Here is a 114,925-nt window from a genome sequence, read left to right as displayed (position 1 = left end):
GAGCGCCTACAAGCGGGCCCGCCGGGAACTCGACGGCCTCATCTCGCTGTCGGACGAGGCGATCGTCGTGCTCGAGACCAAGATCGCGGCGGAGCTTCCCGCCCCCGACGCACCGCGAGCCGACACGTAACCACCGAGCCGACACGATCCTCGCGTGAGAATCGTGTCGGCTCGCGCGGAACGTGCCGGCTCGGCGGAGACGGATGCCGGTCAGGCGGTGAGCGAGTCGACCCACTCCTGGTTCTCGGTCATCCACTGGCGGACGATCTCGGTGTAGTCGGTGACGTCCTCACCCGTGTTGTACATGACGTTCTCCAGCGAGAACAGCGCCTCGCTGTCCATGCGGAACTCCGACAGCCACTCGTTCACCTCGGGGTGATCGGTCTCGAAGTCGCTCCGCGTGAACGTGTGGATCGACTCCGCGGCACCGAGGGTGCCCTCCGGGTCGGCGAGGTCCTTGATGTCGTACGCGTCGTACGCCCAGTGCGGACGCCACAGCGTCACCGCGACGTTCTCGCCGGCGTCGAGCTTGCTGTCGAGCTCCGCGAGCATCGCGGGAGTGGACGAGGTGATGAAGTCCATGCCGTCGAGGCCGTACGTGGGAATGACCTCGTTCTGCGTGGCGGCGGTGAGTCCGGCGCCCGGCTCGATGCCGATGAGGCGGTTGTCGAACTGGTCGGCGGCTCCCGCGAGCTCCTCGAGCGAGTCGATCGGCGCGTCGGCGTTCACCGCGACCGTGAGCTTCGCGTCGTCGTTCCACGAGCCCAGGTCGACGATGTCGCCGCCGGCCTGCTCGAAGTACGCCGCGTGGGTGAGGGGCAGCCAGCCGTCGAGCGCGAAGTCGTAGTCGCCGCCGGCGACGCCCTGGAACACCGGACCGGCATCCGCGTATTCGAGGTCGACCGTGTAGCCCTTGTCCTCGAGGATGAGCTTCCACAGGTACGACACGGCCTCACCCTCGGGCCAGCCGTTGAAGACGCCGATGGTGACCTCCTTCGAGGCCGCCTCGCCGTCGCCGTCGGAGCCCGTGCCGGCGCAGCCGGCGAGAGCGAGTGCCGCCGCGGAGCCGAGTGCAAGGGTGCTCAGGAGGTGACGCTTCTTCATGTTCTTCCTTTCTTCCCGTGTGCTGTGGCAGGACTGCCGTCACGGGGTGTGGGGATGCCCGAGGGATGCCACGGGCAGGCGGCGCGGATGGCGCACCGCCGGTCGGGGGGGCTGTCAGGCGTTCGCGGGAACGCGCGTGTCGGCACCGGCATCCGCGGGGGATGCCGAGGGCGACGGCGTGGCCGAACGGCGACGCGGTCGCTGACGCGTGCCGAGTGCGCCGGTGAGACGGTCGAGGATCATCGCGATCATCACGACGGCGAGGCCGGCCTCGAAGCCCAGCGGGACGTTGACGGAGCTCAGCGCCTGCACGATCGGACGGCCGAGACCCGGGGCGCCCACCATGGAGGCGATGACCGACATCGACAGCGAGAGCATGATGATCTGGTTGATCCCCGCCATGATCGACGGGAGTGCGAGCGGGAGCTGGATCTGGCGGAGCACGCGACCCGGCGTGGCGCCGAACGCCTGACCGGCCTCGACGACCTCCGGGTCGACGCCTCGGATGCCGAGCTCAGTGAGCCGCACGCCGGGAGCGATCGCGAACATGATCGTCGCGACGATGCCGGGCACGACGCCGACGCTGAAGAGGAAGATCGCGGGCAGCAGGTAGACGAAGGCGGGCATCGTCTGCAGGAAGTCGAGGATCGGTCGCACGACGTTCGAGACGGTCTGCGAGCGCGCGGCCCAGATGCCGAGCGGGATCGCGATGGCGGTGGCGATGAGCACGGCGACGATCGTGAGGGCCAGGGTGAGCATCGCGTTCTCCCACTGGTCCACGGCGAGGATCACGACGAAGCCGAGCACCGTGCCGACCGCCAGCTTCCACCCCTTCACGAGCCAGGCGGCCGCGGCGAAGACGACGATGACGGCCCAGAACGGCGGGGTCGTGAACACCCAGGAGGCCACGTCGTAGATGGCGGAGAAGACCGTGGCGATGGCGTCGAAGAAGCCGCCGAGGTACTCCTTGAGGAAGTCGATGATGTCGCGCACGGCCTGGCCGAGCGGGATCCGGATGAACGATTCGAAATGATCCATCAGCGGGCACCTCCGTCCATCGCGGGCTCCGCCGGCACGGCGGGGGCGCTTCCGGCGGCGGCGTCGACGAGCGGTGTGAACTCGGCGACGAGGTCGATCGGGGTCTGGATGATCGGCATCTCGCGGGTCGTGGCGGGCACGTTCCCGAGGGCGGCGAGCAGCGTGACGCGCGGGATGACGCCGAGCAGGCGGCGTTCGGCATCCACCACGGCGAGGGGCACCGTCGCTTCGACGGCCGTCTCGACGATGTCGGTGAGAAGGTCGTCGGGACCGACGGTGGGCACCGACGCGTCGACGATCTCGCGGAGGTCGGTCTGCCCGGCCTTGACCGCTCGGATGACGGCGCGGTCGGTGACGACGCCGACGAGCCGGCGGTTCTCGGTCGCGAACACGGCGCCCGCCTGCTGCGCGCGCAGCGTGCGCAGGGCGCCGCGGACGCCGGCGGTGAGCGGCGTCGTCAGGTGCGGGGGCTCCATGACGGAGCCGGCGGTGAGCACGCGGGCGCGGTCGACATCCTGCACGAACTGCGCGACGTAGTCGTTGGCGGGGTCGGTGAGGATCTCCTCGGGGGTGCCGTTCTGCACGATGCGACCGTCGCGCATGACGGCGATCCGGTCGCCGAGGAACATCGCCTCGTTGAGGTCGTGGGTGATGAACACGATCGTGCGGCCGAGCTCGCGCTGCAGCTCGACGAGCTGCTCCTGCATCTCGCGGCGGATGAGCGGGTCGAGGGCCGAGAAGGCCTCGTCCATCAGGAGGATGTCGGTGCCGGCCGTGAGGGCGCGCGCGATGCCGACGCGCTGGCGCATGCCGCCCGAGAGTTCGTCGGGCATGGCATCCGCTCGGTCGCCGAGACCGACCCGGTCGAGGATCTCCTGCGCACGGCGGCGACGCTCGCTGCGTCCGACGCCCTGGATCTCGAGCGCGTAGGCGGCGTTGTCGAGCACCGTGAGGTGCGGCAGCAGCGCGAAGTGCTGGAACACCATCGACACCGACGAGCGACGGATGCCGCGGAGCTCGCCCGGCGCGGCGGTCGTGACGTTGCGGCCGCCGATGAGCACCTGGCCGGCGGTCGGCTGCAGCAGCCCGTTGAGCATGCGGATGATGGTCGACTTGCCGGAGCCGGACAGGCCCATGATGACGAAGATCTCGCCGGGGTTCACCGTGAAGCTCGCGTCGATGACGGCGGCGGTGCCGACGTCGGCGATGCCGGCGCGGGTCTGGCCGGCTTCGAGCCGGCGGACGCCTTCGCGGGGATTGCGGCCGAAGACCTTGTACAGGCCCTGGGCTTCGAGGGCGGGAGCGCCTTCGGGGGACGGGGGAACGGTCACGTGCTTCACCTCGGCGGCCGCGCGCGCGGCAGCATCGGTTACGCCCGGGTGGCGATCATCGGCGCGACCCGCCGCACGCGTCGATGCTCGGACGCGGGGGGACGTCACGCTCCGGCGACACACATCGGGTCTGTCGCCCAGACCGCCGACCATACGCCCACCCGGATGGTGTCGGAGACACGACATCGAGCGGTCGCGGACTGGTCGTCGGGGCCGACGAGCATGCTCACGGCCCTCTTTCCAACGTAACGAGGTTCCCCGAAGGCCGCAAACCGAGACATCCCTCACGCACCGCTTGACATCGCCGCGGGTTCGTTGCATGGTTAGTTAGTCAAGTAACTAACCCAAGAGGTGACGGATGATCGACGAAGGACGCGCGCTCTTCCTGCAGATCGCGGAGAGCGTGGAGGACTCGATCATCGATGGAGCCCTCGCCGAAGAGGCGCAGGCACCGTCGACGAACGAACTCGCGGCCTTCTATCGCATCAACCCGGCCACCGCGGCGAAGGGGATCGCGATGCTCACCGACAAGGGCGTGCTCTACAAGCGCCGCGGCATCGGCATGTTCGTCTCGCCGGGGGCCCGCGCGCTGCTCCTCGCCGAGCGCCGTGCCGCCTTCGTCGAGCGCTTCCTCGATCCCCTGCTCGCGGAAGCACGCACCCTGGGCCTCGCCGCCGACGATCTCGCCCGCCTCCTCGCGGAGCGGGCGCAGCAGCGGCCCGCCGACACGACAGCAACGGAAGGAACCGCACGATGACCAGCGTGATCGAGGTGAAGCACCTCACCAAGCGCTACCGCGACACCGTCGCAGCCGACGACGTGAGCTTCACGATCGAGAAGGACACGATCTACGGCCTCCTGGGTCGGAACGGAGCCGGCAAGACCACGGTCATGTCGATCCTCACGGCGCAGAACTTCGCCACGAGCGGCGACGTCCGCGTCTTCGGCGAGCACCCGTACGAGAACGCCAAGGTGCTGCGCCGCATGTGCTTCGTCCGCGAGAGCCAGAAGTACCCCGACGACGCGAAGCCCGCCCACGCGTTCCAGATGGCGCGGCTCTTCTTCGAGAACTGGGACCAGACCCTCGCCGATCGCCTCATCGCCGACTTCCAGCTGCCGATGAACAAGACGATCAAGAAGCTCTCGCGCGGCCAGCTCAGCGCCGTCGGCGTGATCATCGGCCTGGCATCCCGCGCGGAGATCACCTTCTTCGACGAGCCCTATCTCGGACTAGACGCCGTCGCCCGCCAGCTCTTCTACGACCGCCTGCTCGAGGACTACGCCGAGCACCCGCGCACGATCATCCTGTCGAGCCACCTGATCGACGAGGTGTCGAATCTCCTCGAGCGGGTGATCGTCATCGACGGCGGCCGGATCATCATGGACGAGGAGACGGATGCCGTGCGCGGTCGCGCCGCGACGATCGTCGGTGACGCCGCAGCGGTCGACGCGTTCGTCGCCGGCCGCGAGGTGATCCATCGCGAGAGCCTGGGCCGCGTCGCCTCGGTCACGATCATCGGCGAACTCACCGGGGCGGACCACGCCCGGCTCCGCGAGGAGGGACTGGACGTCGCTCCGGTCTCGCTCCAGCAGCTGATCGTCCGCACCACGCAGCACGCGGCCGGCGCGTCCGCCGACCGCGACGTCAAGGAAGGGAGCCTGTCGTGAACCGCACCTGGAATGTCGTGCGCATGCAGCTGATCAACAAGCAGACCTACGTGTGGGTGCCGCTGATCGTGCTGGCCGGCTCGTTCCTGCTCACCCTGGTGATCTGGTCGATGGTGCCCGCCGAAGGTCAGAAGTACAGCGGCGGCGCACAGGCCGTGTACTGGTACTTCGGTGTCGTCGGCGTGCAGTCGCTGACACTCACCTTCCCGTTCTCGCAGGCGATGAGCGTCACTCGGCGGGAGTACTTCTTCGGAACGACGCTCACGGCGGCGCTCTTCTCGGCGCTGCTGGCGACGCTCTACGTCGGTGGCGCGTTCCTCGAGCGGGCGACCGGAGGGTGGGGACTGCAGGGCTGGTACTTCTCGGTCGACTGGATCTGGGATGCCGGGCCGGCGGCGGCATGGCTGCTGTACTTCGCGGTTCCGATGGTGTTCTTCATGATCGGCTTCGGCTCGGCCACCATCTACAAGCGGTTCGGGAGCGTGTGGCTCACGGTGGTGCTCGTCGGCATCGGGCTCGCGCTCGTCGGGGCGGGCTGGCTCATCGGGCGTCTCGACGGCTGGGGCGCCGTCGGTGAGTGGATCGGAACGCAGGGCACCGCCGGCATCGCCGCCTGGACACTCCTGGTCGCCGTCGTCATCGCGGCGTTCTCGTTCGCACCGCTCCGGCGGGCGACCCCCTGAACGCCGACAGCGGATTCACCGGGGCCGGACGCGTCAGTCGCGTTCGGCCTCGGCCGTGTGGTGGCGGATGACCTCGGCGACGACGAAGTTGAACCACTTCTCGGCGAACTCGGGGTCGAGGTCGGCTTCCGCCGACAGCCGACGCAGGCGCGCGATCTGCTGCTCTTCACGGTTCGGGTCGGATGCCGGCATCCCGTGCTCGGCCTTCAGCACACCGACCTGCTTCGTGCAGCGGAAACGCTCGGCGAGCAGGAAGATGAGCGCCGCGTCGATGTTGTCGATGCTCGCCCGCAGACCGAGCAGCCGCGCGGTCGCGGCGGTTGTGGCATCCGCTGTGTCGTCCGTCATGAGTCCTCCCCGACCCGAGCGTACCGTCTCACCCCGCGGCTCGACCGTCCCGACGAGGTCGCCGACGCCCCTCCGCCCCTAGAGTGTGACGCATGACCGATGCCCCGTCCGAGCCCGGACCCTCCCCGCGTCGCTGGTCGCGCCGCCGACCGAGCGCGTCGCCCGCAGCAGCGGCGGACGCTGCGACTCCGACGGGCGCGTCGCTCGCCCCCGAGCAGCCGCCGCGTCCGGTGGGCGCGCTCATCCAGCGGCCCTTCGTGCTCGGCTTCCTCGTCGTCCTCGGCGGTCTCCTGGCGGTCGGACTCACGTCTGCCATCGCCGACCTCGCCACCATCTGGATCTACATCGCCTTCGCACTGTTCGCCGCCCTGGGCCTCGATCCCCTCGTACGCCGGCTGGAGCGTCGCGGTGTCGGCCGGGCGTGGGGCATCGTCATCGTCTACTTCGTGTTCGCGCTCGTCATGGTCGGCGTGCTGTGGCTCGTCATCCCGACGGTCGTCGGTCAGGTCGCCCAGTTCATCCGCGACCTGCCCTCGACGATCGCCGGCTTCCAGCAGACCGACTTCTACCTGTGGGCGCGCGATCAGTTCGGCGACCAGGTGCCCGCGCTGCTGAACGAGATCCAGCGATTCCTCAGCGATCCGGCGAACCTGGCCGCGATCGGCGGCGGCGTGCTGCAGATCGGCGTCTCGATCGGCACGACGATCTCGGGGCTCATCATCATCATCGTGTTGAGCCTGTACTTCCTCGCCTCCCTCCCGGAGGTCAAGCAGGCGTTCTACCGTCTCGTTCCGGCACGCAACCGTCCCCTCACGGCGGAGCTGACGGAGGAGATCACCGCCTCGGTCGGGGGATACCTCGGGGGCATGGTCATCCTCGCGTTCTTCAACGCCCTCGTGACCTTCCTCCTCTACTCCGTGCTGGGGCTGCCCTTCCCGCTGCTGCTGGCCGTCGTGTCGTTCTGCATCACGATCATCCCGCTGGTCGGAACGGTGCTGTTCTGGGGCATCGGCTCCGTGGTCGCCCTGTTCACGAATCCGCTGTCGGCCCTCGTCTTCGCGGCCGCGTACCTCGTGTACATGCAACTCGAGGCATACGTGCTCACTCCTCGCGTCATGAACAAGACGATCGCGGTGCCCGGGTCGCTCGTGGTGATCGGCGCGCTCGTCGGCGGCACCCTCATGGGCCTTCTCGGCGCGCTCGTTGCCATCCCCGTGACCGCGTCGCTCCTGCTCGTGCTGAAGAAGGTGTGGATCCCCCGCCAGGACGCGAAGGTCTAGCCCGCCGCCCCCGGCCGGTCGGCGAGCAGCTGGCTCGGCGACGGTGTGGACACGCGATGGCGCACGCGCCCCGGGATGCCGGTGCGCAGGTCGAGCGCGAGGGATGCCACGTCGTCCGACCGCTGTCCGGCCACCAGAAGTGTGTCGCGCGCGACGAGGTGGTGCCGGGGCCAGGTCACGCCGCTCTCGACGAGGGCGACGGGCTGCACGGTCGCGCCGGTGCCGCGCACGCGCAGCGTCGCGATCGTGTCGGTGCCCCGCAGCCCGACGTAGGCGAACTCGGCGTCGGCGGACAGCGAGATCTCCGCCGCGGCATCCGCACCGGGGAGCGCCCCGGGCGAGACGGGACCGGCGGCGACGAGCCGCCACCCCTGGCCGTCCGACGGAGGAGCGAGCACGAAGAGCTCGAGCGAGAACTCCGTCACGACGTAGAGGTGACCGCTGGGGTGCCACACGGTGTGCCGCGGTCCGGCGCCCTGCGGGAGCACCACCCGGTCGACCTCGCGCAGTCCGTCCGCAAAGGGATGCCACGCACGCACCTGGTCGAGCCCGAGATCGGTCGTCACGACCGTCCGCGTCCCCACGAAGCGAGCGTGGTGCGCGCGCGACGGGCGATTCATGTCGAGCGCGGCATACGGGTCGGTCGCCGCTGCGGCGACGACACCCGTCCCCACCCGGCCGTCCGGCGCCAGCGGCAGGCGCACGACCCGGCCGTCGCCCCAGCACGACGCGACGAGCCATCGACCACCGGGCTCGACGGCGACGTGGCAGACGAGCTCACCCACGGCCGCGGGCTCGCCGAACAGCGCGAACGAGTCGGGACCGGTGCGGCGGAGCGCCTGCACCGCTCCACCGTGCTCGAGCGCCGCATAGAGCACGTCGAGAGTCGGATGCCAGGCCAGCCACGACGGCGACCCATCGGTGCGTACGGCATCCGCACCGGTCGAGAGCTGTCCACCCGCGAGCGAACCGTCCGGCTCACCCGCGTGGACGACGCCGATCCCGGTGGCATCGCCGTCGCCGTCGGCGGTGTAGGCGCCGACGAAGAACCTCACGGGGAGCTCAGTCGACCAGGTCGTGGCGCACGATCACCGCGTCGCGGGACGCGCCGACGCCGATGACCGAGATGCGGGTACCGCTCATGGCCTCGAGGGCCAGCACGTAGTCCTGCGCTTCGAGGGGGAGGTCCTCGAAGGTGCGGGCCTTCGAGATGTCGTCCTTCCACCCGGGGAAGTACTCGAGGATCGGCGTCGCGTGGTGGAAGTCGCTCTGGTTGACCGGCACTTCCTCGAAGCGTTCGCCGTCGACGTCGTAGGCGACGCACACCGGGATCCGGTCGAGGCCGGTCAGGATGTCGAGCTTCGTCAGCACGAGGTCGGTGATGCCGTTGACGCGCGTCGCATAGCGCGTGATGGGGGCGTCGTACCAGCCCACGCGGCGCGGGCGCCCCGTCGTCGTGCCGAACTCGAAGCCGCGCGTGCGCAGCCACTCGCCCTGCTCGTCGAACAGCTCCGTCGGGAAGGGCCCCGAACCGACGCGCGTCGTGTACGCCTTCACGATGCCGACGATGCGGTCGAGGCGGTTCGGACCGACGCCGGAGCCGGTGGCCGCGCCTCCGGCCGTCGCCGACGACGACGTCACGAACGGGTACGTGCCGTGGTCGACGTCGAGCATCGTGGCCTGGCCACCCTCGAACACGACGACGTCACCGGCATTCAACGCGTCGTTGAGGAGCAGGCCCGTGTCGCAGACCATCGGACGCAGGCGATCGGCGTAGGACAGCAGGTCGTCGACGATCTCGTCGACGGTGATCGCGCGGCGGTTGAAGACCTTTACGAGCAGGTGGTTCTTCTGGTCGAGCGCACCCTCGACCTTCTGGCGCAGGATGTTCTCGTCGAAGAGGTCCTGGATGCGGATACCGACGCGGTTGATCTTGTCGGCGTAGCTCGGACCGATGCCGCGGCCGGTGGTGCCGATCATGCGCTTGCCCAGGAAGCGCTCGGTGACCTTGTCGAGCGTGCGGTGGTACTGCGTGATGACGTGCGCGTTCGCGCTCACCTTCAACCGGGACGTGTCGACCCCGCGGGCGGCGAGCGCGGACAGCTCGGCGAAGAGCACCTCGAGGTCGATGACGACGCCGTTGCCGATGACGGCGTTGACGCCGGGCGAGAGGATGCCGGACGGCAGCAGGTGCAGGGCGTACTTCTCGTCGCCGATGACGACCGTGTGACCGGCGTTGTTGCCGCCGTTGAACTTCACGACCCAGTCGGTGCGCTCACCGAGGAGATCGGTGGCCTTGCCCTTGCCCTCGTCCCCCCACTGGACTCCGACGATGACGATGCCTGGCATGGGTGCTCCCCCGTGGATGGACGGTGAGTCCCCATTCTATCGGGGCCGTCCGTGATTGCTTCCGCCGCCCGGATTGCGCGAACTGTTCCGGATCCGGCCGCGCAACGACCGAATGCGCACTCTCGACCGGCCGCGCGGGCGGACGGTAGCCTGCGGGAATGCGCGTCAGCATTTGGTCCGTTCTGCGGCTCGTGATGGGCCTGCTCATCATCGCGGCCGTCGTCACGCAGCTGGTGGCGTCGATCACCACGACGATCGAGCTGGGCCGCGACCTCGGCACCGTGATCGCCAACTTCTTCAGCTTCTTCACGATCCTCTCCAACGTGCTCGCCGCGACGACGCTCCTGTGGGCGGGGATCGCCGGACTGCGCGCCGGGCGGGATGCCGTCGAGAGCCCGGCCCTCGCGACGACGCTGGCCTGCGCCACCACGGCGATGGTGATCACGGGCATCGTCTACAACGCCCTCCTGCGGGGCATCACCCTGCCGCAGGGGAGCGAGCCGGTGCCCTGGTCGAACGAGGTGCTCCACCTCATCGGCCCGCTGTTCCTGCTCCTCGATCTGCTCTTCGCGCCGCGGCGGCGCGGCCTCCCGTGGCGATCGATCGCGGTGGTGCTCGCCTTCCCCCTCGTCTGGAGCGCCTACACCCTCCTGCGCGGTCCCCTCGTGACCAACCCGGCCAACGGGGAGCCCTGGTGGTACCCGTATCCGTTCCTCAACCCGAACGGTCCGGGCGGCTGGCCCTCGGTGCTCGTCTACATCGTGGTCATCTCGCTCGCCTTCGTCGCGGTGGGGGCATTCACCGTGTGGATCGGCCGTCGCCGCACGACGGCATCCGTCACGTCCTGACGCGCGGCCCTCGCCGGCGTGTGGCCTTCGCCGGCGCCGTCTCGCGGGTGTCACCCGACGCCACCCACGATTCGGCGCGGACGAACCAGCGCGAACCCGCGCGAACCCGGCCAGCGCGGCGGGCGGCGTGTCCAGCGGTGACGACACGGGGCGTAACAGGGATTCGGTCGGCGCGGTGCCGGGCGGCGAGACTCGAAGCACGCGTCGACGAACCACCGGGCGCGACCCCCCGCAGAGAGGCCTGCCCGCGTGATTGCGCTCGAACACGTGTCCAAGCGATACGGCGACGTCCCCGCCGTCGACGACGTCTCGCTGACGATCCCCACGGGCGAGATCTTCGGCATCGTCGGGCAGAGCGGTGCCGGCAAGAGCACGCTCGCCCGCATCGTGAACCTCCTCGAACGACCGGATGCCGGAACCGTCACGGTCGACGGCACCGAACTCACCGCTCTCGGCGACGCCGATCTGCGGGCCGCGCGCCGCCGCATCGGCATGGTCTTCCAGCGGTTCAACCTGCTGGGGAGCCGCACGGTGCGCGCCAACGTGGAGCTGGCGCTCGAGCTCGACGGCACGCCGCGGGAGCAGCGTCGGGCCCGCGCGCTCGAGATGCTCGATCTCGTGGGCCTCAGTCACCGCGCCGAGGCGTCGGTCCACGAGCTGTCGGGCGGTCAGCAGCAGCGCGTCGGCATCGCGCGTGCGCTCGCGGCGCGTCCGAGCGTGCTGCTGTCCGACGAGGCCACGAGCGCCCTCGACCCGGAGACGACCTCCGCGATCCTCGACCTGTATCGCCGCATCAACGCGGAACTCGGGCTCACCGTGCTCCTCATCACCCACGAGATGGACGTCGTGAAGACCGTGTGCGATTCCGCCGCGCTCCTCGAGGCGGGCCGGGTGGTCGAGAGCGGCCGCCTGGTCGACATCATCCGCACGCCCGGCTCCCGCCTCACCGCCCAGCTGTTCCCGCTCGGCGCGATCCCGGCGTCGGTGGCCCCGGATGCCACCGTGATCGACATCACGTTCGCCGGCGGCACCGCCGACCGGCCGGTGATCGCCCAGCTCGCGCGCGACCACGGGCTCGACGTGTCGATCCTCGGGGCGCTGATCGAGCGGATCGGTGGCACGCAGGCGGGGCGCACGCGCCTCGAAGTGCCGGATGCCGCGGCATCCGCCGTGATCGACGACCTCCGCGGCCAGGGGCTCCTCGTCGAGGTGCTCCGGACGGGGGTCGCCGCGTGAACGATCAGCTCTTCACGGTGCTCCTCGTCGCCACGGGGCAGACGCTGTACATGGTCGGGTTCGCGCTGCTGGCGACGGTGATCGTGGGCCTGCCGCTGGGTGTCGTGCTCGTCGGTACCGAGGAGGGACGCTTCCTGGAGGCGCCGTTCGGATCGAGGCGGCTCGGCGTCGTCATCAACCGCACGCTCGACTTCATCGTCAACCTCGGCCGATCGGTGCCGTTCATCATCCTGATGGTCGCCCTCATCCCGTTCACGCGCGTGGTGGTCGGCACCTTCATCGGCCCGACGGCGGCGATCGTCCCGCTGTCGGTCGTCGCGATCCCGTTCTTCGCCCGCATGGTCGAGATCGCGATCAAGGAGGTCGACCCGGGGCTGCTGGAGGTCGCGTCGTCGCTCGGCGCGAGCCGGTGGCAGCTGGTCACCAAGGTGCTCCTGCCCGAGGCCGCGCCGCCCATGCTGCTCGGACTCTCGACCACGGTGACCTCGATCATCAACTTCTCGGCGATGGTCGGCACGGTCGCCGGCGGCGGCCTCGGCGACGTCGCCATCCGCTATGGCTACCAGCAGTACAGCTGGATCCACATCGTGTCGGTGATCGTCATCATCTTCGCGATCGTGATGGTCCTGCAGTCGCTCGCCTCGTGGGGCGCGCGCCGCCTCGCCCGCCGCTCCTCCCGCCCGCCGCGTCGCGCGCGCGGCACGGCCCCCGTCCCGTCGCGCGCGACGACAGCCACCTCGCACCTTGCTCCCTGACCGGCATCCCGAAAGGACCACACCATGACTCGCAAGCTCCCCCTGTTCGCGGCGGCCACCGCTGCCGCCGCCCTCCTGCTCACCGGCTGCGCGGGCGGCACCGCGCCGGCCACCGACGCGTCGGGCGACAGCCTCGGCACGCTGAAGGTGGGCGCGCTCCAGACGCCCGCCGGCGACATCCTGAAGCACGTCGCCGAGAACGGCGCCTCCGAGCTCGGACTCACGATCGAGTTCGTGCCGTTCACCGACTACAACACCCCGAACACGGCGCTGGCCGACGGGTCGATCGACGCGAACCTGTTCCAGAACTCGACGTTCCTCGAGACCTTCAACGCCAACACCGGTGAGGACCTCGTGAGCGTGGGCGAGGCGTACCTGCCGACGGCCGCGTTCTACTCGACGAAGATCTCGAGCCTCGACGAGCTCGCCGACGGCGCCTCCATCGCGATCCCCAACGACCCGACGAACGAGGGGCGCGCGCTCAAGATGCTCGCCGCCGAGGGGCTCATCGAGGCGACCGACGACGTCGTCGACCTCTCGGGCGTGACGGCGAACCCGCGGGGCTTCGAGTTCAAGGAGATCGAGAACGCGACGCTGCCGCAGGCGCTTCCCGACGTCGACACGGCGTTCGTGACGATCAGCTTCGCGCTGCCGGCGGGACTCACCGCCGACCAGGCGATCCTCATCGAGGGCGCCGACAGCCCGTACTACAACGTGCTGGCCACGCGCCCGGAGCTCAAGGACGACCCCCGCATCGTCGCGCTCTACGACCTGCTCACCTCGCAGGACGCCGCCGACTACGAGCAGGAGACCTGGGGCGGCCTCGTCGTCCCCGTGACTAACTGACCCCGGTATCGCCCCTTCGCCGGCGTCGAAGTGCGGGTGCGTCTCCACGGCATCCGCAGTTCGGCGCCGGCGAACGCGTTCGCGCCACGTTCGAGCCACGTCGCACCAGCGTCACGCGGCCGGAGTGGGCGCGGATGCCTCAGTAGACTTGATCGCATGTCGAAGGTCCTCCAGTCCCTGCCCGTCGGCGAGCGCGTCGGCATCGCCTTCTCGGGAGGCCTTGACACCTCCGTCGCCGTCGCGTGGATGCGCGACAAGGGCGCCGTCCCCTTCACCTACACGGGCGACCTCGGTCAGTACGACGAAGACGACATCGCCTCGATCCCGGGCCGCGCCCTGCAGTACGGCGCCGAGGCGTCGCGTCTCATCGACTGCAAGCCGCTCCTCGTCGAAGAAGGCCTCGTGGCGCTGGCGTGCGGCGCGTTCCACATCCGCTCCGGCGGGCGCACGTACTTCAACACGACGCCCATCGGCCGCGCCGTCACGGGCACGCTGCTCGTGCGCGCGATGAAGGAGGACGGCGTCGACATCTGGGGCGACGGCTCCACCTACAAGGGCAACGACATCGAGCGGTTCTACCGTTACGGCCTGCTCGCCAACCCGGCGCTGCGCATCTACAAGCCCTGGCTGGATGCCGACTTCGTGACGGAGCTCGGTGGTCGCAAGGAGATGAGCGAATGGCTGGTCGCCCACGACTTCCCCTACCGCGACTCGGTGGAGAAGGCGTACTCGACCGACGCGAACATCTGGGGTGCCACGCACGAGGCGAAGACCCTCGAGCACCTCGACGTGTCGCTGGAGGTCGTCGAGCCGATCATGGGCGTGCGCTTCTGGGACCCGTCGGTCGAGATCGCCACCGAAGACGTGTCGGTCACCTTCGAGGCGGGACGCCCCGTCGCGATCAACGGCGTGGAGTTCGCGGATGCCGTGGCCCTCGTCCAGGAGGCGAACGCGATCGGCGGTCGCCACGGCCTGGGCATGAGCGACCAGATCGAGAACCGCATCATCGAGGCGAAGAGCCGCGGCATCTACGAGGCCCCCGGCATGGCGCTGCTGTTCATCGCCTACGAGCGCCTGGTCAACGGCATCCTCAACGAGGACACCCTCGCGACCTACCACGAGCAGGGTCGCCGTCTCGGCCGCCTCATGTACGAGGGACGGTGGCTCGAGCCGCAGTCGTTCATGCTGCGGGAGTCGATCCAGCGGTGGGTGGGGTCTGCCGTGACCGGCACCGTCACGCTGCGCCTCCGCCGCGGCGAGGACTACACGATCCTCGACACCACTAGCCCGAACCTGTCGTACTCGCCGGAGAAGCTGTCGATGGAGCGCGTCGGCGACGCGGCCTTCGGCCCGACCGACCGCATCGGGCAGCTGACGATGCGCAACCTCGACATCGCCGACTCCCGCGCCCGTCTCGAGCAGTACGCGGGCCTGGGTCTCATCGGCGGCGCGACGGCGGAGCTCGTCGGCGAGCTCGCGTCGGGTGAAGCGGCGGAGATCACCGGCCACGCGCGGCCGTTCGACGCCGAGCGCGAGGAACTCGCCGAAGCGCTCGACGAGGCATCCGAGTCGGCGTCGTTCGACTTCGGCGCCGACTGACCCTCGGTCGTTGAGCGAGCGCACCCCCGGTCGTTGAGCGAGCGCCCGGTCGTTGAGCGAGCGCAGCGAGACGAAACGCCGCACCCCGCACATCCGTTTCGTCTCGGGCGCTCCGCGCCCTCGCTCAACGACCGGCACCACCGCACCCCGCACCACCGTTTCGTCTCGCGCGCTCCGCGCCCTCGCTCAACGACCGGAAGCCGCCCCGCCACCCCGGTCGTTGAGCGAGCGCAGCGAGACGAAACGCTGCACCACCCCACCGCTCAGTCGTCGGGGGAACGGCGGCGATGTGCGGCGCTCCAGCCGCGCACGGCATCCAGTCCGCCCTCCGCAAAGGCCACGCGCTTGGCGTGACTCCATCCCTGCAGCCGCTTCTCCCACGCGAACGCCTCATCGATGCGCGCACACTCGCTCGACCAGAACAGCTCGACCGGACGTCGACGTCGCGTGTACGCCGCGCCCTCTCCCGCCTGGTGCTGCGCAAACCGCCGCGCGAGGTCGCGCGTGCTGCCGACGTAAAGCGTCCCGTCGGAGCAGCGCAGCATATAGACGTAGGCCATCGGTTGAGCGTACGGATGCCGCGGGGCATCGGTTCCATCCATCCACACCCGTTTCGTCTCGGTCGCTCCGCGCCCTCGCTCAACGACCGAACGTCGCCTGCCCCCCGGTCGTTGAGCGAGCGCAGCGAGACGAAACGCCCCACCCTCCGCCGCACCGCAACCCGGTCGTTGAGCGAGCGCAGCGAGACGAAACGCCCCACCCGCAACGCCCGTTTCGTCTCGGTCGCCCCGCGCCCTCGCTCAACGACCGAACGTCGCCACCGCCCCGGTCGTTGAGCGAGCGCAGCGAGACGAAACGCCCCACACGCCCCGCACGCCGGCATCGCTGGGAGTTCGCCCAGATAACTTGCACATGCATGTGCACGTTCGTACGCTGGAGCCATGAGCACGACCGCGCCGGCCCGTCGCCCGAGAAGGGATGCCGCGGCCAACCGCGCAGGAATCCTCTCGGCGGCAGCCACGACCCTCGCCCACGACCCGCACGCGTCGATCGACACGATCGCCCGGGCCGCTGGCCTGACGCGGCGCGCGCTCTACGGCCACTTCGACGACCGCGACGCACTCCTGCGCGAACTCATCGACGCCGGCGCTCCGCGCTTCAACGCGATCGCCGACGCCGTCGACGCGACCGACCCCGCACCGCTTGCGCTGGCTCGCCTCACCGATCGACTCTGGACGGAGGCGGCCCACGTGCAGGTGGCCGCCGCCCTCGCCCTCGACGAGACGCACGTCGAGTGGACCGCCGCCGCCCTCGCTCCCCTGCGCCGCACGGTGGCCGAGCTCGTCCGGCGCGGGCAGGCCGACGGCACGCTTCGCACCGACGTCGCCACCCCGACGGTCGCGCGACTCATCGAGGAGACGGCGCGCGTCGTCGTCACCCGCCTCGACGCCTCCTCACCCGACGCCCGCCTCCTCGCCGTCCGTGCCGTGCTGTCGATCGCCGGCCTGTCGTGGCGAGAAGCGGATGCCGTTCTCCTCTCTCTCGATACGGAGCCCTGATGCTCGTCGAACTCGCCGACGTCTCGAAGGGTCGGCGCGGTCTCGCGCTGCCCGCCACGACCCTCAGCTACCGCAGCGGCCGCGCCGCGCTGGCCATCGCCGAGACCGAACAGCGCCCCACGGTGCTCGGTCTCGTCGCCACCGGACGCATGCGCCCCGACACGGGCCGCGTCACGATCGACGGTCGCGCCGTGCCACGCGACCTCCGTCGTCGCACCGCCCTGGTGGATGCGCCCGACGTGAGCGAACCCGCGCCCGACGTGGCGCTGGCCGGTGTGGTCGGCGAGGAGCTCATGTTCGCCGGCCTCCCGTCCGACCCGCTCGCGGCCCGGCGGTGGCTCGACGAGCACGGCCTCCGTCACCTCTCGCGGGTGCCGATCGCCGACGTCGCCCCCGTCGACCGACTGCGCGTGCTGCTGGAGCTGGCATCCCGCCGCCCCGGCATCGAGGGTCTCGTGCTCGTCTCCCCCGACCGCCACGGCGCCGAGCCCGCGCAGTGGTGGCCGCTCGTGGAGGAGTTCGCCGACCGCGGCTTCGCGGTGCTCGTCATCGCGGGACGCACGGCGGCAGCCGTCGTCGCCGAGACCACGGGCTCGGCGCGTCGCCGTCGGCCGCGGGCCAGCGGCGTGCGCCTTCGAGGCGTCCGCGGACGGATAGCGGGAGATGCGCGATGAAGATCCCCGCGCTCATCTCGGCGGAGTTCCGTCGCCTCACCGCGACCCGCATGTCGGTCATCGCGCTCATCGCCCTCACGCTCGTGCCGGTGCTCTACGGCGGCCTCTACCTGTGGGCGAATCAAGACCCGTACGGCAAGTTCGAGGACGTGCCGGTGGCGTTGGTCGACCTCGACGCGGGCGTACCGGCATCCGCGAATCAGGATGCCGCGGACTACGGCGCGCAGGTCGCCGACCAGCTGCTCGACGGCGGCGCGTTCGACTGGCAGCTCCTCGGGGCCGACGCCGCCGCCGAAGCCCTGCGCAACGGCGACGTCGACTTCACCGTGACGCTCCCCGCCGACTTCTCCGCCGCGCTCACGAGCGCCGGCGGCGACGATCCCCACCAGGCGACCATCGTCCTGTCGACCAACGACGCCAACAACTACCTCGCGTCGTCGATCGGTTCGCAGGCCGTCGAGAAGATCCGCCGCTCGGTCGCAGAACTCGTCGGTGAAGAAGCAGCCGGACGCCTGCTCGACGGCATCGCCGACATCCGCGCGCAGCTCGTGACGGCCACCGACGGCGCGACGAAGCTCGCCGACGGTGCCGACGACGCGGTCGCCGGCGCGACGACCCTCGCCGACGGCACGGGCGAGCTCTCGAAGGGAGCCGAGACCGCCGCCACCGGGGCGCAGACCCTCGCCGACGGAGCCGGCACGCTCGCGTCGGGTTCGGCGCGCGTCGCCTCGGGCGCGGCCCGCGTCGCCGACGGCGCCCAGCAGGTGGCCGACGGCACGGCGACCCTCGCCGGGTACGCCGACCGCGCCGGCGATGCCGTCGATCGCGCCGTCGGGCTCCTCCCCGACGCGCGGGCCGACATCGAGCGTGCGCTCACCGAACACGGCCTCTCGGCATCCGAGGTCGCCGCGGTGCTCGCCGAGCTCGACCCGCTCGGCGACGCGCTGGCGACCGGCGCCGACCGCGTCGACGCCGCCGTCGGCAAGGTCGACGCCCTCGCCGCCGGTGCCGCCCAGGTGTCCGACGGCGCCGATCAGGTCGCGTCGGGTTCGGCGCAGGTGTCGAACGGGGCCGACGAGCTCGCGGACGGCGCGGGCCGACTGGCATCCGGCACGTCCGAACTGTCCGACGGGGCCACGCGACTCGACGCGGGGGCGGAGCGTCTGCGCGCGGGCCTCGGCACGCTCGCGAGCGGCGCGGACGAGCTGCGGGCAGGGCTCGCCGACGGAGTCGCGGCCCTCCCCGACGCGTCGGCCGACCTCCGCGCCGCGCAGGCCGAGACGATCGCCGACCCGGTCGCGGTCGACAGCAGCAGCACCGCGCACGCGTCGGACTACGGCGCCGGGCTCGCACCGTTCTTCGCCGCGCTGGCCGCATGGATCGGGATCTACGCCCTGTTCCTCATCGTCAAGCCGGTCTCCCGTCGCGCCGTCACGGCGCTCCGCTCGCCCGTCCGGATCGCTCTCGCGGGCTGGCTCACCCCCGCCCTCCTCGGTGCGGTGGGCATGGTCGTGTTGTTCGGGGTGCTCTCCCTGGCCTTGGGCTTCGGGTTCGCCCACCCGCTCGGCACCCTCGGCATCCTGGTGCTCGCGTCGTTCACCTACGCGGCGATCATCCTCGCGCTGAACGTATGGCTCGGCTCGGTCGGTCAGTTCGTCGGGCTCGTGCTCATGGTGCTGCAGTTGGTGACGGCCGGCGGCACCTTCCCGTGGCAGACGCTCCCCGGCCCGCTCGCCGCCCTCCATCACGTGCTCCCCATGGGCTACGTCGTGGATGCCATGCGCCAGCTCATGTACGGGGGCGCCCTCGACCGCGTCGCCGGCGACGTGGCGGTGCTCCTGCTGTGGCTCGGCGCCGCGCTCGGGGTGGCGATCGCGGGAGTCGCCCGCATGACGCACCGCCGCACGCTGCGCGATCTGCAGCCGAGCCTCATCGGCTGAGGCCCGGCCGCAGGGGCATCCCGGCTGACACCGAGTCTCACGGGGCCGGTTAGGATGCCAGGAAGGCCACGCTCCTGGGGCGCGCGGCCCGATCGCGACCCGAAGCGATGAAGCCGACGCCCCAGTGGAGCTCTCGACACCGATGTCCGACGTCTCGCACGCGCACCTGTCCACCGACGACCCCGCCGCACCCGACGCCACCGGAACGGCCGCGGACGGAACCCCCGCGCCTCGCCGTCGCCGGTCCGTGGGCCGGACGATCGGCGCGTGGGTGTTCGGCATCGTCGCGGGCGTCACCGTCCTCGCCCTGATCGCCGCCGGCATCCTGCTCTACACGGTGCAGCGGTCGTTCCCCCAGCTCGAGGGCACCGTCGAACTGCCGGGCCTCGGGGCGGAGGTCAGCGTGATGCGCGACGAACTCGGCATCCCGACCATCGTCGCCGACTCGTCGGCCGACCTCTTCTACGCGCAGGGGTACGTGCACGCGCAGGACCGGTTCTGGGAGATGGACTTCCGCCGTCACGTCACCGCGGGCCGGCTGTCGGAGCTGTTCGGGGAGTCGCAGCTGGGCACCGACCGGTTCCTCCGCACGCTGGGCTGGCACGAGATCGCCGCGCAGGAGGTCGAAGCGCTCGACGAGCGGGAGCGCGGCTACTACGAGGCGTATGCCGACGGCGTCAACGCGTATCTCGCCGATCATTCCGGCAGCGCCGCGTCGCTCGAGTACGCGGTGCTCGGACTCCAGAACCCCGGCTACGAGATCGAACGGTGGACGGCGGTCGACTCCGTCGCGTGGCTGAAGGCGATGGCCTGGGACCTCCGCGGCAACATCGAAGACGAGACGGCGCGCGCCCTCCTCGCCCAGACGCACACGCCGGAGCAGATCGCCGAGCTGTACCCCGGGTACCCGTACGACACGAACCCCGTGATCGTCCCCGTCATCACTCCGCCCGCGGGCGACGCCGCCGACACCGACGCCGACACGGCATCCCTCCGGCTGGACTGGAAGGAGGTCGGCAGCGTCATCGAGGCGGCGAGCGCGCTCCTCGGCGGGGTCGGCGAGGGGGTCGGCTCGAACTCGTGGGTCGTGTCGGGCGCACTGACGGAGAGCGGACTGCCGCTCCTGTCGAACGACCCGCACCTGGGCGCGTCGATGCCGAGCGTCTGGTACCAGGTGGGTCTGCGGTGTCGGACGGTCTCCGAGGAGTGCCCGTTCGACGTGGCCGGTTTCAGTTTCTCCGGGATGCCGGGGGTCATCATCGGTCACAACGCGACGGTCGCGTGGGGGTTCACGAACCTCACGACCGACGTCACCGACCTGTATCTCGAGAAGGTCGAGGGCGACAGCTACTGGCGCGACGGCGAGCTCGTGCCGCTCGACGTGCGCACCGAGACGATCGAGGTCGCCGGCGGTGCGTCGGAGGAGCTGGTGATCCGCTCGACGGTGCACGGCCCCATCGTGTCGGGCCTCACGGGCGACTTCACCGCCATCGCCGACGATCCGTACACGGGTGAGACGGATGCCGTCACGGCGCCTTCCGAGTCGGGCGACGTTCCCGCGACGGGCGAGTACGCGGTGTCGCTCCAGTGGACGGCGCTGCAGCCGGGGACGACCGCCCGCGCGCTGTTCGCGCTCAATACGGCCGCGAGCATCGAGGACTTCCGCGCGGCGGCGTCCCTCTTCGACGTTCCCGCGCAGAACCTCGTCTACGCCGACACCGCGGGCAACATCGGCTATCAGACGCCGGGCCGGCTGCCGATCCGCGGGGCGGGCGACGGGTCGATGCCGCAGCCGGGGTGGGATTCCGCCTACGACTGGCAGGGGTTCATCCCGTTCGACGAGCTTCCGATGGCGTTCAACCCCGAGAGCGGATACATCGTCACGGCCAACAACGCGATCGTCGACGAGGACTACGAGTACTTCCTCACGAACGACTGGGACTACGGCTGGCGCGCCGCACGCATCGTGCACCTGATCGAACGGGCTGCGGCGGGCGGCAAGCTCACCGCCGACGACATGTCGGCGATCCAGGCCGACGACGAGTTCTGGATCGGCAAGCGGCTCGCCGCCGCGTTCGCCGATGTCGAGGTGGAGGGCGAGGAAGCCCGCGCGGGCGTCGCACTGCTGGAGCAGTGGGACGCGCAGAGCACGGCCGACAGCGCCGCCGCCGCATACGCGAACGTCCTGTGGGACGAACTCGCGCAGAATCTGTTCTCGCGTCGGGAGGCCCCGGCATCCCTCGCGGGTCAGGGTCGACTGTTCCTCGTGGTCGACCGGCTGCTCGACGATCCTGCGTCGGACTGGTGGGGCAACGACGACGTGGGCGTGTCGGGGCGCGACGAGATGCTCGTGCGCAGTGCGGAAGACGCGTACAAACGGCTCGTGAAGCTGCAGGGTGACAATCCGGCGCGGTGGAACTGGGGGTCGCTGCACGCGCTGACCCTGACGAACGGGTCGTTCGGCGAGAGCGGCATCGCCCCGATCGAGATGCTGTTCAACCGCGGACCGTTCCCCGTGAGCGGCGGCGCATCGGTCGTGGATGCCACGGGCTGGGCGCTCGGCGAGGACTTCTCGACCTCGACGGTGCCGTCGATGCGCATGACGATCGACCTGTCCGACCTCGACGCGTCGCGGTGGAACCATCTGACCGGCGCGAGCGGGCACGCGTTCCACCCCAACTACACCGACCAGTTCGCGGCATGGCAGGAGAAGCGGCAGACGCCGTGGGCCTTCACCCCGGACGCGGTGGCCGCCGCCACGACCCACACCCTGACGCTGACCCCCGCCGACTGAGCCGGGCCGCCGAGTCCGGGCCGCTGAGACTGCGCGAAGTGCTGCCGGAGACGGCATCCGGGAGCACTTCGCGCACTTTCGACCGGCGACGTCAGCCGAGAGACCGTCGTAGACGCTCGGCGAGCGTGCGGATGCCGTCCGATGTCCCACTTCCGGTCGGTTCATGTCCCACTTCCGGTCGACCATGTCCCACTTTCGGTCGGTCGTGTCCCACGTTCGGTCGGCCATGTCCCACTTTCGGTCGGTCGTGTCCCACTTTCGGTCGCTCCAGGGATGCCAGAACGACACAACTTGGGACATGGCTGACCCAAAGTGGGACATGCACACCGCACACCGCACACCGCACACCGCACACCGCACACCGCACCGTCCGCCTCGCCCGCACACCGCACACCGCACACCGCACCGTCCGCCTCGCCCGGCCGCCCCGGCCGCCCCGCGCCGGGGTCAGCCGCCGGCGGCGGGGGGAGTGCGCTTGTCGTCGGCGAGCTCGTCGACCACGAGCGAACGCTCGTCGATCGTGCCGTTGCGGTACGCCTGGCGGCCGACCATGTGGGCCGACAGCGGCGCCGTCGCGAGCTGGATGAGCATCACCGGCACGAGGAACGCCGTCACCGCCCAGCTCTCCAACGAGATCGCGATCGCGATGCAGATGAGGAGGAAGCCGAGCACCTGCGGCTTGGTCGCGGCGTGCAGGCGCGTCGGCACGTCGCGGAAGCGCAACAGACCGACGGCCGCCGTCAGGCACAGCAGGGCACCGATGATGATGAGCACCAGCACCACGACCTCACGCACCTCGTTCATCGCTCCATTCCGTCGCGTCGGGCCACGAACCGGGCGATCGAGATCGAGCCGAACACGCCCACGGCGGCGACGATCAGCAGCAGCGGCAGCGTGCGGGTGTGATGGTTGATCGCCATCTCCGCACCGAGCGCGCACATGACGAGGGTCAACAGCACATCGGATGCCACGGCGCGGTCGAGGATCGACGGGCCTACGACGATGCGCCACACGGTCAGCAGCGCCGACACGGCGAAGACGACGTAGATGACGCCCAGCAGCACGACGGTCATCCGGCGAACCTCCTGTCGGAGACGCGCGAATCGCCCGCGGCGCGAATGGCATCCCCCTGGGCGCGCGAACCCACGGCGCGGACGATCCGCTCCTCCCAGTGCTGCACGGCCGTGCGCTGCGCGTCGACCTGCGCCTGGTCGCGCACGCCGATGACATGGAGGTAGAGGACGCGGCGGTCGCGGTCGATGTCGACGAGGAGCGACCCGGGAATGAGGGATGCCGTCACCGCCACGTGCGTCATGATGAGGTCGTCGTCGGTGACGAGCGGCACGGCGATGATGGCCGTACCGGGCTGCGACCGGAAGTCGAGCACCTGCCACGCCACCGTGATCGACCCGCGGACGAGGGCGAGCACGAACTCGAGCGAGAACACGAAGCCCCACCAGAGGTTGACGCGTCCCGAGAGCTCGACCGCCGGCAGACGGAACACCCGCGTCACGAAGATCGCGACGGCGAGTCCCGTGAGGAAGGACAGCACGGTGAACTGTCCCCAGAGCAGCATCCACAGGGCGATCAGCCAGATGAAGAACGGCAGCTGACGCCACACGCTCACGAGAACGGTCTTGGAGTTCACGGCGTCTCACCCACCTGCACGAGCACCACGGGATCCTGCAGCGCCTCTCCGATGCTGGCGCACAGCGCGTACAGCGGACCGGCGAAGATCGTGAGCGCGACGGTCACGGCGACCATCCCCGCAGTGGCGGCGGTCATGATGCGCGGGATGACGCGGCGCTCGGTCTGGGTGGCGGCCGCCGGCGCGCCGCCGAGGTACGAGATGCGGTCGGGGGCTTCGCTCTCGTCGCCCTGCTCCTCGTCCTCGCGCCAGAACGAGAGGTTCCATGCCCGCATGAGCGCGTACAGCGTGAGGAGCGAGGTGACGATGCCGCCGACGATGAGCACGTACATGAGCGGGGTGCCCACCTGGGCCGCCGCGTCGAAGAGGGCGAACTTGCCGATGAAGCCCGAGAACGGCGGGAGGCCGCCGAGGTTGATCGCCGGGATGAAGTAGAGCACGGCGATCACGGGTGCGGCCCTCATGAGGCCCTTGACCTTGAGGATCGACGTGGAGCCCGCCCGGCGTTCCACGAGGCCGACGGCGAGGAACAGCGTCGTCTGCACCACGATGTGGTGGACCATGTAGTAGATCGTCGCGCCGAGCGCTGCCGGCGTCGCCACCGCCAGCCCGAACACCATGTAGCCGATGTGGCTCACGAGGGTGAACGACAGGATGCGTTTGAGCTCCGCCTGCGCGACGGCTCCGAGCACCCCCACGATCATGGTGGCGAGCGCGACGATGAGCAGCAGGGTGTTGACGTCGTTGTCGCGGAAGATCTGCGTCTCGGTGCGGATCATCGCGTACACGCCGACTTTCGTCAGCAGTCCCGCGAACACCGCCGTGACGGGTGCGGGCGCGGTCGGGTACGAGTCGGGGAGCCAGAACGACAGCGGGAAGACGGCCGCCTTGATGCTGAAGGCGAGGAGCAGCATGAGGTGCAGCACGAGCTGGACGTCTTGCGGCAGCTCCGACATCCGCTCCGCGAGCTGGGCCATGTTGACGGTGCCGAGCGCGCCGTAGATGGCGGCGATCGCCGCGAGGAACAGGATCGACGACACCAGCGAGACGACGATGTAGACCACGCCCGTGCGGATGCGCGACTCGGTCGAGCCGAGGGTGATGAGCACGTACGAGGCGACGAGCAGGATCTCGAACCCGACGTAGAGGTTGAAGAGGTCGCCGGCGATGAACGCGTTGAAGATGCCGCCCGCGAGGATGAGGTACGACGGGTGGAAGATCGTGACCGGTGTCTCGTCGTCGCCGTCGGCGGCGCCCTGGCCCACCGAGAAGAGCAGCACGGCGAGGAGCACGATGCTGGAGACCACCACGAGCAGCGCCGACAGGCGGTCGACGTAGAGGACGATGCCGAAGGGGATGGGCCAGCCGCCCACCGACACCGCAATCGCCTTGCCCGACGAGTCGACCGCGTACAGCAGCACCGCGGCGATCGCGAGCACCAGGGTGAGGGTGATCGTCGAAACGCCGACCTGCACCTTGCGCTGGCGGCCGAAGATGAGCGCGATCGCAGCACCCAGCAGCGGGAGCGCGACGAGCAGGGGAACGAGGGCGTTCATCGGTCACCGTCCCCTCGGGGCGGGGCGGGCGGGGCGGGCGCGTCGGTCGGGGCATCGTCGCGAATGGCATCGAGGTCGCGGTGGTGCAGCACGACGATCGGGGCCGTGTCGGTGCCGATGAAGTCGGTGGTCGCGTCGTCGTCTTCGTCGGTGATCTCGTCGCCCATCGTGTCTTCGTCTTGCGATGCGCGGACGCGCAGCGCGAGGTCGGCCTCGTCGTCCTCCACGGTGTCGGCCTGACCGAGCTGCCACGAGCGGTAGATGAGCGCGAGGAGGAACGCCGAGACCGCGAACGTGATGACGATCGCCGTCAGGGTGAGCGCCTGCGGCAGCGGGTCGCTCATCTCGTCGGTCGACTCCGCCGCGCCGAAGAAGGGCGCGACCCCGGGCTGGCCCATCACCACGAGCAGGAACAGGTTCGCGGCGTTGCCCAGCAGCAGGAACCCGATGAGCACTCGCGTGAGGCTGCGCTCCAGCATCGAGTACACACCGGCCGCGAACAGCGCACCCATGATGATGATGAGCACCAGTGACGCACTCACGAGACGCTCACCCCCCGGTCGCGCAGCTCCTGCGCCTGACGGTCGACCTCGCCGCCGAGCGAGCGCAGCACGTCGAGCACGAGTCCCACCACGACGAGGTACACGCCTATGTCGAACAGCGTCGAGGTCACGAACTCCCCCTTGCCGAGCACGGGGATGTCCCACTCCCAGTAGGTGCTCGTCAGCGGTGCCTGCCCGAACAGCAGCGGAACGAGGGCGCACGCGACGGCGAGCGTCATCCCCGCGCCGAGGAGCCGCCCGGCATCCGTCGGCGCGGCGGCGCCCAGCTCGTAGCGACCGCCCGCGACGTAGCGCATGACGAGCGCCATCCCCGCGACGAGACCCCCGGCGAACCCGCCGCCGGGCAGGTTGTGCCCGGCGAACAGCAGGTAGATCGACACGAGGATGATCGTGTGGAAGAGGATGCGGACGATCACCTCGAGCACGAGCGAACGGTTCTCCGGGCGCACCCGCTGACCGCCGACGAGCCACGCCTGACGCGTACTTCCGGGGGCGGACGCCCGAGGCTTCGGACCCTCGACCGTCTCGATGAGAGGGCGGCGGGTACGGGTCGCGCCGGTCGGCAGCGACGAGATGGTGCGTGAGAGCAGGTCGGAGCGGTGCGTGACGAACACGAGGGATGCCACGCCCGTCGCCGCCAGGATGAGCACCGAGAGCTCGCCCATCGTGTCCCAGCCGCGCAGGTCGACGAGGGCGACGTTGACGACGTTCTTGCCGTGCCCGATCTCGTACGCCAGCTCCGGGAAGCGCTGGGAGATGGGCTCGGCCACCCGCGCGCCGGTCGCGACAATCGCGATGAGCGACATGGTCGCGCCGACGGCGATGGCCAGCACGGCCCGCGCGACCGGCAGTACCGACGCGTTGTGCTCGCCCAGGCGCGCAGGAATGCGGCGGAGCACGAGGGCGAAGGCGACGAGGGTGACGGTCTCGATGAGGATCTGGGTGAGGGCGAGGTCGGGAGCGCCGCTCGTGGCGAAGAGCAGCACCATGCCGAGTCCCGTCACCGAGACGAGAACCACGCCCGTGTACCGCTTCCGGGCGCGTACCGCGACGATGCCGGCGAGGATCATGATCGGGGCGACGACCACCTGCATGGGGGTCTGCCAGGCATCCAGGCTCGTCTTCCACGACGGGCTCGCGAGGAGGGCCGTGCCCTCTGCCGCGACGAACACGACGAAGATCGTGCCGACGTAAACCGGGAGCGAACCGCGCTGTGTGAACGTCGTCGTCCACACCGACACCTTCGCGATGCCGCGGAGCACCGCGTTGTAGCCGTCGGCGGCCGTGAAGGGCAGCACGCGGGAGTGCCACTTCGTGCGCTGCACCAGCCAGAACAGGGCGGCGCCCGCCGCGATCGATCCGAGCGAGAGGAACAGCGCAGGCTCGAGTCCGTGCCACAGGGCCAGGTGGTACGGGTAGGCGTCGGCGGCTCCGGGCATCGTGTCGGCGTAGCCGGCGAGCGCGACGTCCAGCAGCGGCGACGCGACGCCGCCGATGACGCTGAGGCCACTCAGCAGCACCGGGGCGGCGAGGAAGCCGAGCGGCGGATCGGGCCACTCGGTGCGCGGGAGCGGTGCGCCCTCGGCATCCTTCTTCGTCCAGAACGCACCCCACACGAAACGGATGCCGTACGCGGCGGTGAGCGCGGAACCCAGCACGATGCCGATGAGCGGCACGACGGCGCTCACGTCGGCGCCGCCCTCGAGGAGGGCCGTCAGGGTGGCCTCCTTCGCGACGAAGCCGACCGTCGGGGCGACCCCCACCATCGAGGCCACCGCGATGATCGAGAACACGGCGAGGGTGGGCGCCTGACGTCCGACACCGGAGAGCTCGTTGACGTCACGGGTGCTGAGCTGGCGGTCGATCACGCCGACGACGAGGAACAGGCACGACTTGAAGAGGGCATGCCCGACGAGGAGGGCGAGGCCGGCGAGCGCCGTGTTGCGCTCCCCGTAGCCGAGCACCACGGTCAGCATGCCGAGCTGGCTGACCGTGCCGAATGCGAGCACGCGCTTGAGGTCGGACTCGCGCAGCGCCTGGATGCCGCCCAGCAGCAGCGTGAACAGGCCGAGCGCGATGACGATCGGACGCCACGGCTCGCTCTCGGCGAAGGCGGGGGCGAGGCGCGCGATCAGGTAGATGCCGGCTTTCACCATGGCGGCGGCGTGCAGGTAGGCACTCACCGGGGTGGGGGCGGCCATGGCGCCCGGCAGCCAGAAGTGGAACGGGAAGATGGCCGACTTGCTGAGGGCGCCCACGAGGAGGCAGACGATCGCGATGTTCAGCAGGAGGCCCTGGTCGGCGCCGTGCGCGACGCCGGTGGGCGGCGGCGTCGTGAGGATCTCCGTGAGGCTCGTCGTGCCGTAGAGCACCACGACCATGACGGCGCCCACGAACATCACGAGGCCGCCGAGCGTGGTCACGAGCAGGGCCTGCAGCGCCGCACGACGGCTCGCGCCGCGCGTGTGGTAGAAGCCGATGAGCAGGTACGAGAGCACGCTCGTGACCTCCCACAGCATGACCAGCACGATGAGGTCGTCGGTGAGCACGAGTCCGTACATCGCTCCGGCGAAGGCGAGCAGCACGGCCGAGAAGAGGCCGACGCCGTCCTTCTTGCCGTCGAAGTACCAGCGGCAGTAGATCATGACGAGCGCACCGACGCCGGTGACGATGAGCGTCATGACCCAGCCGAGAGTGTTCATCTTCATGGACAGGTCGATGCCGAGCGCGGGGATCCACGCGAACGTCTCGAACGGCGGCTCGCCGTCGAAGACGGCCGGTGCCTGCATCACGGCGTGAGCGAACGCGGCGATCGGCACGAGAGCGGCGATGAAGAAGGCCCGCGACCCGATCCGCGCCACCAGCCACGGCAATGCCAGCGGCAGGACCGCGAACACAGCCAGGAGCAGGAGCAATCTGGCCTCCAGACGTGATCGCGGGGGTCGGAGGTCCAGTCTACCGGGGCGAGGCGGTGCCCGAGCCCGATGCCGGTCCCGTCGTATTCCCCGCGCGGAAAACACTCGTGAAGGAGATCGATGCCGGCTGCTCGCCGAGAAGCATCGCGACGACGGCGGCGCCCGCCGCGCGACCTTTGTCGACGGCCGGCTGCACCATCGTGGTCAGCTCGTACGGGGCGAGGCCGTCCACGCGGATGCCGTCGAAGCCCGCCACGCTGACGTCGCCCGGTACCGACAGGCCGGCCTCTTCCGCGGCACGGATGACTCCCGCCGCGAGGAGGTCGCTCTGGGCCAGCACGGCGGTCGGCCGACCGTCCGCGAACACCTGTCGGCCGACGCGAAGCCCCTCGTCGATGGAGCTGCCCAGCGTCGCGTAGGTGGGGGCGTCGGGGAACACGTCGCGCGCGCCGCCCAACCGGTCGTGGGTGACGTTGAGCCGGGGCGGGAGGAGCACGAGCGCGACGTCGGTGTGCCCGAGCCGGCGCACGTGGTCGGCGATGCAGCGCTGCGCGTCGTGGTTGTCGAGGCCGATGCGCGGCACGCCCTCCCCGGCATCCCCCTCGATCACGACGACCGGGATGCCGCGGGCACGCACGGCCGCGACGTCGGCGGCCGCCTCGGGGATCGTCCCGAGGAGCACGGCCGCGTCGAGCGGCACCGTCGCGAGCGTCGCGGCGCCGGGGCGCGGCTCGCCGTCGTCGGCGGCGGGGCGCAGCAGGAGGAGGCTGGCGTCGATCGCGGCGACGGCATCCGCGAGGCCGTCCATGACCGACCGCTGGATCGGGTCGGTGAAGGCGATGCCGAGCGGTCCGCGCTGGAGCACGCCGACGATGCCGGTGCGCCCGCGTCGCAGCGATGCGGCGAGCGGGTCGGGCCCGGTGTAGCCGAGGTCGGCGGCGGCGGCGAGCACGCGCGCGCGGGTGGCGTCCGAGACGGGGGTCTTGCCGGAGAACACGACGGATGCCGTCGACGGCGACACGCCCGCTTCGCGGGCGACGTCGGCGATGGTGGCTCGGCGGCTGTTCATCGGTTCGATGCTACCCGCGGCAAAGTCAAGCGTCGAATCGATTCGGCATCTTCGATAGAGTTGCCCGGTGACCACCACCCTCACCCGTCCGCAGCTCGTCCACTGGCGGACGGCGATCTTCACCATCTTCTTCGTCACGGGTCTGGGCTTCGCGTCGTGGGCGTCGCGACTGCCGTCGGTCAAGGCCACGCTCGAGATCGACGACTTCGGCGTCGGCGCGCTCCTCTTCGTCATGGGAGCGTCCTCCATCGTCGGCCTGTCGCTGGCGAACATCGTCGTCGCCCGGTGGGGAGCGCGGCGAGGCATGGTGTTCACCGTGTCGGCGTTCGGTGCGGGTGTGCTGATCGCCGGCTTCGGCGTGCAGTTCGCCGAGTCCTACGGCGTGACCGCGGTCGGTCTCGCCTTCATGGGCCTGGGCATGGCGAGCACCGACGTCATGATGAACGTGGAGGCCGCCGCGGTCGAGCAGGCGTTCGAGCGCACGCTCATGCCGATGTTCCACGCCTTCTTCAGCCTCGGCACGGTCGCCGGCGCCGGTGTCGGGGTCGGCATGGCCGCATGGGGCGTGGGGGTCGCATGGCACCTGTGGGCGGCGGGCGTGCTCGTCCTCGTCTCGGGACTCGTCGCGCTGATCTACGTTCCCGTGCACGAGGTCGCCACCGGCGACGATGAGCCCACCCTCAGCCGCGGCGAGCGCTTCCGCGCCATGATGCAGGTCTGGCGCGACCCGCGCACGTACGCGATCGGCATCATCATGCTCGGCATGGCGTTCGCCGAGGGCAGCGCGACCGACTGGCTCACGATCGCCGTCGTCGACGGCCACAACGAGTCCGAGGCCACCGGCGCGGTCGCCCTCACCGTCTTCTCGGTGGCGATGACCGTCTTCCGCATGATCGGCGGACCGCTCGTCGACCGCATCGGTCGCGTCTGGGCGCTTCGAGCCCTCGCCGTCACTGCCGGGATCGGGCTCATCCTGTTCATCCTCGCCCCGTCGACGCCGATCGCGTTCGTCGGTGTCGCGCTGTGGGGCGCGGGGGCGTCGCTCGGATTCCCGCTGGGCATGTCTGCGGCAGCCGACGACCCGAAGAAGGCGGCCGCGTCGGTGTCGGCCGCCGCGACCATCGGCTACCTCGCGTTCCTGTGCGGCCCGCCGGTGCTCGGCTGGATCAGTCACCAGATCGGCATCCTGTCGACCCTGTGGATCATCGTCGGCCTCATCGCCCTGTCGGGTCTGGCGTCGGGCGCGGCGAAGCCGATCGCCGGGTCGAAGGTGGGCGCCGGCCACCACTGAGCCGCAACCACCGCGGCGGCAGGCGTGGCGGGTAGGCTCGTCCGGTGCGCCTCGTCATCGCCCGCTGCTCCGTCGATTACACGGGTCGGCTCAACGCCCACCTGCCCCTCGCGACGCGTCTGCTCGTCCACAAGGGCGACGGGTCGCTCCTCGTGCACTCCGACGGCGGGTCGTACAAGCCGCTCAACTGGATGAGCCCGCCCTGCACCCTCACCGTGGAGGAGCCGGATGCCGAGTCCGCTTCGGCCGGCGTCGTCGAGCACTGGCGGGTCACCCACGCCAAGACCGGGGATGCGCTGCTGGTGCGCATCTACGAGGTGATCCACGACTCGTCGCACGAGCTGGGCATCGATCCGGGGCTCCAGAAGGACGGCGTGGAAGCCGATCTGCAGCGGCTCCTCGCCGAGCAGGTCGACGTGATCGGCGACGGTCTGACGCTCGTGCGACGGGAGTTCCCGACGGCGATCGGCCCGGTCGACCTGCTGCTGCGCAACCCCGCGGGCGGCACGATCGCCGTCGAGGTGAAGCGTCGCGGTGACATCGATGGCGTCGAGCAGCTCACGCGCTACCTCGAGCTCCTCGGCCGCGATCCGCACCTCGCCCCCGTGACGGGCGTCTTCGCGGCGCAGGAGATCAAGCCGCAGGCGCGCGTGCTCGCGACCGACCGCGGCATCCGCTGCGTCACCCTCGACTACGACGGCATGAAGGGCACCGAGTCCGGCGCCCCTCGCCTGTTCTAACCGAGCAAACCGGGCGGCGCGCAGGCGCTTGGCCACGGACCGCGGGATCGACTGCGTCGTTCTCGACTACGACGCGATGAAGGGTGTCGACAGTGGGTTGCCGACGCTCTTCTAGAGAGCACTGCTGGCAGACTGCGTCTGTGACACTCGATTCCGAGATCAGCCGCATCGAGGCCGAGATGCGCGCGGGTGGTTGGGCTACTCATACGAGCCTGCGACGAGAGTTGCAAGCTTGGAGCCGTCTCGCCGCCGAAGTCGGCGCGTACAAGGCGACGATCGACGACTACACGAACGATGTGTGCTCACGCGACTACATCGCCGAATTCGCAGTGGCGGCGTCGGCGGAGACCCGCGAGTACATCGCGGGCGAGGTTGCGGCAGCCGATGATCGATTCCGCGCGTTAACTGTGGCCGACGCGGAGGGTCTCGTCGGCCAGTACTACAGGATCGATGACATGGATGGCTGGTGGTGGCGCAGGCGCCCGGCTGGCGGGCCGCTTGCGGACTACCTCACCGGCAACGCCATCGACCTCCGCGTTGTGGGCTACGAGTTTCCCGACGCAAAACCGGACGGCGTGCAGGACTGGGATGCCAATTGGCTCCTCGTGGAGGGCGACGTGCGCGCCCACGGCACGGCGTGGACGTTCCGCGATCCCTGCATCACCACGTGGGAGGCGAGAGCTCTCCTCGACTGGCTGCGTCGCGCTCCCGGTTCCGAAGACTCGATCGACTTCCTCGAGCCGGCGCTGGCTTTTCGGCTGCTGCCGGGGAGGGACGACGGGATCACGCTCGAAGTCGCCCTAGGCGACGGCGCCTGCCCCGTTGTCGAGCATGGACGATCGCGCGGCAAGCCCGTCCGACTCGCCATACCCCTGTCGCGGTCTGACCTCGCCGCATTGGCCGATGCGTGGGAGAGACAGATCACACGGCATCCGCCGCGCTGAGGTTCGCGCGGCGCCTCCCTCTCCCGACCGGCGCCCCTCGCCTGTTCTAGCCGCGCAAGCCGGGCGGCGCGCGGGCGCTGGCTAGGCTGGCATCCATGACGATGAGATCTCCGTGGACGTGCATTCTCTGGGACGTCGACGGGACGGTGGTCGACGCCTCCGAGGGGATCCTCCGTCGGCTGACCATCGCGCTCACCCATTTCGGACAGCCCGCGCCGACGCGCGAGGAGCTCGTGCACTGGATCGGCCCGCCCATGTTCGAGTCGTTCCAGACCAACGTCGGGATGACGGCCGCTCGAGCTTCCGAGGCCGTGGCGTACTACCGGCAGATCGGCAAGGCCGACGGCTACACGACGGGCGCGCGCCTGTACCCGGGCGTCGGCGAACTCATCGCCGAGGTGGATGCCGCGGGCATCGCGCAGGCGACCGCCAGCTCGAAGCCGGAGAACCAGGTGCTGGCGCTCATGGATCACTTCGACCTGGCTCGGCACCTGAAGGTGATCGTCGGGGCGACCCCCGACGAGAAGACCCTCGCGACGAAGGCGGACATCGTCGCCGAGGCGCTGCGGCAGCTGGCCGAGAAGGGCGTCGACACGAGTCGGCCGGTGCTGATCGGCGACCGGCACCACGATGTCGAGGGCGGGGCGGCGCACGGCGTTCCGGTGATCTTCGTGCGCTGGGGCTTCAGCTGGCCGCACGAGTCCGAGGGTGCGCAAGCCGTCGTCGACGACGCCGCGCAGCTGCGGAGCCTGCTCCTGATCGACGACGCCTGATCGACGCGACGATGAGCGACGGCTGGGTCGAGATCGCACGGTGGGGCATCCCCGCCGCCGTCGTATTCGGCGCGACCGCCCTGGCCGTCGTCCTCGCGACGTGGCTGGTCCGGCGCGCCCGCCGCAGTCCGCGTGCGCGCGCGGCCGCCGACGCGCAACGCGCGGAGACGGGCGTTGCGCTCGTCGCGCTCGACGATGCCGTCGAAGAGCTCGATCTCGAGGTGGCGCTCAGCGGCGCCCTCTACGACGGCGGGGCACCGGCATCCCTTCGCCGTGCGCTGCTGCTCGCCCGGCACACGCGCGACGACGCGTTCGCACTGCTGCGGGGCCTCGAACCCGACGCGCACCCCACAGAGATCGCCCGCGTCGCCCGGCTCCTGCGGGGGCGGATCGACGCTGCCGCGGCGCAGATCGCGGCGGCGCGGAGCGAGCATTCCGCGTGGATGGGTGCGCACCGTTCCGCGGCCTCGCAGGTGGAGGATGCCCGCGCCCGGCTCGACGCCTTCCGCGCTGAGCTCGGCGACCCGGAGGCGCTGCTGGCCGACCTGGCCGGCCGCGTCGACGCGTCGGAGATCGACGCCGCCAAGCGCGCGGCCGACGATGCGACGCGCTTCCTGGCGGATGCCGAGAGCCGGCTGACGGATGCCGCGGAGCGCGCCGCCGATCCGACGAGGTCGGCGCTGCCCGTACTGGCCGCGGCGGAGCGGTCGCTCCGGCAGGCACAGGAGGCGGCCCGCATCCTGGAGGAGCAGCATCGCCTGGTGACCGACGCGGAGCGCGCCGTCGGCGACGAAGTGGAGGCGGCGCGAGAAGCGCTGCGTCAGGCGGAGCGCATGCGAGCCGACCTCGAACCCGAGGAGGCCGATCGGCTCGGCAGGGCCGTCCGCGAGGTCACGGCCGCGATCGACGCGGTGGAGCCGGAGGCTCGGCGACGGCCGACGCATGCCGTGACGGTGATCGCGCGCGCACGCGATCGACTCGATCTGGCGCTGGGCGATGCACGCACGGCTCAGCAGCGGCTCCGCGGTGCACGCACGGCGCTTCCCGGCACCCTCGCGGCGGCGCGGGCGGCGGTGGCACGCGCGGAGACGGCGGCATCACATGCCAACGCCGACGCGCGCGTACGGCTTTCCTCGGCACAGGCCGAGTTGGCCGCCGCGCGGTCGGCGCAGGATCCGGTCACCGCTTTGGACGGGGCGAGGCGCGCACTACGGCACGCCGAAGACGCCATTGCCCTCGCGGACTATGACCGTTCGATCGGACGGTAAGTCCGATCAGATGGGGCGGATGTTCTCCGCCTGCAGACCCTTGGGGCCCTGCGCGATCTCGAACTCGACGCGCTGGTTCTCCTCGAGCGAGCGGTAGCCGCTCGCTTCGATCGCCGTGTAGTGGGCGAAGACGTCAGCGCCACCCTCGTCGGGGGCGATGAAACCGAAGCCCTTCTCCGAGTTGAACCACTTGACGGTACCGCTGCTGCTCATGAACTGCCTTACTTACGCATGAAGCCGACGAAGATGTACGCCGACGAGTCCCACGGTAACGGGCACCACCCACACGTCCATACTCGCGTTCCAGATGGTGACACAAATGTTGCAACACAATCTGGTGAACGCCCGGCATCCGTGTTAACCATTCGACGCCCGGGCGTCACGATGATTCGCTCGCCCGGGCGTCGACGGATCCCCCCGGATAGGCCACGCGAAGCGTGCCGGGGCTCACTTTACTGTCATCGCCCGACGTTCGGCAGTGGTGCATTCATGGGAATCGGCCCTGAGATCGTGCGGCGCGCCTGCGCGGCGTACTCCGGTGAGGCATAGGTGCGGGCCATACACTGATGCCGCCATGACTGAGCCGCTGCCACCCCTCGTGATCTCGAGCGGCGCGATCCTCAGCGACGAGGTCTACACGACCATCGGCGCCGCCATCCTCGAGGGTCGTCTGCGACCGGGCGAACGGCTCCGCGACGTGGATCTGGCGGCGCAGCTCGGCATCTCCCGCACCCCGGTGCGCGAGGCGTTGCAGCGGCTCGAACGGTTCGGTCTGGTCGAGGTGGCCGTCGGTCGCTACACGCGCGTGTCCGAACCCGACGATCGCCTGCGCGCCGACACGGCCGCGGTGACCGTCTCCTTCCTCGGCAGCGCGCTGCGGCTGTCGCTGGCCGTCTGCAGCGACGACGAGCTCGCCGGCATCCTCGACGCCGCCGACCACGTGATCGCCGCGGCGCACGCCGGCGACCGGCTGCGGCTGTTCGACGCGTCGGTGACCATGTTCGAGGGGGTCACCCGGGCCACGGCCAACTCCGTCTTCATCGGGATCATGCGCGAGACGGCCCTTTCCATCCAGCGGAACCTCCGCGGCTGGGACCCCTTCCTCGACGCGCCGCTGTCGCATCCGGAGGAGTACACGACGCTGCGCGACCGCATCGCCGCGCGCGACGGAGGCGGCGCCGAACTGACGCTCCGCCGCCTGCACCGTATGGCCTGAGGCCGCCGGTCGACGGCATCTCTCGTCCACGTCGGGCATTTCCGCCGTTCCGCGTCATAAAGCGGGGTGTCGTGCGTCTCCTCTCCGGAGATAGGAGGATGCCGTGCACGTTGCGCGATCTCAAGCGCCCGACCACCGCTGCCCCGCATGCTGAACGGGCGGGTCGTCATCGATTTCTTCGCGGGGATCACCACGTGGGTGATGTGGGCGGGGGTGGTCGTCGGCCTCCTGGCGGCGGTCGCCGCGGGTGTCGCCCTCGCCATGCGCGTCTCGTCGTTCGCCCCGTTCGCGGCGTGGGCCGGCGGGCTGCTCGCCGCGAGCACGGGCATCGCCCTCGGCACGTGGGCGCCGATGCTCGTGGTGGCATCGGTCGGTGGCATCGCGTATGCCGTGGGCACCCGGTGGCCGGAGCTCGAGGAGCGCTGGCGTCGGTCGTCAGAGCGCACTGCCGACGTCGCGTAGGGAGCCTGCCGGCGTCCACTCCCATCGGATGCCGAGGGGGTCGGTGAATCGCACGGCGGTGATCGTGAACTTCTTGGCGCGCAGCAGCGGCGCATAGCGGCTCAGGTCGGTGGCGGGTTCGATGAAGCTCCACGGGCGCGCGCCGGAGTCGCCCGCCTGCCGACCCATGCTCCGCACGATGTAGTCACCGGGCGGCAGCCGCTCGGACGTGATGAGCACCGGAGCACGACCCGCGTCGGCGAGCGCGTTTCCTCGCGTCTCCACCTCCACGTCGTAGAACACGGTGGCCGCCTCACCGCCGTTGCGGATGAGCACTCCGTAGCAGGAGCCCGTGGCATCCTCATTCGGCCACGTCACCCACCACGCCTGCAACTGTCGGGCTACCGCCGCACGCTGCCGCTCGACATCACGCGCGACTGCCTTGTTGGCAATGCGATTCGCCTCGCGCGCGCTCTTGAGGGCGACCATGCTGAACGCGACCGCGAAGATGGACGCGACCGCCCCCGCCCATTCAGCCCACGTTCCTGGTTCCATTCCAACGCCCTCCCTCGCGAGGGCTGGATCACCCGGCCCGCTACTGGAGACGTATGTGTCCGCGCGATCTCGCGCCGACGGTGGAGGTCAGTGGTCTTTCGGATGCCGAGGCGCGTCAGCCCCGCGGTGGAGCCGTTCACTCACCCGCTCGCGAAGTTCGTGCCGAACGGCCTCGATTGCCGCTTCGTCGCCGTCGTAGTAGGCCTCCCAGAATCCGGGAGCGAGCCAGGCTGCCGGACCGAGCTCGAGCACACCCTCATCAAGGACGGCTACCCAGCCCTGTGGGATGGAAGTATCAACGGTTCTGAAATCGTCGATCGCGAACCAACCCAGGGTGTGGCGGTCGTCTGTGAGCAATTGGATCTGTGCCCCGTTGATCGGGTGAACGTGGACGGACAACACGGGGTAACTGACGCCCACCGTCACCCACGGGCTCACCTCTTGCGCTTCGCCTGTGGCGGATAGCGGAACACGCACATTCGAAACGATCATCGGCCATCAACCGTCCGTCGCAGGGGACGCAGGCTCAGCCAGAAGATCGGTATTGCCACCAGCCCAACGAGCGCGAACGCCAGCGACATCGGACCGACGCCGCTGTAGATCAGGGCAACAGGCAGAGCAACTGACATGACACTCAGATTTCCCGCTGCCGCGGAGATCAACCGAAAGAAGCTTGTGGTGAGGCGAAGTCGTAGAGCCAAGGCGTAGGAAATCACCGCAGCCGCGAGGCCACCCACCACGAAGACCGCGGCCTGGCCAGCCCAAGAACCCCCGGACAGCACCGTGCCATCGGCGACGACGACGGTTAAGTACCAATGGGCCCACGCCGCGATCGCACTGATGAGCAGAACCGAGACCACCAGCGCTGCCGCCGACCGCACTCGCCCGTCAAAGTCCTTCTCGCGTACCACTCGTCACTTTCCCTTCCCCTCGTGAGGGGCTACGCCGACCTCAGATGGCTCCGGCAAGCGGATGCCGAGGGGTGATGCCATCTATCGGCGCGCCACGCCGTTCTCCTCAACCACCCGTCCGAGTCTTCGCGAACGCCTCGAATGCCGCGACCAGTCTTCCGAGGTCGCGAGGGCCGCCGTACGCCTCGAACACAAGGCCTGTCGACCGCCAGCTGAGCCATTCATGCTCGGATTCTTCGCTGGCAGTCCAAGGTGTCTGGATGCCGTGCAGCTCGGTGTCCTCGATGCGCACTGAGTTCCTCACCATTTCAGAGTCTCCGTCCAAGCGAAAGTGGTACTGATGGAGGAGAACGGCCCCGTCTCCCCAGGAAGAGAGTTCAGTAGAGCCCGGGTTTCTGGCGTGGCTCCGAACCCCGAGCCCAAGGTGACTTCGTTCGTCGCACTGAACTGCACCACCGCCGAGCTGCCCGAACGTTGCTTCACCTGAGCGTCCATGCGGAAGCTACCTATGACTGCGAGTGAGCGGTCGACGTTCGAGGCGTTCTCCCAGTTCGTGATCGCGGCAATGTCGCGTAGGAAGTTCTCATTCTCCAAACCTGGAGTGCCCGCCAAGTATCTGTCGGCGGAGATCGTTCCTCCGCTTGAGATCGCGCTGGCCACCTTCGCAGCGTACGCCCGCGCTGATGGGCTGTCACGCAACCCCTGGGTGATAGCGGAGCGAGCGTCGAAGGTCAGCTCTTTAGGGCCGATTCCCGACATCCAGCCATAGATGAGTGCACCCTGCTCGCTTCTCCAGAAGGCGCCAGCGTTGTGATTTGCGTATGCGCCAGCGCGCGCCGCAAGGTCGGACTGCAATTGACCTGGCGTCACGGTCCAGAACGACCGATCGGGGATGGACTCGAGAGCCTGATTCGCTGCAGCCTGCATCTTCCGTCCTACTGCGGACGAAAAGACGTACGCCGGGGGCGCGGCGTACGAGAGCGTCTTGACACCACCGGCCGCGCGCGGCGCGCGATCACTGTTGCCGCGATGCCCCCCTCCGCCGTCAGGCCTAGGGCTGAGATACATCAACCCCGACGGGTCAGACCAGGTCACCGGGTTGTTCCCCGCATACACATACGCGTTGAACTGCGCCGGATTCCCCGGATCCAGCAGCGGATCGACCGACACGAACACCCCCGCCGCCGGATCGAAGTACCGCGCACCCAACAACACCAACGCGTTACTGTCGTGCACCGCCCCCAAGAACCCACGCCCCGCAGACGTCACCGACGTCGACGACCGCGCACCCCCGAACGGGTCCGGACGCTTCCGCACCACCCCCGACGACCAATCCGTGTTGTGCACCGTCCCCACCACACTGCCCTGCGAATCGGTGACCACACTCGACACACCCGACAAACCAGTCCCGGTGCGATGGGCAACCAGCTTCCCCGCGAACGAATACCACCGCGTCGCCGACGTGCCCTGCGTCCGTCAGGAACCGCCGACTCGCTCGTCTACCTCTTAGGGGCGTTTTCGCGCCCCACGATGGAGGGAACCGCACGCATGGACTGCTCACTGGCCGACACGGGAGCCGGGCTACCAATTACGACGATCGTCGTGGCGGTGGTTCTCCTGCTCGCCGGAACGACGTTGTGGATGCTGCGCACGCCCGAGCGCCGCCGTAGAGGGATGCCGGTGCTCGTGCTCACCCCGGTGCTTCTCGCGGCTGCACTCACGTTCCACGCCGCACCGAGCGCGTCGGCCGCCACCGACTGCCTGCCCGGCGCGGGGGTCGACTCCGAGTTCTCCACCCAGCCCTCGACGCCGTCGCCGACAGAGACGCCCGACGCAGATCCGACCGCCACGCCTCAACCGTCGGCAAGCCCCACGGTGGCGCCGGTCCCGACGCCCGAGCCGACGCCCACAGCGACCCCCACCCCGACGGCAACGCCGACACCCACGCCCGAGCCGACGATCGAGCCGCTCTACTGCGGCATGAATGAAGTCGAGGCGGATGGGGTCTGCGTATGCGCGGAGGGCTTCGTTAGGGACGAGTCGCGCCTGTGCGTTCACCCCGATGCCGTCGCGCGGAACCAAGAGTCGATCGACGCCGAGGTGAGCGAGGCGCCCGCCGCCCCCTAGGATGAGCGCAATCACCCCGAAAGGCACGGATGCCGACCGCCGCTGTTCTCCCACGCGTCTCTGCGGCTCTCGCCGCTCTCGCCCTCGCGATAGCGCTCGCGCCGGCACCCCCGGCGGCGGCGGCCCCGGACTACGACCCGAATCGTCAGTTCTTCACCCGGCTGACGAGTGACCCTCAGCGCCTCGCGCTTTCAGCGGACGGCACGCGACTCTACGGCAGCTCATATCTACACGACGGGCGCGGTGTACTGACCGTCATCGACGCAATCTCGGGAAAGCTCATCGCCGAGAAGACGTTTGCGGAAGGTGTCGGCGACATCGAAGTGTCACCCGACGGCCGTCGCCTCTATTTCACCCACGGCGGGCCGGTCTTCCTCGACGAGTGCTTCATCTCCGAAGTCGACACCTCGACATTGCGGGTCATCCGCGATCTCAAGGTGGGGGCGAGCTGTCGGGAGATCGCTCTGTCGCGCACGGGCAAGACCCTCTTCGTCTCCGACACGCCCGACGTCCTCTTCGTCGACGTGGCAACGGGCACCGTCCGCGCGACCATAGACGTGCCGAACTACCCCTGGGACCTCGTCGTCTCCGCCGACGGATCGACCCTGTACGTCGCCGACTCACAGCAGAGTTTGATCCTCACGATCGACATCAAGTCACGGAGGTTGCAGGACAGCGCACGCCTCCCGGTGGCCGTGAGTCTGGACCGTGAGTGGATCGACAGACTTTACGTAGCGCCAGAGGGGAGGCGGTTGTACGCCGTCAGCGACCGGGCCGTCTATACGGTTCCGCTGGCCGGCAATACGGTGCCCCTCGATTCAGCTGGCGACATTGATCGGGTCGAGGTAACCGAGCACTTCGGCACGGCGCTCTCTCGTGACGGCAAGAGAATCTATCTGTCCGCGTCGACCGCGCTGCATGTCTTCGACACCGACACGTTGACGGCCTCCGTTCAACCGACGGAGTGGGGCGGCTCGGCATCCGCTCTCATCGAGTCCGTGGACGGGCGACGCCTGCACCTCTCGCGCTTCGACGGCGTGGTCACGCTCGGCGTGACGCGCAGCCTCGTCTACCCCGACAGCTCGATGAACGCTGTCGCCGGCACGAGCTTCCGCTCGACGACGCCTACCTACCGGTGGGACACGGAGGACGCGCACTACCGTGTGTCGCCGGCGCTGCCGTCGGGTCTTCGCCTCAACTCGTCGACCGGCGTCATCAGCGGAACGCCCACCCGTGCGCAGGCCACGCAGAGCTACACGGTCTACACCGACTACCTCCTGATCGACACCAACGAGCGAAAGCGCGTGAAGGCGAGCGTGACGATCCGCGTCGTGACCCAGGCTCCGACCGCCAAGATCGCGCTCACGAAGACATCGCAGAAGTACGCGACGACAAAGCCCGCCAAACTCGCTGCGGTTGTCTCGCCCGAGATCCCCGGAACGTTCCGCGTCTACGACGGCTCGACGAAGATCGCGAGCGTATCGACCAAGACCGGACGCATCCTCTGGACTCTTCCCCGCACGCTCAAGGTCGGAACGCACACACTCAAGGTCGTCTTCGTGCCCGCCAACCGCGACATGTATCGTCTCGCCACCTCCTCGACCCGCACGCTGACGGTCACTCGCTGACCCGTCGCGCGGGGGCCCCACCGCCGACTCTCGCGAGAACGAGCCGATACGGAATCGTGACGCCGCCGCACCCGCCCGCGCGAAGACCGGATGCCAGCATGGCTCTATGCCACGCGCCCCCCGCCCCCTGTCCCTCGCCGCCGTCGTCGCGGCCGCGCTGCTGATCACCGGCTGCGCGTCTGCCGCGCCCACCGCCTCCAGTCCGTCGCCGACACCATCGCCGACCCAGAGCCCCACGCCCACCCCGGAACCCGTGCTCACTCCGACCGTCGCATTCGACGGCGATTGCAGCCAGCTGCTGTCGGACAGCGACCTCGATGGCTTCCTCGGTGACGGGTGGCTGACGCAGGAGGAGTCGGACGAGCGGTGGGATATCGACAGACGGCATCCCGCGTTCATCTTCAACCCGCTGGGCACGATCGGTGGGCTCGAGTGCTGGTGGTATCCCGCCGAGGCGGAAGACGGGCTGCAGCAGCTCTCGGTGACGGTCGCGCCCGCGGCGGAGGTGCCGGCGTCGTTCACGAACGCGTTCTCGGAGCCCAGGTGCGAGGGCAACTACGACGGATCGTCGTGCTATCTCGCCCGCACGATGGGCGATGCCTGGTTGATGGCCACCGTCGGCAACCTCATCGAGGAGCCACCCGTCGACCTGCTCGAAGGCATGCTGGATGCCGCGGGCGCACGCCTCAGCCAGCCGCTCGACGCCGTGGCGGTCTCGCACGATGGCTGGTGGACCCTGCCGACCTGTGAGGACTTCGGCGTCGAGATGGGGTTGGGTGAGCAGCTCGGTGATGGCTACGTCACGGGCTTCTGGGAGGGGACGGAATCTCCGGAACAGATCATGCTGCGTGAGGGCGGGATCGCACTGTCGTGCGAATGGTCGACCGGCGACGTCTCCACGACGCCGGACGGGGAGTTCCGCACACCGTCCCTCGACATCGCGAACGGTGCTCACTGGCAGTGGGCCGACCTTGCCGCACTCGACGGTGCCGAAGAGGTGGCGGTCGAGGGCGCCGAGAGCGCGGTGCTGGTGCCCGACCCGGAACGCCCGTCGGTCCAACGGCTCTTCGCCACCGACGGGACTAACGTGATTCAGGCAAATGTCGCCGACGCGGACTTCCTCGTGCTGATCGCAGAGAGGGCGTTCGCGGCACTCGGCTGATTCGTCTAAGGAGACTCATGAAGCAGCGCACGCTCGGACCGTTCACCGTCTCGGCCATCGGCCTCGGCGCCATGCCCGTGTCGATGAACAGCGACAACCGCTTCCCGTCGCACGAGGATGCCGTGGCCACCGTCCGCGCCGCGCTGGATGCCGGTGTGACACTCATCGACACCGCCGACATCTACGCACCCAGCTGGGACCTGATGGGGCACAACGAGCGGATCGTCGCCGAGGCTCTCGCCGGCTGGGGCGGCGACCGTTCCTCGATCGTCGTCGCGACGAAGGGCGGCATCACCCGCAGCGAGGAGAAGGACTTCGGCCGCGACGGCTCGCTCACCTACCTGCGCAGTGCGGTGGAGAAGTCGCTGCGGAACCTTCGGGTCGACGTCATCGACCTGTACCAGTACCACCGGCCGGACCGGTGGATGGTCTACGGCGAGATCATGCAGAACCTCAAGACCCTTCAGGACGAGGGCAAGGTTCGCACCATCGGGATCTCCAACGCGAGCGTCGAGGAGATCGCGATCGCCCAGGAGGTGCTGGGCGAAGGGAACCTGACGAGCGTGCAGAACGAGTTCTCCCCTCGGCATCCGGGAAGCTACGACGAATTGACGTACTGCGCCGACCGCGGGATCGCGTTCCTGCCGTGGAGTCCGCTCGGCGGCACGGGCGGCGGCGGACGTTCCGTCGGCGAACGGTTCGGGGCGTTCGCCGAGATCGGCGAGTCCCACGGCGTCAGCCCGCAGCAGGTCGTGCTCGCGTGGGAACTCTCGCTCGGAGACACCGTCATCCCGATCCCCGGTGCCCGCCGTGCCGAGTCGATCACCGACTCCGCCAAGGCCGCCGACCTTGAGCTGTCGTTCGACGAGCTGGCCCGCTGCTCCGCCGCCGTCGGCATCGAGGTCTGACGCGCGCGTCGAGGCCCTCGACGTTTGTAGCCAAATCACAGAGAGTGGTTGTACACTCACTCTCATGGCTCCCCTTTCGACGTCCGATTCCCGACGCCCCCTGGTCACCGCCGCCGCCGTGCGCGAGTTCGGTCGCGGCGGCTACCGCGGTACGACGATCGCCGACGTCGCCGCGGCGGCGGGCATCTCGCCGGCGTACGTGTCGAAGCTGTACTCGCGCAAGGAGCTGCTCTTCGTCGCCGCACTGGAGGACTGCTTCACGCAGATCCTCGAGGCGCTCGCGCGAGGGGCGGATGCCGCGACCTCTCCCGAACCGGATGCGGTGCTGGAGGCCATGGGCGACGCGTATGCCGACCTCATCGGCGACCGCAACCTGCTCCTTCTTCAGGTGCATGCGCAGTCGGTGTCCGAGGTGCCCGAGATCCGTGCCGCGATGCGCGACGGCCTGGCCCGCGTGACGACCTTCGCTCGGGAGCGATCGCACGCCGACGACGAGGCCATCCAGCACTTCATCGCCTTCGGTCAGCTCTGTCATCTCATCGTCACCCTCGACCTCGACGACGTGCGCAGTTCGTGGGCGTCGACGCTGACGCGCGGCATCCGTCACCCGTAGTCCCCATCTGCGGCGTGCGGATCTTCGCATGCCTCAAAGAGTGATTGAACAGTCATTCTCTCATTGAAAGGAACACCTGATGTCCCACTCCGACACCCTCGCCCCACGAAGCACCCGGCGCTGGCTCGCGCTCGTCGCACTGGCTCTCGCACAGTTCCTCGTCATCCTCGACGCTTCGATCGTCAACATCGCTCTCCCAGTGGTCGGGCAGCAGCTCGCCCTCGACACGACGGCCCTCGCGTGGGTGATCACCGCGTACGTTCTGCCGTTCGGGGGCCTTCTCCTCCTCGGCGGGCGCCTCGCCGACCGCTACGGACACCGGCGGACGTTCCTCCTCGGCACCGCGGGGTTCCTCGCCGCGTCCGTCCTGGCCGGACTGGCGGTCAACGGCGGCATGCTGCTCGCCGCGCGCGCCCTCCAGGGGGCCTCGGCTGCCCTTCTCGCCCCGGCCGCCCTCGCTCTTCTCACCCTGCTCTTCCGAGAGTCCGGCGAGCGCTCCCGCGCACTGGGCATCTGGGGAGGCGTGGCAGGTATCGGATCGGTGGCCGGCGTGCTCCTCGGCGGCGTTCTCACCGCAGCTCTCGGCTGGCAGTTCGTGTTCTTCGTGAACGTCCCCATCGGCATCGTCGTGATCGCGATGACGCTGACTCTCATCACGCGCGATCCTGCCGGAGCGCCCCAGGCGCCGCTCGACCTCCCCGGAGCCGTCACGATCACCGGAGCCCTCGTCGCCCTCGTCGGCGCACTGAGCACCCTCGAACAGCCCCGCGGCGCGGGCCCGCTCACGATCGTGCTCGGCGCACTCGCGATCGGTCTGGGCATCGCGTTCGTCATCATCGAGCAGCGCACGACGCATCCGCTGCTCCCACTGCGGATCTTCCGAAACCGCCAGCTCCTGTCGGGCAACCTCGTCGTGCTCCTCGTCGGTGGGGCGATCGTCGCGCTCTTCTTCGCGCTGTCGGTGTACCTGCAGGACGTGCTGGGGTACGACCCGCTCATGGCCGGGCTGAGCCAGCTCCCCCTCGCCGGCATCCTGGTCGTGGCCGCGGGCGGTGCCCCCGCGCTGATCGCACGCTTCGGCATCGTGCCCACGGTGATCGCGTCGTCCGTCACCTTCGCGGGCGGGCTCGTCTGGCTCTCGGTCGCCCCCGCGGATGCCACGTTCGTCGCCGATCTGCTCGGCCCGACTCTCCTCATCGGCGCCGGGATCGGAGGCGCACTCGTCTCCGCGACGCAGCTGGCCGTGGATGGCGTGGAGGGCGGGGAGTCAGGCCTCGCCGGCGGTCTCGTCAACACGAGCCAGCAGATCGGCGGCGCGCTCGGGCTGGCCCTTCTCGCGTCGCTGGCCGCCGTGCGCACGGATGCCGTTGCCGCGGCGGGCGCACCGACCGAGGTGGCCGTGACCGCCGGCTTCTCGTGGCTCCTTCTCGGCGCCGCGATCTTCAGTCTCGCCGCCGCCGTCATCGCGCTGATCGTGCACCGCCGCGTCCCGCCTACCGTCTGAGCGTGGCCGCTACAGTGTCGGCATACGGTGACACTCGCCGACATCTGCTGGGGGGCAATGATGCGTGTCGTGAGATCTTTCGTCTGGGCACTCGTGCTCATCGCCGCCAGCGCGGTGCTGCTGACCTTCACCGGGCCGCTGCTGCCGTCGTCGGTGAACCTGGCGCAGGCGGAAGCCGACCGCACGATGTACGCAGCCATCGCGTTCGGGGTCGCGGTGGTCGCAATCGTGGGGCTGTTCGTGCTGGTGCCTCTGTGGCGGCGAGAGCTCGCCGGCATCCGCCCCGCCCGGATCGGACTCGCGACGTTCGGCATTGCGCTCGTCGCGGCGGCCGCCGGGGTGACGGCGGTCGCCGCGATCGTGTGGGGGGTCGTCGCCCCGCTGCCCCGTCGCGACCCGTCCGGAGCGGATGCGGCCCTCGCCGTCACCGCCCTCTGGTTCGGTGCGCTCTCCTTGGGTGCCGGCTACATGCTGTGGTCGGCCGTGCGACGGGTCGCGTTGCGTCCCGTCCTGTCCGCGCCGATCGGCGACGGCGGCTTGAGAGCGGTGACGGGCATCGTCCGCCCCCACGAAGGTGCCGTGCAGCTGACCGATCCGGTGACGCTGCGCCCCAGCGTGGCGTGGATCCTCGACATCGAGGAGGAGTACTGGCAGGAGGAGCGTTCGCGCACGTTCGACCCGTTCAGCAACGACGACGGGAAGATCGTGAGCACGACGACCACCAGCCACAAACGCAAGGCGGGAGTCGCGGCCAGCACAACCATCTTCCTCATCGACACCCCCCTCGGCAGTGTGTTCTGCGACGACCCCGCCGTACGGGTCGTTCCCTCGGCGAAGGTGGTGTGGGAGCAGGGCGATCCACCGCTTCCGCCTCTTCCGCCGGAGATCATGGAAGACCTCCGACGACGGGGGCATCTCACCGCGAAGTTCGGCAGCCGATCGGTCTCGCCCGGCGACGCGGTCACGGGGATCGGCCTCGTCATGGTCGCCGACGACGGGGTCGTCGAGCTGCGCGCGAGCCCTTCCGTGTCGCGTCGCTTCTGGTTGAGTCCGCTGCACGGCATCCGCGCCCACGTCGGAGTCGCTCGCCGGAGGGATGCCAAGCTGTTGCAGCGCGGGTAAGCCCTCCGGGAGCGGGCACCGCCGCGCACGCGTCCCGCCGGAGTGGATATGTTTGCAGCAGATACCAACCCGAAGGATGTGCCGTGCCCCGTTTCGACCTCCCGTTGCCCGAGCTGCAGGACTACCGGCCCGAGGTGCGTGAACCCGCCGACTTCGACGCCTTCTGGACGTCGACGCTCGACGAGTCCCGCGCGGTGGCGCAGCCGCCGCAGCTCGAGAAGGTCGATACCCCGTTCGCCACGCTCGACGTCTACGACGTCACCTTCTCGGGCTATGCCGGGGATGCCGTCAAGGGCTGGCTGACCGTTCCGCGCTCGGCCGACGGGCCGCTGCCCGCCGTGGTCGAGTTCAACGGCTACAACGGCGGCCGCGGCATCCCTGTCGAACGCATCGGATGGGCATCGGCGGGATACGCGCACTTCCTGATGGACACCCGCGGCCAGGGGTCGACCTGGGGTTCCGGCGGCGCCACGCCCGATCCGCACCCCACAGGTCCCTCCGTTCCCGGGTTCATGACGCGAGGCATCGAAGACCCGGAGAGCTACTACTACCGCCGGGTCTACACGGATGCCGCGCTCGCGATCGACGCCGTCCGCGCGATGAGTCAGGTGGATGCCGAGAAGGTGAGCGTCGTCGGCGGCAGCCAGGGCGGCGGCATCGCCATCGCCGCCGCCGGGCTCTCCTCGGGTCTGGTCGCCGCCATGCCCGACGTGCCGTTCCTCTGCCACTTCGAACGGGCCGTGGGACTGACAGACACCGATCCCTACCAGGAGATCGTGCGCTACCTGTCGGTGTATCGCGGCGCGGAAGAGCGCGTCTTCGACACCCTCTCGTACTTCGACGGCGTGAACCACGCGGCCCGCGCCACCGCGCCCGGCCTGTTCTCGGTCGGCCTGCTCGACCCGATCTGTCCGCCGTCGACCGTCTACGCCGCCTTCAACCGGTACGGCGCGTCCGACAAGGCCATCGAGGTGTACGCGCACAACCAGCACGAGGGCGGGCAGTCGTACCAGTGGGTGGCGCAGACCGCGTTCCTCGCGTCGAAGCTCTAGGAGACCCTTCCCGGGAGACGCTCGCCGGTGCCCCGCTCGATGATCCACGTGGGCAGCGTCTCCTGGCGGATGAAGCCGGTCGGGTCGGCCATGCGCGCCAGCGCGAGCTTCGCCGCGCGACGGCCGAGCTCCTCCGGTTCGTAGGAGATGACGCTGACGCCCATCACGTCGGCGGTGTCGAAGTCGTCGAATCCGATGAGCGCCACCTCGTCGGCGTGAGGCGTGCCGGAGAGAGCCCTGAGGACGCCGATGGTCATGCGGTTGTTCCCCGCGATGATCGCGGTGGGCGGGTCTTCGCGACCCATCAGCTCGCGGATCAGCTCGGCGGGGACAAGATCGAGGTCGTCGCGGCGCACTTCCCACGGCTCGGTGTCGGCGATGCCGGCCGCATGCATCGCCTCACGGTAGCCCGCGAGGCGCTCGAGCTGCGTGTAGACCGACGCGGGGTTGCACGCGTAGGCGATCCTCGTGTGGCCGCGGGCGAGCAGTCGTGCGGTCGCATCCCGGACCGCGGTGCGGTTGTCGAGTACGACGGCATCCGCGGCGAGGTTTCGAGCGGGGCGGTCGATGGTGATGACGGGCGTGCCCAGCTGCCGCTCGCCCTCCAGGTAGGACTGGTCGTCGCCGACGGGGATGAGCAGGAGAGCGCCGATCCGCTGCGACAGGAGCGTGTCCGCGACCCATTCCTCGCCCTCGGCGGTGTCGTCGGTCGTGGCGACGACGAGGCTGTAGCCATGAGCGGCGAGCTCCTTCTCGATGCCGGACGCCACCTTGTAGTAGAACGGGTTGCTCAGCTCGCCCATGATGAAGCCGACGACGTTCGTGCCGCCGCCCCGGCGCAGGCCCCGCGCGAGCGTGTTCGGCCGGAAACGAAGCCGCTTCGCCGCGGCGAGCACCCGGTCGACCGTGTCGGGCGCCACCAGCTCGCGCTGCGCGAAAACCCGTGACACCGTCTTCGCACTGACGCCCGCCAGCCGCGCGACGTCTTCCACCGTGGCCCTCGATTGAACGGTCATCGATGCTCCATTTCCTTAATGACCGACGATAGACATTGACGAGACATCTGGCAAGACATTGACGCGACACGGGGTAGATAATTACCCGGTCAAGCGCTGTTTATTTTCGCCTGTCCACAATCGGACAGAGAAAGACATCGTTGACATTTTCGCTTGCCAACCCCTGATTCACGCCCTACCGTGAGGCATGCAATCCACCCCGCGACGCGGCGGCGACCGTTCAAGGGCGAACACACAGAGAGAAGAACCCGATGTCCAAAAAGGCAGTTACCGGGATCGCGATGCTCGCGATCGCCGGCGTTGCACTCGCCGGATGCTCCGGCGGGACGACCCCCACTCCCAGCGGCGATTCGGATGCCGTCTCCGGAGAAGTCACGTTCGTCACCTGGCGCACCGACCTCATCCAGGACGGCACCTTCGATGAGTACGCGAAGGAGTTCACCGCCAAGTACCCCGACGCGAGCGTGAAGTTCGAGGGGATCACCGACTACGAAGGCGAACTGACCACGCGCCTGAGCACGCAGAACTACGGCGACGTGCTCGGCATCCCCAACAGCGTGCTGCCCGACCAGCTGGGCGACTACTTCGAGCCCCTCGGCAAGACCGCCGACTTCGAAGCCGACTACCGCTTCCTCGCTCCCAAGAGCTTCGACGGCACCCAGTACGGCCTGGCGCTCGGCGGCAACGCCAACGGCATCGTCTACAACACGCAGGTGTTCGAGGCGGCGGGCATCACGACGCTCCCGACCACGGAGAGCGAGTGGATCACCGCCCTCACCGCGATCAAGGACAAGACCGACGCGATCCCGATGTACACGAACTACAAGGACGGCTGGCCGCTCAGTCAGTGGTCGGGCAACCTCGGTGCCGTCACCGGAGACGCGGATGCCGTCAACAAGATGGCCGAGAACACGTCGCCGTGGACCGAGGGCAACGACATCTACGCGATCGACTCGCTCATCTACGAGACCGTCGCCGCCGGGCTCACCGAGACCGACCCGCTGACGACCAACTGGGAGCAGTCGAAGGTCGACTTCGCCACCGGCAAGATCGCCACCATGGCGCTCGGATCGTGGGCCATCTCGCAGCTCCAGGCCGCCGCCGGCGACAACGGCGTCGACCCGTCGACCGTGGGCTACATGGCGTTCCCCGCCAAGGCATCCGACGGCACGCAGTACGCCGTGGTCGGCGGTGACTACAACCTCGGAATCAACGTGAACTCCAAGGTCAAGGCCGCCGCTCGTGCGTGGATCGACTTCCTGATCGAGGACTCGGGCTTCACCGACACGCAGGGCATGGTCTCGGCCCTGCTGAGCAAGGACCTCCCGGACAACCTCGCGGGCCTCAGCGACAACGGCGTGAAGCTCCTCGAGCTCAACGCGGCACCCGCCGGCAAGGAAGCGCTCTTCAACACGATCGCCGAGAAGTCGCAGATCGACATCTGGGCGAACATCTACCGGCAGAAGCTCATCGACATCGCTCGTGGCGCCGCCGACGGCGACAAGCAGTCGTACTTCGACGACCTCAACAAGCGCTGGGCCGACACCGCCGCACAGGTCGGCTGACCGCACCCCGCATCTTCCGGGCCGGGGCACCCGCCCCGGCCCGGAAGAACCTCAGGAGCATGACATGACCACCCCCACCACGGGCGCCCCGATCGCCCAGGCCTCCGCGGAGGTCCACGCGACGCTCGGCCGCCGGCGGCCGCGTCGGCGTGCGCCGCGAGCCGGCTCCGGCGCCCCCGGCAGCCGCGGCTTCCTCCGCAAGCTGACGCCCTACCTCTTCCTCCTCGCGGCGGTGGGTCTGCTGCTGCTGCTCACCTACCTGCCCGCCGCCAACATGATCTGGTACAGCTTCCACGAGTGGCGCGGCATCGGACCGATGGACGACTTCGTCGGAGCCGACAACTACGTGCAGGTCTTCACCAACCCGCAGATCTTCGGCGTCTTCTTCGTCAGCATCTACTACTTCATCGGCGCCTTCGTGCAGATGGCGATCGCCCTCTACTTCGCCGCCCTGCTGTCCACGCGCACGTGGTTCTCGAACTTCTTCCGCGGCGTCCTCTTCTTCCCGTACCTGATCAACGGCGTCGCGATCGGGTTCGTCTTCCTCTACCTCTTCCAGCCCGGCGGCACCCTCGACACCGTCCTCGGCTGGTTCGGTGTCGCCGAGACGCCGCTCTGGCTCGGTGACCCGGACATCGCCAACTACTCGCTCGCCGCGACGAGCGTCTGGCGCTACACCGGCCTCAACTTCGTGCTGTTCCTCGGCGCGATCCAGTCGATCCCGAGCGAACTGTACGAAGCAGCCGACATCGACGGCGCCAGCAAGTGGCAGCAGTTCTGGGCCCTCACCTTCCCCGGCATCCGTCGCATCATCGGGCTCAGCTTCATCCTCGCGATCTCGGGCAGCCTCTCGGTGTTCGAGATCCCCTTCATCATGACCGGCGGCGCCAACGGCACCTCCACCTTCGTCATCCAGACCCTGCAGACCGCGTTCACCTTCCGACAGGTGGGACTGGCATCCGCCATGGCCGTCGTGCTGCTGGTGATCGTGCTGGTGGTCACCTGGGTGCAGCGCAAAGTGTTCCCCGACGAGAAGGTCGACCTGACATGACCACCGCAGAACGGGTCGCCAAGAGCGACGCCCGCATCCGCTTCGGCCGCGCCGCCGCGAGCACCACGAAGTACGGCTCGCTGCTGCTGGGCGTGGTGGTCGCCGTCATCCCGCTGAGCGTGCTGTTCATCGCGAGCTTCAAGTCGTCGGTGGAGTTCGGGCAGTCCGGCCCCTTCTACCTGCCCGCGAACTGGCTGAACCTCGACAACTACATCGAGGCGTTCGAGAAGGGCGGGATGGTCGAGGGCTTCCTCAACACGACGGTCATCCTCGTGATCTCGCTCGCCGGAACCATCCTCATCGGCACGATGGCCGCGTACGCGATCGACCGGTTCCAGTTCCGCGGTCGCACCCTCGTCGTGGGGCTGTTCCTGGTGGCCACCCTCGTGCCGGGAGTCACGACGCAGGTCGCGACGTTCCAGATCATCAACGGACTCGGGCTCTACAACTCGATGGCGGCGCTCATCCTGTTGTTCCTCGGCACCGACATCATCTCGATCTACATCTTCATCCAGTTCATGCAGTCGATCCCGACGTCGCTGGACGAGGCCGCCATGATCGACGGGGCCAACCGCTGGACGATCTACTGGCGCATCATCCTGCCCCTCCTGCGGCCGGCCATCGCCACCGTCGTCATCATCAAGGGGATCGCGATCTACAACGAGTTCTACCTCCCGTTCCTCTACTGGCCGTCGGAAGGAACGATCTCCACCTCGCTGTTCCGCTTCAAGGGGCCCTTCGGCGCCCACTGGGAGATCATCGCCGCCGGCACGATCCTCGTCATCATCCCCACCCTCATCGCATTCGTCTTCTTGCAGCGGTTCATCTACCGCGGCATGACCTCTGGAGCCGTCAAGTGATCACCCTCCCCCTCCACGACGGCTGGACCTTCCACGCCGCCGCGGGATCCGTGCCCGCCGACCTGGCCGACACCGTCATCCACGCCACCGTGCCCGGCACGGTCCACGTCGACCTGCTGCGCGAGGGGCTCATCCCCGATCCGTACCGCGGGGAGAACGAGGCACTCGTGGCCTGGATCGGGAAGGTCGACTGGACCTACCAGGTGCGCTTCGCCTGGTCTCCCGACGGCGAGGAGCGTCACGACCTCGTCTTCGACGGAATCGACACGGTCGCCGAGATCGTGCTCAACGGGGTGACGCTCGGCACCGTCGCGAACCAGCACCGCTCCTACCGCTACGACGTGGGGGCGCATCTGGTCGACGGCGAGAACGCCCTCGAGGTGCGCTTCCGCGCGCCCGTCCCGTACGCGAACGCGCAGAGCCTCTCGCTCGGCGTCCGGCCCCGGCCCTACCCCCTCCCATACGAAGCGATCCGCAAGTCCGCGTGCAACTTCGGGTGGGACTGGGGTGTCGCGACGTTCACGTCGGGCCTGTGGAAGGGCGTGCGCCTGGAGTCGTGGTCGACGGCGCGCCTGCACGAGGTGCGGGTCGTCGCGACGCCGGATGGCGAGGGCGGCCACGTGCACCTCGACGCGCAGATCGAGCGCGCCCCGGGAGCGACCGACACAGAACTGCTCGTCCACCTCTCGGTGGGCGGACTCGAGACGGGCGTCGGCGCGGTGCCCGAGGTCGTCGCCGCGATCGACGGTGACCGCGTCGACGCCCACCTGACCCTCGACCACGTCGACCGCTGGTGGCCCGTCGGCTACGGTGCCCAGCCCCGATACGACGTGGCGGTGACACTGACGAGTGGTCAGGCGACGCTCGACAGCGACGCCCGCCGCGTCGGCTTCCGCGACGTACGGTGGGACACCGACCCCGACGATGCCGGCACGCCGTTCACCCTCGTCGTCAACGACCAGCCCGTCTACGTGAAGGGCGTCAACTGGATCCCCGACGACGCACTCCCCGTGCGCGTCGACCGCGACCGGCTCTCCCGCCGGCTGCACCAGGCCCTCGACGCGAACCTCAACCTCATCCGCGTGTGGGGCGGCGGGCTGTACGAGTCCGACGACTTCTACGACCTGTGCGACGAGCTCGGGCTCCTCGTGTGGCAGGACTTCCTCTTCGCCTGTGCGGCCTACCCGGAGGAGGAGCCGTTGCGATCGGAGATCGAGGCGGAGGCACGCGAGAACGTCGTGCGGATCGCGTCGCATCCCTCGCTCGTGCTCCTCACGGGCAACAACGAGAACCTGTGGGGCTTCGAGGACTGGGCGTGGAAGGAGCGACTCGACGGCAAGACCTGGGGCGCCTACTACTACTACGAGCTGTTCCCCGCGCTCGTCCGCGAACTGGCATCCCACGTGCCCTACGCGCCCGGCAGCCCGTTCTCGCCCGGCGGCGGATGGGAGGGCCCCTACGTCACCGGCCCCGACGGCGGCCGGCAGACGGGGCACCACCCCAACGCGGAAGCGCACGGGACCATGCACCTGTGGGAGCAGTGGAACCGCCAGGACTACCTGACCTACCGCGACCACCGGCCGCGCTTCGTGGCCGAGTTCGGCTGGCAGGCTCCCCCCACCTGGACCACCCTCACGCAGTGGCTCGACGATGACCCCCTCACGCCCGAGTCGCCGGGCATGGTCGTGCACCAGAAGGCGATGGAGGGCAACGTCAAGCTGACGACGGGGCTCGTTCCGCACTTCCGCGTTCCGGAGGACATGGAGACCTGGCATTGGGCGATGCAGCTCAACCAGGCGCACGCCGTCCGCTGCGCGCTGGAGTGGTTCCGCGCGCTGGCTCCGCACAACAGCGGCGCCATCGTGTGGCAGCTCAACGACTGCTGGCCCGTGACGTCGTGGGCAGCGATCGACGGCGAGGAACGGGTCAAACCGCTCTTCCACGCGCTGGCCGCCGCCTTCGCCGACCGCGTGGCGACCGTGCAGCCCCTCGGGGCCGACGACGCACCCCTCGCGGTGCTCGGCAACGACACGGCCACTCCGTGGGAAGGCGTCGTGCGTGCGCGACGCGTGCGCTTCGACGGCTCGGTGATCGAGGAGCAGGAGATCCCCTTCGTCGTTCCCGCACGAGGCACCGTTCGGGTGGAGCTCAGCACGGCGTTGACCACTCCCGGCGAGGCGGGCGCCGAGGCGCTCATCGTGGATGCCGGAACGGCGCGCGGCTCCTGGTACTTCGCCGAACCGCGCGACAGCGCCCTGCCCGCCCCCAGGCTGGAAGTGGAGACGGCCGCCGACCCCGACGGCACCCTCGTCACCGTCACGGCGCGGAGCTTCGCCCGTGACGTGACGCTCCTGGTCGACAAGGTCTCCCCCGACGCGCAGGCGGACAGCGCGCTCCACACGCTCCTGCCCGGCGAGAGCGTCGCCATCCGCGTGCGGCATGCCGGCGACCCGCTCGACGCCACCGCGCTGAGCGACGCGCGCGTGCTGCGCACCGCGAACGAGCTGGTGAACGCATGACCGGCCTGGAGAGCCCTGTCTGCGGCATGACCTGGGGCTGGGTCGGCGTCCGCGGCACGTGGAACACGCCGGCGGCTGCCCGCTCGATGCAGGCGATGGCCGACCACGCCGTCACCTGGACGGCGATCGCGTACGCCGCCGAGCAGGAGCACACCTTCTCGACGACCATCTCCCGCGACCTGCAGCCGACGGTCACCGACGGCGAGATCGTCTGGGCCATCCGTGAGGCCCACTCCCTCGGGATGAAGGTGTGCCTGAAGCCCGTCGTCAACGTGCACGACGGCACCTGGCGCGCCCACATCGGCTTCTTCGACTGGGACGTACCGGGCGAACCCACCTGGACCGACTGGTTCGTCTCGTACACGGAGTTCATCCTGGATGCCGCCCGGCTCGCGCAAGCGGAGGGCTGCGCCATGCTCTGCATCGGCTGCGAGATGGTGCGCGCGGACGGTCAGGAGGCGCACTGGCGGCGCCTGATCGCCGCCGTCCGCGAGGTGTACTCCGGTCTCGTGACGTACAACTGCGACAAGTACCAGGAGGACCACGTGACCTGGTGGGATGCCGTCGACGTGATCTCGTCGAGCGGCTACTACCCCATCGATCAGTGGGAGGCGCAGCTCGACCGCATCGAACCGGTCGTCGCCGCCGCGGGCAAGCCGTTCTTCTTCATGGAAGCGGGATGCCCGTCGAGGACCGGTTCCGCCCGCATCCCCAACGACTGGGCGCTCCCCGGGGAACCCTCCGGGCAGGAGCAGCTCGACTACTACCGCGCGATGTTCGCCGCCGGCGAGAGCCGGCCGTGGGTCGGCGGGTACATGCTGTGGGACTGGCCCGCCGAGCTCTACGACGAACGCGACGCCGCCACGAACGACGACTACTGCCCGTTCGGCAAGCCCGCCGGCTCGTGGCTGCGTGAGAGTTACCTCACGATGGCGGGGCAGGTGAACGCATGAGCGGGGTCCTGGCACTGGATGCCGGCCAGACGAGCATGAAGGTTCGCGTGAGCGAGGGAACCACCGTCTTCGAGGAGGACCTTCCCGGCATCCGCACGAGTGAGCCCTTGCTTCCGCAGGTCGCGGACGTCGCGCGCACGGCACTGGCACTCTCCGGCATCCACGCCGACGTGCTCAGCGCGGGCGTGTCGGGGTTGACGGAGCGCGAAGCCGACGCGGATGCCTTGGCGCAGCTGCTCGGCGACACCTCCATCCGTCGGGTGCTGCTCGCCCACGACTCCACGACCGCGTTCCTCGGCGCCCTCGGCGACCGGCGCGGGGCGGTCGTGGCTGCGGGGACGGGCGTGGTCACCCTCGCCGTCGGCCACACCGACGTCGCGCGTGTGGACGGATGGGGTCACACGATGGGCGACGCGGGAAGCGGGTTCTGGATCGGGCGCGAAGTGCTCGCCGCCGTCATGCGGGCCTACGACGGCCGAGGTGCAGAGACGTCGTTGACGAATGCCGTCACCGCCGTGTGGCCGAGCCTCCCCGACGCGTACATCACCCTCCAGGCCGAGCGCGACTGGGTTCGACGCGTCGCGTCGTTCGCCCGTGCCGCCGGCGAGCACGCCGAGGCCGGCGACGCCGTGGCGGGGTCGATCATCGAACGCGCCGCGCGCGAGCTCGCGACCAGTGTGACGACGGGGCTCCGCCGCGTCGGCGCCGACGACGACCCGGCGGCGCGCGTGTGCACCGTCGGCGGGGTGTTCCGCTCCCCGCTGCTGCGTGCCGCCTTCGCCGCGGAGCTGACGGCATCCGGTGTCGCGGCATCCCTCGAGCCCTCGCACGGCGACGGGGTCGACGGCGCATCGACGCTCGCGCTGCTGAGTCCGGCACACCCGTTTGCGAGACAGATCGCCACCAGTGGCTGACACCCCGCTCGGGCAGGTCGATCCGGAGACGCAACTGACGGTGAGCGTGCGGCGAGCGCAGCCGTTGCGTTCGCTGTTCCGGCTGCTGCGACCCCATCGCGCGAGCATGGTCGGCGCGGTGTTCGCCTTCGTCGTCAAGGACAGTCCGGTGTGGGTGCTGCCGCCGGTGACCGCGGCGATCATCGACATCGTGGTGCTCGGCGGACCGCTGGAGCGGGTCTGGATCTGGGGCGGGCTGGCCGCGGCGCTCGTGGCGCTCAACTATCCGTTCCAGATGATCGTCGTGCGCCTCACGAGTACGGCGACGCGCACGTTGGCGTACACCGTGCGCACCGGTCTGGCGGCGCGGCTGCAGCGCCTGTCGATCGGGTTCCACAACCGGCAGAGCGCCTCGCTGGTGCAGACGAAGATCGTGCGAGACGTCGAGAACGTCGAGCTGATGCTGGCGCAGCTGTTCCCCACGATCGTCTCGGCGTGCGCGACCCTGGCCGGTGCTTTCGTCATCACGGCGTTGAACGTGCCGGCGTTCGTCGGGGTGTTCGCGGCGACGATCCCCGTCGCCGCCGCCCTCATCGTCTACATCCGTCGTCGCGCGTCGTCACGGAACGAAGCGTTCCGGCGCGAGGTGGAGCGCCTGTCCGCACAGGTGTCGGAGATGGCCGCGCTCCTGCCCATCACGCGCGGGCACGGCCTCGAAGACGTCGCGATCGCGCGGGTGTCCGAGCGCGCCGACTCGGTGCGACGCGCGGGACGCGATCTCGACGTGCTGAACGGTCGGTTCGGCGCACTGTCGTGGATCTCGTACCAGGCGCTCGGCCTGATGTGCCTCGTCGGCTCGGCGTCTCTCGCGATCACCGGCGTACTGCCGATCACGCCCGGGCAGGTGGTGCTGCTCAGCACCTACTTCGGCATGCTGACCAACTCGATCGTGATGCTGATGAACGCCGCGCCGATCCTCACCCGCGGGCTCGACGCGCTGCGATCGATCGCGGATGTCGCCGAGGAGCTCGACGTCGAAGACAGCAGGGGCAAGCGGGCCGTCGAGGCGGTGCGCGGCGACGTGACGCTGGAAGGCGTCGTCGTGAGCTACGGCGACGGCCCCCGTGCGCTCGACGGCATCCATCTCGAGATCCAGGCGGGACAGACGGTCGCGTTCGTGGGCAGGTCGGGCTCGGGGAAGTCGACGATCCTCAACACGATCCTCGGCTTCATCCGCCCGGCCGAGGGGCGGGTGCTGATCGACGGGGTCGACATCGCCGAGCTCGACCTGCGCGCGCTGCGGCGCTTCGTGTCGATCGTGCCGCAGGAGACGGTGCTCCTCGCGGGGTCCATCCGGGAGAACGTCGCATACGGCGCGGCGGGCGTGACCGACGTCGAGGTGATCGCGGCGCTCGCGGAGGCCCACGCGCTCGACCTTCTGCAGCCGCCCGACGACGGCCTCGACGCCCGGGTCGGCGAGCGCGGCACCGGGCTGTCGGGGGGTCAGCGACAGCGGCTCGCGATCGCGCGCGCCCTCCTCCGCGACCCTCGCATCCTCGTGCTCGACGAGGCGACCAGTGCATTGGACGTCGAGTCGGAGACGCGCGTCACCGACGCTCTCGACCGCGCCCGCCGAGGTCGGACGACGCTGATCGTCGCCCACCGTCTCTCGACGGTGCGCCGCGCCGACCTCATCGTGGTGCTCGACGAGGGGCGCATCCTCGAGTCGGGTTCGCACGACGAGCTGCTGGCACGCGGCGGCGCGTACTCGCGTCTCGTGTTCACACAGACCTGACCGCCGCGCGGAGCCCGCGCCGCCGGGTGCCCTGCACGCTCGGTGCCCTGCACGCTCGAAACAACACGTCTTCTGCGAGACCACATGATTCGTGCGCGGGAATCGTGTCGACTCGCGGGAAGCATGTTGTCTCGGCAGCCTCCGACGTGGAGGGAAGAGACAGGTGGTACCGGGCCGCTGCCTGCAACACGAAAGCCGGACGGAGATGCAGCGCTCGGCGACTCACCGAAGTTCCCACCGCTCCGACTTGAGAGCCAGCAGGCTGTAGAGCCCATCGTCGCGCGGACCACATCCGGCGCCACCTTCTACGAGGCCGACCACAACGTCGAGACCGTTCTGTGTCTGATAGACCGGACCACCGCTGTCGCCTGAGCAGGTGTTGTCCCGATGAGCGGGCGCAGCGCAGAACACGCCCGTGAGTTGCCGCTCTTCCGCCGAGATGCAATGTTCAAGGCTTCTGAACGCCAGTGGGATCGTCTTGGCGGCGCAGGGGTATGTTCCCGAGGCAGAGTCGCGACCCCAACCGCGGGCGGTTAGTCCGGCATTGGTATCCAGTGCCGCGACGGGCGCCGGGCGAGCGTCGACCGCCTCCTCAAGTTGGACCATCGCCACGCTGCGGTCGATGGTGACCTCAGTCACCGAGACGATTCTCCACACCGGTTCGCACACGTCTGTGCCGCCAGAGGCCACGGCGAGCGTTTCAACCGACCGGTTGGCCACGCAGTGAGCGGCGGTGGCAACCATCGTCGGGCCCACTGCGACGCCGCCACAAAACTGCCCCTCGTAGACGCGGTCTGGCGTCGTGCTCGCGTTCACGATCGCAACAAGGCCTACCGTCGGCGGTTCGCTATCGGATCGCACCTCTGGACGCGCACCACATCCGGCAACTGCCAACAGTGCAACTGCGATGGCAGCCGCTAGCGCCAGTCGGGGCACGAGCGTGCCGACCCCTGGAAGCTGACCGAGGATGAGTTCTGGTAGCTCTGACCCTCGGATTCGTAGGTGACCGTGATCGAGGCAAAGCTGCCGACGTCCACGGAGTCGAGAGTGGATTCGACGACGAGCCCTATCGTCTCGCCGGGTGCGATATCCAAGCCGACCAGCGGAGTCGTATCGGCCACAGCACGCGCAAACTGCGGATCCGATAACCCGCCGCTCGAGAACGCGAGGAAATGTGGATCGTCAGCGGCCATCCGGCGACCGGTGAGAGCTGTGATCGTGAGACCCTCTACGCTGTCCGCGGTCGCAGCCGTGATGCGAAAAGTCTGCTCCGTGTCGTTGCGCAGTCGATCGCCGGCGAAGAACGATCCGGTTGGGCCGAGGTCGGCGACGCAGGTATTCATGTGCGGCTCGGGCTCACCGGATCCCAGGCTCAAGGGACCCGGCGCGATCGTGTGTGCGCCGCAGCCGGCGAGGGCGAGGGCGAGGGCGACAGCGGTCGCTGTCGCCCTCCCCCGGAATCGATCGATCATCTTGCGTCGGCTCCCTAAGGCTTGAGCTTGACACGACCAGGCGTACCGCCAGGGTAGCCCTTCTCCCCACAGATCTTCCCAGGGGCGGCGGCCGGTGTCTTGAGGACGAGACTTGTGTTCTTGTTGAAGCCAGACTGCGATGACAGATCCACACCGATGATCGTTGAAGTCTTGAAACCCAACGACATGGTGCTTGCGGTCGAGTCGTCGATGGTGGTGGTGGTGTTCTTCTCAGACGGGGTGCAGTACGCGTTCGTAGAGAACGTGGCGCTAGACGATGAAGCCGAGCCACCGGTGTAGCTCGCGGGGCGAAGTTCGTACTTGGTGGAGATGGGGATGCCCGCGTTCGATTCGCAGTAGACCTTGTACTTCTTGGGAACGAGATACACATGGTGGGTGCGTGCGCCGCTCGTGGTCGCGCCGAAGGCGATCGTCAGATTGCTGGTAAGCGTCGTCGTGCCAGATGCGCTGAACGACCCGTATGCGCCAGAAGAGGAGATTCCCACTCCGAACTTCGCGGTCGCTCCGCTGGAGAACTTCAACTGCGCGCTGCCTCCGGTGAGGGAGTTGGCGGTGTAGCCAACCTGTGCTGTCTTCGCGGAGTAGGTCGCCGCGGTCGAGGTGTAGCACGCCTTGTCCGAGTACGTGTCCAAGGTCGACGCGGTCGAGTTGTCGTCGCCGGTGGGCGATACCTCCACCTCCGGCAATGGATTCTCTGCGTCGGGCTCGCTATCGGCTTCGGTGGGCTCCGCGTTGATCGACGTCGAGTACCAATACTCCTCGCCGTCGGCGACACCTGCCATCGACACGTTGATGTGGTCAGTCCCGCCGGCGAATCGATCGAAGTCAGTACCTTCAGGCACCGTGAACGAGAACTCGCCGTCGCCGTTCACTTCCGCGGTCGCGATCGGTGTGAGCTTGACGGCCTCGCCCGGCGCAGCCGCCGCGAGAACTTCCTCGGCGGGCCATGCGAAGAGCGTCATGTTGCCCAGATCGGTTGATGCGGACACGTCACTCGGAGCGGCGGCAATCTCTCCCTGGAGAACCACCACTTCACCTTCGGGCGGCCCCTCAGAACCTGCGTGAGCCGGCGTAACTCCGAAGGCGCACAATCCAAGGATGGCTGCAGTGGAGATCGACAACTCAAGTGTTCTCTTCATATGGAAGTCCCATCCGCGCATGCGAGGTTGCTCTCGCGAGTTGAGGACGGAGCATGATGTTGTGCCGCCTCACAGCAACCGCTGAGCGTGGATGCTGATGCTCGCACCATAACGCGCGACGAGATGTGTGTGGGAGATGTTCGGACCAGGGCAGATGGCGTGGACCCCACATCCCGCCAAGGGTGGTCTGGGTGCGGCAATGGCGCACTCAGGGGCGGCGGGTCGACGAAGACCCACGAGCTCGTCGATGGCACACGTGCCCCCGCTGACGACGCAGATCTCAATAATTAGGGGTGAGACTGCCGGTGCTCCTGCCGAGATCGGCGGGCGCGTGACCCCGTGAACGACGTAGCCGGCCGGAGATGACTCACCGACCGGCTGCGTTCTGCGTTGCTGTTGCGAGTGTGTTAGGGAATCCGGAAGCCCCTCATCGCGGTGCTCGACGAGGGGCCCATCCTCGAGTCGGGTTCCCACGACGAGCTGCTGGCACGCGGCGGCGCGTACTCGCGTCTCGTGTTCACGCAGACCTGACCGCCGCGCGGAGCCTGCGCCGCCGGGTGCCCTGCACCATCGGTGCCCCCCACCCTCGAAACAACACGTCTTCCGCGAGACCACATGATTCGTGCGCGGGAATCGTGTCGACTCGCGGGAAGCATGTTGTCTCGGCAGCCTCCGACGTGGAGGGAAGAGCTCCGCGAAGCTGCACCCGCAATCAAGCTGGGTGAGTGCTCAGGAGCCGGCGAGCAGCTCCTTCATCCGTGCGATCTCGGCGGTCTGGGTCTCGATGATCCTCTGCGCCAGCTGAACGGCGTCGGCGTACTGGCCGTCGTCGACCTCGTCCTGCGCCATCTCGATGGCACCTTCGTGATGCTCGATCATCTGTTCGAGGAAGAGCCGGGATGCCTTGTCGCCGGTAGCGGCCTCGAGGGCATCCATATCTTCCTCGCTCATCATGCCGTCGCCGTGGTGCATGCCGTCCATGTTCCCCATGTCCATTCCCCAGGACTCCAACCAGCTCTCCATCAGGTCGATCTCGGGCTGTTGCGCGGCCTTAATGCTCTCCGCGAGCGAGGTGACCTCCGGGTCGATGCCGTCCTCCGCGAGAATCACATCGGCCATCTCGACGGCCTGTTGGTGGTGCGGGATCATCATTTGCGCGAACATGACGTCCGCTTGGTTGGCGTCCGCCGGCGCGGATGCTGACGAGTCGCTGTCGTGCGGCATCCCGGACATCGGTCCTGAGGTACAGCCGGCGAGCGTCAGAGCGGCAGCGAGCGCGATTCCGGCGGCCGCCGCGGTACGAATCTTCATGAGTTTCCTCCACACAGGGCTAGGTGAGCGATCGGTCGTTCATCGCGGTGCGGTCAGTGGCCCGCTACGGCGTCGGGAGACAGGTCGAGCCGACGCAGCAGCTGCGCGTTCAGGGCGACCACGATGGTCGACAGCGACATGAGGATCGCGCCGACCGACATCGGCAGCACGAAGCCGACCGGTGCCAGGATGCCGGCCGCGAGCGGAACCGAGATCAGGTTGTAGCCGGCGGCCCACCAGAGGTTCTGCTTCATCTTGCGGTAGCTCGCCCGGGAGAGCTCGATCACCGAAAGCACCGAGCGCGGGTCATCGCTGGCGAGAATGACGCCCGCCGACGCGATCGCGACGTCCGTTCCGGCGCCGATGGCGATGCCGACGTCCGCCTGAGCGAGTGCCGGCGCGTCGTTGACGCCATCCCCGACCATCGCGACCGTGCGTCCCTCCTCCTGGAGTTGCGTGACCTTGGATGCCTTGTCCTCGGGTCGCACCCCGGCGAAGAATCGCTGGATGCCGAGCTCCGCGGCCACGGACGCAGCGACCGCCTCCGCATCGCCGGTGATCATGACCACCTGCACGCTTCGGTCGTGAAGGGCCCGAACTGCCTGCCGCGACTCCGCGCGGACCTCATCCGCGAGTCGGAGCGCTCCGCTGACCTTTCCGTCGATGAGGACGTGCAGGATGATGGCACCCTCCTGTCGCCACTCGTCGGCGATGGGCAGCTCGCGCCCGCCCTCCTCCGCCAGCAGGTGAGGGCCGCCGACCTGGATCAAATGACCGTCGACCCGAGCGCGAACACCCACGGCGGGGGCGGACGCGAACTCGGTCGCCGGTGGGACGGGGAGTCGGTCGTGGTGCGCAGTGCTGACGATGGCCCGCGCCAGCGGGTGCTCTGAATCCGATTCCGCTGCAGCAGCCAATGCCAACAGCCGCTGCCGGTCGACGCCGTCGACGTTCTCGATACCGGTAACGGCGGGGGCGCCCTTAGTGAGGGTGCCGGTCTTGTCGAACAGGACCGTGTCGACGGTGCGCATGCTCTCCAGGGCCAGGCGGTCCTTGACGAGGACCCCGCCCCGCGCAGCGCGCTCGGTGGCGATGGACACCACGAGCGGAATGGCGAGGCCCAGCGCGTGCGGGCAGGCGATGACCAGCACCGTGATGGTGCGGATGACGGCCTCGTCGGGAAGTCCGACGGCGGTCCAGACCACGGCGGTGATGGCGGCCGCGACGAGGGCGAACCAGAACAACCAACCGGCGGCACGATCAGCCAGCCGTTGTGCGCGCGACGAGGAGTTCTGTGCCTCGGTGACCAACCGTTGGATGCCGGCAAGGGCGGTGTCGTCGCCCACTGCGGTGATCTCCACTCGAAGTCCGGAGTCAGTCGCGACCGTCCCGGCGACGACGGGATCGCCGTTCCCGCGACGCACCGCCTTGGACTCCCCGGTGATCATCGACTCGTCCATGCTTGCCGAACCCTGGACGACCCGCCCGTCAGCGGGGACACGGCCCCCAGGGCGGATCACGACGACGTCGCCGACCGCGAGCTCAGACGGCATCACCGTGACGGTGCTGTCGCCCTGGACCTTCTCGGCTTCGTCGGGGAGCAGAGCCGCCAGCGAATCCAGGGCGGAAGTCGTCTGCGCCAAGGACCGCATCTCGATCCAGTGGCCCAGCAGCATGATGACGATGAGGAGGGCCAGTTCCCACCAGAAGTCGAGCTCGTGGTGCAGCGCGCCGAGGCTCGCTCCCCACGACGCGACGAACGCCACGGTGATCGCCAAACCGATGAGCAGCATCATTCCCGGCTTGCGCGAGCGCAGTTCGCTGACCGCCCCGACCAAGAACGGGCTGCCACCCCAGACGTACATGACGGTCCCGAGGAGGGGCGACACCCAGCCGGCCCAAGACGCCTCCGGAAGCTCGTAGCCCAGCAGCATCGAGAACATTCCGGAGAATGCCACCACGGGGACGGCCAGGATCAGGTTGATCCAGAACAGTCGACGGAACCGGCCGACGTGTCCCGCGTGACCTGAATGGCCTTCGTGGTGTGCGTGAGCTTCATGGCCGCCGTGCCGGCCATCCGAGTGGACGACGTGCATAGTCGACCCGTTGTGATGTTCGTGTTGGCTCATGTCAAGCCTCCTCCCGATCAGACGATTGGTCAGGAACGGACGAGTCGGGCGATGGCTTCATTCGCCTCCCGGATCTTGGCTTGGGCGACGTCTCCGCCTTCCGCGGTGGCCTCCGCGACACAGTGCGTGAGGTGATCGCTCAGCAGGGAGAGCGCAACCGTCTCGAGCGCCTTCGTCACCGCGGAGACCTGGGTGAGGATGTCGATGCAGTAGTTGTCCTCTTCGACCATCCGCGCGATGCCGCGCACCTGACCCTCGGCACGGCGCAGCCGCTTCAGCAGGTCTTCCTTGCCGTGTGAGTATCCGTTCATGCGCATACCATACCCCCGTAGGGTATTCATGGCAACGATCAATGCGATGTGCGGCAGATGAGCAGAGCCGCGCCAGGATGGATGGGTCCTTCGAGTGGCTACTCACTGACCGCCGAGTGCGAACGCGTCGAAGGCGCTCTGGATCGCGACGGCAGCGGCACCGCGCGCCCAAGCGATGAAGCCGGACTCGTCGACGTAGATGTCGACCGGGTCGGCGCGTGGGTCGCGGTCGGCGAGAGTCGCGGCGGCGACCCGCTCGCGCGCGATCTGGTAGAGCGCGATGCCGTCACCGGCGAGAACGACCGCGTGCTGGAGCGTGAGGTTCGCGGAGAGGGCGATGAATCGTCCCAACGCATCAGCGGCGGCGGAGACCACTGACACAGCGGCAGGATCGCCCGCGCGCGCGAGCGCGATCACTTCGTCGTACTCGACGTTGCGTTGGAGGGCTGCCGATACCTGTGCGGCGATCGAGCCTGACGTCAGCATGGCCTGCGCGCATCCTCGGTGGCCATCGGCGCACACGGGCCCGGTGGCGCTGAGGGGAAGGTGGCCGCCGAGCCCGGCACCGGCTTCGCGCGAGCGGACGACTTCGCCGTGTACGACAAGTCCGTAGCCGACGCCCACTCCGATGGTGATGACCGAGAAGCCGGGGATTCCGCGGCCTAGACCGAACCACCGTTCGGCCTCGGCGAGCGCGACGAGGTCGTTCTCCAGCGCGACGGGGAGTCCGACGCGGTCGGCGACGAGCGTGCCGAGGTCGACATCGCGCCATCCCAGAAAGGGGGCGTACTCGACACGTCCGGCGTTGACGACCCCGCCAAGGCTGATGCCGACGCCGACGATGCCCGGCCCTGCCTCAGCGACGGCCGCCTCGATTGCACCTACGACGCCGGCGGGAGTCCTGTCGTCGAGCGCGTGTTCGGAGGTCGCGACTTGCCGCGCGCGGACATCGGTCACGACCGAGTACAGGCGGTCGGCGGTCAGTTTGATACCCACGAACCTGCCGATCGCCGGCGAGACGTCCAGGGGGCGGGTCGGTCGGCCGACCGAACCCGCACGGTCGTCGTCCCGTTCCACGAGGATGCCGCGTTCGAGGAAGGGCTTCGCAAGGCGAGTCAGGCTCGCGGGCGATAGGCCGAGGCGGTCGGTCAACGCGCTCCGGGATATCGGACCGTGAATCAAGACCTCTCGCGCCAGAGCTGACTCGCTCTCCGTGAGCATGCTCACCTCCCAGTTGATTCCATCATGGCACCAAAGACGCGCGCAAACTCCGGCGAGTGGAGTCGATAAGCACTATTGTCCTGTCCATTAGTTCCGTGGTAGAAGTTATTCATGTCGAATGCCGAAGGAGCGCTCACCGTGGAGCCGCCGTACGCACATCCGGTTCCGGTCGCCGAAGTCCTGCATCTGCGCGGAGGAGGAACCAGCGTCGTCGTCGACCTCTCGTTCGGGCCTGCGATCGTCCATTGGGGCGCGGAGCTGGATGACGACCCGGCCACCCTCACTAGTCTGTGCGTCGCCTCACGTCCGCAACGTGTCTCCGGTGGCCTCGATGAGACCGCCCCGTTCGGCCTTCTGGCTACGTCCGCCACAGGATGGCTCGGCACACCCGCACTGGAGGGCCACCGCGACGGAGCGGGCTTCAGCGCTCTCTTCTCACTAGTAGACGTCCACGCCAACGACCGTACGGCGACCCTCTCCTTCGCGGATGCCGAGTCCCGCCTATCCGCGACAGTCGAGCTGGCGGTGGGAGCCGCCGGCCTTTTCCACCAGCGCGTGACGCTGCGCAACACGGGAGACACCGACTTCACTGTCGACGCGCTCCTTGTCGGGTTCCCCGTGCCATGGGACTCTACCGAGCTTCTCGACACGACGGGCCACCATCTGCGGGAACGCTCGCCGCAACGGCGCGCCTTCACCTTCGGTACCCACACGCGCGAGAGCCGGCGCGGTCGCCCCGGTGCAGACTCCACGCTGCTCCTCGCCGCCGGACGCGTCGGCTTCGGTTTCGAGAGCGGGCTCGTCCACGGCATCCACGTCGCATGGAGCGGCAACCACCGGGTCATCGCCGAGCGCGGCACCACCGGGGACGCCTTTCTCGCGGCGGGTGAGCTCTACGCACCCGGAGAAGTGATCCTCGCACCCGGAGAATCGATCACGACACCGTGGGTGATCGGCTCCTGGGGCGACGGCCTCACGGCACTCTCGCACCGCTTCCATGACGAGTGGCGTCGCCGCCCGCAGCACCCGCGCCGCCCACGCCCGGTGACCCTCAACACCTGGGAGGCGGTGTATTTCGACCACTCCCTGCCGAAGCTCCTCGACCTCGCCGATGCCGCCGCCGAGGTCGGTGTGGAACGGTTCGTCCTCGACGACGGATGGTTCCACGGGCGCAGGGACGACACGGCGGGCCTCGGTGACTGGTCTGTCGACGAGGACGTGTGGCCGAACGGGCTGCACCCTCTCATCGATCGTGTGCGCGCCCGCGGCATGGAGTTCGGACTCTGGGTCGAACCCGAAATGGTGAACCCCGACAGTGACCTGGCACGGGCGCATCCGGACTGGATCCTCCGCGCCCGGATGGCACAACCGCCGTCCGCCCGGCAGCAGCAGGTGCTCGACCTCGCGCACCCCGACGCGTTCGCCTACATCTCCGGGCGCCTCCACGCCCTCCTCGACGAGTACCCCATCGCCTACCTGAAGTGGGACCACAACCGCGACCTGGTGGATGCCGGCGGCGGCCCCGGCGGCAGGGCTCGGGTGCACGACCAGACACTTGCGCTCTACCGCCTGATCGACGACCTCAAGCGGTCGCATCCGGGACTCGAGATCGAGAGCTGCGCGTCGGGTGGCGCACGCGTCGATCTCGGCATCCTGGATCGCACCGACCGCATCTGGCCGAGCGATACCCTCGACCCCCTAGAGCGCCTAGACATCCAGCGATACACCGGACTGGTCGTAGCTCCAGAGATGATGGGAACGCACCTGACGACCCCTGAGGTGCACGCGTCCGGTCGCATCGTGCCACTCGGGCTGAGCGGAGCCGCGGCACTCTTCGGACACTTCGGCATCGAGTGGGACCTCACATCCACCGACGCCGACACCCGCAAGGAGATCGCCGCGTGGGTGGCGCTCGCCCGCCGGATTCGTCCGCTCGTCGCGACAGGCCGCATCGTCCACCATGACGGCGCCGACGGGTCGGTGGATGTGCGCGGCGTTGTGGCACCCGACTCGGCGTCGGCTGTCTTCACCATCGTCCAGACCGCAACCTCGGCGGCCTACCCACCCGGACGCGTACGCCTACCGGGCCTCGAACCTGAGCGGCGATACCGCCTCACCGCGCACACGACCGGACCCCGTGCCGGACAATCTGACCTCGCGTGGGCATTCGCCGACACCGTCCTCACCGGACGGGAGCTCGCCGTGGCAGGAATCCGTCCCCCCGTCCAACGGCCCCAGCAAGCGACGGTCGTCGAGGCGACCGCACTCTGAAACCCCACCCACTCGCACCGCTGCACACCCCATCGCGCAAGGAGGCGCAACCCATGTCGAAGACCAGACGAACGACGACCGCTGTCGCAGCAATCGCCGTGACCACCGGGATCGCGGTGGCCCTCGGCGGCTGCGCATCCGCGTCAGGCCCGGGGATCACCACCCTCAACTTCTTTCAGTTCAAAGGAGAGGCCCTCGAGGACTTCGCGCAGATCATCGCCGACTTCGAAGCCGAGAACCCCGACATCAAAGTCATCCAGAACCAGGTCGCCGATGCCGACACCGCGATCCGGACGCTTCTGGTCAAAGACCGGGTGCCGGACATCATCACTCTCAACGCGAACGGCAACTTCGGCCGTCTCGCACAGGCGGGTGTGTTCCGCGACTTCAGCGACGACCCGATCCTGGACACCATCAATCCTGCGGTGCAGGAGATCCTCGCCGACCTCGGCAGCTACGGCGATGAGGTCAACGGCCTCGGCTACGTCAACAACGCCAACGGCGTGATCTACAACATGGACATCTTCGAGGAACAGGGCCTAGAAGTCCCCGAGACCTGGGACGAGTTCATCGCGGTGTGCGACGCGCTGGTCGACGCTGGCATCCAGCCGTTCTACGGAACGCTCGCCGACTCGTGGACCGCCATTCCGTCGTGGAATGCGTTGGGCGCCTACCCGGCACAGGACGGCTTCTTCGACGAGCTGCGCGCCCAGGGAGCGGATGTCGGACCGGACTCCGCCGTGTCGTTCGAGAAGGACTTCGCCGAAGTCATGGACCGCCAGTACGAGCTGTTCTCGTACATGCAAGACGGGTACCGCGGACGCACCTACGACGACGGCAACGCCGCATTCGCCAATGGGGAGTCGGCGATGCTCTTGCAGGGGATCTGGGCAACCAACCCGATCTTGCAGGTGAACCCCGACATCCGGATCGGGATCTTCCCCTACCCCACCGACAAGGCCGGCGAAAGCCTGCTGGTCTCGGGAGTCGACGTCGTCTTCACCATGGGAAAGAACAGTCCGCACCAGGAAGCGGCCCAGCGCTTCCTCGACTACGTCTTCCAGCCGGACGTCATCGAGGCCTTCGCCGCGTCGCAGAACATGGTCCCCTCGGTCGAAGGCGCCGAGCTCGGCGATGACCCCGCCCTCCAATCAGTGAAGCCCTTCTTCGACGAAGGCCGCATCACGGGTTTCATCGACCATCAGGTGCCCCCGAGCATCCCGCTCATTCCCATAGACCAGCAGTTCCTATTCGAAGGCGACGCGACAGCCGCCCTGAAGGCGCTGGACAACGAGTGGCGCAAGGTCGCCGCCCGCACGATCCCCGTGACAGGAGACTGACATGTCGACCCTCACCCAGGCCGTCCGCGCGAGCTCCACCGGCGATCGCGGCAAGCGCGCATCACGCGTGCGCTCCGATCGCTCCCGCGCCCTGCCTGCCTACTACTGGATGGTGTGGCCGGCCGTCATCGCGTTCGCTGCGTTCCACACCGTGCCCGTCGTCATCGGCATCTTCTTCAGCTTCACGAACTACGCCGGCTACGGTGCGTGGAACTTCGTGGGGGTGTCGAACTACATCAACCTGTTCCAAGACGACCGAGTCCTTCAGGCATACGGCTTCTCGTTCCTCTTCGCGATCGTCGCTACCGTGCTCACCAACGTCTTCTCCCTCGCCATCGCGCTGGGACTGAACGCGAAGATCAAGGCGCGGAACTTCTGGCGCGGCGTCTATTTCGTGCCCTACATCCTGGCGATCCTCGTCATCGGCTACGTGTTCCAGTTCTTCTTCTCCAACTCGCTGCCGAAGATCCTCGCTGGCATCCCGCTGTTCGCCGACAACATCCTCACCAACGAGACCTGGGCGTGGACAGCGATCGTCGCTCTCGCCGTCTGGCAGGCATGTGCGTTCGCGATCATCATCTACCTGTCAGGGCTCCAGACGATCCCCGCCGAGCTCTATGAGGCCTCGGCACTGGACGGAGCCAGTCCCTGGCGGCAGTTCCGCTCGATCACATTCCCTCTCATCGGGGCGTTCTTCACCATCAACGTGGTGCTGAGCCTCAAGGGCTTCCTGCAGGTGTTCGACCCGATCGTCGCCCTCACCAACGGCGGACCGGGCACGTCGACCGAGTCGGTCACCCTGCTCATCTTCCGCGGCGGATTCTCAGGAGGCGAGTTCGCCTACCAGACCGCCAACGCGGTGATCTTCTTCATCGTGATCACCGTCGTCTCACTCTTCCAGTTCCGGGTCCTTCAGCGCAGAGAGGCCGATTTCTGATGACCACCATGACCAACACCGCCCCGCAGCTCGAAACAGCCACCGCCTCCATCCGCCGCCGTCGGCGCGGCGGAGAGCCCGATGACGACACGCGCCGCACCAACTGGTGGGCGACCGCCCTCATCGCGGTCTGCTCCCTCACCGTGCTGATCCCGCTGTACCTCGCGGTCGTCGTCGCGCTGAAGACCCCGGAGCAGCTCACGCAGGGCACAGGCTTCGAGCTACCGAACCCCATCCGCTGGGAGAACTTCGCCGACGCGTGGGAGCGCACGAGCTTCCCCCAGGCGCTGGCGAACACCGCGTTCATCACCGTCGGATCCGTCGTCTTCACACTGCTCACGAGCTCGGTCGTCGCTTACGCTCTGGCCCGCAACATCCACCGCGCGTTCTTCAAGGGCGTGTTCTTCTACCTGCTCGCCGCGCTGTTCATCCCGTTCCCGATCATTATGCTGCCCCTCGTCAAGCAGACTTCGATGCTCGGACTCGACAATCAGGTCGGCATGATCCTGCTGTACACGATCTACGGGCTGTCGCTGAACATCTTCATCTACACCGCCTACATCCGGTCGATCCCGATCGAGCTCGAGGAGGCCGCGCGCGTCGACGGCGCATCGACCTGGCGGGTCTTCTGGCAGGTCATCTTCCCGCTCCTGATGCCGATGAACGCCACGGTCGGCATCCTCACCTGTGTGTGGGCGTGGAACGACTTCATCATGCCGCTCGTCGTGCTCACCGACCCCGCCGCACGCACTCTGCCCCTCGCGCAGTACGTGTTCCAGGGTCAGTTCAATACCGACTACACCGTCGCCTTCTCGTCCTACCTCATGGCGATGGCTCCGCTGCTGATCGTCTACATCTTCTCGCAGCGGTGGGTCATCTCCGGAGTCACGCGGGGCTCGATCAAATAGGACAGCGTCCGGCCACCCGTCTCAACACCCTCCCCGTGTCGGCGCGACACGAGCGTCAACGCGCCGGCCCAGCCACAGGACCACTCGTCAGTTCGAGAGCAGGAATCGGTGACGGCCAGCGTCGAGCTCGACTTCTGCGCTCTCGACCCGGACGACAGCCGACGATCCGGCCGGGACGGTGATGTCGAACCGCCAGCCGCCAGGCCCGCGCTGCCACGCTACGGCGGCGTCGCCGAGCGGCGTGCGATGGGAGATGCGGGCACGGTCGATCCGCTCGTCCGCGACGGGCGTGACCTCGAAGCGCCGCCAGCCCGGTTCCAGCAGGCGAAGACCGCCGACCCGCTGCTGAATCCACGCGTCCACCGATCCGAGGAAGTAGTGATTGCGCGAGCGCGAGTCGCCGTCCCACGATTCGAGCAGTGTGGACTCGCCTGCCTCGAACCATGCCCCCCATCCCGGCCTCGTGCGGGTGGTCAGCACGGTGACGGCAAGGTCGTCGCGTCCCGCCGCGCTGAGGACGGGGAGGAGGTGTCGCACACCGACGGCGCCACAGTCGATGTGCCCGTGCGTACGGTTCTCGATGTCGTCGATCAGCCCGGCCCTGACGGACTCGATGTGTGCGGTCGGTACGATCCCGAACGCGAGCGGGAGGATGTTCAGTGCCTGTCGGTAGTCGACGCCGTCGACCGCGTAGATGCCGCGGGCTGAGTCGAACCACGCGTTGTGGTACGCCTGGCCGACGCGGGTGGCCTCGGCGCGGAAGCGTTCGGCGTCGGCGTCGCCCGTCTCGCCGAGGATGAGCGCCGCGTGCTCCAGCAGGGTGACCGTCATGATGGTCGCGATGGGCGCCATTCCCTCCGGTCCGGTCATGTGCCCGGGCGCGAGCCAGTCGCCCCACGTGCGGCGGCGCCAGATCCCGTCGCCATCGAGCTCACGGAGCACCTGCTCGGCGAACGAACGCACCATCGGGGTCACCCGCTCGAGGATCGCGAGGTCGCCGTACTCGCGATAGAGGTACCAGGGGATCAGCACGGCGGACGACGACCACACGGGGTCCGTCGCGCGTCCCCATCCAGGGGTCGGGATGATCTGCGGCACCGACCCGTCCGTTCCTTGGGCGTCGATGTGATCGTCCATCCACTTGCCGAACGACTCCCGCAGGTCGAAGTGATGCAGCAGCGCCTCGGTCGCGAGATGGGCGTCGGCGGTCCAGCCGTTCTTCTCGTAGATGGGCGTGTCCGTCGGGATGCCGTGCAGATTGTTGCGGAAGGTGCCGGCGAGGGCCTTGTCGATCCACTCCAGCGTCGGTTCGGCGACGCGGAGTTCGCCCATCCGTGCGACGTCTGCATACAGCGGCACCGCGCGGACCTGCTCAACTACCGCGCCGCCGGTGGTTTCGATCTGCATCCACCGGAAGCCGCGGTACCCGAACTGCGGTTCCCACAGGAGGCCATCAACGTCGCGCTCGAAGCGAATCGTGTCGACCTGCGCCTCCCCTGGTACAAGAAAGTTGTCGCAGACGACCGACCCGTCCGGCGCCAGTTGCTCACCTGACACCACACGAACGGTTGCGCCGGTCGGGCCGCTGAGGCGCGCGCGGACACGCCCCACCATGACCTCAGCGAAGTCGTGCACCGTGCGCGTCTCGTCGAGCGCGCGCACCAGTGGCGCGGCAACCGGAGGCAGCGCGACGACGGCGGGAAGTCGTGCCTCGCGCAGCGTTCCGCGCGGTGCGGAGACGACCGTTGCAGGCTGCCAACTCGGGTCGGAGGCGCGCACCACCCAGTCCTCACCGCGGAAGAGCCGCTCCGCGTCGACCGGTCCTGCTGCGGTTTCCCAGCTGCCGTCGGTGACGACGGTCGTGGTTACGCCGGTGGAGTCGATGATGTCGAGGCGCGCGAGGGCGACTGGCTCGCGGTGCCATGGCGCGAGATACCACCCCCAGGTGTCACCTCCGCGGGCGGAGTATCGGTCGCGACCCGCGTGGATCTCGATCTCGTTGTCGCCCTCGCGGAGCAGGTGCGCGACATCCCAGATGCGATGGAGCACGGTCTTGTCGTAATCGGTGACGGCGGGCTCGAGCATCTCGTCGCCGACCCGGTAGCCATTCACCCGCACGACGCCCGTCCCGAGTGCGACCGCGGCGAGGGTCGCCGCCGCGGGCGTCGCCGCCACGGGAAAGGTCCGGCGGAACACCGGGTTCGGGGCGGGCATCGTGTCGACGCCCACCAGGCGCACGCCGTCCACGGGGATGCCGTCAGCGAGCGCCGTGCCGACGACGGGCAGAGGTGATATCCCGTCATCCTCCGTCGCGCCGTCACTGTCAGAGGCCGACCACCCGATGCGGCCTCGTTCGGACCGGAGGACGACGACGTAGTCACCCGCCGGCGCTGGCGGGGTGACGTCTAGGTAGGGGCCGAAATGGTCCCAGACGAGCTGCGGGCCCTCCCAGACCCGGTCCACGACGACGCTCCCGTCGGGTCGCTCGAGGGCGATGGTGAACCTGACGTGGGTGCCGTGCGCTTCCGCGGCGTCGCCGGGGCCGACGAGGTCGACGTTCACGGCGGTGATCGGCCCCTCCACGCGGAGCGTCTGGGCTAGTGCGTGACCCGGTTCTACCCAGTCGATGCGGGTTCGTGTGATCTGACGGGTGACACGCTGCGCGGCCGGCACGGGCCGGGCGATCCAGCTGGCACCTTCGAAAGGCTTATGCACGCGGTTGACCTCCTCGTCGACACAGAGTGAGCACCACATTACCAATCAAAGACAGGTTTTCGAGACCTCGGCATCACAGTTCAGTCGACGCGGCGCAGCGTTTCCCAGAGGGACGAGATCAATCGACCCATGTCGACCTTCTCAGGCTCGAGCAGCCACTGGAGCTGCAATCCATCCGCGACGGCGATCAGTAATGACGCGACGGCATCCGCGTCGAGGCTCGGCGACAGCTCGCCGCGTTCTTGGTGCGCGCGCACATCCTTGGACACTTCGTCGCGGAGCCAGCCGTAGCGGTCTTCGAAGAACGCCCGCGCGGGCGAATCATCCTCTGTGCTCTCCGCAGACATCGAGACGAAGAGGCGAACAAGTCCGGGCTCGCTCGAGTTGTTCTCCACGGCGCCGATGAGATGCTTGACGCTGTGTTCGTGTCGATGGCTGACGGGGTCCCCGTCGCGGTCGTCCCGGCGTCGCAGCACTTCTAGGAAGAGTTCTTCCTTGGTGCTGAAGTGGTGAAGCAGGCCTGCTTGGCTGAGGCCGCTCTCGCGTGCGATCTCACGTACGGAGACGCGGTCGTAGCCTTTGCGGGCGAAGAGCTCGAGCGCCGTCTGGAGAATCTCCTCGCGCTTCGCAACGCCCTTGGCGTAGGGCCCTCGAGTGGACATGTGTGAATGCTACCTAGGTCGGACGGACACGTGAGAACCCACCCTTCATCCCTTGATAGCCCCGGATGTCATCCCGGCGACGATCTGTCGGTTGAAGAAGATGTACATGATGAGCGGCGGGATCGTGATGAGCAAGACGTTCGTGAACAGCAGGTTCCAGGCCGTGTAGAACTGGCTCTGGAAGTTGTAGAGCGTGAGCTGCACTGTGACGTTCTCCGCACCCGGCGCGAAATACAGGGGGTTCGCGAAGTCGTTGAACACCGTCACGGACTGCACGACGATGACCGTCACGATGACGCTGCGCAACAGCGGGAAGGCAACCTGGAAGAACAACCGCAGGGGACCGGCCCCATCGAGCAGGGCTGCTTCGTCGAGCTCGCGTGGGATCGTCGCCGCGAAGGCGCGGAAGAGCAAAACACAGAACGACAGCCCGAACGCGACCTCGATGAAGATGAGCCCGTGCATCGTGCGGAAGATCCCGAGCTGCTGCATGACGTAGATGGTCGGCACGACCGCCGGCGGGACGATCAGACCCGCGAGGACCAGGAAGTTGATGAACGGATTCCACCTGGACTGCCGCCTCTGCAACACCCACCCGACCATCGCCGCGAGTACCACCATGATCGCCACCGAGCCGACGGTGAGGATCGTGCTGTTGATGAATGCGCGCACCACCGTGAAGTCGCGGGTCTGGATGACCTGGATGAGGTTGTCGAAGAACACGAACTGGGTCGGCCAGCTGAACTCGAGGAGCGAAGCCTCCCGCTGCGTCTTGAACGACGTCAGGACGATGAAGGCGAACGGCACGAGAAAGACGACGATCGAGACGACGATCGCGATGATCCCGCCCGTGAGGTTGCGGGTGCGTTCGGCTCTCATAGTTCTTTGGACTTCCGATTCAAGAAGAGGAACAACGGCAGGACGATGCCGGTGACGATGAGGAACAGAATCACGTTGCCGGCCGTCGACAGGCCGTAGAAGCCAGCGGCGTATTGCTTGTAGATCACCGAGGCGATCGTGTCGCTCGCGAATCCGGGTCCTCCGCCGGTCATCGCCCAGATGAGGTCGAACGTGCGGAGCCCGCCGATCAGGGACAGGATCACGACGGTGACGGTCGCGGGACGCACCAAGGGGACCGTGATGTTCCAGAAGCTGGTCCACGCCGACGAGCCGTCGACGCGCGCCGCCTCGTAGTAGTCGCTCGGGATGGCGACGATGCCGGCGATGAAGATCAGGGTGGCGAGGCCGACGCCTTTCCAGACGTCGACGAGGGCGATCGAGTACAGCGCGAGGCTCGGGTCGGTGAGCCAGCCCGGACCGGCGATGCCGACGGCCGCAAGCCCTCTATTCACGACGCCGTCGAACGGGTCCAGTAGCACCTTGAAGGTGATGCCGACACCGATGGTCGAGACCAACACAGGGAAGAAGACGACGGCGCGGAGGTATCCTCGCGCGAAGATGCCGGAGGTCAGCACGACAGCGAACGCGAGCCCGAGCGCCACCTTCGCGAAGGAGGTAATCACGGCATAGATCACCGTGTTGGTGAGCCCCGTCGACAGCCTCGGTTGCGTGAAGAAGGTGACGAAGTTCTCGAACCCTACGAACTCGGTCGTCGCGAGAGTCCACCGGGTGAACGCGAAGTAGAACGACGCGAAGGTGGGGACGAGGAAGAGGATGCCGTAGATGACGGCGGCCGGCGCGTAGAACCAGCCGGGGTAGGCGAAGTTGAGGCGCGATCTTGTCGACACCCTCCCCTTCCTACCCGGCCGGGCGATGAGGGTTTCGGTGGTCATGGTGCCTTCCGGGGTGTGGCGGGGTCGGTCAGGGTCGACCCCGCCACACCTGGTAGTGGGGAGGGTCGGTTACCAGCCTTCGAGGCCCAGCTGCTGGGCCTGGAGGGCGTTGTCCTCGTCGTAGGCCTTCGCCGCCTGCGCCGCGTCCGTGATCTTCGATCCGAGCTCGACGGTGAAGGCCAGGAGGTTCGGTCCCTTCACGGGCGACAGGAACTCGAGTGCGGGGGCGGTCTTGCCGTCCTCGAAGAAGGGCAGCATGTCCGAGACGATGCGGGAGACGTCGCCGCCGATCTCGCAACCGTCTACCACGTACGGTCCGGTGATCCCGCGTGCCTCCGTGATGGCATCGCACCCGTCCGGGCTGGCGACGAACGCCATGAAGCGCTTGACCTCGTCGGGGTGCTCGGTGGTCGCCGGCGCATAGACCGACGATGGCATCCACGTCGTGAGTCCGAAGTCGTCTGCAGACGCGCCCGGAACGGGGAAGAATCCGATGCTGTCCGCTTGCTCCGGGAAGTTCTGCTGGATTGTCGCCTGCGCGAAGGTCAGCATCGGATACATCGCCCCCTCGCCGTTCGCGAGCTTGGCAAGCGCTTGGTCGAGCAGCGTCGTCGCGAAGTCCTCGTTGAACGCGTCAGCATCCGCGAGGTCTTGAAGCTTCTCGAAGCTGGACAGGCCGGGCTCGTCCGCGAACTTGACCTCGTTCGCGGTGAGCTTGGTGCCGAAGTCCGGGTCCTGAGCGTAGATGTTGTAGAAGTCCGCGAGGACGACCATCTGTGAGGTCCAGGTGTCTCCGTAGGACTGGATCACGGGGTCTACACCGATGCCGCGAATGGCCGCGACGGCATCCAGCATCTCGTCCCAGGTCTGCGGCACCTCGACGCCGGCTTCCTCGAACACGTCGATGTTGTAGAAGATGCCACCGCCCATGGCCTGACCGACGGGGGCGCCGTACGTGCCGTTCGCCGTGGACACAGTGGTGACGTAGGCGTCTTGCAGCCCGTCGAGCCACGGCTCGCCCGCGACGTTGAGCAACTGCACGTCGGGATTGAGCGCCTGCATGAGGGCGCCGCTGTTGTACCAGAACAGGTCGGACATCTCACCGGTCGACAGACGCGTCTTGACCATGTTGTCGAGCTCGGTCCCCTCCGGGCCTGAGGCATCGACGACGACCTCGACGTCGTCGTTGGCGGCATTGAAGTCAGCGGCGAGCTGCTCCGCGGTGGCGATGTCGTCGGGAACGCCGGCACCCATGAACCAGGTGAGCGTCACCTTCTCACCGTCGCCGCCATCACCTTGCGGCGCCGAGCATCCGGCGACGGCGATGGCCGTGATCGCTCCGGCAGCGAGGATCGCTGGCATCCGGCGCAGGGGACGTGTGGGCATCATTACCTCCTTGTAACGGGTCCGCTTGGTGCGCGGGTGGGGCCGGCGTTGAAACGAGTCAATGACCGGCTTTCGTTGAGAGTACCTAGGGCATCAGATGGTGTCAACGATCGTTCTGTAACGATTCATCGCTTCCCCATCCATCCGTGCGGCGACGGGCGACGGGCGACTCGAGTGTCGTCTTGGACGGATCGCGTTCGACGACGTCGCCCAACGCGGCGTCGATAAGCGCCATGACATCTGGGGAAAGCGTCACTCCGGAGGCGGCGGCGTTCTGCGTGACCTGCTCCGGCCTCGATGCGCCGATGAGCGCGCTCGATACGTTCTCGTTCTGCAGCACCCAGGCGACAGCGAGCTGCGCCATCGAGAGCCCAAGCTCCGCTGCGATGGGTACGAGCGCCTGCACCCGCTCGAGCACGGGATCCCGGAAGAACCGCTGGATCATCTCCGAGCCGCCCTTCTCATCGGCCGCTCGGCTGCCGGCCGGCGTCGGCCGGCCCGGAAGATACTTTCCCGTCAGGACGCCTTGGGCGACCGGCGACCAGACGACCTGAGAAATGCCGAGCTCACGCGATGCGGGCACGACTTCCGCTTCCACGACGCGCCAGAGCAGCGAGTACTGCGGCTGGTTGGCGACGAACGGTATGCGAAGCTCCCGCGCCAGCTTCGCACCCGCGCGAAGCTGATCCGCCGTCCATTCGCTCACTCCGATGTAGAGGGCCTTGCCCGACCGAACGATGTCGGCGAACGCCACCATCGTCTCTTCCAACGGCGTCCCGTAGTCCCACCGGTGTGCTTGATAGAGATCGACGTAATCCGTGCGGAGTCGACGAAGCGTTCCGTCGATCGACTCCATGATGTGCTTGCGCGAGAGACCCATGTCGTTCGGACCCTGCGGCCCCACGGGAAAGTAGGTCTTCGAGAAGATCTCGACGGACTCGCGACGAACCCCGCGGAGGGCATTGCCGAGCACGGTCTCCGCCGCGGTATCGGCGTACATGTCGGCTGTGTCGAAGCTGGTGATCCCGACGTCCAGCGCCGTGTGCACGCACTTGACCGCAATGTCGTTCTCGACCTGCGAGCCGTGGGTGAGCCAGTTGCCGTATGTAATCTCGCTGATCTTCAGGCCTGAGTTCCCCAGATGCCGATGCCGCATTCGCCGTCCTCCGAACGTCGTCGTCCAGCGGAGCTGCTGGTACAGAGCACTCTAGCGAATACTTTTCATCGAGTGGTTTCCGTGAGCACTGCACCGACAAGGTGCTCTTCGGCGAGGTCTGGGAGTGCGAAAGACTGTCGCGTCGAGACCGCAGCTTGGTGACGGTCGCCTTGTCGGAGCGCTCCGCCAACGACTCGGAGTCGCCGAGGTCGAGAAACTCAACCGAGCGCGATCCGAGATTGCGGGCCTGAGCACGTCGACGAGCTCAGTCGCCGACGGCGGAGCATGCCGGGCTCAACCAGGCCGTCGGGGGTGAAGTTCAGACAGGAAAGGGCCGGTCGATATGTGCCTCGACCGGCCCTTTTCATTTCCTCACAAACAGTGACTGCATTTGCTCACACGGCCTGTTGTGCGCGAGGGGGGACTTGAACCCCCACGCCCTTGCGGGCACTGGCACCTGAAGCCAGCGCGTCTACCTATTCCGCCACTCGCGCGAATCCACGTCGCCGCAGACTCAACCTCCCGAGGATATCACGGGCCGGATCGCGGAGATGACCGCGGTCCGGCCCGTGAGCCGCCTCTTTTCAGGCCCGCGTACGGCGGCGAGCGCCGACCGCGAGCACGGTTCCGCCACCGCCGATCGCGAGCAGACCCAGCGTGGCCCACAGCAGGAGCGCACCGGAGTCGCCACCCGTCGCCGGGAGACCATCGACGCCGTCGATGTCGCGGGGACCGTCGCTGTCACCACCGTCGCTCTCGCCACCGTCGCCACCGTCGCCGCCATCGCCCGGGTCGGTGCTTGTGGGCGCGTCGACGGTCAGGGTCGACTCCGCTTCCACGGCGCCGTCACGGTAGACGAACACGCTCAGCACCGCCGACTCGCCCGGCTCGAGGCCGGTGACGATCAGGTAGGCGCCGACGCGCCTGACGGTGCCGGCCGTCGTGGTCACCACATAGTCGGCGGTGGGGTCGTAGTCGGTGATGAGCACCGTGATCGTCCGGCCCTCGACGGTGGGCTCCCCGAACTCGGCGGGGATTCCCGGGTCGAGCGCCGTGCCGTTGGTGTCCGCGGCGGCCGAGGTGGCCCCGGATGCCGAGGCGGTGACGGTGACGATCGCCGACTCGCCGGGGCGAAGTCCCGTGACGGTGACGATGTCGGCGCCGCCGAACGCCGCCGCGATCGCGAGTCTCGGTGCGGCGCTCCGCAGCGGCACGCCGCCACCGAGGACCGCGGTGCCCGCCGACGACTCGACCGTGTACGTGACGTCGGGGTCGTAGTTCGTGATCGGAACCGTGAAGCCGTCGGCCGTGCGGGTCACCGCGCCCAGCTCCGGACGGACGCCCCGCTCGCGTGCGGCTCCGCTGACGGTCGCCGACGCGGGGGTGGTCCCCGCCTTCGTCACGGTGATCGTCACGATCGCCGACTCGCCCGCCGCCAGTCCGGTGACCACGACGACGCCGTCGACGATCGTCGCCGTCCCGGCCGTGGTGGAGACCGTGTAGGTGGCGTCGGCATCCAGGTTCTCGATCTCGGCGGTGAAGCCGTCGCTCGTGCGGTTCACGGTGCCGAACTCCGGAGCGACGCCCTCGTCGAGCGCCGACCCGGTGGCCGTGCCCTGCGCGTCGGTGCTGCCGACCTTGGTCGCCGTGACGGTGACCGTCGCGACCTGGCCGGGCTCGAGACCCGTCACGGTGATGTCGCCGCCGGAGCGCACGACCGTACCCGCGGTGGTGGAGACGGTGTACGACGCATCGGCATCCAGGTTGTCGATCGTGGTCGTGTAGCCGTCCACGGTGCGGGTGATCTCACCGAGCTGCGGAGCGACGCCGGCGATCAGCGCGGACGACGTGACGGCGTCCGCGGCATCGGTGCGGCCGGTGCGCGAGACGGTCACGGTGACCGTCGCGCTCTCGCCCGCCTCGAGTCCGGTGACCGTGAGCGTGCCGTCTTCGAGGTCGGCCGTGCCGGCGCTGGCGTCGACGGTGTACGTGGATGCCGCGTCGTAGTTCGTGACCTCGACGGTGTAACCGGATGCCGTGCGCACCGGTGTGCCGAACGTCGGCGCGACGCCGGGCGCGATGGGCCGCACCGTGTTCGACGACGCGGACTGCGCCCCGTAACCCGACGCGTTGCGAGCGGCGACGCGGAAGGTGTACTCGACCCCGTTGCTGAGACCGGTGACGGTGGTAGAGGTGCCGGTGGCCGTGCCGCAGGCGACGAACGCTGCGCCGTCGGCCGAGCAGAACACCTGGTACCCGCTGATCGTCGTGCTGCCGGTCGAGGCAGGTGCCGTCCAGCTCACCGTCGCCGAGCCGTTCCCGGCGGTGGCGGCGACAGCCGTCGGCGCGCCGGGGACGGTGCCGGGGGCGACCGCCACGCGCGGGTCGGAGCGCTCCGAGTAGAGGCCACCCGTCGTGAGCGTCTGCACGGAGACGTAGTAGGTCGTCCCGTTGGTGAGACCGGTGATGGTGCACGTGGTGGTGGAGGTGGTGCAGCTCTGCACGGTCGATCCGCCGGCGGCCGCGGTGAAGGCGGTGGCCGTGTACGACTGGATGGTCCCGCCGTTCGCATCGGCCGGGCTCCAGGCGACGACGATCGAACCGGACGCGCCGGTGGCCGTGATGTCGCCGGGCACGCCGGGGTAGCCGATCGGCTTCCCCGAACCGGCGTTCGACGCGGCTCCGGCTCCGGCGGCGCTGACCGCACGGATCTTCACCGAGTAGGTCGTGCCGTTGGTGAGACCCGTGAGCACGAGCGGGCTGGAGGTGCCGACCGCATCGGTCCAGGTCGCGCCGTTGTCGGTCGTGTACTGGTACCGCGTGATCGAGCGGTCGCCCGCCGCACCGGCCGTGAACGCGACGCTCAGCCGCTGGTCGCCCGCCGTCACCGAGGTGATGGTCGGGGCGGACGGCCGCACGAGCGGGGTGCCGGTGGTGCGCGGCGCCGACGCGGGACCCGAACCGGCGACGTTGGCTGCGACGACGTCGACATAGTAAGAGGTGCCGTTGGTGAGGCCGGTGATCGTGCAGCTGGTGGTCGAGGTGACGCACGAGGCGATGACCGTGGTGGCCGTGGCATCCGCGTAGGCGCGCGCCGTGTAGCCGGTCACCGCGCTGCCGCCGTTGGACGTCGGAGCCGTCCACGACACGTCGAGCGAGCCGGTGTTAGAGGCTGCGGCGACCGCGGTGGGCGCGCCGGGAACGGTGCGCGGGGTCGCCGTGGCGACGACGGATGCCTGTCCGGTGCCGATCGCGTTGATCGCCCGCACCTGCACGTTCACCGGGGTGCCGTTGGTGAGGCCGGTCAGCGCGAACGCCGTCGACAGCGTGGCCGCGTCGACCCAGGTGTCGCCGTCGAGCGAGTACTCGACGCGGGTGACGGGCGAGCCGCCGTCGCCGGAGAGCGCGTACGACACCGACACGGACGAGTCTCCCGCGGTGAGCGACACCGACGGACGCGGCGGAGCGGATGCCGGAGCCACCGTGACGATGTTCGACTCGGGGCTGACCCCGGCGGCGTTGACCGCGCGCACCTGGAGCGAGTAGCCCTGGCCGTTCACCAGGCGCACGCCGGTGTCGGCCGAGGGCGCCGTGATGTCCAGCGGCAGGGCGGTGCCCGAGGCGGTGGCCCAGGTCGCGCCGCCGTCGGTGGAGTACTCCCACGAGGTGACGACGCTGCCGCCGTCGGCGCCGGGCGTGATGGATGCCGTCAGCGTGCGGTCGCTGCGCACGACGGAGGTGACCGTAGGCTGCTGCGGCGCGGAAGCCGGCGTGGCCGCGACGGGCGCGGACGCGGCGCCGGTGCCGACGGACGAGACGGCGCGCACGCGCACGGATGCCGCGACGCCGTCGGTGAGGCCGCCGATGACGAACGACGTGGAGAGGCTGCCGGTGCTCGACCAGCCGCCGCCGTTGACGCTGTATTCGTAGGAGGTGATGGCGCGTCCACCGTTGGAGCCGGGCGTGAACGTGACGGCGACGGCACCGGAGCGCGGGGTGACCGCGTCGATCGAGGGTGCGGCGGGAACGTCGACGGGCACGCCGGCGACGACGGCCGAGGCCGCTCCGGCCCCCACCGCGGTGATCGCGCGGATCTCGATCGGATAGGTCCGGCCCGAGTCGAGGGGCGTGGTGCCGTCGGACGACAGGGTGGTCAAAGCGAGGGGCGACTCGGTGTCGCCGCCGTCGTCGCGCGAACGCCACGTGGCGCCGCCGTCGGTGGAGTACTCGTAGTCGACGATCGGGCTCCCGCCGGTGGATGCCGGGGGCGTGAAGTCGACCGACAGGGTCACGGGGTCGGTGGCCGAGACGGCGTCGATCGTGGGCGCGGAGGCCAGACCGACGGGCGTACCGCTGACCGACGGCGAGGCGGTGCCGGTGCCGATCGCGTTGATCGCGCGGAGCTCGATTCCGTAGGAGGTGCCGTTGGTGAGCTCGCGGATGACGAACGGTCCGCTGTTCGGCACGTCGCGCCACGAGCCGCCGTCGACGCGGTACTGCACGCGCTCGACCGGGCTTCCGCCGCTGTCTCCGACGAGGTAGGAGACCGTGAGAGTCTCGTCGCCGGGCCGGACGGTGATGCCGAACGGGGCGGCGGGCACGCCGGGCGTGCGCACGGTCACGGGCTCCGAGGCGATGCCGGCGCCCGACGCGTTCACCGCGCGCACCGAGACGGCGTAGGAGGTGCCGTCATCGAGACCGGCGATCACGATCGGGCTCGTCGCCCCACCGGCCGAGACCCAGCTCCCCGAACCGAGGCGGTACTCGTAGTCGGTCACCGGCCTGCCGCCGTCGAAGCCGGGACTCACGTCCAGGCTGATCGTGCGGGTGGTCGCGGTGGCGCTCACGATGGTCGGTGCTCCGGGCACGGCCACGGGGGTGCCCGACAGCGGCGCGCTGGCGGCGCCGGCTCCGACCGCGCTCGTCGCGCGGAGCTCGACCCGGTAGGTCGTGCCGTTGGTGAGGCCCGGGATGGCCAGCGGCGACGTGGTGCCGGCCGCGGGCAGCCAGGCGCCGCCGTCGAGACGGTACTCGTAGCCGGTGACGGGCGCGCCCGAGGTGGGAGCGGTGAAGGAGGCGAGCAGCGAGCCGTCCTGCGCCGCGAGGGCGGTCAGGTCGGGCGCGGACGGCAGGGCGTAGGGCGTGATCGGGCCCGACTGGGGCGAGAAGTCGCCGGTTCCCTCCGAGGAGACGGCCGCGACGCGGAAGACGTAGGCGACGCCGTTGGTGAGGTCGGACACGGTCGTGTCGGTGCGCGCGCTCCCCACGAGGGTCGACTCGCTCCACGTCGCGCCGTTGTCGGTGCTGTACTGCACCGCGTAGTCGCTGACGGGCGCACCGCCGGCCGAGGCGGGCGGGTTCCACTCGAGGGCGACCGACGAGATGCCGCCGACGCCGCGCACGGCGGAGGGTGCCGAGGGCGCGCCGGTCTCGAACGAGATGGTGATCGATCCGTTGGTGCTGTTGGCGGCGACGTACTGGTACGACGTCGTCAGACCCGACCGGCCCGCGGTGCTGTTCTGTCCCACCGAGCCGCCGTAGCCGAACCACTCGTTGGACGTACCGGCACCGAACTCGATCTGACCCTGGATGCCGCCCTGGGCACCACCGCCGCCGCCGCCGGAGCCGCCGCCGTCGTCGTTGCTGCAGGTCACCTGCGCGCAGCGGTCGTAGGCGTTGATGCCGGTCTGGCCGTTGGTGGAGGTCGTGTCGGTGCGGGCGACGTAGGTGCCGTCGGCGTTGCGGCCGCGGGTGGGCGCGAACTGGCCCGACCCGCCGTTGCCGCCGCCGCCGGCTGCCACGATCTGGTCGGAGCCGATGACCACGACGCTCGCGGCACCGCCGGCGCCGCCCTGACCGGACGAACCGCGCGTGCCCGTGCGTCCGCCGGCGCCGCCGTCGAAACCGGCGAGCGGGTTGTTGCCGCCCGCGGGGGCCGCTGCCGCACCGGAGGTGCTCGACGTTCCGGTGGTGCCGCCCGAGCCGACGGCGATCGTGATGGTCTGTCCGGGTGTGACCGCCACGCTGCCGGTGACGACACCGCGGTACGACCCGACGGCGGGTGCCGGAGTGGCATCCGCGCCGCCGTTGCCGCCGAGGCCGCCGAGCATGGTGAGCGAGATCGCCGTCACCCCTGCGGGCACGACGAACGACGCCGTGGAGCCGGTGTAGTTGTACGTGGTCGTGGTCGTCACGGGCGCTGCGGATGCCGGAGCAGCAGCGGTGGCGATGAGAGATGCGGACAGCAGAGCGATGACACCCGTCGCGGCGGTGGCGCGCGCGAAGCGGTGTCGTGCAGGGACGCGCGACATGAGACTCCTCGTCGGGGGGAACTCCGATCGGATGTCGGAGCATGAGGGCTTTCTCATCCTAGAAACGGGCAGTACCCAGCCACCCCTAGGGTTTCAGCGACTTCCTCAGGTTCAGCTCAGGTTTTGCTCAAGAGCCCGCAGTCCGCGTCTATTCAGACTCTGCAACTACCATGTGAGCACCGGTCCGCCTGCCAGAGGAGCCCCGTGGGACTACTTGACAGCTTCGAGAAGGGGCTGGAACGCGCCGTCAACGGTGCGTTCGCGAAGACCTTCCGCAGCGGTGTCCAGCCTGTCGAGATCGCATCCGCCCTGCGGAGCGAACTCGACAAGAAGGCCGCCGTCGTCAGCCGCGACCGCATCCTCGCGCCCAACACGTTCGTCGTGCGCCTCGCGCCGTCCGACGCCGAGCGCCTCGGTGCGCTCGGCTCCACCCTCGACACCGAACTGCTGCGTCTGGTCGAAGAGCACGCGAAAGCGCAGGGCTACAGCTTCGCCGGGCCCGTCTCGATCCGGCTGAACACCGACGAGCAGCTGTCGACCGGCACCCTCCGCGTCGACTCGCGCAGCGCCGCCGGCGACGTCTCGTGGCGCGGTGTCGTCGAAGTCGAGGGCCGGCGGCATCCGCTCGTCAAGAGCCGCACCGTCATCGGACGCGGCAGCGACGCCGACATCACCATCGCGGATGCCGGCACCAGCCGCCGCCACGTGGAGATCCTGTGGGACGGGCAGCGCGCGATGGTCCGCGACATGAACTCCACCAACGGCACGAAGCTCAACGGCGTGAAGGTCACGGAGGCTGCGCTCGCGACGGGCTCGGTCGTGACCATCGGCCGCACCGACATCGTGTTCTCGGTGGTGCCGCAGGCGGCGCCGGCGCGACCGACGATGTCGGCCGACGACGCGACGCGCGCGTTCGACCTCGGAGGCGGCTCATGAACTCTCTGACTCTGCTGCTGCTGCAGATCGGTTTCCTCGTCCTGCTCTGGTTCTTCGTGTTCGCGGTGGTGTACTCGCTGCGCGCCGACCTGTTCGGCGTGAAGGCGCGCAAACTTCCCGAGCCCACCGCCGCAGCCGCCGCTCCGGCCGCCAGCGCCTCGCCCGCCGCCGTGACCGCCCCCGTGGCTCCCGCGCCCGTCGCGCGTCCGAGCGCGGGCGGCATCGAGAAGGCGACCCGGGATGCCGTCACCCGCATCGTCATCACGAGCGGTCCGAAGGCGGGTCTCGAGGTGCCGATCGGCAGCGAGCCGGTGACGATCGGACGCTCGAGCGAGTCGGGCCTCGTCATCCGCGACGACTACACGTCGTCGCACCACGCGCGCCTGCTCCTGTGGGGCGAGCAGTGGATGATCCAGGACCTCGACTCGACGAACGGCACGTGGCACGACGGCGAGCGCGTGACGACGCCGGTGCCCGTCATCCTGGGCGCGACGATCAAGGTCGGCGCGACGACGTTCGAGCTGCGGAAGTAGCGGGCGCCGATCCATGGTCTTCGAGGGCTCGAGTGTCGCCATCTCCCATACGGGGAAGGTGCGATCGAACAACCAGGATTCGGGCTACTCCGGGTCCAACCTGTTCGCGGTCGCCGACGGCATGGGCGGCCACGCCGGCGGTGACGTCGCTTCGAGCCTCGCCATCCACCGTCTGAAAGACCTCGACCAGGCGTTCCCGTCGACGGCGGATGCCGAGCGGGCCCTCCGCGACGCGATCGCCGACACGGCCACCGAGCTCATCGACACCGTCGTGGTGCGCCCGGAGCTCGCGGGAATGGGCACGACGGTGAGCGCGGTCGTCATGGTCGACGACCACGCCGTCATCGCCCACATCGGCGACTCCCGCGTGTACCTTTACCGCGACGACGCGCTCACGCAGATCACGACCGATCACACGTTCGTGCAGCGGCTGGTCGATTCGGGACGCATCACGCCGGAGGAGGCGCGCTACCACCCGCGTCGCTCGGTGCTCATGCGGGTGCTCGGCGACATGGACCCCGATCCCGAGATCGACGCGTTCATCATGCAGACTCAGCCGGGCGACCGGTGGCTCATCTGCTCCGACGGCCTCTCCGGCGTCGTCGACGACGCGCACACCGCCAAGGTGCTCGGCCAGGGCCTCGCCCCCGGCCGCACCGCCGACCTTCTCCTCAAGCAGGCGCTGGATGCCGGGGCCCCCGACAACGTGACGATCGTCCTCGTCGACGTCGGCGGCGCGCACCCGGTGGTCAGCGGCACGGCCACGATCGTGGGCTCCGCGTCGACGCCGCAGGGCATCGAGGTTCCCGCCGCACGCCCGGGGCGCACGAGCTGGCTGCACCCGGGACGGCAGGCCGCCAACGAGCCGACGCACTTCGAGCCGGCCGCCGCGTTCCTCGAGGAGGTCATCGAGGAAGATCGCCGCCGCGCGCGCCGCCGCCGCATCTGGTGGCTCGTGGGCCTCGTGGTCGTCCTCGCGGCCATCGCGGCGTCGCTGTTCGGCGCCTACCAGTGGACCCAGACCCGCTACTACATCGGTCCCGACGACGACTCGGTCGTCATCTACCGCGGCATCCCCCAGGAGCTCGGCCCGATCTCGCTGTCGTCCGTCTACGAGGACACCGGCATCCTTCTCGCCGACCTCCGCGCCTACCAGCGCATCTCGGTGGAGCAGACGATCGTCGTGCGTTCGCTCGCCGACGCCCGCGCCCGTGTCGACAACCTGCGGCCCGAACCGGAGCCCGACTCCGAGGAGGTGAGCCCGTGACCGCCGAGCCGATCCAGGCCGACACCCAGGTGATGAAGGCGCTGCGCCGCATCCGGATGCCGCAGACGCACCGCAACCGCGAGCTGTGGCTGCTGCTGTTCGCGTTCCTCGTCAACGGCACCGCGACCGCGCTCGTGCAGCTGGGCGTGCTCGGCGAGATCGAGTGGACCTTCCTGTACTACTGCGGCGGCATCACGGTGCTGGCGCTGATCCTCCACGTCGTGCTGCGCTTGCGCGCCCCGGCCGCCGATCCGTTCGTCGTGCCGATCGCGACGCTGCTGACGGGCCTCGGGATCGCGATGATCTACCGGATCGATCTCGGCAAGGGGTGGGAGGGCTGGGACGCGTTCTCGCTGCGCCAGCTCGCGTGGTCGGCGATCGCCATCGCCGCCGCCATCGCGATCGTCATCGCGCTGCGCAACTACCGCGTGCTCTTCCGCTACACATACGTCTTCGGTTTCGCGGGCATCGCGCTGCTCCTCCTCCCGTTCGTCCCGGGCCTCGGCGTCGAGGCCGGCGCCGACGTGTGGGTGTCGGTGGCGGGGATCTTCTCGTTCCAGCCGGGCGAACTCGCCAAGATCGCCCTCGCGATCTTCTTCGCCGGCTACCTGGTGCGCACGCGCGAAGCACTCACGTCCGTCGGCACGCGGTTCCTCGGCGTCACCTGGCCGCGCGCCCGCGAGCTCGGCCCGGTGCTCGTCGTGTGGTTCGTGTCGCTCGGCATCATCGTGCTCCAGCGCGACCTCGGCACGGGCCTCCTCATCTTCGGCATGTTCATCGCGATGACGTACGTGGCCACCGGCAAGACCAGCTGGGTGCTCATCGGCGTCACGCTCGCGGTCGCCGGCGCCCTCGCCGCCGCGCAGGTGCTGCCGTACGTGCACGCGCGGTTCACGAACTGGCTCGACGCGTTCAATCCCGACACGATCGACGGCTCGAGCCTCCAACTCGCGAGCGGCATCTTCGGCCTCGCGCAGGGAGGACTGTTCGGCACGGGACTCGGCCAGGGACGCCCCGGACTCACCCCGCTCGCATGGAGCGACTACATCATCCCGAGCCTCGGCGAGGAGCTCGGCCTCGTGGGCCTGTTCGCCATCCTCGCGCTTTACATGGTGTTCGTGAGCCGCGGCATCCGCGTGGGCATCGCCGGTCAGGACGACTTCGGCAAGCTGCTCGCGACGGGCCTCTCGTTCACGATCGCGCTGCAGGTGTTCATCATGGTCGGCGGTGTGACCCGGCTCATCCCGCTGACGGGCCTCACGACGCCGTTCCTCGCCGCCGGCGGGTCGTCGCTCATCGCGAACTGGATGATCGTGGCGATCCTGCTGCGCATCTCGGATGCCGTCCGCTCCCGCCCGCGTGTGGTGATCGGATGAGGAAGGAACGGCGTTTCGTCTCGCTCCGCTCGCTCAACGACCGTGGGCACCTCCCGGTCGTTGAGCGAGCCGTCCGAGACGACCGTGGACACCTCCCGGTCGTTGAGCGAGGAGCGCAGCGACGAGACGACCGTGGGCACCTCCCGGTCGTTGAGCGAGGAGCGCAGCGACGAGACGAAACGGGGGTGATCGGATGACGAAGGAACTGCGACGCCTCAGCATCGTGATGCTGGTGATGTTCATGGGCCTCCTCGGCGCCGCCAGCTGGATCCAGGTGGCGGCCGTCTCGGAGCTGCAGGCGAACCCGCACAACAAGCGCGCGACATACGACTCGTACGAGGTGCAGCGCGGGTCGATCTTCGCCGGCAGCGAGGTGATCGCGTCGTCCGTGCGCAGCGACGACGTCTACAGCTGGCAGCGGGAGTACCCGGATGCCGACATGTGGGCGCCCGTGACGGGCTACATGAACCCGGTGCTCAACGCCCGCACCGGTCTCGAGCAGGCCATGAACGCCGCGCTTTCGGGTACCGGCAGCTCGCAGTTCCTCGCCCGCATCGAGCGGATCGTGAGCGGCCAGCCACCGCGCGGCTCGAACGTGCTGACGACGCTCGATCCCGAACTGCAGCGCATCGCCTTCGACGCGCTCGACGGCTACCAGGGCGCCGTGATCGCCATGGAACCCGACACCGGCCGTATCCTCGCGATGGCCACGAGTCCCAGCTACGACACCAACGCGCTCGCCTCCCACGACTCCGACGCGGTCAACGCGCAGCACGACGAGCTCGTCGCCGACCCGACGAAGCCGCTCTACAACCGCGCGATCGGCGGCGACCTCGACCCGCCCGGCTCGACGTTCAAGCTCGTCGTCGCCTCCGCCGCCCTCGCGTCGGGCCAGTTCACACCGGAGTCGACGTTCGACAACCCCGCGACCTGGACGCTGCCGGGCACGAACACCGACATCCACAACTTCGACCGGGGCACGTGCGGGCCCGGCAAGAAGGTGACCCTCGCCGACGCCCTGCGGCTCAGCTGCAACATCCCGATGGCACAGCTCGCCGTCGCCCTCGGCGACGACGCGATCCGCGCAGAAGCCGAGAAGTACGGGTTCAACGCGAGCTTCGACCTGCCGCTGACCTCCACGGCATCCGTCTACCCGATGGCGCTCAACGAGCCGCAGACCGCGCTGAGCGGCTTCGGGCAGAGCGACGTGCGCGCGACGCCGCTCCAGATGGCGATGGTGTCGGCGGGCATCGCGAACGACGGCGTCGTGATGAACCCGCGCATGGTCGACTCGGTCGTCGCGGCGGATCTCACCGAGCAGGAGAGCTTCGACAGCACCGAGTTCGGTCAGGCACTGACGCCCGAACAGGCCGAGACGATGACCACCATGATGATCGCCAATGTCCGTGAGGGCGCGGCGAGCGGTGCAAGAATAGACGGCGTAGACGTGGCCGGGAAGACCGGCACGGCGGAGCACGGCCCCGGCGATCCGTACACCCTCTGGTTCACCGGGTTCGCGCCCGCGGAAGACCCCGAGGTGGTCGTCGCCGTGATGGTGCAGGACGGTGGTGGGCTCGGCCAGAACGGCACGAGTAACGGGATCGCGGCCCCCATCGCGAAGAAGATCATGGAGGCGGTGCTGAGCAGATGAGGCCGACACAGGGTGTGAGCTTCGGCGGACGCTACGAACTGGAGTCGCGGATCGCCATCGGCGGCATGGGCGAGGTCTGGGAAGCGACCGATCACGTCATCGGCCGCACGGTCGCCATCAAGATCCTCAAAGACGAGTACATGGGCGACCCCGGCTTCCTCGAGCGCTTCCGCGCCGAGGCCCGCCACGCCGCACTCGTCAACCACGAGGGCATCGCGAGCGTCTTCGACTACGGCGAGGAGAACGGCTCCGCCTTCCTCGTGATGGAGCTCGTCCCCGGTGAAGCGCTGTCGACCATCCTCGAGCGCGAGGGCTCGCTCTCCAGCGACAAGACGCTCGACATCGTCGCCCAGACGGCATCCGCGCTGCAGGCCGCCCACGCCGCCGGCCTCGTCCACCGCGACATCAAGCCCGGCAATCTGCTGATCACCCCCGACGGGCGTGTCAAGATCACCGACTTCGGCATCGCTCGCATCGCCGACCAGGTGCCGCTGACGGCCACCGGCCAGGTCATGGGCACGGTGCAGTACCTCTCGCCCGAGCAGGCGTCGGGGCACGCCGCCTCGCCCGCCACCGACATCTACTCGCTCGGCATCGTCGCGTACGAGTGCCTGGCCGGAAAGCGGCCGTTCACGGGCGAGTCGCAGGTCGCGATCGCGATGGCGCAGATCAACGACGCGCCGCCGCCGCTTCCGGCGACGGTCGCCACGCCGGTGCAGAACCTCGTGATGAGCATGATCGCGAAGAAGCCCGACGACCGTCCCGCCACGGCATCCGCCGTCGCACGCGCCGCCACGGCGCTGCGCCGCGGCGACCTCGCCGGTGCCGCCGCGATCGTGCCGGCCATCGCCGGTACCGCGGCGGTCGACGACGTCACCCAGCTCCTCACGGGCGGACTCGGCACCGACCAGGCGACGCGCCTGCTCCCGTCGACGACCCCGATCGATCAGCCTGCGCCCGTCGACGAGCCCGCCGAGCAGAAGCGCAAGCGCAGCCCGTGGACCTGGCCGCTGATCGCGCTGATCGCCCTGCTCGCGATCGTCCTGGGCGGCACGCTCTTCGCGCTCCTCACGAGCGGCGACGGCGAACCCGATCCGACGTCGCCGGCACCCTCCTCGCCGTCGTCGGCGGCACCTCCGAGCACGCCTGTCGATTCCCCCGACCCCGAGCCGACGAGCATGAACGTCGCCGACCTCGAGCTCGAGGGGGAGACCTGTGAAGCAGCCCGCACGATCGCCGAGGACAACGGCTACACCGGCGGAGTGCAGTGCAACACGGGAGACCCGGCGCCGACGCCCGACGACGAGGGTCTCGTGTATCGCGTGCAGCCCGAGGGTGATGTGCCGTTCACGACCGCGTTGAACCTCACCGTCTACGACTCCCAGACCCCGATCGCCACGCCCACCACGCCCTCGATCGAGGGCGGACTGAACGCGAGCTCGGTCGAGGCCGGTTCGACGGTGCAGGTCGTCTGGCCGGGCTTCACGTGCCCCGCCGGCACGCAGACGGTGCAGTTCTACAACTTCGTCGTCGAAGGCGGCTCCTTCGAGAACGGCGAAACGACGTCGTCGTTCACGAGCGCCGACCCGCGCTCCCAGAACATCGTGGTCGGCGACTCGGGCACCCTGTCGGTCGCCTACGCCGTGAGCTGCACGAACGGCGAGCGCGACCGCGACTCGCCCACCTCCGAGTCCGCGACGGCGACCATCGTGCCCGCCCCCGACGGCGACGGCGGCGCCGACGGCTGACCCCCGCGCGCGTCGCTCCCGCCGTTGTCTCAGACTCGGTCGGATAGGCTGGCGGGGTTCAGCACAGGGAGTGAAGTGGCAGCAGAGGCGCGCGTGCTTTCCGGCCGCTATCGGGTCGACGAGCTCATCGGTCGCGGTGGCATGGCGACCGTCTACCGGGGTCACGACCTGACCCTCGGTCGCGCTGTCGCGATCAAGCTCCTCAAGCGCGAGCTCGCCGTCGACAACGCGTTCCGCACCCGGTTCCGGCTGGAGGCCCAGGCCGCCTCCCGCATGTCGCACCCCGCGATCGTGCGCGTCTACGACGCCGGCGAAGACGTCGAGACCGATCCCGACGGCACGCAGCACCCCGCACCGTTCATCGTGATGGAGCTCGTCCAAGGCCGTCTGCTGAAGGACATCATCTCCGCCGGTCCCGTGTCGGTTCCGGATGCCGTGCGCTACACCGACGGCATCCTCGAGGCCCTGGAGTATTCGCACCGCGCCGGGGTCGTCCATAGGGACATCAAACCCGGCAATGTGATGGTCACCGGCCAGGGCCAGGTCAAGGTGATGGACTTCGGCATCGCCCGTGCCGTCTCCGACTCGTCCTCCACCGTCGCCGAGACGACCGCCATCATCGGCACCGCCTCGTACTTCTCGCCGGAACAGGCCAAGGGCGAGCCCGTCGATGCGCGCGCCGACCTGTACTCGGCGGGCGTCGTGCTCTACGAGCTGCTCACCGGACGCACGCCCTTCCGCGGCGATACCCCCGTGGCCGTCGCATACCAGCACGTCAGCGAAGCACCCGTCCCCCCGTCCGAGCTCGTCGGCACCGTGCCGCGGTCGCTCGACGCGGCCGTGCTGCGCGCCCTCGCGAAGGATCCATTCCAGCGATTCCCGGATGCCGCGGCGTTCCGCGAGGCACTCGACGCCACGGTCGACGGCAAGGCGCCGTCGAAGCGTCAGGTCGGCGCCCTGCACAGCGAGCTGTACGGCGCGAACCCTCGGCAGGCCGCCGAGACCGCGCGGTCGCTGCGCCAGCTCAGCACCGACACCACGATGCGACGCACCCAGACCGGACCGCCCGTCGCGTGGATCTGGACGGGTGTCGTGGTGCTCGCCGCGCTGCTCATCTCCGTCTTCATCTGGGTGCTCATGATCCGCCCGACCTCAGAGATCCCGAACAGCTCCCGCGAAGTGCCCGACCTCGTCGACATGTCGTGGGATCGGGCGAGCGAAGAGCTCGGCCGCAACGACCTGGAGGGTCGGCGGCTCGAGGAGAGCAACGAGACCATCGCGGCCGGCAATGTCATCCGTACCGACCCCGCGGCCGGGACCACGGTGATCCCCGGCCAGGAGATCAAGGTGTACGTCTCCACGGGGCAGGAGCTCGCCACGGTTCCCGTGCTGGAGAGTCTCACGCGCGGGGAGGCCGCTGACGCGCTGGAGGAGGCCGGGCTGCGCCTCGGCACCGTCACGACGCGCAATGATCCGAACCTCGCCGCGACGACCGTGATCTCGGCGAGCCTCGCCGAGGGACAGGAAGTGGCCATCGGCACCGCCGTCGACCTCATCGTCGCCAGCGGCAAGGTGACGGTCGTGAACATGGCCGGGTATCGCCTCGACGCCGCGCAGCGCGAACTCGAATCGGACGAGATGGACCTCACGGCGAGCGTCGTGGAGGACCCCAACTGCGCCGGCGATCCGAACAATCAGATCGTCAAGTCGCAGTCGGCGATCGGTGATGTGCCGATCCACTCGACGATCGAACTCGTCGTCTGCACCGGAAGCTGAGTCGGCGCCGAGCGCCGAGCGGGCGCCGCGGACGGTTCAGCGCGCGTCGTCGACGTGGCGGTGCGGCGTGAGACCCGCGCCTCGGCGCGCCGCGCCGGGGACTCCGACGATCTCCAGCCAGTTGCCGAGCAGACGGTAGCCGCCCTCCGACAGCACGCTCTCGGGGTGGAACTGCACGCCCCACAGCGGCAGGCTCCGATGCGCGAGTCCCATGACGACGCCAGAATCGGTCGACGCTGTGACCTCTAGCTCACGGGGCACCGTCTCGGGCCTGACGGCCAGCGAGTGGTAACGGGTGGCCTGGAACGGGTCGGAGAGGCCGGCGAAGAGCTCGCTGCCGTCGTGGTGCACGGCAGAGGTGATCCCGTGGAGGAGTTCCGGCGCGTGATCGACCGTCGCCCCGAAGGCTTCCGCCAACGCCTGATGCCCGAGGCACACCCCCAGCATCGGCAGGCCTCGCGCCGCCGCCGCGCGCACGACATCGAGCGACGCCCCGGCATCCGCGGGCGCTCCCGGTCCGGGCGAGATCAGCACCCCCGCGTACCCGTCGATCGCCGCGGCCGCGTCGTCGATGGCATCCGCTTCGATCATCGACGTCTCCGCGCCGAGCTCCTGCAGGTAGCCCACGAGGGTGTGGACGAAGCTGTCGTGGTTGTCCACGACGAGCACGCGCAGCGTGCTAGCCACCGATCGTCGACTCCTGCGGGGTGATGAACTGCGCCACCCACGGGAACGCGTACCAGAACAGGCCGTAGAGCACGGCGGCGAGCAGCGCGATCAGGAGGATCACCCGCAGCCACACGGGCCCGGGGAGAATGCGCCAGAGTGCGCCGTACATCAGGCGTTCGTTCCTTGCGTGAGGGATGCCGGCGGGCCGTCGGCGCGGGGAGTGAAGTCCTCGAAGAGGGCGTAGGCGATGATGCGCTCGAGCATGTTGAGCTTCGGCGCGCAGCTCGTGAGCGTGAGGTAGCGGCCGTCGGCGGCGACACCGACCTGCTGCGGCACCGGCAGAAGCACCTCGACCTGCGTGTCCTGGACGTACTCGAGGTTGCGGAAGCGGTAGGTGTACCAGCCGTCCTTCGTCTCGATGACGATCGCGTCGCCGACGACGAGCTTGTCGATCGGGTCGAAGGGTGCGCCCGACGTCCATCGGTGCGCGGCGTACACGGTGTTGCCGATGTCGCCGGGCATGGCCGTGTCGGGGTAGTGCCCGATCTCGCCCTGGTCGAGGATGTCGGGGCGTGTCACGCCACCGGCGATGGTGAACTTCCAGTCCTTGCCGAAGCGCGGGATCTGCATCACACCGAACTGGTCGCCATGACCGGCATCCTTCAGCACCGGCACGACGGCTTCGGCCGTGGGGGAAGGCGTCGGCGCAGGCGTGGCGGCGGCGTACTCCTGGGCCCACGACTGCGTGAGGTCGGCGGCCTCGGCCTGCTTCTGCGAACCGATGATCCAGTCGCCGATCCACAGCTGCCACGCGACGAAGAGGAGCGCGATGACGCCGGCCGTGACGAAGAGCTCGCCGATCACGCTGACGACGGTCGCGCCGCCTCGGCGGGTGCGACGCGACGTCCGGCCGCGCGGCTCCTCCGCGTCCGGGCGCACCTGCGCGTCGATGTTCGTGTCCCCCACGTCCGCGATTCTCCCACACGCCCGCTGAGAGGACTTCGAGTATCCGGGGTGCCTGACGGTAGGATCGTGGGCATGGCACGTTCAGGCAATGACGACCCGATCGTCGAGCAGCACGAGGGTGAGCCGGCCCCGAATCCGGTCTGGTTCAAGCCGATCATGCTCGGCCTCATGATCATCGGACTCGTGTGGGTGATCGTCTTCTACTTGAGCGGTTCGCGCTTCCCGATCCCCGACATCGGGGCCTGGAACCTCGTCATCGGGTTCGGCATCGCGTTCGTGGGCTTCCTCATGACCACGCGCTGGCGCTGACCCGCTTCGACTTCGACGCCGCTCCGGTACCACCGGGGCGGCGTTCGTCGTCTCCCGCCGGGCTCTCCCACCCGCGCCGCCGGGAAGTTATCCCCACGGTTATCCACAGACTGGGGAGAATTACACCGGTGTCATTCACACCTGTGGAGGGCCCTGTGGGTGACGACCGGGACCTCGCGATTCACGAAGAACTGCCGGGGCGGGATGCCGCGGCATCCGTTCAGGTGTAGAGCACCGCAGGGATGACCAGCAGGGCCAGCAGCCCTACGCCGGTCGCTGCGAGCAGGAGCTTCTGCGTGCGCTGCTGACGGATCCCGCGCGTGCGGGCGAAGATGAAGCCCACGAGCGCTCCGACGAGACCGCCGCCGATGTGAGCCTGCCAGGAGATGTTCGAGCCGGGCAGGAACGTGATGACGAGGTTGAGTCCGAGGAGCACGGCGATCGCCGTCACGTTCACGCCGAGGTTTCGTCCGATGACGAACATCGCTCCCAGCAGACCCCACACCGCACCGGATGCCCCGACGACCCAGGTGCCGGGCGCCAGCAGCGCCACCAGCACCGATCCGCCGATCGCACTCAGCACGTAGAGGGTCGCGAAGCGCCATCGCCCGAGCAACGGCTCGAGACTGCGACCGAGCGCCCACAGCGCCAGCATGTTCAACGCCACGTGCCAGATGCTCGCGTGCACGAGCGTGACCGTGAGCAGTCGCCACGGCTGGAAGAACGGCCCCGGAATCAGGAACCCGCTGTTGAACGCCAGCGCGAACCAGATCTGGTCGCCGATGCCGGGGATCAGGGTGACCAGGTAGAAGAACAGGGTGACGACGACCAGACCGTACGTGACGAGCGGACGCGAGTCCGATGCGCGCACAGACCGGAGCATGCGCGTTCCGCGCGACGGTCGGGTCGCCTTCACCGCCTGCTGCTGATCGCGCAGGCACTCCGGGCAGATGACGCCCACCGGCATCTGCGTCTGGCACTCCGGACAGATGGTGCGCGTGCACCGCTGACACAGCACGAAGCTCTGTCGATCGGGATGCCGGTAGCAGAAGTTGTCCGGGTTGGCCCGGTAGCCGGGGGTCGTCACGCGTCGGTATCGATCAGCGGGCGCGGTCGATCAGACCGCGACGACGTCGATCGAGGAGATCACGACGGGCTCGACGGGACGGTCGCCCGCGCCCGTGCGCACAGCGCCGATCTCGTCGACGACGGCACGCGACGCGTCATCGGCGACCTCGCCGAAGATCGTGTGCTTGCCGTTGAGCCACGGCGTCGGGTCGGTCGTGATGAAGAACTGCGAGCCGTTGGTGCCCTCGGCCTGACCGGTGATCGCGTTGCGGCGAAGACCCGCGTTGGCCATCGCGAGCAGGTAGGGGACACCGAACGTGAGCTCGGGGTGGATCTCGTCGTTGAAGGAGTATCCGGGACCGCCGACGCCCTGACCGAGCGGGTCGCCGCCCTGGATCATGAAGTTCGGGATGATGCGGTGGAAGATGACGTCCTTGTACAGGGGACCCTCGCCGGGCTTGCCCGTGGCGGGGTGGGTCCACTCCTGCGAACCGTCCGCGAGACCGGTGAAGTTCTGCACCGTGCGGGGGGCGTGGTCTCCGAAGAGGTTGACGACGATGTCGCCGTGGTTGGTGTGGATCGTCGCGACTGCGGTGTGGATCGGCATGCTCACCATTCTCACATCTGTCAACCCCTGGCGTGCCCTGCGGCGTCTGGCAAGATGGGAGAAAGTCACCCAGATGAGGGAGGGCACTCGTGGGCCTCAGCCGCAAGCGCAAGAAGGAGCTCCGCAAGCTCCAGAAGAATGCCACCACCCTGTGGGAATCGCAGCAGGTACTGCTCGGCCAGGCGGGTGATGTCGCTCGCGAAGCGGGTCGTCAGCTGGGCCACTACAACCGCGAGCACGTCGTGCCGACGGTGCAGCACGGGTACGAGAAGTACGCCGCGCCGTACGTCGACCAGGGGCTGCGCACCTCCGCCAAGGTCTACAACGAGAAGCTCGCCCCCGCCGCGGGAGCCGTCATCGGCTCGGCGCTGTCGGTGTGGGATGCCGCGAACGAGAAGCGCGATGCGCTGGCTCACGGTCGCGGCTTCGGCTCGATCGACGTCGCCAAGCTGCAGAAGAACGCCGAGAAGTACGGCAAGAAGGCGGCGAAGAAGCTCACGGTGGCGGCACCGGCATCCAAGAAGAGCATGGGTGCGGGCGGAGTCATCGCGATCATCCTCGGCATCGCGGCCGCCGCGGGCGTCCTGTACGCCGCGTGGCAGACGCTCCGCGCCGACGACGAGCTGTGGGTCGCCGACGACCCGCTGCGCGCTCCCGACGCGTGACCCCAGAGTCGCACCGTTGAGCGAGCCCGAGGCCCGGTCGTCGGGTGAGCCCCGGGCCCTGTCGTTGAGCGAGCCCGAGGCCCGGTCGTCGAGCGAGCCCCAGGCCCGGTCGTCGAGCGAGCCCCAGGCCCTGTCGTTGAGCGAGCGCGAGGCCCGGTCGTCGGGTGAGCCCCAGGCCCGGTCGTTGAGCGAGCGCAGCGAGACGAAACGCACCCCCACCGCGCGTGTCGAAGACGCGGCGCGTGAGCGAGGGCTCGCGATCGAGATCCGCGAACGTCCCGCGGCGCGCAGCCTCGAGGAGGCGGCCGCGCTTCTCGGGTTGCAGCCCGCGGACATCGTGAAGACGCTCGTCGTCAAGCGAGCCGACGACACGTACCTGTTCGCGCTCATCCCGGGAGACAAGGCCATCTCGTGGCCGAAGCTGCGGGCGGTCGTCGGCGTCAACAAGCTGCAACTGCCCGATCCGGAGCGTGCCCTGGCGGCGACCGGCTACGAGCGCGGCACGATCGTGCCCATCGGCAGCACGACCGACTGGCCGATCTTCGCCGACGAGTCGATCGTCGGAACGCGCATCGCGATGGGTGCAGGCGCCCACGGGTACAGCCTGTTCGTGGATGCCGATGCGCTCATCGCCGCGTATGGTGCGACCGTCGCCGACATCTCGCAGCCGGCCGGCGGCTGACGGCATCCGTTCAGTCGGATAGTCCGGCGAGCCGGAGCGCGACGTCGACGAGCTTGACGTGGTGAAGGCCGGCGACATCGGCGAGCGCGAACCACTCGGCGCGGTCGGTGGATCCGTCGACCTCGTTGCGGAGCTTGCCGCCGACCACGCGCGCCCGGTAGATGATGCGGAGGGCGTGCAGCGGCTGATCGTGACCGCTGCGCACGCGCTGTCGCGCCGGGATCACGCGGGAGTCGATGCCCAGCAGACCGTCGAGCACGACCCGGTACCCGGTCTCCTCGAACACCTCGCGGCGCGCCGCGGTCTCCGGGTGCTCACCGGCTTCGAGTCCGCCGCCGGGGAGCGTCCAGGATGACCGCCGTCCCTCGTGCCAGTGGGCGAGCAGCACCCGACCGTCGTCGTCGGTGATGACGGCGTAGGCCGCGACGCGCAGGTCCATGCCGTCACCCTACTGGGACCGCGACGCCGAGAACGTGGCGCAACCAGCCGCTTCGCTCACGAAATGGCGACGATTCGCGCCACCTTCTCGGGCCGGGGCTAGCGTGAGCGCATGACGCGGATCTCTGCTCTCACGGCTGCCGACCGAGCGCACTGGCAGCCGATGTGGGATGCCTACCTCGCCTTCTACCGGGAGGACCTGCCCGCCGTGGTCACCGAGTCGACCTTCGCGCGACTCACGGATGCCGAGGGCGACATCCACGGGGCAGTGGCGTGGGACGACGCCGGCGGCGCGGTCGGGTTCGTGCACTGGCTGGAGCATCCGAGCACGTGGAGCACGCCGGGCTACTGCTACCTGGAGGATCTGTTCGTCGCCCCCGACGGCCGTCGCGGCGGGGTGGGGAAGGCGCTCATCGACCACGTCGTCGCGTGGGCGGCGGAGCGGGGACGGGAGAAGGTCTACTGGCTCACGGCGGAGGACAACGCCACCGCGCGGTCGCTCTACGACCGGGTGGCCCACCGCACGGGTTTCGTCCACTACGAGGTGGCCACGGCATCCGAGTGACGCGACCGCCGCGCAAGAAGGTGGCGCACCTCGCGGCATCCGGCCCGTTGAAGCGGCAGAATTCGCCACTTTCACAAAATAGCGCGGGCGCTAGACTGCGCGCATGAATCCCCGCGTCCCCCCCGCGGGCGAATCGGCGATCGCTCCTCCACCGTCGACGCCCCTGTTTCCCCGCCGCAGTTTCCTCGGCGGCGTGGCAGCCGCGTCCGCCGTCGCCGTCGCGGCGCCGCTGCTCGACGCTCCCGCCGCGCACGCGGCCGACAGTTACGACCCGATCGCGTACCAGGCGACACCGGTCGCGACCGACGAGGAACTGCACGTGATCCGGCGCTGGACCTACGGCTTTCAGCCCGCGGCGCTGGCTGCGGTGCGCGAGGCCGGCGGACCGCGGGCGTGGTTCGAGGCGCAGCTCACGCCGCAGGACGTCACCGAATCGCCGACCGCCGCTGGGCTCGACAGCTGGTGGCGGTGCATCACGGCGGATCCGCTCGACATCGTCGACCGCGATCGCAGCGGCGCAGAGCCCGCATGGCGTGCGATGGCGGCCTACGCCGGGTACGCGATGGTGCGCCGCCAGGAGTCCACGCGACAGGTGCTCGAGCTGATGACGGAGTTCTGGGAGGACCACTTCTACATCCCGATCCACGATGACGGAGTCTTCCCCTTCCGCATCGCGTTCGGTCATCTCATGCGCGAGCTCGCGCTGACGAGCTTCGAGGAGCTGCTGCAGGCGGCTACCGTGCACCCCGCGATGGGATGCTCGCTCGACAACGCCCGCTCGTCGAAGCGGTCGGTCAACGAGAACCTCGGCCGTGAACTCCTCGAGCTGCACACCGTCGGCAAGGGCGCGGGGTACGACGAAGACGACGTCAAGGCATCCGCTCGCCTCCTCACCGGGTTCCGCGTCGACACGTGGTCGTCGTGGCAGGTGACGTACGACCCGTCCTGGCACGACACCAGCCCGGTCACCGTCATGGACTTCTCCCACCCCAACACGGATGCCGATGGCCGCGCCGCCGTGCGGGCATACCTGTCGTATCTCGCTCGGCATCCGTCGACCGCGGAGCGCATCGCACGGAAGCTCGCGCGTCGCTTCGTGAGCGACAGTCCGTCGTCGGAGCTCATCGACCACCTCGCCGCGGTGTACCTGGCCAACGACACCCGGATCACGCCGGTGCTCCGCGCGCTCGTCGATCACCCCGAGTTCTGGGCGTCGTCGGGTGCGAAGGTGAAGACGCCCACCGACGAGCTGGTCTCGGTGAACCGGGCGCTCGGTGTCTCGTTCGCGAAGCCGACGGCGCAGGACACCGGCGCCATCCAGGCGCATTACATGGCGGGCGGGATCGGCGCGAGCGCCTGGTCGCACCCCCGCCCCGACGGACCGCCCCAGCTCAACGACGCGTGGGATTCCCCGTCGCGCTTCCTGGCATCCTGGGACGCGCACTGGACCCTCTCGGGCGGATGGTGGCCCACGAAGGACACGACGCACGTGCCCGCCGCGAAGCGGTTGCCCCAGCCGGAACTCACCCTCGCGGAGTTCGTCGACCACCTCTCGCGCCACCTGACGGGGCAGGCGTCCACCGCCGGCCTGCTGCAGGCGGTGTGCACCGCCACGAAGGTGCGGCCGTCGGCCCTCGTGAACGCGCAGCACTCCATCGTGCGGTGGCAGATGCCGTGGGTGCTCTCGCTCGTGCTCAATCAACCGCTCTTCTACCTGCGATAGGACCGGCGTCGTGATCGAATCCTCCCCGTCGGCGCTCGCTGGCGCCGACTCCTTCGCCGCAGGCTGCGACGACTTCGCCACGAGCGTGTCGCGCCGCACCGCGATCCGCTCCGCGCTCGGCATCGGCCTCGGCCTCGTGGCCGCCTCGGTGTTCGGCGACGCGTTCGTCGAGACCGCCTACGCGTCCGGCGGGAAGAAGGCGGACCGCGTGCTCGTCGTGCTCTCGCTCCGCGGCGCCGCCGACGGGCTCTCGCTCGTGGTGCCGCACGCCGATCCCATCTACTACGCGGCACGCCCCAACATCGCCGTGCCGAAGGACAAGCTGTTGGCCGGCGACTCGCAGTTCGGCCTGCATCCGGCGTTCGCGCCGATCCTTCCGCTCTGGAAGGCGGGACGCGTCGCCGCGATCCATGCCACCGGTCAGGCGGTCACGACCCGATCGCACTTCGCCGCGATGGAAGAGGTCGAGGATGCCGATCCCGGCTCGCAGGCCCGGGTCGGCTGGCTGAACCGGCTCGTCTCGGTGAGGGCCGGCGGAGCCAGCGACACGACCGCCTTGCAACTCGGCGAGACGGTGCTCGCGACCCAGTTGGCGGGACCGGCGCCCGCGGTCTCGACGGCGGGCCTCGCGAAGCTGAAACTCGTCGGTCCGGGCGGCAGCGACGCCGCGGGATGGGAGGCGGCGCTCACCGGGTTGTGGGCCGATGCACCGGATGCCGTTGCCGGCGGCGGCGGGAGAGCACTCGCGGTCGCGAAGTCCTATGCCACTGCGCGCGACGCGACCGCGAGCACCGTCGAGTATCCGAAGGGGAGTCTGGGCGAGGCGCTGCAGGGTGCCGCGAAGGTCATCAAAGCCGACGTCGGCGCGGAGGTCATCACGATCGACCAGGGGTCGTGGGATCACCACCAGTGGGTGGGCAACCTCTCCAGCGGCAACCTGAAGAACATGGCCGATCCGCTGGGCAAGGGCCTCGCCGCCTTCTTCTCCGACCTCGGCGCTATGGACAAGAAGGTCACCCTCGTGACGATCTCCGAGTTCGGTCGGCGCGTGAAGGAGAACGGCAACGGCGGCCTCGATCACGGGCACGGCAACGTCATGTTCGTGCTCGGCGCCGGCGTCAAGGGCGGGTATTACGGCCGGTGGCCGGGATTGGAGAATACGCAGAACGCCGACCTCGCCGTGACGACCGACTATCGCGACGTGCTGAGCGAGGTGGTGGGGTCGCTGTACCCCGAGCGCAGCCTCGCGACGATCTTTCCCCAGTTCCAGCATCGGAAGCTCGGCTTCATGGCGCCCGTCGTCACCGGCGGCGACACCGGGCCGAGCACCCCGACCCTCAAGACGATGCCGTCGAGCTTCTTCTCGTCGTACGGGAAGCGGGCGGGTTCGAGTCGCGTCGGGTCGAAGGTTACGGCACCGGCACCGACGCTCACGTCGGCCGGCAAGAAGGCCAAGGTGAAGACGAGCTACCGCTGGGAGACGGTGAAGAACGGCACGGTGAAGAAACGCGGCACCCTCCGGTCGTTCCGGATTCCGACCTCATATCGCGGGTACGGGCTCCGCGTGCGGGTGACGTACACCGCGAAGGGCTACAAGCCGAAGACGAAGGTATTCACCTGGGGCACGGTGAAGAGCAAGAAGTAGTCACGCTCGGTCATTGAGCGAGGGAGCGGAGCGACCGAGACGAAACGTCGTGAGGAATGCATGTCATCGTTTCGTCTCGCTGCGCTCGCTCAACGACCGGTGATCACGCGGTGACGAAGATGTGGAGCCTAGGAGATTCGAACTCCTGACATCCTGCTTGCAAAGCAGGCGCTCTACCAACTGAGCTAAGGCCCCGAGGGGTGTTTACGGTGGGGCTACCAGGACTTGAACCTGGGACCTCTTCATTATCAGTGAAGCGCTCTAACCGCCTGAGCTATAGCCCCGTCTGGAGACCGGCGCCAGCGCCGTCAACCTCCAAGACTTTACCCGAATCGTGCGGTAATCCGAAATCCGGGGGATGCCGTGAATGTCAGTTCGAGGTGAAGCCGACGAGCAGGCCGCCGGTGACCTTCACCATCAGGTTGTAGATGCCGGCGACGACTGCGCCGAGCACCGTCACGACGATGAGGTTCAGGATCGCGACGATCGCGGCGAACGCCATCACCTGCGGGAGGTTGACCACCTCGGTCAACACGAAGGCGCCATCGGTGAACGCATCCAGCAACTCATCGAGCTGCGTCAGCAGGCTCGTCGTCTGCAGCACGAGGAAGATGAGGAACACGGAGACGAGCGTCACGATCGCGAGAGCGACCGCCGCGAGGAAGGACAGCTTCACCGCCGACCAGAAGTCGACGTACACCAGGCGCAGGCGCACCTGCTTGGCGCTGGTCTTGCTGGACGATTTCTTCGCGAGCTTGTCGGCTACCGTGCTCATGCTTCAGTACTTTCCTCGGGGGTCTCGGGGGCTGCACCCTCCGGTGCGGCGGACCCCTCGGCGGCCTCTTCGGCCGGCGCGGAGTCTGCAGCTTCGGTCAGTCCACGCTCGCCGTTGCGGGCGATCGCGAGGATCCGGTCGTCGTCGTCGGGGCGGGCGAACACGACTCCCATGGTGTCGCGTCCCTTCGCCGGGACCTCGGCCACGGCAGAGCGTACCACCTTGCCGCTGGCAAGAACCACCAAGACCTCGTCGTCCTCCCCGACGATCAGACCGCCCGCGAGATCGCCGCGATCCTCGTTCAACTTGGCCACCTTGATGCCCAGGCCGCCGCGGCCCTGGAGGCGATACTGGTCGACCGACGTGCGCTTGGCGTAGCCGCCCTGCGTCACGACGAACACGAATCCTGCGTCACCCGCGACGGATGCCGACAACAGACTGTCGCCCTCGCGGAAGGTCATCGCCTTGACACCCTCCGTCGAGCGACCCATCGGCCGCAGCGAGTCGTCGGTGGCGGTGAAGCGCAGCGACATGCCCTGACGCGAGATCAGGAGGATGTCGTCGGTCTCGTCGACGAGCAGCGCGCTGACGACCTCGTCGCCCTCTTCCTCGTCCTGTCCACGCAGGCGGATCGCGATGATCCCGCCCTGGCGGTTGGTGTCGTAGTCGGAGAGGAAGGTCTTCTTGATCTTGCCGTCACGCGTCGCGAGCACGAGATACGTCGCGACCGTGTAGTCGCGGATGTCGAGGATCTGTGCGATCTCCTCGCCCGGCTGCAGCGCGAGAAGGTTCGCGACGTGCTGGCCCTTGGCATCCCGGCCGGCCTCCGGCACCTCGTACGCCTTGGTGCGGTAGACCCGGCCCTTCGTCGTGAAGAAGAGGAGCCAGTGGTGGGTCGTCGTCACGAAGAAGTGCTCGACGACGTCGTCGGCGCGCAGCTGCGCACCCTTGACGCCCTTGCCGCCGCGGTGCTGCGAACGGTAGTTGTCGCTGCGGGTGCGCTTGATGTACCCGTCGCGCGTGACGGTGATGACCATCTCCTCTTCGGGGATGAGGTCTTCCATCGACATGTCGCCGTCGAACCCGTGGAGGATGTGGGTGCGACGCTCGTCACCAAACTTGTCGACGATGCCGGTGAGCTCGTCGCGGATGATCTCGCGCTGACGCGACGGGGTCGCGAGGATGTCGTTGTAGTCCGCGATCTGCAGCTCCAGCTCGGCCGCCTCGTCGACGATCTTCTGTCGCTCGAGCGCGGCGAGTCGGCGCAACTGCATCGACAGGATCGCGTCGGCCTGCGCGTCGTCGATGTCGAGGAGCGTCTTCAGCCCTTCGCGCGCCTCGTCGACCGTGGGCGACCGGCGGATGAGCGCGATGACCTCGTCGAGCGCATCGAGCGCCTTGAGGTAGCCGCGGAGGATGTGCATCCGCTCCTCGGCCTTGCGCAACCGGAAGGTGGTGCGCCGGACGATGACCTCGACCTGGTGCTCGATCCAGTACGAGATGAAGCCATCGAGCGCGAGCGTGCGGGGCACGCCGTCGACGATCGCGAGCATGTTCGCGCCGAAGTTCTCCTGCAGCTGCGTGTGCTTGTACAGGTTGTTCAGCACGACCTTCGCGACGGCGTCGCGCTTGAGGACGATGACGAGGCGCTGGCCGGTGCGGTCACTCGTCTCGTCGCGGATGTCGGCGATGCCCGTGATCTTGCCGTCGCGCGCCAGGTCGCGGATCTTGATCGCGACGTTGTCGGGGTTCACCTGGTACGGCAGTTCGGTGATGACGAGGCACGTGCGGCCGTGGATCTCCTCGACGGCGACGACGGCGCGCATCGTGATGGAGCCTCGGCCGGTGCGCTGCGCCTCACGGATGCCCTTGGTGCCGAGGATCTGCGCGCCCGTGGGGAAGTCGGGGCCGTGGATGCGCGACATGAGCGCTTCCAGCAGCTCCTCGCGCGGCGCGTCGGGGTTCTCCAACGCCCAGAGGGCGCCGTCGGCGACTTCACGGAGGTTGTGCGGCGGGATGTTGGTCGCCATGCCGACGGCGATACCGACCGAACCGTTGACGAGCAGGTTCGGGAAGCGCGCCGGGAGGACCGTCGGTTCCTGCGTCTTGCCGTCGTAGTTGTCCTCGAAGTCGACGGTGTCCTCGTCGATGTCGCGGACCATCTCCATGGCGAGCTGCGCCATCTTGGTCTCGGTGTACCGCGGAGCGGCGGCGCCCTGGTTGCCGGGGGAGCCGAAGTTGCCCTGACCGTCGGCAAGCGGGTACCGCAGCGACCACGGCTGCACGAGACGGACGAGCGCGTCGTAGATCGCGCTGTCACCGTGCGGGTGGTACTGACCCATCACCTCGCCGACCACGCGCGCGCACTTGTTGAAGCTCTTGTCGGGACGGTACCCGCCGTCGTACATGCCGTAGATCACGCGGCGGTGCACGGGCTTCAGCCCGTCGCGCACATCGGGCAGCGCGCGCCCGACGATGACGCTCATCGCATAGTCGAGGTAGCTGCGCTGCATCTCGACCTGGAGGTCGACTTGGTCGATGTTGCCGTGGTTGTGCGCCGGCGTCAGGTCGGGGCGTTCTTCGTCAGTCATGTCTTCTCGTTCTTCCGGATCTGAGCGGCCGGGCTACCGGGCTCCGGGATGTTGATGTGCCGTTTCGACTCGTCGCGCTGCTCCTCGCTCAACGACCGGCGGGCCTGACCGGTCGTTGAGCGAGCGCAGCGAGACGAAACGCATCAGATGTCCAGGAAGCGGACGTCCTTCGCGTTGCGCTGGATGAAGCTGCGGCGCGACTCGACGTCCTCTCCCATCAGCACGGAGAAGATCTCGTCGGCCGCGGCCGCGTCGTCGATCGTCACCTGCCGCAGGGTGCGGGTGTTGTGGTCCATCGTCGTCTCCCACAGCTCCTTCGGGTTCATCTCGCCGAGACCCTTGTAACGCTGGATGCCGGAGTCCTTCGGCATCCGCTTGCCGTTCGCGAGACCGTCGGCCAGCAGCGCGTCGCGTTCGCGGTCGCTGAAGACGTACTCGTGCTCGGAGTTCGACCACTTGAGCCGGTACAGCGGCGGCATCGCGAGGTACACGAAGCCGGCCTCGATGAGACCGCGCATGTAGCGGAAGAGGAGCGTGAGCAGGAGGGTCGTGATGTGCTGGCCGTCGACGTCGGCATCCGCCATCAGGACGATCTTGTGGTACCGCGCCTTCTCGACGTTGAAGTCCTCGCCGATGCCGGTGCCGAAGGCGGAGATGATCGCCTGGATCTCGTTGTTGCCGAGCGCACGATCCAGGCGCGCCTTCTCGACGTTGAGCACCTTGCCGCGCAGCGACAGGATCGCCTGCGTCTCGGGGTCGCGGCCGCGGACGGCCGAACCACCGGCGGAGTCACCCTCGACCAGGAAGATCTCGCTGATCGACGGATCCTTGCTGGTGCAGTCCTTGAGCTTGTCCGGCATCGACGCAGACTCGAAGACGCTCTTGCGGCGCGCGGTCTCACGGGCCTTGCGGGCTGCGAGGCGTGCGGTGGCCGCGTCGAGAGCCTTCGTGATGACGCGCTTGGCCTGCGCGGGGTTGCGGTCGAGCCAGTCGGTGAGCTGATCGCCGACGATCTTCTGCACGAACGCCTTGGCTTCGGTGTTGCCCAGCTTCGTCTTGGTCTGACCCTCGAACTGGGGCTCCGACAGCTTCACCGAAATGACGGCGGTGAGACCCTCGCGGATGTCGTCGCCGGTGAGGTTGTCATCCTTCTCCTTGAGGATGCCCTTCTCTCGCGCGTAGCTGTTGACCTTCGTCGTCAGTGCCGCACGGAAGCCTTCCTCGTGCGTGCCGCCCTCGTGCGTGTTGATCGTGTTCGCGAAGGTGAAGACGTTCTCGGTGTAGCTGGTCGTCCACTGCATCGCGAGCTCGAGCGAGATGTGGCGGACGGTGTCCTCCGACTCGATCTCGATGATCTCCTCGTTGACCACGTCGGCCTTGCGCACCTTGTTGAGGTATTCGACGTAGTCGACGAGACCGCGCTCGTAGAGGAAGTCGTCGTGGGGCTGCTTCGAGATCGCCGTACCGTCGTCGCCGTCGACGATGTACGCCGAATCGGGGCGCTCGTCGCTCAGTGTGATGCGGAGACCCTTGTTCAGGAACGCGGTCTGCTGGAAGCGGGTGCGCAGCGTGTCGTAGTCGAAGTGCACGGTCTCGAAGATCGTGTCGTCGGGCCAGAAGGTGACGATCGTGCCCGTGTCGTCGGTGGCCTCACCCTGCGCGAGCGGCGCGTCGGGCTTGCCGCCGTCGGCGAACGACTGACGCCACACGTGACCCTGGCGCCGGATCTCCACCTCGAACCGCGTCGACAGCGCGTTGACGACCGACGAGCCGACGCCGTGGAGACCGCCCGAGACGGCGTATCCGCCGCCGCCGAACTTGCCGCCGGCGTGCAGCACCGTCAGCACGACCTCGACGGTCGACTTCGTGGGATCCGACGAGTGCGGATCGACGGGGATGCCGCGGCCGTTGTCGAAGACGCGGAGGGCGCCGTCTTCGAGGATCGTCACGTGGATGGTGTCGCAGTATCCGGCGAGAGCCTCATCGACCGCGTTGTCGACGATCTCGTAGACCAGGTGATGGAGACCGCGCTCACCGGTGGATCCGATGTACATACCGGGGCGCTTGCGGACCGCTTCGAGGCCCTCGAGCACCTGGATGGCATCCGCCCCGTACTCGTTCGGAACCTTTCCCGTCGATTTCTGAGGGTCTTCCTCGGGAACGATGTCGGGGTTTTCAGACGTCATAGGTTTCGAACACTCCAGATCGGATTCACGCTCGTTCCAGTCTAGTCGGCCCGAGGTGCATTTCGGCGTCCAAACGGCGCTGTGCCGCCCTGAAATCGTTCGGGATGCTCCCGGACGTGGCTCATCCGTAGGTATCGCGTGGACCGCGGCCTGGAACGGCTCTGGGGCCCCATTTCCAGGAGGGGACGTCGGGACCGATGAAGCGGACGTTGTCGACACCGGCATCCGGGAATCGACTCATCAGTTCGGTGACGATCGCGCCGCGCATGAGCTGGAGGTTCTTGGCCCACGCCGTCGAGTCGCACTGCACCGTCAGGAGACCGTCGGCAAGCGCGACCGGCGATGCGTGGCGCGCGGTCTCCTCGCCGGCGACCTCGGCCCACTGGAGCACGAGGTCTTCCCGCGCCAGCTGGGAGTTCCAGCCGGCCTGTCGCGTGAGGTCGGCGAGGGCGTCGCCGATCCCCTTCGGATCCCGTCCCGGCGTGAACGGCTGGTTCTCGTCGTCGTCGTCGCGCCGGCGACGTCGGCGCTTTCCGCGGGGAGACGGCTCGAGACCCCGGAGGCGCAGGTAGGTGGCCATCGTCTCGGGGACGGATGCCGGATCGTCGTCAACCATCGACGCCCTCGCGGATCGTGTCGCTCTCCCGGATCGTGCCGGCCTCGACGTAGACCGTCCGGGCGCGCAGAGCCTCGGGCACATCCGCCTCGACCGCGGCGGTGACAATGACCTGTTCGAAGTCGGCGACGACCCCCGCCAAGCGGGCGCGGCGATCGGCGTCGAGTTCGGCGAAGACGTCGTCGAGGATGAGCACCGGATCGCCGAGGAGCGACTGCTCCCGCAGCAGCTTCGCGGAGGCGAGCCGCAGCGACAGGGCCACCGACCACGATTCGCCGTGCGACGCGTAACCCTTCACGGGAAGGCCGCGCACCCGCAACATCAGATCGTCGCGGTGCGGCCCGACGAGAGTGACGCCGCGCTCCAGCTCCGCGGCGCGCTTGGACCGGAGCACGGCCCGGAACGCGTCTTCGACCTCGGCCGTCGTGCGCGTCGCCCGCGCCGAGTCGGTCGCCGCCGCGCTGTCGGGCGTCACGGCATCCGTGTCGTCGTCATCGGATCGCGCGCCGTCGATGGTCAGGGACCACTCCGCCTCCGGGCGGTGGTCGGCGCCGGCGATCGTCGTATAGGCCTCGGCGAGCGGCTCGGCGAGGTCGGCCGCGAGGGCGAGCCGGGCACGGATCACCTGCCCGCCGAGCTGAACGAGCTTGTCGTCCCAGACGTCGAGGGTGGACAGCTCTTCGCCCCGGATGCCACGGGCTCGCGCTGACTTGAGAAGTGCCGTGCGCTGCTTGAGCACTCGGTCGTAGTCGGCGAGCACGGCCGACATGCGCGGCGCGCGCTGGATGAGGAGCTGATCGGCGAACCGGCGGCGCGACGACGGATCACCACGGACGATCTGCAGGTCTTCCGGCGCGAAAAGGACGACGGCGGCGTAGCGGGGAAGCTCGGCCGACTTCACGGCAGAGCCGTTGACCCGCGCTTTGTTGGAGCCCGAACGGTTGAGCTGCGCTTCGAGGATGACCGTGCGCTCACCGTGCGCGAGCCGGGTGCGGACGATCGCGGCATCCGCACCGTCGCGCACCATCGGCGCGTCGTGCGAGACGCGGTGGGAGCCGAGCGTCGCGAAGTAGCCGATCGCCTCGGCGAGGTTCGTCTTGCCCTGCCCGTTACGACCGACGAAGACGTTGGTGCCGGGGAACAGGGTCACGTCGGCGGCCGCGTAATTGCGGAAATCCACCAGACTGAGCTGCTCGACGATCACCCCGCCAGCCTAGTTCGGGCGTGCGACGCGAGACGCAGAGATTCCCCCCTGTCCCCCGGTCGTTGAGCGAGCGAAGCGAGGCGTGATCCCTCGGTCGTTGAGCGAGCGGAGCGAGCCGAAACGCAGAGCCGAGACGCAGAGCCTCAGCGCAGCAGGAGGTTCGGCTGCAGGAGGTACTTGAAGCTCTCCGGCGTGCCCGAGGTCTGCGGCGTGATCAGGACCGGGCTCAGCTTGTTCGCGTTCTCGCTCGACGTGAAGGTGACCCGGGCGAACTCGCTCTTGACGGCGCCGAGCGCTTCGAGCAGGTACTGCGGGTTCAGGCCCAGAGTGACCTCTTCGCCGGTGAGGGTCGCATCGACGGACTCGCTGGCTCGCGCCTGCTCGGTGCCCGACGCGTCCATCGAGACGCCCTCGTCGGTGAACGTGAACCGCAGCGGTGCGGAGCGATCGAGCACGAGCGCCACTCGACGCACCGCTTCGACCAGGTCTGCGGTGTTGACGACGGCGTAGTGGTCGGTCTGCTCGGGGAACAGGCGACGGACCGGCGGGAAGTTGCCCTTGATGAGGAGCGAGGTGACGGTCTTGTTGCCGGCGGTGAACGCGATGATCTCGCGATCGCCGGATCCCGAGAACGCCACCTGGATGTCGCCCGAGTGGGCGAAGGTCTTGCCGACCTCGGTGAGCGTGCGCGCCGGAACCAGTGCGGTCGTGGCTTCTTCGGCGGACGAGGTGGTCGTGCCGGCATCCCACGGGATCTGGCGCAGCGCGACACGGTAGCGGTCGGTCGCGACGAGGCTCAGCTCGTTGCCGGCGACCTCGAGCTGGACGCCGGTGAGGACGGGAGTGACGTCGTCACGCGATGCGGCGAACGCGACCTGCGCGATGGCGGTGGCGAAGTCTTCGGCCGGGACGAGGCCGGCGTCACCGGAGACCTCCGGGATGGCGGGGTACTCCTGGACCGGCATCGACGCGAGTGTGAAGCGCGCGGAACCACAGGTGAGGACGATTCCGTTTTCTTCGTCCTGCTCGATCTGAATCGGTGCGTTCGGGAGACGGCTCGCGATCTCGGAGAGAAGACGACCGTGGACCAGGATCGTGCCCGGCTCGTCGACGGTGGCCTCGATCGTCGTGCGCGCCGACGCCTCGTAGTCGAAGGCGGCCAACGACAGGCCTGCTTCGGATGCCTCGATGAGAACACCGGCGAGGATGGGCTGCGGGTTTCGCTGCGGAAGGAGCTTCACGACGAACGAGACGGCCTCGCTGAACACGTCGCGATTCACGTGGAACTTCACTGGGGCTCCCTTGGGGTCGTTGAAGGCTCTCCCATGCTAGTGCCCTGTGCGCGACGATCCGGAAGGAGTGTGCGCGGATGAGCCGGTCGGGCCCCACTCACACCTTTCCCGCTCGAGGTGATCGAACGGGCTTCATAAAGAGAGATATCTGTCATGGTGTTAACCGCTGTGGAAAGTGTGGATAACTCGGCGGATCCCTCTCGGAGAGCGGGAACCACACGCGTGTAAGTTGTGGGCGAGCTGCGGAAGGCCCGTGGGGAGTGGGATCCCGGCATCCGTGTTCGATGGTCCGTCATCCACAGGAGAGTCGGATCCACTCACATTCACTCGACATAGACGTGTAGTTATCCACAGGCTGTCCACACTGTGCAGAACGCGCATAATGGCCCGTGCCAGCGTCGCGTGTCAAGCGCGGGTCGAGGAATATGGTGCGTCGGCGCATGCCGGACGCGTCACCGGCCGACGCGACCGAGTTGCGTCGTGATCTCGGAGACCTGGTTGTAGATCGAGCGGCGCTCCTTCATGAGCTCGCTGATCTTCTTGTACGCGTACATCACAGTGGTGTGGTCGCGATTGCCGAACAACTGACCGATCTTCGGCAGCGACAGGTTCGTGCGCTCGCGACACAGATACATGGCGATCTGCCGTGCCGTGGCCACCGACTGCGAACGGCTGGAGCCGTAGAGGTCGTCGACGGAGAGGCGGAAGTACTGTGCCGTGGCGGTGATGATGTCGGTGGGCTGGATGACGTTGGCGTCGTCCTGGTCGACGATGTCGCGCAGCACCGTCTGCGCCAACGAGATATCGAGCGTCGAGCGGTTGAGGTTGGCGAACGCCGACACCCGGATGAGCGCACCCTCGAGTTCGCGGATGTTCGACGAGACCTTCGTGGCGATGTACTCCAGCACCTCGTCGGGAACGAGCAGCCGTTCCGACTGCGCCTTCTTGCGGAGGATCGCGATACGTGTCTCGAGGTCGGGCGCCTGCACGTCGGTGATGAGGCCCCACTCGAACCGGCTGCGCATGCGGTCTTCGAAGCCGGTGAGGTGGCGAGGCGGCACATCGCTCGTGATGACGACCTGCTTGTCGTGATCGTGCAGCGTGTTGAACGTGTGGAAGAAGGCTTCCTGGGTCTCGGCGCGCCCCTGCAGGAACTGGATGTCGTCGATCAGGAGGATGTCGACGTCGCGGTACCGGGCCTGAAAGGCGGATCCGCGGTTGTTGGCGATCGAGTTGATGAAGTCGTTGGTGAACTCCTCGCTCGACACGTACCGCACGCGGATGCCCGTGTAGAGGCTCAGGGCATAGTCGCCGATCGCGTGGAGGAGGTGGGTCTTGCCCAGACCGGAGTCGCCGTAGATGAAGAGCGGGTTGTAGGCCTTCGCGGGGGCTTCGGCGACGGCGACCGCAGCGGCGTGGGCGAAGCGGTTGGACTGCCCGATGACGAAGTTGTCGAAGGTGTACTTCGGGTTGAGGCGCGTGTCGTTGCGCGAAGGAAGAGAGACGGGCTCGCTGTAGTCCTCGATGGGCGGCCGGCCGACCGGGGATGCCGGTGCGGTCGCAGCCTGCACCGGCACCGGCGCGGTCAGGTGCGAGTCGGCGATCTCCGGATTGACGACGACGCGGAAGGTGGACGCTCCCGGTTCCGCATCGACGTGGGCCAGCGCTTCCATGATGGGCGTGCGCAGACGCTTGTTGAGCTGCGCGGCGGTGAGGTCGTTGGGGACATCGAGATACAGGGTGCCGCCCATGACGCCCTGCGCAACCGCGAGATTGAGGAAGCCCTGCAGCTGCGGCGTGACGCGGTCGTCGACGCGGAGCACGTCGAGGACAGCCGACCAGAC

Annotated in this window: 100 protein-coding genes and 3 tRNA genes (1 of these 103 cut by a window edge); 53 read left to right on the top strand and 50 right to left on the bottom strand. The window is 68.7% G+C overall.

Annotated features, from left to right (window positions below; all coding sequences use genetic code 11):
• Positions 1-130 carry the 3' portion of a hypothetical protein gene (locus tag ACSQ18_RS00515; protein ID WP_436035113.1) on the top strand. It extends 611 nt beyond the left edge of the window, so the window shows 130 of its 741 coding nt (coding positions 612-741); its start codon lies off the left edge, out of view; its stop codon occupies positions 128-130.
• An 80-nt stretch (positions 131-210) separates the two neighbouring features.
• Here ACSQ18_RS00515 and ACSQ18_RS00510 read toward each other — a convergent pair whose 3' ends face one another.
• From ACSQ18_RS00510 to ACSQ18_RS00500, 3 genes are all read right to left on the bottom strand, one after another.
• Complete coding sequence (locus ACSQ18_RS00510) at positions 211-1,104, bottom strand: glycine betaine ABC transporter substrate-binding protein (RefSeq protein ID WP_436035112.1); 894 nt, start codon at positions 1,102-1,104, stop codon at positions 211-213.
• Between the two features lie 114 nt (positions 1,105-1,218).
• On the bottom strand, positions 1,219-2,142 hold the full coding sequence (locus tag ACSQ18_RS00505; protein WP_436035111.1) for an ABC transporter permease: 924 nt from the start codon (positions 2,140-2,142) through the stop codon (positions 1,219-1,221).
• Positions 2,142-3,482 carry a quaternary amine ABC transporter ATP-binding protein gene (locus ACSQ18_RS00500; RefSeq protein ID WP_436035110.1) on the bottom strand — a complete coding sequence of 447 codons (1,341 nt, stop codon included), beginning with the start codon at positions 3,480-3,482 and terminating at the stop codon, positions 2,142-2,144. Before ACSQ18_RS00500 ends, ACSQ18_RS00505 begins: the two co-directional genes overlap by 1 nt.
• Positions 3,483-3,831: 349 nt before the next feature.
• Here ACSQ18_RS00500 and ACSQ18_RS00495 point away from each other — a divergent pair, with 349 nt between their 5' ends.
• From ACSQ18_RS00495 to ACSQ18_RS00485, 3 genes are read left to right on the top strand one after another with little or no spacing between them, the layout of a single operon-like run.
• Positions 3,832-4,230 (top strand): GntR family transcriptional regulator, encoded by a 399-nt coding sequence (locus tag ACSQ18_RS00495; protein WP_436035109.1) that lies wholly within the window; start codon positions 3,832-3,834, stop codon positions 4,228-4,230.
• Positions 4,227-5,141, top strand: coding sequence for an ABC transporter ATP-binding protein (locus ACSQ18_RS00490; protein ID WP_436035108.1), 915 nt, complete (start codon positions 4,227-4,229; stop codon positions 5,139-5,141). The genes ACSQ18_RS00495 and ACSQ18_RS00490 overlap by 4 nt, the downstream gene beginning before the upstream one ends.
• Positions 5,138-5,824, top strand: coding sequence for a hypothetical protein (locus tag ACSQ18_RS00485; RefSeq protein ID WP_436035107.1), 687 nt, complete (start codon positions 5,138-5,140; stop codon positions 5,822-5,824). The genes ACSQ18_RS00490 and ACSQ18_RS00485 overlap by 4 nt, the downstream gene beginning before the upstream one ends.
• Before the next feature lie 33 nt (positions 5,825-5,857).
• Here ACSQ18_RS00485 and ACSQ18_RS00480 read toward each other — a convergent pair whose 3' ends face one another.
• Positions 5,858-6,172, bottom strand: coding sequence for a chorismate mutase (locus ACSQ18_RS00480; protein ID WP_144806804.1), 315 nt, complete (start codon positions 6,170-6,172; stop codon positions 5,858-5,860).
• Positions 6,173-6,264: 92 nt separating this feature from the next.
• Between ACSQ18_RS00480 and ACSQ18_RS00475 the strand changes: the two genes are divergently transcribed.
• Positions 6,265-7,452, top strand: a complete 1,188-nt coding sequence (locus tag ACSQ18_RS00475) for an AI-2E family transporter (RefSeq protein WP_436035106.1) — start codon at positions 6,265-6,267, stop codon at positions 7,450-7,452.
• On the opposite strand, the gene ACSQ18_RS00470 is transcribed toward ACSQ18_RS00475, so the two are convergent.
• Positions 7,449-8,507: a lactonase family protein gene (locus ACSQ18_RS00470; protein WP_436035104.1), complete on the bottom strand. Its 1,059-nt coding sequence runs from the start codon at positions 8,505-8,507 to the stop codon at positions 7,449-7,451. The two genes, ACSQ18_RS00475 and ACSQ18_RS00470, sit on opposite strands and share 4 nt — an antisense overlap.
• A 7-nt stretch (positions 8,508-8,514) precedes the next feature.
• Positions 8,515-9,801 carry an adenylosuccinate synthase gene (locus tag ACSQ18_RS00465; RefSeq protein ID WP_436035103.1) on the bottom strand — a complete coding sequence of 429 codons (1,287 nt, stop codon included), beginning with the start codon at positions 9,799-9,801 and terminating at the stop codon, positions 8,515-8,517.
• 158 nt (positions 9,802-9,959) lie between these two features.
• Here ACSQ18_RS00465 and ACSQ18_RS00460 point away from each other — a divergent pair, with 158 nt between their 5' ends.
• The 5 genes from ACSQ18_RS00460 (at position 9,960) to argG (ending at position 15,085) form a co-directional block, all read left to right on the top strand.
• Positions 9,960-10,649 (top strand): Pr6Pr family membrane protein, encoded by a 690-nt coding sequence (locus ACSQ18_RS00460; RefSeq protein ID WP_436035102.1) that lies wholly within the window; start codon positions 9,960-9,962, stop codon positions 10,647-10,649.
• A gap of 267 nt (positions 10,650-10,916) precedes the next feature.
• Positions 10,917-11,885: a methionine ABC transporter ATP-binding protein gene (locus ACSQ18_RS00455; protein ID WP_436035101.1), complete on the top strand. Its 969-nt coding sequence runs from the start codon at positions 10,917-10,919 to the stop codon at positions 11,883-11,885.
• Positions 11,882-12,640 (top strand): methionine ABC transporter permease, encoded by a 759-nt coding sequence (locus ACSQ18_RS00450; protein ID WP_436035100.1) that lies wholly within the window; start codon positions 11,882-11,884, stop codon positions 12,638-12,640. The genes ACSQ18_RS00455 and ACSQ18_RS00450 overlap by 4 nt, the downstream gene beginning before the upstream one ends.
• A gap of 24 nt (positions 12,641-12,664) precedes the next feature.
• A complete protein-coding gene (locus ACSQ18_RS00445; protein WP_436035099.1) occupies positions 12,665-13,486 on the top strand; it encodes a MetQ/NlpA family ABC transporter substrate-binding protein in 822 nt (273 codons plus the stop codon).
• 156 nt (positions 13,487-13,642) lie between these two features.
• A complete protein-coding gene (gene argG, locus ACSQ18_RS00440) occupies positions 13,643-15,085 on the top strand; it encodes an argininosuccinate synthase (protein ID WP_436035097.1) in 1,443 nt (480 codons plus the stop codon).
• Between the two features lie 263 nt (positions 15,086-15,348).
• On the opposite strand, the gene ACSQ18_RS00435 is transcribed toward argG, so the two are convergent.
• The gene (locus tag ACSQ18_RS00435; RefSeq protein ID WP_436035096.1) at positions 15,349-15,645 is read right to left on the bottom strand and encodes a GIY-YIG nuclease family protein; all 297 of its coding nucleotides are present in this window, start codon (positions 15,643-15,645) and stop codon (positions 15,349-15,351) included.
• 381 nt (positions 15,646-16,026) lie between these two features.
• Between ACSQ18_RS00435 and ACSQ18_RS00430 the strand changes: the two genes are divergently transcribed.
• The 4 genes from ACSQ18_RS00430 to ACSQ18_RS00415 all read left to right on the top strand — a co-directional run bounded on the left by ACSQ18_RS00430 (position 16,027) and on the right by ACSQ18_RS00415 (position 22,052).
• Positions 16,027-16,644 carry a TetR family transcriptional regulator gene (locus tag ACSQ18_RS00430; RefSeq protein WP_436035095.1) on the top strand — a complete coding sequence of 206 codons (618 nt, stop codon included), beginning with the start codon at positions 16,027-16,029 and terminating at the stop codon, positions 16,642-16,644.
• Positions 16,644-17,318, top strand: a complete 675-nt coding sequence (locus tag ACSQ18_RS00425) for a hypothetical protein (RefSeq protein ID WP_436035094.1) — start codon at positions 16,644-16,646, stop codon at positions 17,316-17,318. Before ACSQ18_RS00430 ends, ACSQ18_RS00425 begins: the two co-directional genes overlap by 1 nt.
• Positions 17,315-19,258, top strand: a complete 1,944-nt coding sequence (locus ACSQ18_RS00420) for a YhgE/Pip family protein (protein ID WP_436035093.1) — start codon at positions 17,315-17,317, stop codon at positions 19,256-19,258. Before ACSQ18_RS00425 ends, ACSQ18_RS00420 begins: the two co-directional genes overlap by 4 nt.
• A 142-nt stretch (positions 19,259-19,400) precedes the next feature.
• Positions 19,401-22,052, top strand: coding sequence for a penicillin acylase family protein (locus ACSQ18_RS00415; protein ID WP_436035092.1), 2,652 nt, complete (start codon positions 19,401-19,403; stop codon positions 22,050-22,052).
• A 447-nt stretch (positions 22,053-22,499) separates the two neighbouring features.
• Here the strand turns inward: ACSQ18_RS00415 and mnhG are convergent, their stop codons facing one another.
• From mnhG to ACSQ18_RS00380, 7 genes are read right to left on the bottom strand one after another with little or no spacing between them, the layout of a single operon-like run.
• A complete protein-coding gene (gene mnhG, locus ACSQ18_RS00410) occupies positions 22,500-22,856 on the bottom strand; it encodes a monovalent cation/H(+) antiporter subunit G (RefSeq protein WP_436035091.1) in 357 nt (118 codons plus the stop codon).
• Positions 22,853-23,125 carry a monovalent cation/H+ antiporter complex subunit F gene (locus ACSQ18_RS00405; RefSeq protein WP_436035090.1) on the bottom strand — a complete coding sequence of 91 codons (273 nt, stop codon included), beginning with the start codon at positions 23,123-23,125 and terminating at the stop codon, positions 22,853-22,855. Before ACSQ18_RS00405 ends, mnhG begins: the two co-directional genes overlap by 4 nt.
• Positions 23,122-23,700, bottom strand: a complete 579-nt coding sequence (locus tag ACSQ18_RS00400; RefSeq protein ID WP_436035089.1) for a Na+/H+ antiporter subunit E — start codon at positions 23,698-23,700, stop codon at positions 23,122-23,124. Before ACSQ18_RS00400 ends, ACSQ18_RS00405 begins: the two co-directional genes overlap by 4 nt.
• Positions 23,697-25,256: a Na+/H+ antiporter subunit D gene (locus tag ACSQ18_RS00395; RefSeq protein WP_436035088.1), complete on the bottom strand. Its 1,560-nt coding sequence runs from the start codon at positions 25,254-25,256 to the stop codon at positions 23,697-23,699. The genes ACSQ18_RS00400 and ACSQ18_RS00395 overlap by 4 nt, the downstream gene beginning before the upstream one ends.
• On the bottom strand, positions 25,253-25,798 hold the full coding sequence (locus tag ACSQ18_RS00390) for a Na(+)/H(+) antiporter subunit C (protein ID WP_436035087.1): 546 nt from the start codon (positions 25,796-25,798) through the stop codon (positions 25,253-25,255). The genes ACSQ18_RS00395 and ACSQ18_RS00390 overlap by 4 nt, the downstream gene beginning before the upstream one ends.
• Positions 25,795-28,734: a Na+/H+ antiporter subunit A gene (locus tag ACSQ18_RS00385; protein WP_436035086.1), complete on the bottom strand. Its 2,940-nt coding sequence runs from the start codon at positions 28,732-28,734 to the stop codon at positions 25,795-25,797. Before ACSQ18_RS00385 ends, ACSQ18_RS00390 begins: the two co-directional genes overlap by 4 nt.
• A 40-nt stretch (positions 28,735-28,774) precedes the next feature.
• Positions 28,775-29,803, bottom strand: coding sequence for a LacI family DNA-binding transcriptional regulator (locus ACSQ18_RS00380; RefSeq protein WP_436035085.1), 1,029 nt, complete (start codon positions 29,801-29,803; stop codon positions 28,775-28,777).
• 67 nt (positions 29,804-29,870) lie between these two features.
• Here ACSQ18_RS00380 and ACSQ18_RS00375 point away from each other — a divergent pair, with 67 nt between their 5' ends.
• From ACSQ18_RS00375 to ACSQ18_RS00355, 5 genes are all read left to right on the top strand, one after another.
• Positions 29,871-31,094 carry an MFS transporter gene (locus tag ACSQ18_RS00375; protein WP_436035084.1) on the top strand — a complete coding sequence of 408 codons (1,224 nt, stop codon included), beginning with the start codon at positions 29,871-29,873 and terminating at the stop codon, positions 31,092-31,094.
• Positions 31,095-31,138: 44 nt separating this feature from the next.
• Positions 31,139-31,834, top strand: coding sequence for an endonuclease NucS (nucS, locus tag ACSQ18_RS00370; protein WP_436035083.1), 696 nt, complete (start codon positions 31,139-31,141; stop codon positions 31,832-31,834).
• 140 nt (positions 31,835-31,974) lie between these two features.
• Entirely contained in the window at positions 31,975-32,778 is an 804-nt protein-coding gene (locus ACSQ18_RS00365; RefSeq protein ID WP_436035082.1) for a WapI family immunity protein, read from the top strand.
• A 95-nt stretch (positions 32,779-32,873) separates the two neighbouring features.
• Positions 32,874-33,551, top strand: coding sequence for an HAD hydrolase-like protein (locus ACSQ18_RS00360; protein ID WP_436035081.1), 678 nt, complete (start codon positions 32,874-32,876; stop codon positions 33,549-33,551).
• Between the two features lie 11 nt (positions 33,552-33,562).
• Positions 33,563-34,819, top strand: a complete 1,257-nt coding sequence (locus ACSQ18_RS00355; protein WP_436035080.1) for a hypothetical protein — start codon at positions 33,563-33,565, stop codon at positions 34,817-34,819.
• Positions 34,820-34,825: 6 nt separating this feature from the next.
• Here the strand turns inward: ACSQ18_RS00355 and ACSQ18_RS00350 are convergent, their stop codons facing one another.
• On the bottom strand, positions 34,826-35,032 hold the full coding sequence (locus tag ACSQ18_RS00350; RefSeq protein WP_144806772.1) for a cold-shock protein: 207 nt from the start codon (positions 35,030-35,032) through the stop codon (positions 34,826-34,828).
• Positions 35,033-35,393: 361 nt separating this feature from the next.
• Between ACSQ18_RS00350 and ACSQ18_RS00345 the strand changes: the two genes are divergently transcribed.
• Positions 35,394-36,035, top strand: a complete 642-nt coding sequence (locus ACSQ18_RS00345) for a GntR family transcriptional regulator (RefSeq protein WP_436035079.1) — start codon at positions 35,394-35,396, stop codon at positions 36,033-36,035.
• A 147-nt stretch (positions 36,036-36,182) separates the two neighbouring features.
• Entirely contained in the window at positions 36,183-36,497 is a 315-nt protein-coding gene (locus ACSQ18_RS00340; protein WP_436035078.1) for a hypothetical protein, read from the top strand.
• Here ACSQ18_RS00340 and ACSQ18_RS00335 read toward each other — a convergent pair.
• The 4 genes from ACSQ18_RS00335 to ACSQ18_RS00320 all read right to left on the bottom strand — a co-directional run bounded on the left by ACSQ18_RS00335 (position 36,471) and on the right by ACSQ18_RS00320 (position 39,259).
• A complete protein-coding gene (locus ACSQ18_RS00335; protein ID WP_436035077.1) occupies positions 36,471-37,031 on the bottom strand; it encodes a hypothetical protein in 561 nt (186 codons plus the stop codon). The genes ACSQ18_RS00340 and ACSQ18_RS00335 overlap by 27 nt on opposite strands.
• Before the next feature lie 87 nt (positions 37,032-37,118).
• The gene (locus ACSQ18_RS00330; protein ID WP_436035076.1) at positions 37,119-37,523 is read right to left on the bottom strand and encodes a hypothetical protein; all 405 of its coding nucleotides are present in this window, start codon (positions 37,521-37,523) and stop codon (positions 37,119-37,121) included.
• Entirely contained in the window at positions 37,520-37,942 is a 423-nt protein-coding gene (locus tag ACSQ18_RS00325) for a hypothetical protein (protein WP_436035074.1), read from the bottom strand. The genes ACSQ18_RS00330 and ACSQ18_RS00325 overlap by 4 nt, the downstream gene beginning before the upstream one ends.
• Before the next feature lie 300 nt (positions 37,943-38,242).
• Complete coding sequence (locus ACSQ18_RS00320) at positions 38,243-39,259, bottom strand: RHS repeat-associated core domain-containing protein (RefSeq protein WP_436038370.1); 1,017 nt, start codon at positions 39,257-39,259, stop codon at positions 38,243-38,245.
• 231 nt (positions 39,260-39,490) lie between these two features.
• Between ACSQ18_RS00320 and ACSQ18_RS00315 the strand changes: the two genes are divergently transcribed.
• From ACSQ18_RS00315 to ACSQ18_RS00280, 8 genes are all read left to right on the top strand, one after another.
• Positions 39,491-40,069, top strand: a complete 579-nt coding sequence (locus ACSQ18_RS00315) for a hypothetical protein (protein WP_436035073.1) — start codon at positions 39,491-39,493, stop codon at positions 40,067-40,069.
• Between the two features lie 29 nt (positions 40,070-40,098).
• Positions 40,099-41,697 carry a putative Ig domain-containing protein gene (locus ACSQ18_RS00310; RefSeq protein WP_436035072.1) on the top strand — a complete coding sequence of 533 codons (1,599 nt, stop codon included), beginning with the start codon at positions 40,099-40,101 and terminating at the stop codon, positions 41,695-41,697.
• 106 nt (positions 41,698-41,803) lie between these two features.
• Positions 41,804-42,859, top strand: coding sequence for a hypothetical protein (locus ACSQ18_RS00305; RefSeq protein WP_436035071.1), 1,056 nt, complete (start codon positions 41,804-41,806; stop codon positions 42,857-42,859).
• Between the two features lie 17 nt (positions 42,860-42,876).
• A complete protein-coding gene (locus ACSQ18_RS00300) occupies positions 42,877-43,767 on the top strand; it encodes an aldo/keto reductase (RefSeq protein ID WP_436035070.1) in 891 nt (296 codons plus the stop codon).
• A 64-nt stretch (positions 43,768-43,831) separates the two neighbouring features.
• A complete protein-coding gene (locus tag ACSQ18_RS00295) occupies positions 43,832-44,380 on the top strand; it encodes a TetR/AcrR family transcriptional regulator (RefSeq protein WP_436035069.1) in 549 nt (182 codons plus the stop codon).
• 79 nt (positions 44,381-44,459) lie between these two features.
• A complete protein-coding gene (locus ACSQ18_RS00290) occupies positions 44,460-45,884 on the top strand; it encodes an MFS transporter (protein WP_436035068.1) in 1,425 nt (474 codons plus the stop codon).
• 69 nt (positions 45,885-45,953) lie between these two features.
• Positions 45,954-47,006, top strand: coding sequence for a hypothetical protein (locus ACSQ18_RS00285; protein ID WP_436035067.1), 1,053 nt, complete (start codon positions 45,954-45,956; stop codon positions 47,004-47,006).
• A gap of 83 nt (positions 47,007-47,089) precedes the next feature.
• Complete coding sequence (locus ACSQ18_RS00280) at positions 47,090-48,058, top strand: acetylxylan esterase (protein ID WP_436035066.1); 969 nt, start codon at positions 47,090-47,092, stop codon at positions 48,056-48,058.
• Here ACSQ18_RS00280 and ACSQ18_RS00275 read toward each other — a convergent pair.
• A complete protein-coding gene (locus ACSQ18_RS00275) occupies positions 48,055-49,074 on the bottom strand; it encodes a LacI family DNA-binding transcriptional regulator (RefSeq protein ID WP_436035065.1) in 1,020 nt (339 codons plus the stop codon). The genes ACSQ18_RS00280 and ACSQ18_RS00275 overlap by 4 nt on opposite strands.
• Before the next feature lie 251 nt (positions 49,075-49,325).
• Here ACSQ18_RS00275 and ACSQ18_RS00270 point away from each other — a divergent pair, with 251 nt between their 5' ends.
• From ACSQ18_RS00270 to ACSQ18_RS00240, 7 genes are all read left to right on the top strand, one after another.
• Entirely contained in the window at positions 49,326-50,639 is a 1,314-nt protein-coding gene (locus ACSQ18_RS00270) for an ABC transporter substrate-binding protein (RefSeq protein ID WP_301038781.1), read from the top strand.
• A gap of 64 nt (positions 50,640-50,703) precedes the next feature.
• Positions 50,704-51,690, top strand: a complete 987-nt coding sequence (locus ACSQ18_RS00265) for a carbohydrate ABC transporter permease (protein ID WP_144806757.1) — start codon at positions 50,704-50,706, stop codon at positions 51,688-51,690.
• Positions 51,687-52,550 (top strand): carbohydrate ABC transporter permease, encoded by an 864-nt coding sequence (locus ACSQ18_RS00260; RefSeq protein ID WP_436035064.1) that lies wholly within the window; start codon positions 51,687-51,689, stop codon positions 52,548-52,550. Before ACSQ18_RS00265 ends, ACSQ18_RS00260 begins: the two co-directional genes overlap by 4 nt.
• The gene (locus ACSQ18_RS00255; protein WP_436035063.1) at positions 52,547-55,069 is read left to right on the top strand and encodes a glycoside hydrolase family 2 protein; all 2,523 of its coding nucleotides are present in this window, start codon (positions 52,547-52,549) and stop codon (positions 55,067-55,069) included. Before ACSQ18_RS00260 ends, ACSQ18_RS00255 begins: the two co-directional genes overlap by 4 nt.
• On the top strand, positions 55,066-56,022 hold the full coding sequence (locus ACSQ18_RS00250) for a glycoside hydrolase family 113 (protein WP_436035062.1): 957 nt from the start codon (positions 55,066-55,068) through the stop codon (positions 56,020-56,022). Before ACSQ18_RS00255 ends, ACSQ18_RS00250 begins: the two co-directional genes overlap by 4 nt.
• A complete protein-coding gene (locus ACSQ18_RS00245; protein ID WP_436035061.1) occupies positions 56,019-56,936 on the top strand; it encodes an N-acetylglucosamine kinase in 918 nt (305 codons plus the stop codon). Before ACSQ18_RS00250 ends, ACSQ18_RS00245 begins: the two co-directional genes overlap by 4 nt.
• Positions 56,929-58,710 (top strand): ABC transporter ATP-binding protein, encoded by a 1,782-nt coding sequence (locus ACSQ18_RS00240; RefSeq protein ID WP_436035060.1) that lies wholly within the window; start codon positions 56,929-56,931, stop codon positions 58,708-58,710. The genes ACSQ18_RS00245 and ACSQ18_RS00240 overlap by 8 nt, the downstream gene beginning before the upstream one ends.
• Before the next feature lie 222 nt (positions 58,711-58,932).
• On the opposite strand, the gene ACSQ18_RS00235 is transcribed toward ACSQ18_RS00240, so the two are convergent.
• The 7 genes from ACSQ18_RS00235 to ACSQ18_RS00205 form a co-directional block, all read right to left on the bottom strand.
• Complete coding sequence (locus tag ACSQ18_RS00235) at positions 58,933-59,526, bottom strand: S1 family peptidase (protein WP_436035059.1); 594 nt, start codon at positions 59,524-59,526, stop codon at positions 58,933-58,935.
• 101 nt (positions 59,527-59,627) lie between these two features.
• Positions 59,628-60,182, bottom strand: coding sequence for a hypothetical protein (locus tag ACSQ18_RS00230; RefSeq protein WP_436035058.1), 555 nt, complete (start codon positions 60,180-60,182; stop codon positions 59,628-59,630).
• Positions 60,183-60,196: 14 nt separating this feature from the next.
• Positions 60,197-61,363 carry a hypothetical protein gene (locus ACSQ18_RS00225; RefSeq protein WP_436035057.1) on the bottom strand — a complete coding sequence of 389 codons (1,167 nt, stop codon included), beginning with the start codon at positions 61,361-61,363 and terminating at the stop codon, positions 60,197-60,199.
• A 708-nt stretch (positions 61,364-62,071) separates the two neighbouring features.
• Positions 62,072-62,653, bottom strand: a complete 582-nt coding sequence (locus tag ACSQ18_RS00220) for a DUF305 domain-containing protein (protein WP_436035056.1) — start codon at positions 62,651-62,653, stop codon at positions 62,072-62,074.
• Positions 62,654-62,706: 53 nt separating this feature from the next.
• Positions 62,707-64,782 (bottom strand): heavy metal translocating P-type ATPase, encoded by a 2,076-nt coding sequence (locus tag ACSQ18_RS00215; RefSeq protein ID WP_436035055.1) that lies wholly within the window; start codon positions 64,780-64,782, stop codon positions 62,707-62,709.
• 29 nt (positions 64,783-64,811) lie between these two features.
• A complete protein-coding gene (locus tag ACSQ18_RS00210) occupies positions 64,812-65,093 on the bottom strand; it encodes a metal-sensitive transcriptional regulator (RefSeq protein WP_436035054.1) in 282 nt (93 codons plus the stop codon).
• A gap of 102 nt (positions 65,094-65,195) precedes the next feature.
• A complete protein-coding gene (locus ACSQ18_RS00205; protein ID WP_436035053.1) occupies positions 65,196-66,245 on the bottom strand; it encodes an ROK family protein in 1,050 nt (349 codons plus the stop codon).
• A 180-nt stretch (positions 66,246-66,425) separates the two neighbouring features.
• Here ACSQ18_RS00205 and ACSQ18_RS00200 point away from each other — a divergent pair, with 180 nt between their 5' ends.
• The 4 genes from ACSQ18_RS00200 to ACSQ18_RS00185 are packed head-to-tail and all read left to right on the top strand — an operon-like array spanning position 66,426 to position 71,770.
• Positions 66,426-68,585: an alpha-galactosidase gene (locus ACSQ18_RS00200; protein ID WP_436035052.1), complete on the top strand. Its 2,160-nt coding sequence runs from the start codon at positions 66,426-66,428 to the stop codon at positions 68,583-68,585.
• A gap of 53 nt (positions 68,586-68,638) precedes the next feature.
• Complete coding sequence (locus tag ACSQ18_RS00195) at positions 68,639-69,925, top strand: ABC transporter substrate-binding protein (protein WP_436035051.1); 1,287 nt, start codon at positions 68,639-68,641, stop codon at positions 69,923-69,925.
• Between the two features lies 1 nt (position 69,926).
• Positions 69,927-70,862, top strand: a complete 936-nt coding sequence (locus ACSQ18_RS00190; RefSeq protein ID WP_436035049.1) for a carbohydrate ABC transporter permease — start codon at positions 69,927-69,929, stop codon at positions 70,860-70,862.
• A complete protein-coding gene (locus tag ACSQ18_RS00185; RefSeq protein ID WP_436035048.1) occupies positions 70,862-71,770 on the top strand; it encodes a carbohydrate ABC transporter permease in 909 nt (302 codons plus the stop codon). Before ACSQ18_RS00190 ends, ACSQ18_RS00185 begins: the two co-directional genes overlap by 1 nt.
• An 87-nt stretch (positions 71,771-71,857) precedes the next feature.
• Here the strand turns inward: ACSQ18_RS00185 and ACSQ18_RS00180 are convergent, their stop codons facing one another.
• From ACSQ18_RS00180 to ACSQ18_RS00145, 8 genes are all read right to left on the bottom strand, one after another.
• Positions 71,858-74,485, bottom strand: a complete 2,628-nt coding sequence (locus ACSQ18_RS00180) for a family 78 glycoside hydrolase catalytic domain (protein ID WP_436035047.1) — start codon at positions 74,483-74,485, stop codon at positions 71,858-71,860.
• Between the two features lie 80 nt (positions 74,486-74,565).
• Complete coding sequence (locus tag ACSQ18_RS00175; protein ID WP_436035046.1) at positions 74,566-75,147, bottom strand: TetR/AcrR family transcriptional regulator; 582 nt, start codon at positions 75,145-75,147, stop codon at positions 74,566-74,568.
• A gap of 45 nt (positions 75,148-75,192) precedes the next feature.
• Positions 75,193-76,026 carry a carbohydrate ABC transporter permease gene (locus ACSQ18_RS00170; RefSeq protein ID WP_436035045.1) on the bottom strand — a complete coding sequence of 278 codons (834 nt, stop codon included), beginning with the start codon at positions 76,024-76,026 and terminating at the stop codon, positions 75,193-75,195.
• Positions 76,023-76,940, bottom strand: a complete 918-nt coding sequence (locus ACSQ18_RS00165) for a carbohydrate ABC transporter permease (protein ID WP_436035044.1) — start codon at positions 76,938-76,940, stop codon at positions 76,023-76,025. The genes ACSQ18_RS00170 and ACSQ18_RS00165 overlap by 4 nt, the downstream gene beginning before the upstream one ends.
• A gap of 69 nt (positions 76,941-77,009) precedes the next feature.
• Positions 77,010-78,326: an ABC transporter substrate-binding protein gene (locus ACSQ18_RS00160; protein WP_436035043.1), complete on the bottom strand. Its 1,317-nt coding sequence runs from the start codon at positions 78,324-78,326 to the stop codon at positions 77,010-77,012.
• A 103-nt stretch (positions 78,327-78,429) separates the two neighbouring features.
• The gene (locus ACSQ18_RS00155) at positions 78,430-79,482 is read right to left on the bottom strand and encodes an aldo/keto reductase family protein (RefSeq protein ID WP_436035042.1); all 1,053 of its coding nucleotides are present in this window, start codon (positions 79,480-79,482) and stop codon (positions 78,430-78,432) included.
• 410 nt (positions 79,483-79,892) lie between these two features.
• Positions 79,893-79,976: transfer RNA gene (locus ACSQ18_RS00150), tRNA-Leu, on the bottom strand.
• A 90-nt stretch (positions 79,977-80,066) separates the two neighbouring features.
• Positions 80,067-85,793, bottom strand: a complete 5,727-nt coding sequence (locus ACSQ18_RS00145; protein WP_436035041.1) for a beta strand repeat-containing protein — start codon at positions 85,791-85,793, stop codon at positions 80,067-80,069.
• Between the two features lie 204 nt (positions 85,794-85,997).
• On the opposite strand from ACSQ18_RS00145, the gene ACSQ18_RS00140 reads away from it, so the two are divergent.
• From ACSQ18_RS00140 to pknB, 7 genes are all read left to right on the top strand, one after another.
• Positions 85,998-86,729 (top strand): DUF3662 and FHA domain-containing protein, encoded by a 732-nt coding sequence (locus ACSQ18_RS00140; protein ID WP_144806750.1) that lies wholly within the window; start codon positions 85,998-86,000, stop codon positions 86,727-86,729.
• On the top strand, positions 86,726-87,262 hold the full coding sequence (locus tag ACSQ18_RS00135) for an FHA domain-containing protein FhaB/FipA (protein ID WP_436035040.1): 537 nt from the start codon (positions 86,726-86,728) through the stop codon (positions 87,260-87,262). The genes ACSQ18_RS00140 and ACSQ18_RS00135 overlap by 4 nt, the downstream gene beginning before the upstream one ends.
• 13 nt (positions 87,263-87,275) lie before the next feature.
• Positions 87,276-88,529, top strand: coding sequence for a PP2C family protein-serine/threonine phosphatase (locus tag ACSQ18_RS00130; RefSeq protein ID WP_436035039.1), 1,254 nt, complete (start codon positions 87,276-87,278; stop codon positions 88,527-88,529).
• A 32-nt stretch (positions 88,530-88,561) separates the two neighbouring features.
• Complete coding sequence (locus ACSQ18_RS00125) at positions 88,562-89,905, top strand: FtsW/RodA/SpoVE family cell cycle protein (RefSeq protein ID WP_301040753.1); 1,344 nt, start codon at positions 88,562-88,564, stop codon at positions 89,903-89,905.
• Positions 89,906-90,098: 193 nt separating this feature from the next.
• Positions 90,099-91,556 (top strand): peptidoglycan D,D-transpeptidase FtsI family protein, encoded by a 1,458-nt coding sequence (locus ACSQ18_RS00120; RefSeq protein ID WP_436035038.1) that lies wholly within the window; start codon positions 90,099-90,101, stop codon positions 91,554-91,556.
• Positions 91,553-93,304 (top strand): serine/threonine-protein kinase, encoded by a 1,752-nt coding sequence (locus ACSQ18_RS00115; protein WP_436035037.1) that lies wholly within the window; start codon positions 91,553-91,555, stop codon positions 93,302-93,304. The genes ACSQ18_RS00120 and ACSQ18_RS00115 overlap by 4 nt, the downstream gene beginning before the upstream one ends.
• Before the next feature lie 75 nt (positions 93,305-93,379).
• Positions 93,380-95,080: a Stk1 family PASTA domain-containing Ser/Thr kinase gene (gene pknB, locus ACSQ18_RS00110; RefSeq protein WP_436035036.1), complete on the top strand. Its 1,701-nt coding sequence runs from the start codon at positions 93,380-93,382 to the stop codon at positions 95,078-95,080.
• Positions 95,081-95,116: 36 nt separating this feature from the next.
• Here pknB and ACSQ18_RS00105 read toward each other — a convergent pair whose 3' ends face one another.
• The 3 genes from ACSQ18_RS00105 to ACSQ18_RS00095 are packed head-to-tail and all read right to left on the bottom strand — an operon-like array spanning position 95,117 to position 96,715.
• Positions 95,117-95,767, bottom strand: coding sequence for an anthranilate synthase component II (locus tag ACSQ18_RS00105; protein WP_436035035.1), 651 nt, complete (start codon positions 95,765-95,767; stop codon positions 95,117-95,119).
• Positions 95,760-95,918, bottom strand: a complete 159-nt coding sequence (locus ACSQ18_RS00100; protein ID WP_436035033.1) for a hypothetical protein — start codon at positions 95,916-95,918, stop codon at positions 95,760-95,762. Before ACSQ18_RS00100 ends, ACSQ18_RS00105 begins: the two co-directional genes overlap by 8 nt.
• Positions 95,918-96,715 carry a class E sortase gene (locus tag ACSQ18_RS00095; RefSeq protein ID WP_436035032.1) on the bottom strand — a complete coding sequence of 266 codons (798 nt, stop codon included), beginning with the start codon at positions 96,713-96,715 and terminating at the stop codon, positions 95,918-95,920. Before ACSQ18_RS00095 ends, ACSQ18_RS00100 begins: the two co-directional genes overlap by 1 nt.
• A 72-nt stretch (positions 96,716-96,787) precedes the next feature.
• On the opposite strand from ACSQ18_RS00095, the gene ACSQ18_RS00090 reads away from it, so the two are divergent.
• Positions 96,788-97,024, top strand: coding sequence for a cell division protein CrgA (locus ACSQ18_RS00090; RefSeq protein ID WP_144806743.1), 237 nt, complete (start codon positions 96,788-96,790; stop codon positions 97,022-97,024).
• Between the two features lie 220 nt (positions 97,025-97,244).
• Here the strand turns inward: ACSQ18_RS00090 and ACSQ18_RS00085 are convergent, their stop codons facing one another.
• Together ACSQ18_RS00085 and ACSQ18_RS00080 are read right to left on the bottom strand one after the other, a co-directional pair.
• Positions 97,245-98,111: a rhomboid family intramembrane serine protease gene (locus tag ACSQ18_RS00085; protein WP_436035030.1), complete on the bottom strand. Its 867-nt coding sequence runs from the start codon at positions 98,109-98,111 to the stop codon at positions 97,245-97,247.
• A gap of 30 nt (positions 98,112-98,141) precedes the next feature.
• A complete protein-coding gene (locus tag ACSQ18_RS00080) occupies positions 98,142-98,699 on the bottom strand; it encodes a peptidylprolyl isomerase (RefSeq protein WP_144806741.1) in 558 nt (185 codons plus the stop codon).
• An 89-nt stretch (positions 98,700-98,788) separates the two neighbouring features.
• Between ACSQ18_RS00080 and ACSQ18_RS00075 the strand changes: the two genes are divergently transcribed.
• Positions 98,789-99,364: a DNA helicase gene (locus tag ACSQ18_RS00075; protein ID WP_436035029.1), complete on the top strand. Its 576-nt coding sequence runs from the start codon at positions 98,789-98,791 to the stop codon at positions 99,362-99,364.
• A 259-nt stretch (positions 99,365-99,623) separates the two neighbouring features.
• Positions 99,624-100,046, top strand: coding sequence for an aminoacyl-tRNA deacylase (locus tag ACSQ18_RS00070; RefSeq protein ID WP_436038369.1), 423 nt, complete (start codon positions 99,624-99,626; stop codon positions 100,044-100,046).
• A gap of 10 nt (positions 100,047-100,056) precedes the next feature.
• Here the strand turns inward: ACSQ18_RS00070 and ACSQ18_RS00065 are convergent, their stop codons facing one another.
• Positions 100,057-100,485 carry an NUDIX hydrolase gene (locus ACSQ18_RS00065; protein WP_436035027.1) on the bottom strand — a complete coding sequence of 143 codons (429 nt, stop codon included), beginning with the start codon at positions 100,483-100,485 and terminating at the stop codon, positions 100,057-100,059.
• Between the two features lie 111 nt (positions 100,486-100,596).
• On the opposite strand from ACSQ18_RS00065, the gene ACSQ18_RS00060 reads away from it, so the two are divergent.
• The 3 genes from ACSQ18_RS00060 (at position 100,597) to ACSQ18_RS00050 (ending at position 104,417) form a co-directional block, all read left to right on the top strand.
• Positions 100,597-101,049 carry a GNAT family N-acetyltransferase gene (locus ACSQ18_RS00060; protein WP_436035025.1) on the top strand — a complete coding sequence of 151 codons (453 nt, stop codon included), beginning with the start codon at positions 100,597-100,599 and terminating at the stop codon, positions 101,047-101,049.
• A 103-nt stretch (positions 101,050-101,152) separates the two neighbouring features.
• Entirely contained in the window at positions 101,153-102,772 is a 1,620-nt protein-coding gene (locus ACSQ18_RS00055) for a DUF1800 domain-containing protein (RefSeq protein WP_436035023.1), read from the top strand.
• A 10-nt stretch (positions 102,773-102,782) separates the two neighbouring features.
• Positions 102,783-104,417, top strand: a complete 1,635-nt coding sequence (locus tag ACSQ18_RS00050; RefSeq protein ID WP_436035022.1) for a DUF1501 domain-containing protein — start codon at positions 102,783-102,785, stop codon at positions 104,415-104,417.
• Between the two features lie 122 nt (positions 104,418-104,539).
• Here the strand turns inward: ACSQ18_RS00050 and ACSQ18_RS00045 are convergent.
• The 9 genes from ACSQ18_RS00045 to dnaA all read right to left on the bottom strand — a co-directional run bounded on the left by ACSQ18_RS00045 (position 104,540) and on the right by dnaA (position 114,904).
• Positions 104,540-104,612 (bottom strand) — tRNA-Ala (locus ACSQ18_RS00045).
• 15 nt (positions 104,613-104,627) lie between these two features.
• Positions 104,628-104,701, bottom strand: a tRNA-Ile gene (locus ACSQ18_RS00040).
• Positions 104,702-104,787: 86 nt separating this feature from the next.
• Positions 104,788-105,192: a DUF3566 domain-containing protein gene (locus tag ACSQ18_RS00035; RefSeq protein ID WP_436035020.1), complete on the bottom strand. Its 405-nt coding sequence runs from the start codon at positions 105,190-105,192 to the stop codon at positions 104,788-104,790.
• Positions 105,189-107,783 carry a DNA gyrase subunit A gene (gene gyrA, locus ACSQ18_RS00030; RefSeq protein ID WP_436035019.1) on the bottom strand — a complete coding sequence of 865 codons (2,595 nt, stop codon included), beginning with the start codon at positions 107,781-107,783 and terminating at the stop codon, positions 105,189-105,191. Before gyrA ends, ACSQ18_RS00035 begins: the two co-directional genes overlap by 4 nt.
• Before the next feature lie 143 nt (positions 107,784-107,926).
• The gene (gene gyrB, locus ACSQ18_RS00025) at positions 107,927-109,969 is read right to left on the bottom strand and encodes a DNA topoisomerase (ATP-hydrolyzing) subunit B (protein WP_436035017.1); all 2,043 of its coding nucleotides are present in this window, start codon (positions 109,967-109,969) and stop codon (positions 107,927-107,929) included.
• Between the two features lie 121 nt (positions 109,970-110,090).
• Entirely contained in the window at positions 110,091-110,585 is a 495-nt protein-coding gene (locus ACSQ18_RS00020) for a DciA family protein (RefSeq protein ID WP_144806730.1), read from the bottom strand.
• Complete coding sequence (gene recF, locus ACSQ18_RS00015; protein WP_436035015.1) at positions 110,578-111,789, bottom strand: DNA replication/repair protein RecF; 1,212 nt, start codon at positions 111,787-111,789, stop codon at positions 110,578-110,580. The genes ACSQ18_RS00020 and recF overlap by 8 nt, the downstream gene beginning before the upstream one ends.
• A 143-nt stretch (positions 111,790-111,932) precedes the next feature.
• Positions 111,933-113,081 (bottom strand): DNA polymerase III subunit beta, encoded by a 1,149-nt coding sequence (gene dnaN, locus ACSQ18_RS00010; protein ID WP_436035013.1) that lies wholly within the window; start codon positions 113,079-113,081, stop codon positions 111,933-111,935.
• 452 nt (positions 113,082-113,533) lie between these two features.
• Positions 113,534-114,904 carry a chromosomal replication initiator protein DnaA gene (gene dnaA / locus ACSQ18_RS00005; protein WP_436038368.1) on the bottom strand — a complete coding sequence of 457 codons (1,371 nt, stop codon included), beginning with the start codon at positions 114,902-114,904 and terminating at the stop codon, positions 113,534-113,536.
• Positions 114,905-114,925: the final 21 nt, after the last annotated feature.

The sequence above is a fragment of the Microbacterium sp. LjRoot45 genome, assembly GCF_964253325.1.
Classification (GTDB): domain Bacteria; phylum Actinomycetota; class Actinomycetes; order Actinomycetales; family Microbacteriaceae; genus Microbacterium.
Note: the sequence above shows the minus strand (reverse complement) of the source record. Positions and strands in the feature narration are given on the sequence as shown.

Bases quoted from the DNA above. Each gene is read 5' to 3' on its own strand.
- ACSQ18_RS00055 (WP_436035023.1), top strand. From the start codon at position 101,153: ATGAATCCCCGCGTCCCCCCCGCGGGCGAATCGGCGATCGCTCCTCCA.
- ACSQ18_RS00175 (WP_436035046.1), bottom strand. From the start codon at position 75,147: ATGTCCACTCGAGGGCCCTACGCCAAGGGCGTTGCGAAGCGCGAGGAG.
- ACSQ18_RS00115 (WP_436035037.1), top strand. From the start codon at position 91,553: ATGAGGCCGACACAGGGTGTGAGCTTCGGCGGACGCTACGAACTGGAG.
- ACSQ18_RS00135 (WP_436035040.1), top strand. From the start codon at position 86,726: ATGAACTCTCTGACTCTGCTGCTGCTGCAGATCGGTTTCCTCGTCCTG.
- ACSQ18_RS00330 (WP_436035076.1), bottom strand. From the start codon at position 37,523: ATGATCGTTTCGAATGTGCGTGTTCCGCTATCCGCCACAGGCGAAGCG.
- ACSQ18_RS00195 (WP_436035051.1), top strand. From the start codon at position 68,639: ATGTCGAAGACCAGACGAACGACGACCGCTGTCGCAGCAATCGCCGTG.
- ACSQ18_RS00420 (WP_436035093.1), top strand. From the start codon at position 17,315: ATGAAGATCCCCGCGCTCATCTCGGCGGAGTTCCGTCGCCTCACCGCG.
- ACSQ18_RS00480 (WP_144806804.1), bottom strand. From the start codon at position 6,172: ATGACGGACGACACAGCGGATGCCACAACCGCCGCGACCGCGCGGCTG.
- ACSQ18_RS00435 (WP_436035096.1), bottom strand. From the start codon at position 15,645: ATGGCCTACGTCTATATGCTGCGCTGCTCCGACGGGACGCTTTACGTC.
- ACSQ18_RS00230 (WP_436035058.1), bottom strand. From the start codon at position 60,182: ATGATCGATCGATTCCGGGGGAGGGCGACAGCGACCGCTGTCGCCCTC.
- ACSQ18_RS00510 (WP_436035112.1), bottom strand. From the start codon at position 1,104: ATGAAGAAGCGTCACCTCCTGAGCACCCTTGCACTCGGCTCCGCGGCG.
- ACSQ18_RS00300 (WP_436035070.1), top strand. From the start codon at position 42,877: ATGAAGCAGCGCACGCTCGGACCGTTCACCGTCTCGGCCATCGGCCTC.
- ACSQ18_RS00345 (WP_436035079.1), top strand. From the start codon at position 35,394: ATGACTGAGCCGCTGCCACCCCTCGTGATCTCGAGCGGCGCGATCCTC.
- ACSQ18_RS00245 (WP_436035061.1), top strand. From the start codon at position 56,019: ATGAGCGGGGTCCTGGCACTGGATGCCGGCCAGACGAGCATGAAGGTT.
- ACSQ18_RS00405 (WP_436035090.1), bottom strand. From the start codon at position 23,125: ATGACCGTCGTGCTGCTGGGCGTCATCTACGTCGTCTTCGCCGTGTCG.
- ACSQ18_RS00215 (WP_436035055.1), bottom strand. From the start codon at position 64,782: ATGAGCCAACACGAACATCACAACGGGTCGACTATGCACGTCGTCCAC.
- ACSQ18_RS00035 (WP_436035020.1), bottom strand. From the start codon at position 105,192: ATGAGCACGGTAGCCGACAAGCTCGCGAAGAAATCGTCCAGCAAGACC.
- ACSQ18_RS00340 (WP_436035078.1), top strand. From the start codon at position 36,183: ATGCTGAACGGGCGGGTCGTCATCGATTTCTTCGCGGGGATCACCACG.
- gyrA (WP_436035019.1), bottom strand. From the start codon at position 107,783: ATGACTGACGAAGAACGCCCCGACCTGACGCCGGCGCACAACCACGGC.
- ACSQ18_RS00425 (WP_436035094.1), top strand. From the start codon at position 16,644: ATGCTCGTCGAACTCGCCGACGTCTCGAAGGGTCGGCGCGGTCTCGCG.
- ACSQ18_RS00305 (WP_436035071.1), top strand. From the start codon at position 41,804: ATGCCACGCGCCCCCCGCCCCCTGTCCCTCGCCGCCGTCGTCGCGGCC.
- ACSQ18_RS00495 (WP_436035109.1), top strand. From the start codon at position 3,832: ATGATCGACGAAGGACGCGCGCTCTTCCTGCAGATCGCGGAGAGCGTG.
- ACSQ18_RS00460 (WP_436035102.1), top strand. From the start codon at position 9,960: ATGCGCGTCAGCATTTGGTCCGTTCTGCGGCTCGTGATGGGCCTGCTC.
- ACSQ18_RS00270 (WP_301038781.1), top strand. From the start codon at position 49,326: ATGTCCAAAAAGGCAGTTACCGGGATCGCGATGCTCGCGATCGCCGGC.
- ACSQ18_RS00060 (WP_436035025.1), top strand. From the start codon at position 100,597: ATGACGCGGATCTCTGCTCTCACGGCTGCCGACCGAGCGCACTGGCAG.
- ACSQ18_RS00395 (WP_436035088.1), bottom strand. From the start codon at position 25,256: ATGAACGCCCTCGTTCCCCTGCTCGTCGCGCTCCCGCTGCTGGGTGCT.
- ACSQ18_RS00350 (WP_144806772.1), bottom strand. From the start codon at position 35,032: ATGAGCAGCAGCGGTACCGTCAAGTGGTTCAACTCGGAGAAGGGCTTC.
- ACSQ18_RS00290 (WP_436035068.1), top strand. From the start codon at position 44,460: ATGTCCCACTCCGACACCCTCGCCCCACGAAGCACCCGGCGCTGGCTC.
- ACSQ18_RS00360 (WP_436035081.1), top strand. From the start codon at position 32,874: ATGACGATGAGATCTCCGTGGACGTGCATTCTCTGGGACGTCGACGGG.
- ACSQ18_RS00225 (WP_436035057.1), bottom strand. From the start codon at position 61,363: ATGCGCGGATGGGACTTCCATATGAAGAGAACACTTGAGTTGTCGATC.
- ACSQ18_RS00185 (WP_436035048.1), top strand. From the start codon at position 70,862: ATGACCACCATGACCAACACCGCCCCGCAGCTCGAAACAGCCACCGCC.
- ACSQ18_RS00220 (WP_436035056.1), bottom strand. From the start codon at position 62,653: ATGAAGATTCGTACCGCGGCGGCCGCCGGAATCGCGCTCGCTGCCGCT.
- ACSQ18_RS00160 (WP_436035043.1), bottom strand. From the start codon at position 78,326: ATGCCCACACGTCCCCTGCGCCGGATGCCAGCGATCCTCGCTGCCGGA.
- ACSQ18_RS00090 (WP_144806743.1), top strand. From the start codon at position 96,788: ATGGCACGTTCAGGCAATGACGACCCGATCGTCGAGCAGCACGAGGGT.
- ACSQ18_RS00100 (WP_436035033.1), bottom strand. From the start codon at position 95,918: ATGTACGGCGCACTCTGGCGCATTCTCCCCGGGCCCGTGTGGCTGCGG.
- ACSQ18_RS00250 (WP_436035062.1), top strand. From the start codon at position 55,066: ATGACCGGCCTGGAGAGCCCTGTCTGCGGCATGACCTGGGGCTGGGTC.
- ACSQ18_RS00145 (WP_436035041.1), bottom strand. From the start codon at position 85,793: ATGTCGCGCGTCCCTGCACGACACCGCTTCGCGCGCGCCACCGCCGCG.
- ACSQ18_RS00335 (WP_436035077.1), bottom strand. From the start codon at position 37,031: ATGGAACCAGGAACGTGGGCTGAATGGGCGGGGGCGGTCGCGTCCATC.
- ACSQ18_RS00170 (WP_436035045.1), bottom strand. From the start codon at position 76,026: ATGAGAGCCGAACGCACCCGCAACCTCACGGGCGGGATCATCGCGATC.
- ACSQ18_RS00065 (WP_436035027.1), bottom strand. From the start codon at position 100,485: ATGGACCTGCGCGTCGCGGCCTACGCCGTCATCACCGACGACGACGGT.
- ACSQ18_RS00080 (WP_144806741.1), bottom strand. From the start codon at position 98,699: ATGCCGATCCACACCGCAGTCGCGACGATCCACACCAACCACGGCGAC.
- ACSQ18_RS00295 (WP_436035069.1), top strand. From the start codon at position 43,832: ATGGCTCCCCTTTCGACGTCCGATTCCCGACGCCCCCTGGTCACCGCC.
- mnhG (WP_436035091.1), bottom strand. From the start codon at position 22,856: ATGAACGAGGTGCGTGAGGTCGTGGTGCTGGTGCTCATCATCATCGGT.
- ACSQ18_RS00155 (WP_436035042.1), bottom strand. From the start codon at position 79,482: ATGCGGCATCGGCATCTGGGGAACTCAGGCCTGAAGATCAGCGAGATT.
- ACSQ18_RS00475 (WP_436035106.1), top strand. From the start codon at position 6,265: ATGACCGATGCCCCGTCCGAGCCCGGACCCTCCCCGCGTCGCTGGTCG.
- ACSQ18_RS00315 (WP_436035073.1), top strand. From the start codon at position 39,491: ATGGACTGCTCACTGGCCGACACGGGAGCCGGGCTACCAATTACGACG.
- ACSQ18_RS00310 (WP_436035072.1), top strand. From the start codon at position 40,099: ATGCCGACCGCCGCTGTTCTCCCACGCGTCTCTGCGGCTCTCGCCGCT.
- ACSQ18_RS00260 (WP_436035064.1), top strand. From the start codon at position 51,687: ATGACCACCGCAGAACGGGTCGCCAAGAGCGACGCCCGCATCCGCTTC.
- ACSQ18_RS00445 (WP_436035099.1), top strand. From the start codon at position 12,665: ATGACTCGCAAGCTCCCCCTGTTCGCGGCGGCCACCGCTGCCGCCGCC.
- argG (WP_436035097.1), top strand. From the start codon at position 13,643: ATGTCGAAGGTCCTCCAGTCCCTGCCCGTCGGCGAGCGCGTCGGCATC.
- ACSQ18_RS00505 (WP_436035111.1), bottom strand. From the start codon at position 2,142: ATGGATCATTTCGAATCGTTCATCCGGATCCCGCTCGGCCAGGCCGTG.
- ACSQ18_RS00490 (WP_436035108.1), top strand. From the start codon at position 4,227: ATGACCAGCGTGATCGAGGTGAAGCACCTCACCAAGCGCTACCGCGAC.
- ACSQ18_RS00430 (WP_436035095.1), top strand. From the start codon at position 16,027: ATGAGCACGACCGCGCCGGCCCGTCGCCCGAGAAGGGATGCCGCGGCC.
- ACSQ18_RS00200 (WP_436035052.1), top strand. From the start codon at position 66,426: ATGTCGAATGCCGAAGGAGCGCTCACCGTGGAGCCGCCGTACGCACAT.
- ACSQ18_RS00165 (WP_436035044.1), bottom strand. From the start codon at position 76,940: ATGACCACCGAAACCCTCATCGCCCGGCCGGGTAGGAAGGGGAGGGTG.
- ACSQ18_RS00465 (WP_436035103.1), bottom strand. From the start codon at position 9,801: ATGCCAGGCATCGTCATCGTCGGAGTCCAGTGGGGGGACGAGGGCAAG.
- ACSQ18_RS00190 (WP_436035049.1), top strand. From the start codon at position 69,927: ATGTCGACCCTCACCCAGGCCGTCCGCGCGAGCTCCACCGGCGATCGC.
- ACSQ18_RS00120 (WP_436035038.1), top strand. From the start codon at position 90,099: ATGACGAAGGAACTGCGACGCCTCAGCATCGTGATGCTGGTGATGTTC.
- ACSQ18_RS00355 (WP_436035080.1), top strand. From the start codon at position 33,563: ATGAGCGACGGCTGGGTCGAGATCGCACGGTGGGGCATCCCCGCCGCC.
- ACSQ18_RS00020 (WP_144806730.1), bottom strand. From the start codon at position 110,585: ATGGTTGACGACGATCCGGCATCCGTCCCCGAGACGATGGCCACCTAC.
- ACSQ18_RS00210 (WP_436035054.1), bottom strand. From the start codon at position 65,093: ATGAACGGATACTCACACGGCAAGGAAGACCTGCTGAAGCGGCTGCGC.
- ACSQ18_RS00380 (WP_436035085.1), bottom strand. From the start codon at position 29,803: ATGAACAGCCGCCGAGCCACCATCGCCGACGTCGCCCGCGAAGCGGGC.
- ACSQ18_RS00265 (WP_144806757.1), top strand. From the start codon at position 50,704: ATGACCACCCCCACCACGGGCGCCCCGATCGCCCAGGCCTCCGCGGAG.
- ACSQ18_RS00275 (WP_436035065.1), bottom strand. From the start codon at position 49,074: ATGACCGTTCAATCGAGGGCCACGGTGGAAGACGTCGCGCGGCTGGCG.
- ACSQ18_RS00125 (WP_301040753.1), top strand. From the start codon at position 88,562: ATGAAGGCGCTGCGCCGCATCCGGATGCCGCAGACGCACCGCAACCGC.
- gyrB (WP_436035017.1), bottom strand. From the start codon at position 109,969: ATGACGTCTGAAAACCCCGACATCGTTCCCGAGGAAGACCCTCAGAAA.
- ACSQ18_RS00415 (WP_436035092.1), top strand. From the start codon at position 19,401: ATGTCCGACGTCTCGCACGCGCACCTGTCCACCGACGACCCCGCCGCA.
- ACSQ18_RS00130 (WP_436035039.1), top strand. From the start codon at position 87,276: ATGGTCTTCGAGGGCTCGAGTGTCGCCATCTCCCATACGGGGAAGGTG.